At 72.9% G+C, this 115,343-nt stretch carries 97 protein-coding genes, 1 tRNA gene, 4 pseudogenes and 1 riboswitch (1 of these 103 running past the window's edge); of the genes and pseudogenes, 64 read left to right on the top strand and 38 right to left on the bottom strand.

All coding sequences use genetic code 11. The features are described 5' to 3' along the window. Positions 1-290, top strand: partial view of a DUF6304 family protein gene (locus tag IG02_RS0128340; RefSeq protein ID WP_030754140.1) — the 3' portion only. 154 nt of this gene lie to the left of the window's left edge; 290 of the gene's 444 nt are visible here — the last part of the coding sequence; the start codon falls outside the window, past its left edge; its stop codon occupies positions 288-290. A 174-nt stretch (positions 291-464) separates the two neighbouring features. Here the strand turns inward: IG02_RS0128340 and IG02_RS0128335 are convergent, their stop codons facing one another. Next, complete coding sequence (locus IG02_RS0128335; RefSeq protein ID WP_051765836.1) at positions 465-1,166, bottom strand: hypothetical protein; 702 nt, start codon at positions 1,164-1,166, stop codon at positions 465-467. A gap of 85 nt (positions 1,167-1,251) precedes the next feature. After that, positions 1,252-1,923 carry a snapalysin gene (snpA, locus tag IG02_RS0128330; protein ID WP_030754134.1) on the bottom strand — a complete coding sequence of 224 codons (672 nt, stop codon included), beginning with the start codon at positions 1,921-1,923 and terminating at the stop codon, positions 1,252-1,254. A gap of 308 nt (positions 1,924-2,231) precedes the next feature. Here snpA and IG02_RS0128325 point away from each other — a divergent pair, with 308 nt between their 5' ends. From IG02_RS0128325 to IG02_RS0128310, 4 genes are all read left to right on the top strand, one after another. After that, positions 2,232-3,221 (top strand): LysR family transcriptional regulator, encoded by a 990-nt coding sequence (locus IG02_RS0128325; protein ID WP_199814099.1) that lies wholly within the window; start codon positions 2,232-2,234, stop codon positions 3,219-3,221. A gap of 142 nt (positions 3,222-3,363) precedes the next feature. Further along, on the top strand, positions 3,364-3,801 hold the full coding sequence (locus IG02_RS0128320) for a RidA family protein (protein ID WP_030754130.1): 438 nt from the start codon (positions 3,364-3,366) through the stop codon (positions 3,799-3,801). Positions 3,802-4,113: 312 nt separating this feature from the next. Further along, a complete protein-coding gene (locus tag IG02_RS0128315) occupies positions 4,114-4,530 on the top strand; it encodes a peptidase inhibitor family I36 protein (protein WP_158712391.1) in 417 nt (138 codons plus the stop codon). A 384-nt stretch (positions 4,531-4,914) separates the two neighbouring features. Beyond that, positions 4,915-5,583, top strand: coding sequence for a hypothetical protein (locus IG02_RS0128310; protein ID WP_158712390.1), 669 nt, complete (start codon positions 4,915-4,917; stop codon positions 5,581-5,583). A gap of 96 nt (positions 5,584-5,679) precedes the next feature. Here IG02_RS0128310 and IG02_RS0128305 read toward each other — a convergent pair. Together IG02_RS0128305 and sodN are read right to left on the bottom strand one after the other, a co-directional pair. Further along, positions 5,680-6,182, bottom strand: a pseudogene (locus tag IG02_RS0128305) (NUDIX domain-containing protein). A 235-nt stretch (positions 6,183-6,417) separates the two neighbouring features. Beyond that, positions 6,418-6,813: a superoxide dismutase, Ni gene (gene sodN, locus IG02_RS0128295; RefSeq protein WP_030754121.1), complete on the bottom strand. Its 396-nt coding sequence runs from the start codon at positions 6,811-6,813 to the stop codon at positions 6,418-6,420. Between the two features lie 273 nt (positions 6,814-7,086). Between sodN and sodX the strand changes: the two genes are divergently transcribed. Beyond that, a complete protein-coding gene (gene sodX / locus IG02_RS0128290; protein ID WP_051765834.1) occupies positions 7,087-7,548 on the top strand; it encodes a nickel-type superoxide dismutase maturation protease in 462 nt (153 codons plus the stop codon). Here sodX and IG02_RS0128285 read toward each other — a convergent pair. Beyond that, positions 7,452-8,081: a CGNR zinc finger domain-containing protein gene (locus IG02_RS0128285; protein ID WP_030754118.1), complete on the bottom strand. Its 630-nt coding sequence runs from the start codon at positions 8,079-8,081 to the stop codon at positions 7,452-7,454. The two genes, sodX and IG02_RS0128285, sit on opposite strands and share 97 nt — an antisense overlap. Before the next feature lie 101 nt (positions 8,082-8,182). Here IG02_RS0128285 and IG02_RS0128280 point away from each other — a divergent pair, with 101 nt between their 5' ends. Beyond that, entirely contained in the window at positions 8,183-8,986 is an 804-nt protein-coding gene (locus IG02_RS0128280) for a class I SAM-dependent methyltransferase (RefSeq protein WP_030754115.1), read from the top strand. Positions 8,987-9,095: 109 nt separating this feature from the next. On the opposite strand, the gene IG02_RS0128275 is transcribed toward IG02_RS0128280, so the two are convergent. Genes IG02_RS0128275 through IG02_RS0128265 form a run of 3 tightly spaced genes read right to left on the bottom strand, consistent with a single transcriptional unit; the run spans position 9,096 to position 11,887 of the window. Further along, positions 9,096-9,848: an amino acid ABC transporter ATP-binding protein gene (locus IG02_RS0128275; protein WP_037804546.1), complete on the bottom strand. Its 753-nt coding sequence runs from the start codon at positions 9,846-9,848 to the stop codon at positions 9,096-9,098. A gap of 44 nt (positions 9,849-9,892) precedes the next feature. Next, entirely contained in the window at positions 9,893-10,843 is a 951-nt protein-coding gene (locus IG02_RS0128270) for an amino acid ABC transporter permease (RefSeq protein ID WP_030754110.1), read from the bottom strand. Between the two features lie 45 nt (positions 10,844-10,888). Continuing rightward, positions 10,889-11,887: an ABC transporter substrate-binding protein gene (locus IG02_RS0128265; protein WP_030754108.1), complete on the bottom strand. Its 999-nt coding sequence runs from the start codon at positions 11,885-11,887 to the stop codon at positions 10,889-10,891. 588 nt (positions 11,888-12,475) lie between these two features. Here IG02_RS0128265 and IG02_RS0128260 point away from each other — a divergent pair. The 5 genes from IG02_RS0128260 (at position 12,476) to IG02_RS0128240 (ending at position 18,833) form a co-directional block, all read left to right on the top strand. Then, entirely contained in the window at positions 12,476-13,786 is a 1,311-nt protein-coding gene (locus IG02_RS0128260; protein ID WP_030754103.1) for an NAD(P)-dependent malic enzyme, read from the top strand. Positions 13,787-14,012: 226 nt separating this feature from the next. Further along, positions 14,013-14,975, top strand: coding sequence for a zinc-binding dehydrogenase (locus IG02_RS0128255; protein ID WP_030754100.1), 963 nt, complete (start codon positions 14,013-14,015; stop codon positions 14,973-14,975). 223 nt (positions 14,976-15,198) lie between these two features. After that, positions 15,199-16,383, top strand: coding sequence for a Clp protease N-terminal domain-containing protein (locus IG02_RS42295; RefSeq protein WP_051765833.1), 1,185 nt, complete (start codon positions 15,199-15,201; stop codon positions 16,381-16,383). Between the two features lie 223 nt (positions 16,384-16,606). Further along, complete coding sequence (locus IG02_RS0128245) at positions 16,607-18,091, top strand: sensor histidine kinase (protein ID WP_234314938.1); 1,485 nt, start codon at positions 16,607-16,609, stop codon at positions 18,089-18,091. An 88-nt stretch (positions 18,092-18,179) separates the two neighbouring features. Further along, positions 18,180-18,833, top strand: a complete 654-nt coding sequence (locus IG02_RS0128240) for a response regulator (RefSeq protein WP_030754093.1) — start codon at positions 18,180-18,182, stop codon at positions 18,831-18,833. 307 nt (positions 18,834-19,140) lie between these two features. Here the strand turns inward: IG02_RS0128240 and IG02_RS0128235 are convergent, their stop codons facing one another. The 5 genes from IG02_RS0128235 to IG02_RS0128215 all read right to left on the bottom strand — a co-directional run bounded on the left by IG02_RS0128235 (position 19,141) and on the right by IG02_RS0128215 (position 23,449). Continuing rightward, positions 19,141-20,103, bottom strand: coding sequence for a PadR family transcriptional regulator (locus IG02_RS0128235; protein WP_030754091.1), 963 nt, complete (start codon positions 20,101-20,103; stop codon positions 19,141-19,143). Between the two features lies 1 nt (position 20,104). Then, positions 20,105-21,016, bottom strand: coding sequence for a DUF4097 family beta strand repeat-containing protein (locus tag IG02_RS0128230; protein ID WP_037804492.1), 912 nt, complete (start codon positions 21,014-21,016; stop codon positions 20,105-20,107). Between the two features lie 118 nt (positions 21,017-21,134). After that, positions 21,135-21,842, bottom strand: a complete 708-nt coding sequence (locus IG02_RS0128225) for a nitroreductase (RefSeq protein WP_030754086.1) — start codon at positions 21,840-21,842, stop codon at positions 21,135-21,137. 79 nt (positions 21,843-21,921) lie between these two features. Beyond that, positions 21,922-22,656: an NADPH-dependent F420 reductase gene (locus IG02_RS0128220; RefSeq protein ID WP_030754085.1), complete on the bottom strand. Its 735-nt coding sequence runs from the start codon at positions 22,654-22,656 to the stop codon at positions 21,922-21,924. A gap of 196 nt (positions 22,657-22,852) precedes the next feature. Beyond that, positions 22,853-23,449 carry a TetR/AcrR family transcriptional regulator gene (locus tag IG02_RS0128215; RefSeq protein ID WP_030754083.1) on the bottom strand — a complete coding sequence of 199 codons (597 nt, stop codon included), beginning with the start codon at positions 23,447-23,449 and terminating at the stop codon, positions 22,853-22,855. A 232-nt stretch (positions 23,450-23,681) separates the two neighbouring features. On the opposite strand from IG02_RS0128215, the gene IG02_RS0128210 reads away from it, so the two are divergent. Further along, complete coding sequence (locus IG02_RS0128210) at positions 23,682-24,665, top strand: STM4015 family protein (protein WP_030754081.1); 984 nt, start codon at positions 23,682-23,684, stop codon at positions 24,663-24,665. Positions 24,666-24,759: 94 nt separating this feature from the next. On the opposite strand, the gene IG02_RS0128205 is transcribed toward IG02_RS0128210, so the two are convergent. Beyond that, positions 24,760-24,939: a DUF6104 family protein gene (locus IG02_RS0128205; protein ID WP_014048295.1), complete on the bottom strand. Its 180-nt coding sequence runs from the start codon at positions 24,937-24,939 to the stop codon at positions 24,760-24,762. A 165-nt stretch (positions 24,940-25,104) separates the two neighbouring features. Between IG02_RS0128205 and IG02_RS37060 the strand changes: the two genes are divergently transcribed. The 8 genes from IG02_RS37060 (at position 25,105) to fxsT (ending at position 39,598) form a co-directional block, all read left to right on the top strand. Further along, a complete protein-coding gene (locus tag IG02_RS37060) occupies positions 25,105-25,677 on the top strand; it encodes a CU044_2847 family protein (protein ID WP_051765830.1) in 573 nt (190 codons plus the stop codon). Then, positions 25,674-27,947, top strand: a complete 2,274-nt coding sequence (locus IG02_RS43145) for a trypsin-like peptidase domain-containing protein (RefSeq protein ID WP_051765829.1) — start codon at positions 25,674-25,676, stop codon at positions 27,945-27,947. Before IG02_RS37060 ends, IG02_RS43145 begins: the two co-directional genes overlap by 4 nt. 208 nt (positions 27,948-28,155) lie before the next feature. Further along, positions 28,156-29,205, top strand: a complete 1,050-nt coding sequence (locus IG02_RS0128185) for an AAA family ATPase (protein ID WP_030754071.1) — start codon at positions 28,156-28,158, stop codon at positions 29,203-29,205. 438 nt (positions 29,206-29,643) lie between these two features. Then, entirely contained in the window at positions 29,644-33,063 is a 3,420-nt protein-coding gene (locus IG02_RS0128180; protein WP_234314937.1) for an SAV_2336 N-terminal domain-related protein, read from the top strand. A 114-nt stretch (positions 33,064-33,177) separates the two neighbouring features. Beyond that, positions 33,178-33,423, top strand: coding sequence for an FxSxx-COOH cyclophane-containing RiPP peptide (fxsA, locus tag IG02_RS37055; protein ID WP_037804487.1), 246 nt, complete (start codon positions 33,178-33,180; stop codon positions 33,421-33,423). Positions 33,424-33,822: 399 nt separating this feature from the next. Then, positions 33,823-34,962, top strand: a complete 1,140-nt coding sequence (locus tag IG02_RS0128170; protein ID WP_037804535.1) for an FxsB family cyclophane-forming radical SAM/SPASM peptide maturase — start codon at positions 33,823-33,825, stop codon at positions 34,960-34,962. Then, positions 34,959-36,386: an aKG-HExxH-type peptide beta-hydroxylase gene (locus tag IG02_RS0128165; RefSeq protein WP_030754064.1), complete on the top strand. Its 1,428-nt coding sequence runs from the start codon at positions 34,959-34,961 to the stop codon at positions 36,384-36,386. The genes IG02_RS0128170 and IG02_RS0128165 overlap by 4 nt, the downstream gene beginning before the upstream one ends. 191 nt (positions 36,387-36,577) lie before the next feature. Beyond that, positions 36,578-39,598 (top strand): FxSxx-COOH system tetratricopeptide repeat protein, encoded by a 3,021-nt coding sequence (gene fxsT / locus IG02_RS0128160; RefSeq protein WP_030754062.1) that lies wholly within the window; start codon positions 36,578-36,580, stop codon positions 39,596-39,598. A gap of 132 nt (positions 39,599-39,730) precedes the next feature. On the opposite strand, the gene IG02_RS0128155 is transcribed toward fxsT, so the two are convergent. The 4 genes from IG02_RS0128155 to IG02_RS0128140 form a co-directional block, all read right to left on the bottom strand. After that, entirely contained in the window at positions 39,731-43,525 is a 3,795-nt protein-coding gene (locus tag IG02_RS0128155; protein ID WP_030754060.1) for a multifunctional oxoglutarate decarboxylase/oxoglutarate dehydrogenase thiamine pyrophosphate-binding subunit/dihydrolipoyllysine-residue succinyltransferase subunit, read from the bottom strand. 311 nt (positions 43,526-43,836) lie between these two features. Next, the gene (locus IG02_RS0128150; protein WP_030754058.1) at positions 43,837-44,904 is read right to left on the bottom strand and encodes a HAMP domain-containing sensor histidine kinase; all 1,068 of its coding nucleotides are present in this window, start codon (positions 44,902-44,904) and stop codon (positions 43,837-43,839) included. A gap of 368 nt (positions 44,905-45,272) precedes the next feature. Beyond that, positions 45,273-46,010, bottom strand: a complete 738-nt coding sequence (locus IG02_RS0128145) for a response regulator transcription factor (protein ID WP_030754057.1) — start codon at positions 46,008-46,010, stop codon at positions 45,273-45,275. A gap of 104 nt (positions 46,011-46,114) precedes the next feature. Beyond that, positions 46,115-46,939, bottom strand: a complete 825-nt coding sequence (locus tag IG02_RS0128140; protein WP_234314936.1) for a spermidine synthase — start codon at positions 46,937-46,939, stop codon at positions 46,115-46,117. A gap of 251 nt (positions 46,940-47,190) precedes the next feature. Here IG02_RS0128140 and lon point away from each other — a divergent pair, with 251 nt between their 5' ends. Then, a complete protein-coding gene (gene lon / locus IG02_RS0128135) occupies positions 47,191-49,626 on the top strand; it encodes an endopeptidase La (protein ID WP_030754051.1) in 2,436 nt (811 codons plus the stop codon). 175 nt (positions 49,627-49,801) lie between these two features. Here lon and IG02_RS0128130 read toward each other — a convergent pair whose 3' ends face one another. Together IG02_RS0128130 and IG02_RS0128125 are read right to left on the bottom strand one after the other, a co-directional pair. After that, positions 49,802-50,344, bottom strand: a complete 543-nt coding sequence (locus tag IG02_RS0128130) for a UTRA domain-containing protein (RefSeq protein WP_030754048.1) — start codon at positions 50,342-50,344, stop codon at positions 49,802-49,804. 177 nt (positions 50,345-50,521) lie between these two features. Next, positions 50,522-51,511: a lysozyme gene (locus tag IG02_RS0128125; protein WP_030754039.1), complete on the bottom strand. Its 990-nt coding sequence runs from the start codon at positions 51,509-51,511 to the stop codon at positions 50,522-50,524. A 236-nt stretch (positions 51,512-51,747) separates the two neighbouring features. Here IG02_RS0128125 and IG02_RS0128120 point away from each other — a divergent pair, with 236 nt between their 5' ends. Then, a complete protein-coding gene (locus IG02_RS0128120; protein ID WP_030754038.1) occupies positions 51,748-52,215 on the top strand; it encodes a MarR family winged helix-turn-helix transcriptional regulator in 468 nt (155 codons plus the stop codon). Between the two features lie 225 nt (positions 52,216-52,440). Here the strand turns inward: IG02_RS0128120 and IG02_RS0128115 are convergent, their stop codons facing one another. Next, a complete protein-coding gene (locus IG02_RS0128115; protein WP_030754037.1) occupies positions 52,441-53,223 on the bottom strand; it encodes a protein phosphatase 2C domain-containing protein in 783 nt (260 codons plus the stop codon). Positions 53,224-53,664: 441 nt separating this feature from the next. On the opposite strand from IG02_RS0128115, the gene IG02_RS0128110 reads away from it, so the two are divergent. The 4 genes from IG02_RS0128110 to IG02_RS0128095 all read left to right on the top strand — a co-directional run bounded on the left by IG02_RS0128110 (position 53,665) and on the right by IG02_RS0128095 (position 58,772). Continuing rightward, on the top strand, positions 53,665-57,000 hold the full coding sequence (locus IG02_RS0128110) for a nitrate- and nitrite sensing domain-containing protein (RefSeq protein ID WP_234314935.1): 3,336 nt from the start codon (positions 53,665-53,667) through the stop codon (positions 56,998-57,000). Further along, the gene (locus IG02_RS0128105) at positions 56,997-57,488 is read left to right on the top strand and encodes a roadblock/LC7 domain-containing protein (protein ID WP_030754031.1); all 492 of its coding nucleotides are present in this window, start codon (positions 56,997-56,999) and stop codon (positions 57,486-57,488) included. The genes IG02_RS0128110 and IG02_RS0128105 overlap by 4 nt, the downstream gene beginning before the upstream one ends. Beyond that, positions 57,488-57,988, top strand: coding sequence for a DUF742 domain-containing protein (locus IG02_RS0128100; protein ID WP_078854895.1), 501 nt, complete (start codon positions 57,488-57,490; stop codon positions 57,986-57,988). Before IG02_RS0128105 ends, IG02_RS0128100 begins: the two co-directional genes overlap by 1 nt. A 160-nt stretch (positions 57,989-58,148) precedes the next feature. After that, positions 58,149-58,772 (top strand): GTP-binding protein, encoded by a 624-nt coding sequence (locus IG02_RS0128095; protein WP_030754027.1) that lies wholly within the window; start codon positions 58,149-58,151, stop codon positions 58,770-58,772. A gap of 152 nt (positions 58,773-58,924) precedes the next feature. On the opposite strand, the gene IG02_RS0128090 is transcribed toward IG02_RS0128095, so the two are convergent. The 8 genes from IG02_RS0128090 to IG02_RS43975 form a co-directional block, all read right to left on the bottom strand. Further along, positions 58,925-60,376 (bottom strand): C40 family peptidase, encoded by a 1,452-nt coding sequence (locus IG02_RS0128090; RefSeq protein WP_030754024.1) that lies wholly within the window; start codon positions 60,374-60,376, stop codon positions 58,925-58,927. 129 nt (positions 60,377-60,505) lie between these two features. Further along, positions 60,506-60,856 (bottom strand): hypothetical protein, encoded by a 351-nt coding sequence (locus tag IG02_RS0128085; protein WP_051765827.1) that lies wholly within the window; start codon positions 60,854-60,856, stop codon positions 60,506-60,508. A 73-nt stretch (positions 60,857-60,929) separates the two neighbouring features. Then, complete coding sequence (locus tag IG02_RS0128080) at positions 60,930-61,880, bottom strand: AurF N-oxygenase family protein (protein ID WP_030754019.1); 951 nt, start codon at positions 61,878-61,880, stop codon at positions 60,930-60,932. 222 nt (positions 61,881-62,102) lie between these two features. Beyond that, on the bottom strand, positions 62,103-63,338 hold the full coding sequence (locus IG02_RS0128075) for an amidase family protein (protein WP_037804484.1): 1,236 nt from the start codon (positions 63,336-63,338) through the stop codon (positions 62,103-62,105). 50 nt (positions 63,339-63,388) lie between these two features. Then, entirely contained in the window at positions 63,389-63,547 is a 159-nt protein-coding gene (locus IG02_RS41790; RefSeq protein WP_158712389.1) for a hypothetical protein, read from the bottom strand. Next, a complete protein-coding gene (locus IG02_RS0128065) occupies positions 63,544-65,256 on the bottom strand; it encodes an FtsW/RodA/SpoVE family cell cycle protein (protein WP_078854894.1) in 1,713 nt (570 codons plus the stop codon). Before IG02_RS0128065 ends, IG02_RS41790 begins: the two co-directional genes overlap by 4 nt. A 38-nt stretch (positions 65,257-65,294) precedes the next feature. Further along, complete coding sequence (locus IG02_RS43140) at positions 65,295-66,869, bottom strand: sensor histidine kinase (protein ID WP_078854893.1); 1,575 nt, start codon at positions 66,867-66,869, stop codon at positions 65,295-65,297. Continuing rightward, complete coding sequence (locus IG02_RS43975) at positions 66,869-68,722, bottom strand: hypothetical protein (RefSeq protein ID WP_420707798.1); 1,854 nt, start codon at positions 68,720-68,722, stop codon at positions 66,869-66,871. The genes IG02_RS43140 and IG02_RS43975 overlap by 1 nt, the downstream gene beginning before the upstream one ends. Before the next feature lie 209 nt (positions 68,723-68,931). Between IG02_RS43975 and IG02_RS0128045 the strand changes: the two genes are divergently transcribed. After that, positions 68,932-69,915 (top strand): nuclease-related domain-containing protein, encoded by a 984-nt coding sequence (locus IG02_RS0128045; protein WP_030754008.1) that lies wholly within the window; start codon positions 68,932-68,934, stop codon positions 69,913-69,915. A gap of 91 nt (positions 69,916-70,006) precedes the next feature. Here IG02_RS0128045 and ligD read toward each other — a convergent pair whose 3' ends face one another. Further along, positions 70,007-70,900, bottom strand: a complete 894-nt coding sequence (gene ligD, locus IG02_RS0128040) for a non-homologous end-joining DNA ligase (RefSeq protein WP_030754006.1) — start codon at positions 70,898-70,900, stop codon at positions 70,007-70,009. A gap of 41 nt (positions 70,901-70,941) precedes the next feature. Here ligD and IG02_RS0128035 point away from each other — a divergent pair, with 41 nt between their 5' ends. Then, entirely contained in the window at positions 70,942-71,904 is a 963-nt protein-coding gene (locus tag IG02_RS0128035) for a Ku protein (protein WP_030754003.1), read from the top strand. 269 nt (positions 71,905-72,173) lie between these two features. Continuing rightward, positions 72,174-72,245 (top strand) — tRNA-Arg (locus IG02_RS0128030). Between the two features lie 161 nt (positions 72,246-72,406). On the opposite strand, the gene IG02_RS41785 is transcribed toward IG02_RS0128030, so the two are convergent. Beyond that, positions 72,407-72,553: a hypothetical protein gene (locus IG02_RS41785; protein ID WP_158712388.1), complete on the bottom strand. Its 147-nt coding sequence runs from the start codon at positions 72,551-72,553 to the stop codon at positions 72,407-72,409. An 88-nt stretch (positions 72,554-72,641) separates the two neighbouring features. Between IG02_RS41785 and IG02_RS0128020 the strand changes: the two genes are divergently transcribed. The 7 genes from IG02_RS0128020 (at position 72,642) to IG02_RS0127985 (ending at position 80,380) form a co-directional block, all read left to right on the top strand. Then, the gene (locus IG02_RS0128020) at positions 72,642-72,905 is read left to right on the top strand and encodes a hypothetical protein (RefSeq protein WP_030754001.1); all 264 of its coding nucleotides are present in this window, start codon (positions 72,642-72,644) and stop codon (positions 72,903-72,905) included. Further along, positions 72,902-73,315: a type II toxin-antitoxin system VapC family toxin gene (locus IG02_RS0128015; RefSeq protein WP_030753998.1), complete on the top strand. Its 414-nt coding sequence runs from the start codon at positions 72,902-72,904 to the stop codon at positions 73,313-73,315. Before IG02_RS0128020 ends, IG02_RS0128015 begins: the two co-directional genes overlap by 4 nt. Positions 73,316-73,476: 161 nt before the next feature. Next, a complete protein-coding gene (locus IG02_RS0128010) occupies positions 73,477-74,100 on the top strand; it encodes a TetR/AcrR family transcriptional regulator (protein ID WP_030753995.1) in 624 nt (207 codons plus the stop codon). 623 nt (positions 74,101-74,723) lie between these two features. After that, positions 74,724-76,742, top strand: a complete 2,019-nt coding sequence (locus IG02_RS0128005) for a flavin-containing monooxygenase (RefSeq protein ID WP_078854892.1) — start codon at positions 74,724-74,726, stop codon at positions 76,740-76,742. Next, a complete protein-coding gene (locus IG02_RS0128000; RefSeq protein WP_030753989.1) occupies positions 76,739-78,403 on the top strand; it encodes a hypothetical protein in 1,665 nt (554 codons plus the stop codon). Before IG02_RS0128005 ends, IG02_RS0128000 begins: the two co-directional genes overlap by 4 nt. Positions 78,404-78,523: 120 nt before the next feature. Then, positions 78,524-79,291, top strand: a complete 768-nt coding sequence (locus IG02_RS0127995; protein WP_030753987.1) for an SDR family NAD(P)-dependent oxidoreductase — start codon at positions 78,524-78,526, stop codon at positions 79,289-79,291. Positions 79,292-79,726: 435 nt separating this feature from the next. Further along, positions 79,727-80,380 (top strand): TetR/AcrR family transcriptional regulator, encoded by a 654-nt coding sequence (locus IG02_RS0127985; protein WP_030753983.1) that lies wholly within the window; start codon positions 79,727-79,729, stop codon positions 80,378-80,380. 44 nt (positions 80,381-80,424) lie between these two features. Here IG02_RS0127985 and IG02_RS0127980 read toward each other — a convergent pair whose 3' ends face one another. Further along, complete coding sequence (locus IG02_RS0127980; RefSeq protein WP_030753981.1) at positions 80,425-81,660, bottom strand: cytochrome P450; 1,236 nt, start codon at positions 81,658-81,660, stop codon at positions 80,425-80,427. Positions 81,661-81,876: 216 nt separating this feature from the next. On the opposite strand from IG02_RS0127980, the pseudogene IG02_RS43135 reads away from it, so the two are divergent. The 4 genes and pseudogenes from IG02_RS43135 to IG02_RS0127955 all read left to right on the top strand — a co-directional run. Then, positions 81,877-82,026, top strand: a pseudogene (locus IG02_RS43135) (cysteine hydrolase); the annotation flags it as partial. A gap of 183 nt (positions 82,027-82,209) precedes the next feature. Beyond that, entirely contained in the window at positions 82,210-82,830 is a 621-nt protein-coding gene (locus IG02_RS0127965) for a MarR family winged helix-turn-helix transcriptional regulator (protein WP_078854891.1), read from the top strand. Between the two features lie 141 nt (positions 82,831-82,971). Beyond that, positions 82,972-83,688, top strand: a complete 717-nt coding sequence (locus tag IG02_RS0127960) for a response regulator transcription factor (RefSeq protein ID WP_030753976.1) — start codon at positions 82,972-82,974, stop codon at positions 83,686-83,688. A 337-nt stretch (positions 83,689-84,025) separates the two neighbouring features. After that, positions 84,026-85,498 (top strand): S1 family peptidase, encoded by a 1,473-nt coding sequence (locus IG02_RS0127955; RefSeq protein WP_037804478.1) that lies wholly within the window; start codon positions 84,026-84,028, stop codon positions 85,496-85,498. Between the two features lie 126 nt (positions 85,499-85,624). On the opposite strand, the gene IG02_RS0127950 is transcribed toward IG02_RS0127955, so the two are convergent. From IG02_RS0127950 to IG02_RS43710, 3 genes and pseudogenes are all read right to left on the bottom strand, one after another. Then, the gene (locus tag IG02_RS0127950; protein WP_030753970.1) at positions 85,625-85,999 is read right to left on the bottom strand and encodes a type II toxin-antitoxin system VapC family toxin; all 375 of its coding nucleotides are present in this window, start codon (positions 85,997-85,999) and stop codon (positions 85,625-85,627) included. After that, complete coding sequence (locus IG02_RS43715; protein WP_030754231.1) at positions 85,996-86,214, bottom strand: type II toxin-antitoxin system Phd/YefM family antitoxin; 219 nt, start codon at positions 86,212-86,214, stop codon at positions 85,996-85,998. The genes IG02_RS0127950 and IG02_RS43715 overlap by 4 nt, the downstream gene beginning before the upstream one ends. Before the next feature lie 114 nt (positions 86,215-86,328). Continuing rightward, a pseudogene (locus IG02_RS43710) lies at positions 86,329-86,724 on the bottom strand (ATP-binding protein); the annotation flags it as partial. A 189-nt stretch (positions 86,725-86,913) separates the two neighbouring features. Here IG02_RS43710 and IG02_RS0127935 point away from each other — a divergent pair. Both IG02_RS0127935 and IG02_RS0127930 read left to right on the top strand, forming a co-directional pair. After that, a complete protein-coding gene (locus IG02_RS0127935; protein WP_030753964.1) occupies positions 86,914-87,786 on the top strand; it encodes a helix-turn-helix domain-containing protein in 873 nt (290 codons plus the stop codon). Next, on the top strand, positions 87,783-87,986 hold the full coding sequence (locus IG02_RS0127930; protein WP_051765825.1) for a DUF397 domain-containing protein: 204 nt from the start codon (positions 87,783-87,785) through the stop codon (positions 87,984-87,986). Before IG02_RS0127935 ends, IG02_RS0127930 begins: the two co-directional genes overlap by 4 nt. A gap of 115 nt (positions 87,987-88,101) precedes the next feature. On the opposite strand, the gene IG02_RS0127925 is transcribed toward IG02_RS0127930, so the two are convergent. Continuing rightward, entirely contained in the window at positions 88,102-89,289 is a 1,188-nt protein-coding gene (locus IG02_RS0127925) for a right-handed parallel beta-helix repeat-containing protein (protein WP_030753961.1), read from the bottom strand. A gap of 289 nt (positions 89,290-89,578) precedes the next feature. Between IG02_RS0127925 and IG02_RS0127920 the strand changes: the two genes are divergently transcribed. From IG02_RS0127920 to IG02_RS0127880, 9 genes and pseudogenes are all read left to right on the top strand, one after another. Beyond that, on the top strand, positions 89,579-89,848 hold the full coding sequence (locus IG02_RS0127920; protein WP_030753960.1) for a type II toxin-antitoxin system Phd/YefM family antitoxin: 270 nt from the start codon (positions 89,579-89,581) through the stop codon (positions 89,846-89,848). Continuing rightward, positions 89,838-90,008: pseudogene (locus IG02_RS37035) on the top strand (VapC toxin family PIN domain ribonuclease); the annotation flags it as partial. The gene IG02_RS0127920 and the pseudogene IG02_RS37035, both read left to right, overlap by 11 nt. Before the next feature lie 114 nt (positions 90,009-90,122). After that, positions 90,123-90,308, top strand: a riboswitch (cobalamin riboswitch). A 66-nt stretch (positions 90,309-90,374) separates the two neighbouring features. Next, positions 90,375-91,475 (top strand): ABC transporter substrate-binding protein, encoded by a 1,101-nt coding sequence (locus tag IG02_RS0127910; protein ID WP_420707797.1) that lies wholly within the window; start codon positions 90,375-90,377, stop codon positions 91,473-91,475. Positions 91,476-91,639: 164 nt separating this feature from the next. Then, complete coding sequence (locus IG02_RS0127905; RefSeq protein WP_030753953.1) at positions 91,640-92,728, top strand: FecCD family ABC transporter permease; 1,089 nt, start codon at positions 91,640-91,642, stop codon at positions 92,726-92,728. Positions 92,729-92,838: 110 nt separating this feature from the next. Then, the gene (locus IG02_RS0127900) at positions 92,839-93,714 is read left to right on the top strand and encodes an ABC transporter ATP-binding protein (RefSeq protein WP_234314940.1); all 876 of its coding nucleotides are present in this window, start codon (positions 92,839-92,841) and stop codon (positions 93,712-93,714) included. Positions 93,715-93,793: 79 nt separating this feature from the next. Beyond that, positions 93,794-94,345, top strand: a complete 552-nt coding sequence (locus IG02_RS0127895) for a GNAT family N-acetyltransferase (RefSeq protein WP_030753947.1) — start codon at positions 93,794-93,796, stop codon at positions 94,343-94,345. A 231-nt stretch (positions 94,346-94,576) separates the two neighbouring features. Next, positions 94,577-96,193, top strand: coding sequence for an ABC transporter substrate-binding protein (locus IG02_RS0127890; protein WP_030753945.1), 1,617 nt, complete (start codon positions 94,577-94,579; stop codon positions 96,191-96,193). Beyond that, positions 96,190-98,031, top strand: a complete 1,842-nt coding sequence (locus IG02_RS0127885) for an ABC transporter permease subunit (protein ID WP_051765823.1) — start codon at positions 96,190-96,192, stop codon at positions 98,029-98,031. The genes IG02_RS0127890 and IG02_RS0127885 overlap by 4 nt, the downstream gene beginning before the upstream one ends. 6 nt (positions 98,032-98,037) lie before the next feature. Beyond that, a complete protein-coding gene (locus IG02_RS0127880) occupies positions 98,038-99,276 on the top strand; it encodes an MDR family MFS transporter (protein WP_051765821.1) in 1,239 nt (412 codons plus the stop codon). 103 nt (positions 99,277-99,379) lie between these two features. Here IG02_RS0127880 and IG02_RS0127875 read toward each other — a convergent pair whose 3' ends face one another. Further along, on the bottom strand, positions 99,380-99,781 hold the full coding sequence (locus tag IG02_RS0127875; RefSeq protein WP_030753938.1) for a hypothetical protein: 402 nt from the start codon (positions 99,779-99,781) through the stop codon (positions 99,380-99,382). 108 nt (positions 99,782-99,889) lie between these two features. Next, the gene (locus tag IG02_RS0127870; protein WP_037804472.1) at positions 99,890-100,354 is read right to left on the bottom strand and encodes a MarR family winged helix-turn-helix transcriptional regulator; all 465 of its coding nucleotides are present in this window, start codon (positions 100,352-100,354) and stop codon (positions 99,890-99,892) included. Positions 100,355-100,429: 75 nt separating this feature from the next. Here IG02_RS0127870 and IG02_RS0127865 point away from each other — a divergent pair, with 75 nt between their 5' ends. From IG02_RS0127865 to prmC, 12 genes are all read left to right on the top strand, one after another. Continuing rightward, on the top strand, positions 100,430-101,386 hold the full coding sequence (locus IG02_RS0127865; protein ID WP_030753933.1) for an alpha/beta fold hydrolase: 957 nt from the start codon (positions 100,430-100,432) through the stop codon (positions 101,384-101,386). 104 nt (positions 101,387-101,490) lie between these two features. Then, entirely contained in the window at positions 101,491-102,021 is a 531-nt protein-coding gene (locus IG02_RS37030; protein ID WP_107055717.1) for a response regulator, read from the top strand. Between the two features lie 55 nt (positions 102,022-102,076). After that, positions 102,077-103,111, top strand: coding sequence for an ArgS-related anticodon-binding protein NrtL (gene nrtL / locus IG02_RS0127855; protein WP_030753928.1), 1,035 nt, complete (start codon positions 102,077-102,079; stop codon positions 103,109-103,111). A 172-nt stretch (positions 103,112-103,283) separates the two neighbouring features. After that, positions 103,284-104,684: a diaminopimelate decarboxylase gene (gene lysA, locus IG02_RS0127850; protein ID WP_030753925.1), complete on the top strand. Its 1,401-nt coding sequence runs from the start codon at positions 103,284-103,286 to the stop codon at positions 104,682-104,684. A gap of 147 nt (positions 104,685-104,831) precedes the next feature. Then, the gene (locus IG02_RS0127845) at positions 104,832-106,121 is read left to right on the top strand and encodes a homoserine dehydrogenase (RefSeq protein ID WP_030753922.1); all 1,290 of its coding nucleotides are present in this window, start codon (positions 104,832-104,834) and stop codon (positions 106,119-106,121) included. Between the two features lie 7 nt (positions 106,122-106,128). After that, entirely contained in the window at positions 106,129-107,199 is a 1,071-nt protein-coding gene (thrC, locus tag IG02_RS0127840; RefSeq protein WP_030753919.1) for a threonine synthase, read from the top strand. Positions 107,200-107,805: 606 nt separating this feature from the next. Further along, positions 107,806-108,723: a homoserine kinase gene (gene thrB / locus IG02_RS0127835; protein WP_030753916.1), complete on the top strand. Its 918-nt coding sequence runs from the start codon at positions 107,806-107,808 to the stop codon at positions 108,721-108,723. 388 nt (positions 108,724-109,111) lie between these two features. Continuing rightward, positions 109,112-111,151, top strand: a complete 2,040-nt coding sequence (gene rho / locus IG02_RS0127830; protein WP_030753913.1) for a transcription termination factor Rho — start codon at positions 109,112-109,114, stop codon at positions 111,149-111,151. A 393-nt stretch (positions 111,152-111,544) separates the two neighbouring features. After that, the gene (locus tag IG02_RS0127825; RefSeq protein WP_030753910.1) at positions 111,545-112,645 is read left to right on the top strand and encodes an LCP family protein; all 1,101 of its coding nucleotides are present in this window, start codon (positions 111,545-111,547) and stop codon (positions 112,643-112,645) included. Positions 112,646-112,794: 149 nt separating this feature from the next. Continuing rightward, positions 112,795-113,019, top strand: coding sequence for a 50S ribosomal protein L31 (gene rpmE / locus IG02_RS0127820; protein ID WP_030753907.1), 225 nt, complete (start codon positions 112,795-112,797; stop codon positions 113,017-113,019). Positions 113,020-113,137: 118 nt separating this feature from the next. After that, a complete protein-coding gene (prfA, locus tag IG02_RS0127815; RefSeq protein WP_030753904.1) occupies positions 113,138-114,217 on the top strand; it encodes a peptide chain release factor 1 in 1,080 nt (359 codons plus the stop codon). A 231-nt stretch (positions 114,218-114,448) separates the two neighbouring features. Then, positions 114,449-115,288 (top strand): peptide chain release factor N(5)-glutamine methyltransferase, encoded by an 840-nt coding sequence (gene prmC / locus IG02_RS0127810; RefSeq protein ID WP_199814100.1) that lies wholly within the window; start codon positions 114,449-114,451, stop codon positions 115,286-115,288. The last annotated feature ends 55 nt before the right edge of the window (positions 115,289-115,343 follow it).

The following is a 115,343-nucleotide window of genomic DNA, read 5'->3' as shown; positions in this document are numbered from 1 at the left end:
GTGCGGGCGAGACCCTGGCGTCCTGTGTCCTGGAATGGGACATGCCACTGCCGTTCAGCGCGGACGGTACGACCGAGCAGGCCACGCTGAGCTGCCTGCTGGCGCTCGGTGACCGTACGGACGAGGGCCCGGTGGGACGTGCCGAGCTGAGCCTGACGCTGCACTGCGGGGGAGCGGCGTACGCGTCGGGGATCGCCGGGGGCGGCTTCGAGGACGCGCTCGACCGGATCCGGCGTCAGCTTCCGCCCGGCACGGAACTGGGCGGCAAGCAGCTGGTGGGGGCGCCCTGAGCAGCGGTGTCCGTGTGCGGATGAACGGACGCGTGCAGGTTGACGCGTACGGCTGACGCGGCTGACACGCGCGGATGAAGTGGCGGGGCGGGCGCGGGCGCGGGACAGGGGGCGCGGGGGCGTGTGCCGGGGGCCGGGGCCGGGGCCGGGGGCGGGTACTGAGGGGGCGGCCCCTCAGCCCGGCCGTCCGTCCCCCGACGGCTCCGGCGCCGTGGACTGCTCGGCCGGCTCGGCCGGCTCCACCGGTTCTTCCGACCAGCCGCTGTCCACCGCCGGGTTGTCGTCGTGGAGCACGAACTCCTCGCTGACGTCGACGGGCCGGAATCCGTCCGCGATCAGCGCGTCGATCAGCGCGTCCAGCCGGCCCCGTGCCGAAGGCCGCCCGGCCGACCGTACCCGCTGGATGACGCATCGTTCCTGGGTTCCGCCCGGCAACACCTGCCGCGCGGTGCGCGCCACGTGCGCGTGGTGCCGCTCGGCGACCGCGGCCAGCCGTCCGGTGTCGTAGGGGATGGGCAGCCGGACCGTGGCGCGGTGCTCGAAGTGGAGTCGCGCGGGCAGCGCCGCGGCCTCGGCGTCGGTCCGCGGCACGTCCTCGTTCCACGGGGCCGCCTCGATCCGTGTCCGTACGACCGTGAAGCCCGCCCCGGCCAGCAGCCCGGCCCACCGCTCGGCGGCGCTCCGCTGTTCATCGAACGTACCCCTGGAACGCCGGGTGAGCACCGGCCCGGCAGGTGTGCGCCCGCGGTCCAAAACCGTACGGGTGAGCTCGAGGCCTTGGGCGGCGGCCCACTCGTGGAGGGGGACGGCCGTGACGCCGCGCCGTCGAAGGGTCCGTACCGTCAGATGGGTCGCGAAGTCACCACGGAAGTCCACCGAGCGACGCTACCAAGGCGGACACGGCAGGGGCGCCCCGCACACGAATCCGGGGCGCCCGTGAGGCCGGTGTGGAAGCCGGGAGTCAGGAGAGCTTGGCCATGGCGGCGGCGAGGCCGTTCGCCCACAGGGAGTTGACCCGGGAGCGCTCGGCCGCGTTCGGCTGGGCGTTCTGGCAGGAGGTGCCGGGGCCGCCGCCGGACATCAGCTCGCTGCACGGACCGGAGTAGTGGTCCGGCAGGCCGAGCACGTGCCCGGTCTCGTGCGCGGTGACGCGCGTCGAGTTGTACTGCTGGTTCTGCGCGTAGTCGAGGAAGATGTAGCCGCGGCCGTGCCCGTCGGTGCTCGCGTACGAGCCGCGCGAGTCGTTGCCCTCGCGGTAGGTGAAGTCGGCGTTGCTGCCCGACTGGAGCTTCACGTTCGTGACGGCGGCGTTCCAGATCGAGGTGCTGGAGGCTATCTGGTTGCGGAACGTCGGTGCGCTGGAGGCGTTGTAGACCACGGTCACGGCCTGGACGCCCGGGTTGGCGGCGCGCTTCTCGGCGACCGACTTCAGCACGGCGTCGAAGAACGCCTTGGTGTTGGCCGTCTCCGCCGCGGAACCGCTGTACGCGGCGTACGAAGAGGTCGCGGCCGGCGCGGCGGGGGCCGGGTCCTCCGGGGCGGGGGCGGCGGAGGCGGGCGCGGCGCCGAACGCCGTCGCGAAGGCGAGTCCGATGCCGAGGAGGCCGGAGAGCGCGGTCTTGGGGTGTCTCATGTGGGGGGACTCCTACTCGTCCGTGGACACGGATTGGGGATACCGCAGAGTCTCGGGGAGCCCGTCCCCGTACGGATGATGTCAACCGCCGATAACACGGGCGCATCACCGTGTGGCGCGCTTCGACGGTCATGGCGGCCGGTTGTCGCGGTGCCTGCTGCGTGTATGCGTGCCTGTATGCGCAGCTTGTATGGGCCAGAAGGTGACGCAAGTTGCCCGATGTCAGCCACAGCCAGTCACAACTCGTCGTCAATTGGCGTGTTTTGGCTATCTGGTGCGGCTCAGGAGGCCGCTCTACTCTCGGGTGCATGGAGCTGGAGGTGAGGCATCTGCGCGCCCTGTGCGCGATCGCCGACGCCGGAAGCCTGCACAAGGCGGCCAGGCAACTGGGCATGAGCCAGCCGGCCCTGACGACCCAGCTGCGGCGCATCGAGAACTCCCTGGGTGCGGAGCTGTTCACCCGCGAACGCAGTGGCTGCCGCCCCACCTCGCTGGGCCGCTCGGTGGTGAGCCGGGCCCGGCCACTGGTCTCCGGCATGGCCGCGCTGGTCGCGGAGGCCACCTCGGCGGCCGACCTGGTGGGCGGGGAGCGGCTGCGGATCGGCTCCACGGCGAGCCGGGCGCTGGTGGGCTGGCTGCGCAGGCTCCGCCGCCGCATGCCCGGTACGGACATCTCGCTCCACATGGACGTCTCGGCCGGCGCGCTGCTGCGGACGGTCGCCGCGGGACGGCTCGACGTCGCCTTCGTGCACGAGGTGGAGGGCTGCCCGCTGAAGGTCCCCGACGGGCTGGAGAGGCGGGTGGTGGTGGACCGCGAACCGCAGTTCATCTCCATGTCCCGGGACCACCCCGCCGCCGCCCGCCCGGTGGTGGAGCTGGCGGACCTCGCGCAGGACCGCTGGATCCTCGACCCGACGGTGGACGGCGAGTGGGACGGGGTGCGCCGGGTCCTGAACGCGGCGGGCATCGATCCGCCCCTGGTGCACGGGGACTACCAGACGGCGGCCTCGCTGATCGCGGTGGGCGAGGCCGTGGCCCCCTGCCAGCCCACCTCCGATCCGCGGGACGACCTGGCGATCCGGCCGCTGCGGGACGACCCGCTGGCCGTACGGCTGCTGTTGTTCTCACGGCCCGGCGTCGCCCCGGGGTCGCGTGTGGGCGAGGCCGAGGAGTCCGTCGGCGCCCGGGTGTTCGGGGACCTGGCGGACGCGTACCGGGAGGCCGCGCTGCGGGCGGTGGACTACCGCCTGTGGCTCACGCGTAACAAGAGCCCCTTGCTCCATGCGGAGGCGGCCTGACGCTTCTCGCGGTGACGGGTGGGTCGGACCAGTGCCCCTCTCCGATCAGTACGCCGCACGGCTGAGCGTGCGGGGGCCCGCCTCCGTACTTCCTACCGGTAAAGCGACAGGTCGAGGGCGACACAGCCTGAAGGAGCGACAGATGGCCCACCGTATGACCGTGCCCGGCTTGTTCCCGCCGCCGGACTACGCGCACACAGCGGTGGTCGAGACGGGCCGGCGCCTCGCCTTCCTGGCCGGGGCCGTACCGCTCGACCCGGACGGCAAGCTGGTCGGTCCGGAGGACTTCGTCGCCCAGAGCGAGCAGGTGCTGGCCAACCTCGGTACCGCGCTGGACGCCGTGGGGTGCAGGCTCGTCGACGTCGTGGCCACGACGGTGTACGTGGCGTCGTCCGACCCGGCGGACCTCAGCCGGGTCTGGGAGGTGGTCCGCGCGGGCGGTCTCACCCTCGGCCCGCACACCTCCACCCTGGTCGGCGTCGCCTGCCTGGGCTACTCGGGCCAACTCGTCGAGATCACCGCAGTGGCGGAGATCCCCGAGGAACCCGAGGAGCCGACCGCCCCGGAGAACGTCTCCTGACGGGCCGGCCACCCGGGGCCACGGCCCGGCCCCGGCTGCGACCCCGAACCCGGGCGGCCGCCCGCTCAGGGCCGCAGCCGACGGGCCGGTCACCACGCCGATGAGTGGACGGAGCGTCAAGGAGCTGTGCATCAGCCGTCAAACGCGATGTCGAAGGGCGAATTATCGTCGAGACCGTAACGCCGCCACGGCTGCATCCGCAGCTGTGTGCCTCGTTCAACGCACTCCCTCATCAGCCGAAAGGGACACCTCATGCGAGCGAAGGCACGACTGTTGGGTACCGCTCTGGGAGCGCTCCTTCTCCCTCTGTCCGTGGGCACAACCGCCCACGCCGCGCAGTCCGCGCAATCCGTGCAGTCCGCGCAGGACGAGCGCACCGTGCGGATCATGGCGGGCAGTTGCTCCTCCGGCAACTTCTGCATGTTCGACCTCGTCAACTACAACGCGGGGTCGACCACCAGTACCAACCTCTGGCGCGACATCGTCCACGACGACGACAATTTCGCCGGGAATCACTGGAGGGACGGAAACGGGAACCTCACCAGTCACCTCATGGACAACAGAACCAGCTCGATCAAGAACGAATCCGGATGCCGCGTCTACCTCTGGTCGAATCCCGGGTACAGCGGCGAGAACATCGCCTATTCGGACGGCGCGTGGGACCCCGACCTGGGCGCTCGGCCTTTCGTCGGCGACAACGCGGCGAGTTCCGCCGACTTCTCCTGCTGAAGCCGGGCCACCCCCACTCCGTCCGTTTTCCCGGCTCCACTGCACGGACGGGAGACCTCGGTGCCCGTGCCGACCGGCGGCACGGGCACCACCTCGCTGTTCGACAGGGAAGGGCGGGAACCGGTGAACCGGAGAAGGGCCACTGGACTGGCACTTGTCTCCCTACTGCCCATCACGCTGCTCACGGCGTGTGCGACCCACGGCGAAACGGCTCCACGATCCACCAAACCCTTGACGTCGCCCACGGCGGCTCCGGCGTCCGCCCCCTTCCTGGAATTGCCCTTCGACGCATACCGATGGACTTCGCGCGATGACTGGTCGCTGGCAAAAGCGCGGCGGACGTTGCTGGAGAGCTGTGTCACCGGTCGGGGCATCGATTTCACCATGCCGACGAACCTCGCTGACGAAATGCCTCCGGCCCGGTACGACAACAGCAGGCGCTACGGGGTGGTGGACGAGAGCACCGCGGCACAGTTCGGCTACCACGTGCCCGTGACCGACGACGAGCGGGAGCGACGCACGGCGATGACCGAGTGGGCGCGCCGGGCGAGCGCGGCGGAAGAGGCCGCGATCTACGGGGAGACCGACACTCCCGGCTGCTACAGCGAGGTCGACGCCCTCCTCGCCCGGGGCGTCCCCGAGGCGGACACCGACTGGCTGACAGAGCGAGGTGTCGGAACGTTACGGAAGACCGAGCGGAGCGCGGAGGTGGTCGGCGCGAAGGAGAGATGGCGGAGCTGTATGTCCGCCGCCGGCTACTCCTACCGCACTCCCGACGAGGCCATCGGCGATCCCCGCTGGAACCTGGACAGTCCGAAGATCAGCGCCTTGGAGGTCGGGACCGCGCGGGCGGACGCGCGCTGCAAGCGCGTCTCCGGACTGCTCGACGCCTGGCACGAGGCCGAGGCCACTGCCCAGGCCCGGGTCATCGAGGAGAACCCCGAGAAGTTCCGTGCTCTCGCCGCGAACAAGAGGGCCCACCTGGCCAATGCGCGGAACGCCTTGGCGCGCCGCTCCTCCTTGGCCGATCAACGAGCCGTTTCGCGTCGTTAGCCGCATGGCGGTTGTCGTACCCGCATAGCGGTCCATGCGCGCGGCGGAGGGCGGGGCGAAGAGCGCGCGATGGCCGCTGCGGCCGGGTGAAGTGCGCTATGCCCAGCCGTCGAGCGATACCTGCCGGCCTCCCACGAGGTACCGATGGAGGGCGCTGGCTGTGGTGTCCACGAATTCGTCGGGGATGGAGTCGGCGTCGACCCAACGGACCTGGGCGTGCTTGCGGGGTTCGCGGTTCTCGGGTTCGCCGGTCCACTCGTGGGCGACGAAGACGACGGTGAGGAAGCCGTTGGGGGCCTCCACGCCCCAAGCCCCGTGGATGATGTGGGCGACTTTGAGGGACTCGGGTTTCACCGTCAGGCCGGTCTCCTCGTACAGCTCGCGGACGGCCGTCTCGGTGATCGGTTCCCCCGGCTCGCTCTTGCCGACGGGGAGGTCCCACATGCCCTGGGCGAACTTGGCGTTCTGGCTGCGCTGGAGGAGGACGACGCGGTTGGTGGCCTTGTCGTGGACGATGAGGGCGGCGACCAGCAGGGTCATGGAATCAAGGGCGGGCTTTTGAGGGCTTTGGGCTGGTCGTCGGTTGTCCGCTGAGCCACGGCTTGTTTCCCTTCGTCGGCCGGTTGGTGGCAGCTTGGGCCGGCGCTTCGCGTGCGCGCCGAGCAACGGGCTGGTCACGGTGGCGTCTGGGCGGATTCGGAATTCATCTGCGGCCGGGCGAAGAAGACCGCACCCGGGCCGTCAGGGGCGCCGTGTTCGGCGGCCTGCGGGCCGGGTGCGGGCGGGGAGACCAGGCGACCGATGAAGTCGCAGGTCAAGCGGCATGATCTGAGATCAGGCCTTCTTCGTCTCCCAGAAGATCTTGTCGACCTGGGCGATGTAGTCCAGGGCCTTCTGGCCCGTGGCCGGGTCCGTCGAGCCCTTCGCCGTCGACAGCGCCTTCAGGGTGTCGTTGACCAGCTGGTGCAGCTCCGGGTACTTCTCGAAGTGCGGGGGCTTGAAGTAGTCGCTCCACAGCACCGAGACGTGGTGCTTGGCGAGCTCGGCACGCTGCTCCTTGATGACGGTGGCGCGCGCCTGGTAGTGGGCGTCGTCGTTGCCCTGCATCTTCTCCTGGATGGCCTTGACCGACTCGGCCTCGATGCGGGCCTGGGCCGGGTCGTACACGCCGCAGGGGAGGTCGCAGTGGGCGCTGACCTTCACCTTGGGGGCAAACAGGCGGGAGAGCATAGAGCCGTCCTTCCTCGTGATCGTCTTCTCGGGTGCGACATTACTCCGTGAGAAGCCCGTTTTCGCGAGTGCCCCCTGGGGCTTACGTCAAAAGTCCGGGTGGATACGGGACCGGTGGCGGAACGTACGGTGGGCGCGGGACCGTGGGAGTGGAGCCCCGGGCGCGAGGTGTCGGACAGCGGGCCCTGGGACGGGGCCCGGGAACGGACCCGGGGCGAGAACCGGCCCGGGAGCGGGGGCCGTGGGAGCGGGCCGCGCGGTGGGAGGTGGCGTATGACGACGCAGGACGGGCGTCCGCGGGAGGAGCGGGTCGCGCGGGGCGGACGGGACGGCAGGGAGCCGCGAGTGCCATTGGGGCTCGCCGAGGTGACGGGGCCCTCCATGTATCCGACACTGAGGCACGGGGACCAGCTCCTGGTGCACTACGGGGCGCCTGTGAAGGCCGGTGACGTGGCCGTGCTCAGGCATCCGCTCCAGCAGGACCTGCTCATCGTCAAGCGGCTGGTGGAGCGGAAGGACGGGGCCTGGTGGGTGCTCGGGGACAATCCGGGGGCCGAGGGGGACAGCCGGGTCTTCGGGCTGGTGCCCGAGGACCTGCTGCTCGCCCGGGTCAGGGCGCGCTACCGGCCGCTGGGCGATCAGCGGTCCGCACGGGCCGTGCTCTCGTGGCTGCTCTCGGCGCTGCGGCCGGTGTCGCTGGACCGCTCGGTCTCCCGGCGTTTGCGGGCGCGGTAGGCGGCGACGTTGGCCCGGGTCGCGCAGCGGTCCGAGCAGTAGCGGCGGGAGCGGTTGGTCGAGGTGTCCAGGTAGGCGTTGCGGCAGGGCGCCGCCTCGCACAGGCCGAGCCGGTCGACCCCGTACTCCGTCAGGTGGAAGGCGAGGCCCATGGCCGCGGTCGCCGCGTAGCCGGCCGTCGCGTTCGAGGGGTGGTCCGCCAGGTGCATGTGCCAGCGCGGCCGGCCCGCGTCGTCCAGGAAGTCGTGCCCCGAGATCTGCGGGCTGACCGGGAACTCCAGCAGCAACGAGTTGAGCAGGTCCACCGCGCGGGTCTCCTCGCCCCCGTCGGCCGCGGTGAAGACCGCGCGCAGCCGCGCCCGTACCGAGCGGAACCGGGTGACGTCCGCCTCCGTGGCGCGGCGCGCGGCCTGCGAGTTCGGGCCGAAGAGCGCGCGCACGGCCTCGACCGAGGTCAGGGTGTCGGTGCCGCGGGCCGGTTCCTCGGTGTTGACCAGGCGTACGGCGGAGTCCGAGTAAGAGGCCAGTTCCACTTGTAGTCCTTACGGCGGCGGTCTAGGGTCGGTCGTCGAGGGTGTTGGTAATGACTGACTTGGCATTCAGGGTATTACGGCAACGACGGAGGTGGCTTTCCGTGACGGAGACGGAGACGGGTACGCAGGCGGAAACGGGTACGCAGGCGGCGACGGAGACCGGGGTCGACTGGGCGGCCTGGCAGGAGAGCTGGGACCGCCAGCAAGAGTGGTACATGCCCGACCGCGAGGAGCGCTTCCGGGTCATGCTGGACATGGTGGAGGCGTTCGCGGGCCCCGAGCCGAGGGTGCTCGACCTCGCGTGCGGTACGGGGAGCATCACGAGGCGGCTGCTGCGCCGGTTCCCGCGCGCGACGAGTACCGGCGTCGATCTCGATCCCGCCCTCCTCACCATCGCGCGCGGTACGTTCGCGGGCGACGCGCGAGTGACCTTCGTGACCGCCGACCTGGCCGCCCCGGACTGGCCCGGGCTGCTCCCGTACGAGACGTACGACGCCGTCCTCACCGCCACCGCCCTGCACTGGCTGCACGAGGATCCGCTGGCCGCGCTGTACGGGCAGCTCGCCGGGGTGCTCGGGGACGGCGGCGTCCTCATGAACGCCGACCACATGACGGACCCGTCAACCCCTCGGATCAACGCCGCGGAACGGACCTTCCGGCACGCCGGCATGGACCGGGCCAAGGCGGCGGGCGCGCTGGACTGGGCGCAGTGGTGGGAGCTGGCCGCCCGGGAGCCGGCGCTCGCCGAGCCCGCCGCCGAGCGCTTCCGTATCTTCGGTGAGCACGCGGACGGCGACACACCCTCCCTCGACTGGCACGTACGGACCCTGCGGGCCGCCGGGTTCGCCGAGGCGCGGGCGGTGTGGGCGTCGCCCTCGGACTCCCTCGTGCTCGCCCTGACGTAGCCGCGCGCCGGTACGGGACCGGTACGGGGCTCCGCGCCGCTCCCGTACCGCCGTCGCCGCCGCGCCGCGGCCCCCGGTGACGGCGGCCGGGTCCCGCTCGCGCCGCCTTCTACAGCACCTTCGACAGGAACGACTTCGTCCGCTCGTGTTGGGGGTTGGTCAGGACGTCCCTCGGGTGGCCCGACTCGACCACCACGCCGTCGTCCATGAACACCAGCGCGTCACCGACCTCGCGCGCGAAGCCCATCTCATGGGTGACGACGATCATCGTCATGCCGTCCTCGGCCAGGCCGCGCATCACGTCGAGGACATCGCCCACCAGCTCCGGGTCCAGCGCCGACGTCGGCTCGTCGAAGAGCATCAGCTTCGGCTCCATCGCCAGCGCGCGGGCGATCGCGACCCGCTGCTGCTGGCCGCCGGAGAGCTGCGAGGGGTAGTTGCCCGCGCGGTCCGCGAGCCCCACCCGGTCCAGCAGCCGCTCGGCGCGGGCCCGGGCGGAAGCCTTCGCCTCGCCGCGCACCTGGACCGGCGCCTCCATGACGTTCTCGAGCGCCGTCATGTGCGGGAAGAGGTTGAAGCGCTGGAAGACCATGCCGATGTCACGGCGCTTCCTGGCCACCTCGCTGTCCTTGAGCTCGTACAGCTTGTCGCCCCGCTGTCGGTAACCGACCAGCTCGCCGTCGACCGACAGCCGCCCCGCGTTGATCTTCTCCAGGTGGTTGATGCACCGCAGGAAGGTCGATTTCCCGGAGCCGGACGGGCCGATCAGACAGAACACCTCGCGCGGCGCGACCTCCAGGTCTATGCCCTTGAGGATGTGGGCCGTGCCGAAGGACTTGTGGACGCCCTCCGCCTTCACCATCGGCCGGCTCCCGGTGGCCGCCGGGGTCGTCATGCTCGTGGTGGTCATGCCATGCCTCCCTTGGGGCGGCCGAGGGACAGCAGATTGGCCCGGACACGCTGGAGCGGCGTCTGCGGCAGGCTGCGGCTGGAGCCGCGCGCGTAGTACCGCTCCAGGTAGTACTGCCCGACGCTCAGGACCGAGGTCAGCAGCAGGTACCAGGCCGCCGCGAGGAAGAGCATCTCCACCGGGGAACCCGAGGTCTGCCCGATGTCCTGGGCGTACCGCAGCAGCTCGTAGAACTGCACCGTCGCCACCAGGGAGGTCGTCTTGAGCATGTTGATGACCTCGTTGCCGGTCGGCGGCACGATCACCCGCATCGCCTGCGGGATCACCACCCGGCGCAGCGTCTTGGCGTGGCTCATGCCCAGCGCGTGCGACGCCTCGGTCTGGCCCTCGTCGACCGAGAGCAGACCGGCCCGGCAGATCTCGGCCATGTACGCGGCCTCGTTCAGCCCGAGGCCCAGCAGCGCCGTCAGGAACGGCGTCATGAAGCTGGACCAGTAGTCCTTGTAGATCGGGCCGAGGTTGATGTACTCGAAGACCAGCCCGAGGTTGAACCAGACCATCAGCTGGACCAGGACCGGGGTGCCCCGGAAGAACCAGATGTAGAACCAGGCGACCGAGGAGGTCACCGGGTTCTTCGACAGCCGCATCACCGCGAGCAGGACGCCGCCGACCACACCGATCAGCATCGAGATCACCGTGAGCAGCATGGTCTGGCCCACGCCGCGCAGGATGCGGTCGTCGAAGAAGTACGCGGGCACGGCGGCCCAGTTGATCTTGCCTTGTGCGAAGGCGTAGACGATCGCCGCGAGCAGGCCGATGGCCACGGCCGCGGAGACGTACCGCCCGTAGTGCCGGACGGGAACGGCCTTGATGGCCTGCGGCGCGGCGGGCGCGGCGTCGCGTGGCGCGTCCGCCGGCCCGTCCGACTTGTTGATGTCAACAGACACGGAGGTTGCCTATGCCTTTCAGATGCCTTTCAGGAGCGGGCGCCGTCAGGAACCGCCGTTGATCTCGGCCTTCCTGACCGCGCCGTCCTCGACCCCCCACTTGGCCATGATCTTGTCGTACTCACCGCTCTTGATGATCGCGTCCATCGCGGCCCGGAGCGGCTTCGCCAGCGGGTCGCCCTTCGCGACGGCGATGCCGTACGGCGCGGCCTCGACCTGGGCGCCGACCAGCTGGAAGTCCTTGCCGCCGCCCGAGGTCTTCACGGCGTACGCGGCGACCGGGAAGTCGCTGGCGCCGGCGGCGGCGTCGCTGCTGCGCAGCCGGGTCTGGGCCTGCTGGTCGTTGTCGAAGGCCTCGATCGAGATCGCGCCCTTGCCGCTCTTCTGGCAGGTCTCGCTCTCGTCCTTGGCCAGGTCGTGCGAGACGGTGCCGCGCTGGACGACGATCTTCTTGCCGCACAGGTCGGACCAGCTGTTGATGCCGTCGGCCGCGCTCTTCCTGGTGTAGAGCGAGACACCCGCGGTGAAGTAGTCGACGAAGTCGACGCCCTCGCCGACCTTCTTGCCGGTGTCGGGGTCCACGCCGTTCTGGCGCTCCTTCGTGTCCGTCATGGCCGACATGGCGATGTCGTACCGCTTGGAACGCAGACCTGTGAGGAGAGTGTCGAAGGTGCCGTTCTCGAATTCGAAGCGCACGCCCAGTTCCTTGCCGAGCGCGTCCGCGAGGTCCGGGTCGATCCCGACCGTTTTTCCTGAGCTGTCCTTGAATTCCACCGGCGGGTACGCGATGTCGGAACCGACCTTGATGACGCCCTTGTCCTGGATCGGCTTCGGCAGCTGGTCGAAGAGCGGTGCCGCCGAGGCTCCGTCGGGCGCGCCCTCCTTCTTGCCGCCGCCCGTCGTGCCGCCGCCCGTCTGGTCCCCGCAGCCCGCCAGCAGCAGGGCGCCCGTGACCGCGAGCGCGCCGACCGCGGCGATCCTGGACTTCGCGCCTGCCGTACGACGGGTGGTGCTTGCCGTACGACAAGTGGTGCTTGCGGTCATGATCGGGGCCTCCGGCGAAGAGATAAGGCTTATTGAAGCGGCTACCTGGCCGGCGAGCACGCGTCTTCGAGTGTCGCGACCGTGTGTGACGAGTTGCATCCTCCCATTTGGACGGACCCCTCCAGGGGTCCGGGCATGTCAAAATCGGGTAACGGGACACCCCCGCGGTGGCATGGCGGCACGTCAAAGCCGGACCGTCTGCTGGAATACCTCCTTCCGGCCGGAAAATCTCCGGCCTCGCCCCACGTTCAGATGGGTTCATATACATAGCCGGATCTTTCCGAACTGTTCAGATATGACCCATCTCACCGACGGACGATGGACGCGTGAGCGTGGACCGATGAGAAACGCGTGACCGCGGACCGGCGAGCACGGTCTCGTGGTCGACGGGGTCCGTCGGGTAGGAAGAGACGATCACACCCCTCATCCGGGGGCCAGGACGCGTGTGCGGCGCGTCCGCGCGTACGTATCACTCCGCGGGGGGCGGCACACCCGCCCGGGCGGCGACCGTACGCGGTGCCCACCCACACCTGCTCGACCAGGAGCGGACACCCTCAACCGATGACTTCCTTAGGGGTTCAGAGACACATGGCAGCGGAGATCGTCAATCAGATCGGCGGCGCGGACGGCAGCGCGGCGGCCGGTGAGGCCGGAACCGGGGCCGGAAACGGAACCGGGACCGGGCCCGGGGGCACGGGAAGCGCCGGCGCCGCCGCGGAGCAAGGGGCCGAGGAGCCCTCGGACACGGGCTTCGACGCGGCCTTCGCGCTGCACCGCGGCGGCAAGATGGCCGTCCGGGCGACCGTGCCCGTCCGGGACAAGGACGACCTGTCCCTCGCGTACACGCCCGGCGTCGCCCGGGTGTGCAGCGCCATCGCGGAGCGCCCCGAGCTGGTGCACGACTACACGTGGAAGTCGCAGGTCGTGGCCGTCGTCACAGACGGTACGGCGGTCCTCGGGCTCGGCGACATCGGCCCGGAGGCGTCGCTTCCGGTGATGGAGGGCAAGGCGATCCTCTTCAAGCAGTTCGGTGGGGTCGACGCGGTGCCGCTCGCGCTCGGTACGACCGACACGGACGAGATCGTCGACACCGTCGTGCGGCTCGCGCCCTCCTTCGGCGGGGTCAACCTGGAGGACATCGCGGCGCCGCGCTGCTTCGAGATCGAGCGCAGGCTCCAGGAGCGGTTGGACATCCCCGTCTTCCACGACGACCAGCACGGCACGGCCGTCGTCACCCTCGCCGCCCTGCGGAACGCGGCGAAACTGACCGGCCGCTCGCTCGGCGACCTGCGCGCCGTCATCTCGGGCGCGGGCGCGGCGGGTGTCGCCATCGCGAAGTTCCTGCTGGCGGCCGGTGTCGGGGACGTGGCCGTGGCGGACCGCAAGGGCATCGTCAGCGCGGACCGCGACGACCTGACCGACGTCAAACGCGAACTGGCCGGCCTCACCAACCGCGCCGGGCTCACCGGCTCGCTGGAGTCCGCGCTGGCGGGCGCCGACGTCTTCATCGGCGTCTCCGGCGGTACGGTCCCGGAGGCGGCGGTCGCCTCGATGGCGCCGGAGGCGTTCGTCTTCGCGATGGCCAACCCGGACCCGGAGGTGCACCCGGACGTGGCGCACCGGCACGCGGCGGTGGTGGCGACGGGGCGCAGCGACTACCCGAACCAGATCAACAACGTGCTGGCCTTCCCCGGGATCTTCGCGGGGGCGCTCCAGGTGCGGGCCTCCCGGATCACCGAGGGTATGAAGATCGCGGCGGCCGACGCGCTGGCGGACGTGGTCGGTGACGAGCTGTCGGCCGACTACGTGATCCCGTCGCCGTTCGACGAGCGGGTGGCCCCGGCGGTCACGGCGGCGGTGGCCGCGGCGGCGCGCGCGGAGGGCGTGGCGCGGCGCTGACGGAACGGCGGGCCGCGCCTTCGCGCCCTCCGGGCTTCCCGGACAGGGGCGGGGCGCGGCCCTTTCGTATGTCTCGCGAAGGTGGGTCTCCCGTACGGACGTTTCGCGTACGGACATCTCCCGTACGGACGTCTCCCCGTGCTCGCGGGCGCGTGCGGAGAACGGCGGGCGGCGCGGGCCGGGCGTGCGGTTCCGCCGTGACCGGCTCCGCCGTATTGTCACCGTCATGTTTGCCGCATACGCCGAAAGCCTCGACTTCGCCGAGCCCCTCAAGGGCCTCGCACTGGGCGAGCGCCCGGCCCCCCGGGCCCGCCCCGGCTGGACCACGGTCACGGTGAAGGCCGCCTCCCTCAACCACCACGACCTGTGGACCCTGCGCGGGATCGGGATCACCGAGGACCGGCTGCCGATGATCCTCGGCTGCGACGCGGCCGGAATCGACGAGGACGGCAACGAGGTCGTCGTGCATTCCGTCATCGGCGCCACGGGCCACGGGGTGGGCCCGCGCGAGCCCCAGACCATCCTCACCGAGCGCTACCAGGGCACTTTCGCCGAGCAGGTCACTGTGCCCGCCTGGAACGTCCTGCCCAAGCCCGCCGAGCTGAGCTTCGAGGAGGCCGCCTGCCTGCCCACCGCCTGGCTCACCGCGTACCGGATGCTCTTCACCAACGCGGGCGTCCGGCCCGGTGATTCGGTCCTCGTCCAGGGCGCGGGCGGCGGCGTCGCCACCGCGGCGATCGTCCTCGGCAGCGCGGCCGGGCTACGGGTGTACGCCACGAGCCGCAGCGAGGAGAAGCGAGCGCGGGCGGTGGAACTCGGCGCGACGGACGCCTTCGAGCCGGGCGCGCGGCTGCCGCACCGGGTGGACGCCGTGATCGAGACGGTCGGCGCGGCGACCTGGTCCCACTCCCTCAAGTGCCTGCGGCGCGGCGGCACCCTGGTCATCTCCGGCGCCACGAGCGGCGATCGCCCGGAGCATGCCGAACTGACGCGGATCTTCTTCCTGGAGCTGCGGGTCGTCGGCTCGACCATGGGCTCGAAGGACGAGCTGGCGGACCTGCTGTCGTTCTGCGCGGTGAAGGGGGTGCGGCCGGTGATCGACGAGGTGCTGCCGCTGGACCGGGCGCGACAGGGGTTCGAGAAGATGGCGGCGGGAGACCTCTTCGGGAAGGTCGTACTGAAGCCCTGAAGCCCTGAAGCCCTGAAGGCACCGGTACCGGCAGCGGCAGTTGGCGGTGAGCGCCCAGAGGCGGGCGGCGAGCCCGGCCGGTCGGGCGAGGGGGTGTGGCCGGTCGGGCATCGGGTGTGGCCGGTCGGCCGACGCGGCGGGGCGGGGCCCGCGTCTAACGTCGTGCACACAACAGGTCACCGCACCCCGAGGGCGACCTCCGACGGAAGAGCGACCCACGCCCATGATGGACACCGACGCCCCTGAGACCCCCGTGTTGGCCACCGAGTTCGAGGACGACGTCATCGCGCTGCTCGCGGAGACCCTGCGCCGCGCCGTCAAGCGCGAGCGGCGGACCGTGGGCACCGAGGACCTGCTGTCGGAGCTGGTCATGGGGGACTCGGAGGCCGGCGAGGCGCTGACCCCCGGCATGCGCGCGGCAGGCGCGCTCAGCGGGTTGATCGCCGGCCGGTCGGACGCTCCCTGGGCCCACGACGACGAAGGAAACCCCGACGGACCCGCGGCCGAACCGAGCGACGAGGCGGAGGCCGTCGCCGTATGGCGGGAGGCGCGGTGGCGCGTCGCCCACGGTGGCCGTGGGCTGAGCCCGGCCGAGGACGGGGCATGGCCCGAGCCGACGGGGGCGCTGCGCCAGAGCCTGCCGCACGCCCTCGCGCTGGCCCGCCGGGAGGGCACGCCCAGCGTGCGGTGCCGGCACGTGGCCCGGGTCCTGGTGGAGACACCCGGTACCCGCGCGGCCGAGGCGCTGGCCCTGCGGAAGATCTCCACGGCCACGGCGTCCGCCGCGCTGGACGCGCTGGACGCGCGGGTGGCCGACGAGCCCGCGCCCCCCTCACGCGCCCTCGCGCTGCTGGTCCACGCGGGAGCGCTGGGCAAGGAAGGCCGGAGCGGCTGGCTGATGCGCGCCGTACTGTCCTGGACGTCCAGCATGGACGGCACGGTCCTGACCGCCGTATCCCTGGAGGCCAGGCGCAGGGCGGTGCGGTGCGGACGCGCCGCGGCGGAGCCGGTGGACCTGCTGCTGGCCCTGCCGGCCCTGGACCGCGCCCTGTCGGTCGCCGGACGGTCGCTGCCCGCGGATGTCGCCTCCGCCAACGACGCCGCCCGGCTGCTCGGCGCGTACGGGGCGCGGCCCGACTCGCTGGCCCGCCGGACCGTCATGGCCACCGCGGCGTTCGGTCCGGTACCGGCCGACAGCGAGCGGCCCCTCTCGCCGCACACCGAACAGATCGTCGCCAGGGGACGGCTGCTGGCGGCGGAACAGGGTGACGACTCCTTGTTCGGAACGGTGCACGTCCTGGCCGCCCTCCTCGACGACGAGGGGGGAGAGGCCGCCACGCTGCTTCGCGAGGAGGGCGTGGACGTGGCCGCGCTGAGGGAGCGCCTGCCCCGCCGACCGGGCGCGTGATGCGGGGACCCGCCCCGGTCCGGCCGGTGCGGCGGAGGTTACGGTCCTCCGGGGCGGCGCACGGCGCCACGCCCCGCGACGCCGCCGGGTCACGGAGGGCCGCCGGGCCACGGAAGGCCGCCTGGACCGGGGACGCCGCCGGGACCGGGCGAGGGCCGGCGTTCAGGCGGTGCGGAACGAGGGGCGAGAGCGGAGACGGCTGGTGACACGGATACTTCGGCGTGTGCGGCGGGCTGTGCAGCGTGAGGCGGTGGAGTGTCTGGCCGCGGTGCGCGCGGCTCCACCGCGCACGGTGGTGGCCGAGTCGCTGACCTGCCTGGTCGCGGCCGTCGTCGGGCTGCTACCGCTGCTGATCGTGGAGCAGGAACAGCCGGTCCTCGTGGCCCTGGCGGCGCTGTGGGTGGTGCTGCTGGTACCCGCCAGGCGTCGCCGGCCGGTGGCGACGGTGCTCGGCACCGTCCCCCTGATCGCCGGGCCGAGCCTGGGGGCGATGCTGATGGTGCCGCTGATCGTGGGCTCCGCCACCCGCCGTATCCACCCGGCACGCCGCGCGTGGTACGCGGTGGGGGCGGCCTGCGCGCTGGGCGGTGCCCTGACCGTGGTCGTCGCACTGTTCGAGCCCGACGTGTCGGCGCTGGAGCTGGCGGTCGGCGCCACCGCCGCGGTACCGCTGCTGGCACTCCCGGCGCTCGCCGGGACGCTGCTGGGCCGGCGCCGGCCGCTGGTCAGCCTGTTGCGGGAGCGCAACGCCTATCTGGAACAGGCGCGTTCGCTGAGCGCCGCGGCGGCGCGGACGGAGGAACGGAACCGGATCGCGGGGGAGATGCACGATCTGCTCGGCCACCGGCTGAGCCTGATCTCCGTACACGCCGGAGCGCTGGAACTGGCGGTCCAGCGGCAGGCCGCGCCCCTCGCCGAACAGGCCGAGCTGCTCCGCACCACGGCGGGCTCGGCGATGGACGAACTGCGCGAGATCCTCGGGGTGCTGCGGCACGGGGACGTCGGGGACGGCGCGGGGGAGCACGACGGCGGCGAGGGCGGCCGGGGGACACGGGAGGACATCACCGCCCTGGTGGCGGAGACCCGGCGGGCGGGCGTCGAGGCCGGACTGGACTGGTCGGGGCCCGATACGGCCGATGCCGCACCGCGCACCCGCCAGGCGGTGCACCGCGTGGTGCGCGAGGCGCTGACCAACGCGCTGAAGCACGCGCCGGGGGCGCCGGTCCGGGTGGAGGTCGGCGTCGCCGACGGCCGGATCGGGCTCGTCGTGACCAACGGCGCCCCGGGCGTCAAACACCGGCCGGGGGCGGGCAACCGCAGCGGGCTGGCCGGCCTGGAGGAGCGGATCTCGCTCCTGGACGGCTCGTTCGCCGCGGGTCCGCTCGCGGGCGGCGGCTTCCGGGTGACGGCCCTGCTGCCCGCCCGGCCCCCGGGCGCGACGCCGTCGGTTCCGCCGGTCGCGCCGGCTTTCCCCGGTGCCCCGGCCGCCCCCGTCGCCCCGGCGGTCTCCGGCCGCCCGGCGCTCCCCGCCACGCGGGCCGGGAAGCGGGCCGGCCCCCCTTCCGGGGCGCACGACCCGCTTTCGGCCGAGGCCCTGACCTGGCCACGGGTGCTCGGCGCGGGGTGCGCGGCGGCGCTCGCCATCCTGCCCACCGTGGTTTTCCTCATCGTGCTCGTGGTGCTGGCCCTGAGCGGACAACAGCTGTGATCGGGACGGTACGGCCGACGGCGCACCGCGCCCGACGCCGCGCGCACCGGCCCGCGGGCGGTGCGGGGACGGCGTCTACGATGAGGCGATGATCCGAGTTCTCATCGCCGACGACGAGCGGCTGATGCGCGTCGGCATCCGACTGGTCCTGGAGAACGCGGACGACATCGAGGTGGTGGCCGAGGCGGCTGACGGCCGCGGGGCGGTCGAGGCATGCCGGGGCCAGGACATCGACGTGGCGCTGCTCGACATCCAGATGCCGGGCAAGGACGGGATAGCCGCCGCCGAGGAGATCGGACAGGCCTCGCCCCGCACCCATGTGGTGATGCTGACGGCCTTCGGCGAGGAGCGGAGCGTGAACCGGGCGCTGCGGGCCGGCGCGACGGGGTTCCTGCTCAAGGACACCGGCCCCACGGAGCTGATCCGCTCGGTGCGCCTGGCCGCCGAGGGCGAGCCGGTCCTGGCGCCCCGGATCACCCGGCAGCTGCTGGACCGTCATGTACGGTCCGGCCAGGGCACCGAGGCGGCCCTGCGCAGGACGGCGGACCTCACCGACGCCGAGCGGAACGTCCTGCGGCTGCTCGGCACGGGCCTGTCGAACGCGGAGATCGCCGATCAGCTGTACATGAGCGCGAGTACGGTCAAGGCGCACATCAGCCGCATCCTCACGCGCACGGGCTGCGCCAACCGCGTACAGGCCGCGGTCCTGGCCCACGACGCGGGAATGCTCACCGACCGCTGACGGCCGGCCGTCGGACGGCCGGCTGCCCGTCGGGGGCCACCGGCCGGTGGCCACGCGGCCGTCGGTCGCCACCGGTCGGCCCGTACGGCCCCGGGGTCGGCGTACGCGACGACCGCGCGGCCCGGCCACCCGTAGTCCGTCCCTGGCCGCTCGTCGCCGGTCACCCGTGACCCACCACCCGCGACCCACCACCCGCGACCCGTCATCCGGCGGCTGTCGCCGGTCATCTGTGCCTCGTCGTCCGGCACCCGGCACCCGGCACCCGGCAGCCGTCGCCGGTCACCCGTGACCCGTCACCCGGCACTTGTCACCGGTCGCCCGTGCGCAGCACCGCGCCGATGTGGGCCGCGGCCGTGGACAAGTGGCGCCGTACCTCGGTCAGTTGCTCCGGCGTCACCCCGTTGTCCCGGGCCGCGTCCCTGATGTCGTCGCGGAAGCGGTCCAGCAGCCGGTCCAGGTCCCGGGCCGGATCGCCGGTCTCCGGGGTGTCCTCTGCCCAGTCGGCCGTCCCCGCCGGTTCCGGCTTGACGTACGGCGGCCAGGCCGAGCCCGTCAGGCCCCCCAGCCGGCCGGCCAGTTCGGACAGGCCCTCCCGTACGCCCGACGGCCAGTCGCCGCGCGCGAAGTGGTCCTGGACCTGGTCCTGGACCTGCTTCGCTATCCGCTGCATCTCGCGGCGCGCCGTCTCCTGCGCCTCCTGTGCCTGGCGGCGGGCCTGCTGTGCGTCCTCGCGGGCCCGGCGGGACTCGTCCTTCGCCCGGCGGGCCTGTTCCTTCCACTCCTGCTTCGCGCGCCGCAGCTCCTCCTTCGCCACGCGCCAGGACTCGTTGTCGGTGAGGTTCCCCTCCCAGTCCGGCCGGCTGCCGGTCCGCGTGCCGGACGTCTTACGGGTCTCGGTGGCCGCCGCGCGCATCTCGCTGCGCAGCGCGCCCGCCGCGCCCCGGACGTCATCGCGTATCTCGGCCGCCAGTTCGGACACGGATTCGCGGATCTCCAGCTCCAGGTCGGCCAGCTCGCCGCTGCGCCCGGCCAGTTCCGCGCGGCCGGCGTCGGTGATCGAGTAGACCTTGCGGCCGCCTTCGGTGGCGTGGGTGACCAGTCCCTCCGCCTCCAGCTTGGCCAGCCGGGGGTAGACGGTGCCGGCGGACGGCGCGTACAGGCCCTGGAAGCGCTCCTCCAGCAGCCGGATCACCTCGTAGCCGTGGCGCGGTGCCTCGTCCAGGAGCTTGAGCAGGTAGAGCCGGAGTCGGCCGTGGGCGAAGACCGCCATGTCAGAGCTCCTTCGAATGGGTCGGTACGGCGTCGTCGGCCCCCGGTACGGCGTCCGTCCGCGCGGCGTCGGCGGGCACCCGCTCGCGCGGGTCCTCCTCCGACGGGGGCCGCCGCAGCAGGGCGATCGCCCCGGACACCGTCGTCGCCTTGAGCGTGCCCGTGCCCGCCCCGAGCGTGCCGGTGATCCGCTTCGCGCCCCACCGTCCGCTCACCCGCAGGTCCTCGAACGCGTTGGAGACCGTACCGCTCGCCGTGTTCGCCTCGACTCGCGCGTCGGCGGGGTGCGGCAGGCGGATCGCGACCTCCCCGGAGACCGTGTTGAGCTGGATGTCCGTGGGCCGGTCCGTCGAATGGAGATCGACGACCATGTCGCCGCTGACGGAATCGGCGTGTACGGAGGAGCCCGCGCCCTCGACGACCGTCAGATCCCCCGATACGGAGTGGAAGCGCAGGTCGCCGGTTACCGCCTGGGCCTCCAGATTGCCGGACACCGTCTCGGCGTTGACCCTGCCCGACATGCCGACGAGCGTCGTGTCACCGCTGACCCCCCGGACGTCCGTGGGCCCGCGCACCCCGGACACCACGGCCCCGGCGCCGACCACCCCGACCTCGACGGCCGTGCCGGCCGGGACGGTGAGGGTGACGACGGCGTCGCGCCGCCAGCCCTTGGGGTCGAGCCACTTGAGGAAGCCCTTCCAGGGCAGGTCCTCGTACGCGACGGTCAGCGTCGAACCGGCGAGGCTCACGATCAGCGGAGGCCCCTCGATCCGGGACACCTCCAGCCGGGCGCCGTCGCTCTCCGCGCCGACGACGTTCACCGTCCCGTTGACGACGCGCACGTTGAGGGCGGTCACCGGGGCGTCGAAGGCGAGCTTCCGGGGTTCGGCGACTTCCCACGTCGACTCGGTCATGGGTGACCCTCCTTGGGCGGTCATGACGCAACATATCGCGTCCCTGTGAACACGATATATCGCGCCTGCGGGAAGTCAAGGTCAGTGGGGCCGGAGCGAGGGGAGCGGGAGGCTCCCCTCATCGCGCGTCGAGGACTCCGGGAGTTTCGTGCAGGACGACGCTCTGCTCCAGCGGCACGCGCCCCATACGGAAGCCGTTGGCCGGCGCGGCCTGATCGGCGGTGCCGAAGGAAATGCCGAAGAGCAGCTTGAGTTCCTCCGGAACGCCCAGGAACTCGCGGACGGTGTCGGCGTAGAACCCGAGCATGGTCTGCGGGATGCCGTCGAGGCCACGGGCTGTCAGCGACAGCAGGAAGTTCTGCGCGTACATGCCGATGTCCCCGGCGGCCCGCACCGCGTCGCCGAACGCCGGCATGAAAAGAAAGGCGACGTGCGGAGCGCCGTAGAAGTTCAGGTTCTCCCGGGCTGCCGCCTTCCTGGCCGCCCGGTCCGAGCGCGGTATGCCCAGGGCTTCGTAGAGGGTCGCGGCGTGATGGTGCGCCCGGTCGAGGTAGGTGCCCTCGCCGAAGTCGGCGTAGTCGAAGGTGAAGTCGTAGGAGAACCGCCCCTCCTCGTCGGCCCGGAGCAGTTCTTTGCTCAGGGCGTCTCGTTTCGCTCCCGAGACGATGTGCACCGTCCACGGCTGGGTGTTGCAGTTCGACGGGGCTGTCTGGGCATCTTCCAGCACGTCACGGATGTCCGAAGGGGGCAGTGGGGCGGGCAGGAACTTCCGCACGGAGCGCCGGGACCGCGCGAGGTCGGTGAAGGGTATGGCGGTGGTGGGCAAAGCGTGTCCTTTGGAGTGTGGTCGATTCCGTGAGCCCCTGTTTCGGGGCGGGCGGGACGGGTCAGCGGCACCGGGAGCGTCAGCGGTGAAGGGAGCGGTTCAGTTCGACGGCATCCTCCAGCGTGGGGGTGGAGGTGAGGGCGGCGAAGCGCTCCATCTGGCGGTCACGGTTTCGCGGAGCCGCGGCCTTGTCGGCTGCTTCCAGGGCCGGCCCCAGGTCCTCGAGGCTCAGCTCGGTGCAGTAGGCGGGCGTCATCGGCTGCTGGCGCCAGGAGTCGGCCAGGGCGCCGGCGTCGAAGGGGTCGAAGCCGCTCTCGTCCACCAGGCGCATGGCCACGTGCCGTGCCTCGTCGGCGTCCGCGGCGACCGGGAGCGCGATACGGCCCGGAGTTCCCGCCGGTACCCCCTTGGTCCGCAAGGTGCCTGCCAGGGCGGCGTTCCATGCCTTGACCACGGAGCGCCCCAGCTGCTCGGCGACCCACAGGCTCTCCACCTGGCCGCTCTCCACCGCCTCGATGGGGCCGCTCAGGTGAGGGAAGTAGTTGGAGGTGTCGATGACCACGGTCTCACTGGGCACGGAGGCGATGAGTCCCGCCACGGACGGGATCCGCCCGAAGGGAACGGACAGGATCACCACGTCCTTGTCCTGCACGGCGTCCGCCGCCCTCGCCGCGTGCGCCCCGAACTCCAGCACGTCGGAGCCGACGGTCTCGGGACCCCGGGAGTTCGCCACCTGCACGTCGTGTCCGCCCGCACTGAACGTGCGCGCCAGCGTCTTCCCGATCTCCCCTGCGCCTATGACGGCAATTCTCATGATGTGTCCCTATCGAGGTCGCGCCACTCTCAAGGAGGAGGTGGCGAGGTGTGATGACTGTGTGATTCCGGGCCGACCAGTCGGCCATTCCGGGAAGGGGCCGGGCGCCGGGCCTCCCCGAAGACGTATCCGGCCGCTCCCTGTATCCGGCCGCTCCCTGTATCCGGCCGCTCCCTGTGCAGGGGCGGCCGGTGGTCTATGCCGGGTTCTCCCGCTCGCGGTATCCGCTTTCGACGAGTGCGCGCAGGCGGTCGAGCGACTCCTCGTCGGTCGCGCCGGTTCCCTTGATCCAGGCAACGGAAACGGCCGCGAGGAAGAGGTCGTACCCCGTTACCGACGCTCTCGCGTGCCCCGCGAGCTGCGCGGCCCGCACGTACTCCTCGGTGGTGGTGATGAGGAGGTCGCAGGGAAGGGTGAGCGGATTGCCCGGCTCCTGCGCCCTGGCCGCGGCCATGAGCGGTTCCGGCAGTCCGCTGAAGGCGCTGAAGTACTCCTCCATGGCCCGCAGCCAGTGCCGCAGTGCCCGGGAGGCGTCACCGAGCTGTGCGATCTCCGCCCGGCGCGCCATCAGCTCCTCCGAGCGCGTCTGCAACACGGCCGCCAGCAGCGCCTCCCGGGTGGGAAAGTGCCGGTACAGCGTGCCGGGCCCGACACCCGCCTCCTTGGCCACCGCCTCCAGCGAGGTACCGACCCCGAATCTCAGGAAATGACGCTGCGCCGCTTCCAGGAGGGCCGCACGGTTGCGCTGGACATCCGCTCGGAGCCTGGGTCCCCGCTGCCCCTTGACGCTCATACGCTCTCCCGCCTGACGCGATCTCGCGGATCCAGTGAAACGGAGGCTGCCTCCGCGACAGGTCGAGGCTAAAACGGAGGCGGCATCCGGTCAACCGGGCCCGGCGCCACGTGGTCCGCCGGGCCGGGACCCGGATTCGTCCCACGGGTGTCCGCGGCGGTTGGTAGAAAAGCGGTGCACGGGCCGGCGCCGGCTTCCGCGCCGGCCACCGTACGAGCCCGGGGCGCCCACCTTGACCATCGAGCACATCACGGAACTGCACGGCCTGCCCGTCTTCGACTTCCCCCTCCCGGACGAGGGCGAGGAGCCGTTGCCGGCGGCGGAGACGGTCGCGTGGAAACTCGCCCGGGCCGACGACGAGGAGGACTTCGACGACGCCTGGGAACGTTTCCTCGACACCGTCGATCCGGCGCGCGTACGCGCCCTCGTCCTCGGCCAGGGCGCGTACGGCTCCGAGTACGACGGCGGCGGCCCCGACGAGACGGCCGAACGACTCGACGCCGCGAAGGACCGCCTCACGGGTCTCGACGCCCTCTACCTCGCCGACCTGGAGTTCATGGAGTGCGAGCTGTCCTGGATCGTCCAGGGCGACGTCTCCCCGATCCTGGCCGCGTACCCGCGCCTGAAGGAACTGGCGGTCCGCGGCTCACGCGGCGGCTACGGCGGCGTGCCGGGCCTGGAATTCCCGCCGCTGCGCCACACGGGCCTGCGCACGCTCCGCCTGGAGAACGGCGGCCTGCCCGGCGCGGTCGTCCACGGCATCGTCTCCTCCGACCTGCCCAACCTGGAACACCTGGACCTGTGGCTCGGAGTCGAGGCCTATGGCCGCACCGCCATGGTGGAGGACCTCGCCCCCATCCTGGACGGAAGTTGCCTGCCGGCCCTGCGCCACCTGGGCCTGCGGAACGCCGATCTTCAGGACGAGATAGCCGCCGCCGTGGCCACCGCCCCCGTCGTCGCTCAGCTCACCTCCCTGGCTCTGGGGCTGGGCACCCTGTCCGACGCCGGGGCCGAGGCGCTGCTGCACGGCCGGCCCCTCACCCACCTGCGACGGCTCGACCTGCGCCACCACTTCCTGTCCGACGCGATGATGCGGCGCGTCCGGGACGCTCTTGAGCCGTCCGGTGTCGTGGTCGACCTCTCCGAGCAGGAATGGCCCGACGAGGAGGACGAGGACGACGAGGGCAGAGGCCGGTACGTGGCCGCCGGTGAATGACGCGGGCGCGGGTCTCGAGGGAACAACGCGCGGGTCGGGCGGCCCGTGGCGGGTGAGCCGCCCGGCGGGCTGCTCGGCGTACTACCCGGGCGCGCTACTCGTCCTCGTCGTCGTCCAGCCGGGCCAGCCAGGTCGCCAGCCGTTCGACCGGGACCTCGAAGTCGGGGTTGAGGTCCACGAACGTACGCAGCTGTTCGGCCAGCCACTCGAAAGTGACCTCCTCCTCGCCGCGCCGCTTCTCCAGCTCCTCGATCCCGCGGTCGGTGAAATACATGGTGCTCAGCTTAATGCCAGGTGAGCGGTGTCCCGCGGCTGCTCGGCGCGGTCCGTGGCCGTTGCCGAGAACCGGGAGGGCGGCATCCGTCGTCCTTCCTCAGACACCTCGCATCCGCACCGTACTGGCGCTAATCTGCGGGGAATTGGGGGAACAGGGGTTGCCATGGGTGAGGACGAGGTCCGCGTCACACGCATCGAGATGCCGGACGGCACGCCCGTATGGGCCCGGATCTCCGGGGCCGAGGAGTTGCGGCGGCCCAGCGGTGGCCTGGTCTATTCGGACACCGGGTTCGGCGACCAGGTCCAGGCCCGGGTCGAGAGCCTGTACGGCGTGGTGACCAGCGTCGCGCGGTCCCTCGCCGGACCGTTGCGCGCGGTCCGGCCCGACGAGGTGAGCGTGGAGTTCGGGGTCGAGCTGACCGCCAAGTCCGGCAAGGTCGTCGGGCTGCTCGCGGACGGCGAGGCCAAGGGCGCGATCAAGGTCACGCTCACCTGGAACGACGGCGGACCGCCCGCCGACCTCACCGCCTCGCCCCCGGTCCCGCCGCAGGCCGCCGCGTCCCCGTCGGCGCCCAGTGCCCCGGCCGCCCCGCCCGCTTCCGCCGCACCGGCGGTGCCCCCGGTCCCGGCCATGCCGCCCGCGCCGCCGTCCGCCTCTCCCGCGCCCGGGGGCGCACCACCCGGCGCAGCGGCGCATTCATACCGGCCCGAGCCCCCGGCCGGGAGTGCCCCATGATCGATGGCCTCGGCCGGGGAGCGCCCGGAGTCCCGGCCGAGACCCGGCGTGCGCTCATGGATCTCGTCATGGCGGCGACGGTGCGCATCCATGCCCCGACGCCCGGGTATGCCCCTGATGAACAGGGCGGGAAGTTTCTGGGGAGCGGCTTCTTCATCGCCCCGAGCTGGGTTCTCACATGTGCGCATGTGGCGATGCAGGGGGAGGGGCGGGACGTGACCGTGGTCTTCGAAACCGGTCCCGGCAGCGGCGAGTCCGCGGTGCCGGGCACGGTCGTCGCCGCGCTCCCCGAGCATCCCTCGGGCGTCACGGACACCGGGCGTGCCTCGTACGCCCCGGAAGCCCCGTACGGCACGACCGGCCCATATGGCACGACGAGCCCGTACGGCACGACCGGCGCGTACGGCACGACCGATCCGTACAGCACAGCCGGCGCGTACGGCACAGGCGACCCGTACGGCTCGTACGCCACGGGCGATCCGTACGGTGCCGCCCCGCCGCCTCCCGCCGGCGGCTGGGCCGCGCCCGATCTCGCCCTCGTCCGGCTCCGCCGGCCCACCGACCACGCCTGCGTCTACGTGACCGAGCGCCCCGCGGCCTTCTTCGGCGGCGGCGAGGTGCTCTACGCCGGCTGGACCGAGATCGGCGGGCGGCTGAAGCGGCTCAACGGGCAGTGCACGGTGCAGGGCACGGTCGGCGGCTGGGCGGACCCCGACGAGCAGATGCGGCTCGGCGGGGACGTGCTGCCGCCGGGCGTGTCCGGCGGCCCGACCGTGGACATCGCGCGCGGCGAGGTCGTCGGGGTGCTCAAGTCCCAGCTCGTCGGCGCCATGGGCGGCACGTCCATCGGCATCGAGCGGCTGCGCTCGCTGCCGGTGCCCGCCACGATGGCCGGGGCCGAGTCCGACGACGACTACCAGGCGGTCTTCCACGCCCACGACCGCTACCACGCCTACCAGCACACGAGCCCCGTCGGCACCGGCCGCACCTGGACCGACGTACAGAGTTCCCTGGGCGCCTCCATCGACCGCGCCCTCAGCCCCCCGCAGCGCGTCACGCTGCTCGGCAAGCTCGCCCAGCTGCCGCCGCCGGTCTCCACCCGCGGGCTGCTCGACCTGCTCGTCCGGCTGCCGGGCGTCCACTCGGTCGAGCGCTACCCGGCGCCGCGCAGCTGGCGCGACGGGCTCGGCGCGCTCTACGAGACGAGGGGCGGCGAGGCCGCGCTCGAACTGCTGCTGCGCTACTGCATGAGCGTCATCGCCGCCGAGCGCCCCTATGTCACCCCCTCCACCCCGGAGGCGGAGGAGGAGCTGTGGGAGTGGGTGAAGCGGGTCGCCGACGACGGTCTCTCCCGGGAGTTCCGCAACGAGATCACCCGGCTGTGGGCCGCCGCCCGGCTGCGGACCGACCGGGAGCAGCGGCGCGCGGCGCCCGCGTACGGGGAGCGGCCCGCGGACGGCGAGGCGCCCTTCGTCCTGCTGGAACTGGAGCCGCGCGGCTGGGAGCGGGACAGCTACGACTGGCGGGTCGGCGTCGCCCGGCACACCGGTGAGGTGCAGCCCGTCGGCGAGGACAGCCGGGGCACCCCGGGCCACGCCCTGCCGGCCCGGCTCACGGCGTCGCTGACCGAGGCGTTCCGGCGCTGCGACGAGCCGGACAGCCCGGCCGTCCTCCAGGTCGCCGTGGTCCAGTCCCAGCTCGGGATGGCCGTCGACCGCTGGCAGCTGACGCCCGACGAGCCGCCGCTCGGCGTCACCCGCCCGGTCGTCGTGCGCCGTTCCGACCACGAGCCACCGCTGACCGAGGACGACACCCGCGAGCGCATGGCGCGCTGGACGCGCGCCACCACCGCCGCCGTCCGCGCCGCCGTCGTCGACTGTGAGGACGGATTGCGGGTACCCGTCCCGACGGAGGAGGAGCTGCGGGCCCTCGCGTACGAGACGGTGCCCGTGCTCTGCCGGTACGGCGACCGGACCGACGGTGAGACGTCGGCCGGACTCGCCCGCGTGGTGCGCGGCGGCTTCCACATCGCCCTGCTGCGCCGGGGCAAGGACCGCCCCGAGGCGGTGTGCGCCGATTTCCACCGGCGGGCGGCCGACACCGTCGCCGAGGCGCGGACCGCGGACCAGTTGCCGCGCAAGATCCACGAGCTGAGGCAGGGCGTGCGCTCGGGCCGTGCGGAGATGTACTGGTCCGAGGGGTTGGCGCTGTTCTACGACGATCCGCACCACCCGCTGCCCGGTTCCGGCCAGTTGCTGGAGGCACCATGACCGGCCTGCCGGGTGCCGTGAGCGGCCTGCCGGGTGCCACGACCGGGCCGGCGGGTACGCGCGCCCGGTGCCGCGTCGTACGGCACGGTCCCTCGTACCCGCGGCAGTACCTGCGGCAGTACCTGCGGCACCTTCCGCATCCTTCGTATCCCCCGCATCTCCCGCCCCTCCGGTACCTGATCACCGCGGACGAGACGAGGAACGCGCTATGAGCGAACCGGGCGAGTGGCTCATCTACCGAGGCGCCGGTGAACCGCACGACGGCATCACCCAGCTGCCCCCGCCGCCGCCCTGGCGGGACTTCGCGAACCGGAGCGAGGTCTGTCCGGACGGCTCGGTGCGCGGCGGTGACGGCGACGGGGACGGCTCCGCCGACCGGCGGCTGGGCGGTTACCGGCACGAGGCCGAGCTGCACCGCCCCGGCGCCGAAGAGCTGGAAATGGTCAACGCCGCGCTCTACCTGCGGCGTCCGCTGCTGGTCACCGGCAGCCCGGGCGCGGGCAAGAGCACCCTCGCCCACTCGGTCGCGCACGAACTGGGGCTGGGCCGGGTGCTGCGCTGGCCCATCGTCAGCCGGTCGACCCTCCAGGACGGGCTGTACCACTACGACGCGATAGCCCGCCTCCAGGACGTGCAGATCGCCGCGCACGGTGCAGCGGCCGGCGCCGAGCCGCAGGACCCGTCGACGGGCATCGGCAGCTACATCCGGCTCGGCCCGCTCGGTACCGCGCTGCTGCCCTCTCAAGCGCCCCGGGTACTGCTGATCGACGAGATGGACAAGAGCGACATCGATCTGCCGAACGACCTGCTGAACGTGCTGGAGGAGGGCGAGTTCGCCATTCCGGAGCTGGAACGGATCGCGGACCGGCTGCCGGACGGCGTGGCGGAGGTGCTCACGCACGACGGTACGAAGGCGCGGATCCGGGGCGGCCGGGTGCAGTGCACGGCCTTCCCCTTCGTCGTTCTGACCAGCAACGGAGAGCGCGACTTCCCCGCGCCCCTGATGCGCCGCTGCATCCACCTGGAGCTGGGCCGCCCCGACCGGCAGCGGCTGGCCGCGTTCGTACGGGCCCATCTCGGCGACGAGGCGGCCCGCGCGGGCGACGACCTCATCGTCCACTTCCTGGAGCGCTCCCGCAGCGAACTGATCTCCACCGACCAGCTGTTGAACGCCATCTACCTCACCGGCGCGGCCGCCCCGGCGGGCCGCGACCGCCTCGCCGACCTGCTCATCCAGCGACTCGACCGGCCGAGGTGACGCGCGATGCCCGAGGTCACGGCACGACACGGGCCGGACGACGAAGCGCCGGAGCCTGGACGCGAAGCGCCGGAGCCGGGACGCGGGCCCTCCCCCAAGGGGTCCGCTCCCGAACCGGCCGCCCGGCCGGGCGCCGGGGCACGCGGGCGGGAGCCGGGAGCGGACCCCGCACGCCCGCGCGCCCCACAGGAGGACCCCGCACGCCCGCGCGACCTCCAGGAGGACCCGGCCCGCCCGCGCGACCCACAGGCGGGCCGGACACGCCCGCGTGACCCGCGTGCGGACCTGGCACGCCCGCGCGATCCACGGAGGGACGGCCCGGCCCCCGCGCGCGCTCGCCAGGAGGACGAGCCCCCGGCATACGGTCCGTCTCGGCCATCCGGTGGCGCGGACCCGGGCGCCGCGGCGGGCGAGCCGATACCGTACGACAGTGCCCTGTTGAGCGCGCTCGTCGCACGGCTGCGCGAAGCCGGCCTCGACCCCGACGCCGAGCAGCTCTGCGACGCCCTCTGGCTGGCCCGGTGGACCGGCGGCGGGCGACGGCCGGAGCAGCGGGGCGACGAGACCGGCGCACCGCCGCGCGCCGGGACGGAGCGAGGGGGCCCCGGCCGGCCGGCCGTCACACCGGCCGCCGGTCCCGACCGTACGGAGGAGGCCGAGCCGGTGGACAAGCCAGCGCAGCGACCGGACCCGGGCGCGGACCGCCGGGTCGCTCTCCACCCCGTACCGCGCCACCAGGCGGTTCGTACCCGCGCCGGCGGCCCCGCGCCGGTCACCGTCGGCGTGCCCGCGGCTCCCGCGCTGCCCGCCCCGCTCGAACTCCAGCGCGCCCTGCGCCCGGTCCAGCGCTACCGGCCGGCCGCCCCGCCCCTGCGCCGCAGCCTCGACGAGGTGGCGACGGTCGACCGGAGCGCCCGGGCCGGCGGGCTGATCATCCCGGTCTTCCGGGGCGCGGCGCGGGGCGAGGCGGTGCTCCAGATCGTGCTGGACGCCTCGTCCTCCATGCGGGTCTGGGAGCGGCTGTTCGACGAACTGCAGCAAGTTTTCGGCCAATTGGGCGCCTTCCGGGACATGCAGGTGCGCTATCTGCACGAGGGGCCGGACGGGGAGCCCGCCGTGAGCCGGAGCGCCGACCCGGCCGCCGCGCCGCTGATCTCCGCCGACCGGCTCAGCGACCCCACCGGACGCCGGGTCACCGTCGTCGTCAGCGACTGCGCCGGCCCGCTCTGGCACACCGGGCAGGCGCACCGGCTGCTGCACCTGCTCGGCCGCCAGGGACCGACCGCCGTGCTCCAGCCGCTGCCCCAGCGGATGTGGAACCGCACCCGGCTGCCCGTCACCTACGGGGTGCTCTCGCGCGGCGAGGGGCTCACCGGCGCGACGGTGCTCAAGGTGACCGGCGAGGGCACCGGCGCGCCCGCCCACCACCCGGGCGCGCTCGCCGTCCCCGTCCTGCCGCCCGTCGAGGGCGCGCTCGGCGCCTGGGCCCGGCTGCTCTCCGGCACGGGCGCGGGCCGGATCTCCGGCGCGGTCGGCTGGGTGCGCGCCGACCAGCCGCCGGCGCCTGCGCCGCGCGTGGGCGAGCGGATGTCCTCGCTCCAGCTCGTGAGCAGGTTCCGCTCGGCGGCCTCGCCGGTGGCCGGCCGACTGGCCGTCTACCTCGCGGCGGCGCCGCTGTACCTGCCGGTGATGCAGCTCGTACAGCGCACGATGCTGCCCGACTCCGGCCCCTCCGAGCTGGCCGAGGTGCTGCTCAGCGGGTTGCTGACACGGAGCAAGGGCGACGGGGACGGGACGGACGACGGGCCGTGGTACGAGTTCGCGCCGGGCGTGCAGGAGGCGCTGCTCGGACCGCTCGGCCGCGACGAGGCGATGCTGGTCCTCAAGCACTGCTCGGAGTACATAGAGCAGCACTTCGGCCGGGGCGGGCCCAACTTCCCCGCCCTGGCGCTGGCGCAGCTGGGCGACGCGAGCCACGGCCCGCTCTCCCCGAACGGCTCGGCGCGCGGCGGGACGTTCGGCGGCGCGGGCGGCGTCGCGGTCGGCGACGACGGTGACGGAGGGGACGACGGCGACGAGGGTGACGAGGGCGCGCACGGCGAGGCCGACGGCATCGGCGAGCGCGGGCTGCTCGGTGAGTACGGCCCGCTCGGCCGCTACGGCGCCCGGGGCCCGCGGGTCCCGCACCCCTTCGCCGAGGTCGCCGCCCGCGTGCTGGAACGCTTCATGCCGCTGCCGGAGCAGTTCGCGCCGTACGGCGACCGGGGCGCGCGCGGGCTTCCCGGACCGGCCACGCACGAGGCGGTGGGCAGCGCCCGCGCCCTCGTGCGCCGGTTCGAGTCGGACGGCATGGTGCAGTACCTGATCGACGCGGTCCAGCTGCTGCGGGGTGCCACCGAGCGCGAGCGGCCGGGCGGCGGCAGCGACCCGGAGCTGTGGTCGGAGTTCGCCCGCTGCCTGCTGCGGCTGTGGGAGGTCCAGGGCGGCGGCGAGCTGCTGCTGGACGCCCGGCGCGCGGCCGAGCGCGCCACGGCCCACCCCCGGGCCGTACGGGAACGGGCGGTGCTGGCGAAGGTCCTGCACGCGGCGGCCGACGACCGGCGCGGGCACGGCGACCGGCGCGGTGCCCTGGAGCTGCTGCGCCGCGCGGACCGTGAGTACACGGTCGCCTGCGCGGCGCCCGGCCTCGACCCCGGCGAGGCGCTGCGGCTGACGCTGGAGCGGGTGCGCGCGCTGGAGTCGCAGTGGCGCCTCGGCGGGGACAGCGCGCTGCTCCAGGGGGCGATCGGCATGCTGGAGGCGTTCGCCGACGTCTGGCCCGACCAGGAGAACCGGCCCGCCGGGCTGCCGCTCGCCCACGGCCGCACGCTGCTGCGGCTGTCGGGCGCCACCAGCGATCCGGAACAGGCCCAGGTGTACGCGGGCCAGGCGGCGCGTTCGCTGCGCACGGCGATGGCGCCGGGCGCCGGCGGACACACCGTCGGCACGCAGGCCCGCATCCTGCTGGACCTCGTGGACGCGCTGCTGCGCTCGGGCGAGGGCGGCCTGGAGGAGGCGGCGACCCTGGTCGCGCAGGCGCTGGCGACCGTACGGGACGACCGGCAGCTCGCCGCGCTGCGGATCAGGGCCGGCCGGGTCAGGCTCGCCCGGTACGAACGCTCGGGCGACACGGCGGAGTTGGAGGAGGCCGCCGAGTTCTTCGCCCAGGCGACGCGCGGCACGGCCCGCGACACCCGCGCGCACGCGGACCTGCTGGAGGAGTGGGGCCGTACGCTGCTGCGCCGGGTGGCGGCGCCGGACGGCGAGCCGTTCCTCGGTTCGGCGGTCCGGGTGCTGCGCGACTGCCGTACGGAGACGCCACCCGGCCAGGTCCGGCTGGCGGGACGGCTGCTGATGCTCGGTCAGGCGCTGATGGCGCGGCACCGGCTGGCGGGGGACCGGGTCGACCTGCGCGAGGCCGAGCACCTGTTCGGGCTGGCGGCCCAGGAGGCGCGGGAGCCGCTGACCGCGGCGCGCTGCTGGCTGGAGCTGGGCCGCGCCCACCTGGAGGCGTCCCGCGCCCTGCACCGGCCGGCCCGGCTGGACGACGCGGGTGAGGCGTTCCGCGACGCGGCGGACGCGGCGCGGCAGGTGGAGGCGGACGAGGGCGGTCAGGCGAGTCCGGCGCGGCGGCTGGAAGCGGTGGCGCTGCGCGCCGCCGCGCACCACTGGCGGGGCATGACGTACGAGGACGCGGGCCGCCCCCGGGCCGCTCGCGAGGCGTACCGGGCGGCGCGTACGGAATGGGGCAAACTGCCGGACGGCGGCGGCGAGGCGGCGAGCGAGACCAGGAAGCGCCTGGCCGAGCTGGACCGCTGAACGGCCGGACGGTGCCCGGCGGAACGGCACCGGGACGTACGGGGCCGGGCGCCGTCCGACGGCACCGGCCGGGCACGGAGCTGACAGGAACACGACGGGGAGGCGTGGGACGCGATGAGTGGCGACGTAGGCGAGGGGGCCGGGACCCCGGACACACCGGACGCGGCCGAGGGCACCGGCGTCCCGGCCGGCGCGCCGGTGCCGGCCGGTGACACCGGACCGTTGCCCGACCTGCTGGAGCTGGACCTGGCGACACTGCGCACACTGGACCACCCCGTACTCGCCGAGGTGGTGGCGGAGTTGCGGGACCGGGCCGAGCAGCCCAGGGAAATGCTCTGGGGCTTCAACAACGCGTTCTGAGCCCACCGAACGCGGTCCCGAACGCGCCCCCGAACGCGATCTCGAACGCGACCTTCAACGCGACACCGGACACAAAACCCAGGTGACAACGCGCGTACGGACCCGGCCCGTACCACCCCGCGTACCGCCCACTGCCCGCCCCCGCACGCCCCCGGGCCGCTCGTAAGGATCAAGCCCAGTTCGGCCCCGAACGCCCGTCGAACCGGACAACATCCCTCCGCACGCGTTTGCCTCCCCGGCCCGACCGGGAAACACGCCGTCGGCCGGACCGTGCGCGCATGGGGGTGCCGAGTGTCTCGACAGGCGATTCCGCCCGCGCAAGGCCCGGGTGCGGGGACGCCGGGAACAGCGGTCGTACCGCGGGTACCGGGGGCCGCCCCCGTCCCCTTCGGGCAGTTCATCGTCAAGGCGCACGGCCGCTGCAACCTCGCCTGCCGTTACTGCTACCTCTACGCGGGCCCCGACCGCACCTGGCGCACCCGGCCCGCCACCGCCTCGCCGGCCGTCCTGGACCGCACGGCGGACCGGATCGCCGAACACGCCGCCGCACACGGGCTCGACGCGCTCTCCCTCGTCCTGCACGGCGGGGAGCCCCTGCTCGTGGGCGCCGAACGGCTCGGCCGGTTCGCCGCGCTCGTACGGGACCGGGTCGGCCCCGGCCGCGCCGTCCACGCGACCGTCCAGACCAACGCCACCCTGCTCACCGAGCACCGGGCCGCCGTCCTCGCCCGGTACGGCGTCCGCGTCGGCATCAGCCTCGACGGCGGCCTGCCCGCCCACAACGCCCTGCGCACCGACCACGCCGGCCGCCCCTCCTGGCCCGCCGCCGCGCGCGGCGCCCGGCTGCTCGCCGCGCGCCACCCGGAGGCGTACGCGGGGATCCTCACCGTCGTCGACCCGCGCACCGACCCCGTCGAGCTGTACGAGTCGCTGCTCGCGCTCCGCCCGCCCGCCCTCGACCTGCTGCTCCCGCACGGCAACTGGACCGCCCCGCCGCCCGGCCTGCCCGGCGGCGACCCCGGCCGCCACGCCCCGGGCGCCGGGCGGGCCACACCGTACGGGGACTGGCTGTGCGCCGTGTTCGACCGGTGGTGGCGGGCGGGCCGCAGGGAGGTACGGGTCCGGCTCTTCGAGGAGTGCGTCGCCCTGCTGCTGGGGCTGCCGGGCGCCACCGAATCCCTCGGACTCGACCCGGTCAACGCCGTCGTGGTGGAGACCGACGGCTCCATCGAGCAGGTGGACTCGCTGAAGTCCGCCTACGACACGGCCGCCGCGACCGGGCTCGACGTCTTCCACCACACCTTCGACGACGCCCTGCGCCACCCCGGGATAGCCGCCCGGCAGGCCGGGGCCGGGGCGCTCGCCGCCACCTGCCGGGCCTGCCCGCTGCTGACCGTCTGCGGCGGCGGACACTACGCCCACCGCTACCGCGCCGGACACGGGTTCGGCCACCCGTCCGTCTACTGCGCCGACCTCGACCGCCTGGTGCGCCATGTGGCCGCCGCGCTCGACACCGCGCTCGGCGGAGGTGCCCGGTGAGCGCCGCGCCCGTTCCTCCGGCCGACGCCGTCCCCGAGCGGATCCTGCGCGAACTCGGCCGCACCCAAGGCGGCGACGAGGCCCTCGCCCTCCTCGTACGCGACCAGCACACCCGCCGTCTCCTCCTGCTGCGCGCCCTGCTCGACGCGGCGGAGGCCGGCCCCCCGGACCCGCGCCGGCTGCCGCCCGGCGCGCTCGCGCGGCTGCGGGAGAACTGGGCGCTGCTGGAGGCCGCCGAACGCGCCGACCGGGCCGCCGTGCGCACCGTCCTGCTCTACCCGCTGGCGGGCCCCTGGGCCGAACGCTGTCTGCGCGGCCTCACCACACCGGCCGCCGGACCGCACCTGCGCCACGACCTCGACCACCTCGGCGCGCTCGCGGCGGTCGCGGCCCTCCGCGCCCGCCTGCCCTTCCACACCCGCCTCGCCGCCCACGACGGGCTCCTGGCCCTGCCCGGCCTGGGCGCGCTGCGCACCGATCCCGGCTCGCGTGCCCCGGTCCCCGTCGACCTGTCCTTCGACGGTACGGACCTGACGTTGTGCCAGGGCGGCGCCCGCCCCGTCTCCGTACTCGTCCACGAAAGGCTCCCGCACGGGACGTGTTCCGGCGACCGGCGCTGGCAGCCCGTCCGCACCCTGCCCGCCCTGCTGCCCGGTGCCACCCCCGTGGTGCTGGACGACATCGACCCGCACCGCACCGCGGGCACCGGCCTGGAACGGCACGGACTGTCCGCCGCCACCCGGCTGGACGACGAGGCCCTGGCCGCCTGGGAGCGGTCCTGGGCCGGCGTGGAGCCCCTCCTGCGGATCGGCGGGGCACACCGCGCCCAGGAGGCCGCCGCCCTCCTGCGCTGTCTCGTCCCGCTGTCCCCGCCGCCCGGGTCGTCCCCCACCGGCGACGGACCGGCACACTGCAGCGGCACCCGCCGGGAGGCGTTCGGCGCGGTGCTCAGCAGCCGGCCCGCGACCCCCGCCTTCCTCGCCTCCACCCTCGTGCACGAACTCCAGCACGCCAAGCTCGCCGCGCTCGCCGCCCTCACGCCCCTGCACCACGAGGACGCCACACCCCGGCACTTCGCACCCTGGCGTCCCGACCCGAGGCCGTTCGACGGGCTGCTCCAAGGCGCCTACTCCCACCTCGCGCTGGCAGACTACTGGCAGCGCTTCGCGCTCGGCGCAGACCGTCCGGCCCACCGTGACCCGGCCTGGGCCGAGCACGCCCGCTGCCGCGAACAGGTCGGCGCCGTCCTCCCGGTACTGGCCGGGTCCGGCGCGCTCACCACCGAGGGCCGGACGCTGGTGAACGAGATGATCGCGGTCTACCACCGGCTCGCCGACAGCCCCCCGCCGCCCGGCCAGCTGGCCCGCGCGGCGGCCTACGTACGCACCGCCCGGACCATCTGGTGCCAACGCAACGGCTCCTGACGCCCCATGGGCGAAAATGGCGACCGGCACCCACCGGGCTTCGCCACGGAGCGTGACACCACACACGCGGGAAGCGGAGCGCCGCGCGGCACGGATGCGTAACAGAACGTGACGCGGGCGCGTGTGAGGGTCGATCCGTGGGGCTCACGGGTATGTTAAAAGGCGTATGACGACGCAGGGAGAACGGTCGAATGCCCGCAGAGCGCAAGCCAGTTGCCAAGACCGTGCCACAGACCGTCACCATCAGCTTCGCCGGTTTCAACCGCGCCTGGGCGGCCTGGATCGGTGACCGGCTGGAGCGGCGCGGACACACGGTCTCCTACCAGCGCTGGGACCCGCCGGTGGAGATCCCGCTGGAGGAGTCCTTCCAGGACCTGCTGCTCGCGCCGGGCCCGATCCTCGTCGTCCTGAGCGACTGGTACTTCCAACTCGGGCCGCGCGGCTACGAGGAGTGGAACAGGGCCCTGCGCGGCGTGGTCGCCTCCCACGCCGGCCGGTTCGCCGCCGTCACCGTCACCACCTCCGCGCTGCCCGCGGCCACCGCCGTCTTCGCCGCCGCCGACCTCACCACGGTCGGCGAGGCCGAGGCCGAGCGGCGGGTGCTCACCCGGCTCGGCCTGCCCGTCGAGCCGCTCCCCGACACCGAGGACACGCGCCGCGGGCCCCGCTACCCGGCCGACACGCCCGACGTGTGGGGCGGTGTGCCCCGGCGCAACACCCGCTTCACCGGCCGCGAGCGGCTGCTCGACGAGGCGTACCACGCCCTCCTCCAGGCCGGCCGCGGCGCCGGGGTGGTGACCCTGCACGGCATGTCGGGCGTGGGCAAGACCCAGCTGGCCGCCGAGTACGTGTACCGCTTCGGCGCGGAGTACGACGTCGTGTGGTGGGTCTCCGCCGACAAGCGCGTCACCTGCCGGCAGCGGCTCGCCGAACTCGCCCCGGCGCTCGGCCTGTCCACCGGCGCCGAGTACGGCGAACGGCTGCGCGCCGCGCGGGACGCGCTGCGCAGGGGCGACCCGTACGCCCGCTGGCTGCTGGTCCTCGACGGTGCCGACGACCCCGAGGACATCTGGGACCTGGTGCCCACCGGACCCGGCCACGTACTGATCACCTCGCGCAACCCGGAGTGGAGCGAGCACAACAGCACCTTGGTCGAGGTGCGGGTGTACGACCGTGACGAGTCCGTCGCGTTCGTACGCCGCCGCGCCCCGCGCCTGACCCACGACGAGGCGAACCGGCTCGCGATCGCCCTGGAGGACCTGCCACTGCTGCTGGACCAGACCGCCGGCTGGCTCAACGACTCGGACATGTCGGTCGAGGAGTACATCGACCTGCTCGCGGACGGCATCGACCAGGACGTCGTCCGGGTCTCCGCGGACTTCCCGCTCGCCTTCCAGACCGGCTGGTCGATACTCCTGAACAAACTCCGCGAGACCGTCCCCGAATCCGTCGACCTGCTCCGGCTGTGCACGTTCTTCGCGCCCGGCGCCATCCCCGTACGGCTGGTGCGGGACCTGCCGCCCGAGCGGCTCCCGGAGAAGCTGCGCGGACTGGTGGACGACCCGGTGCGCTGGGCGCGCGCCATCAACAAGCTGCGCCAGTACGCCGTCGTCCGCGCCGCCGGGGTCGGCGAGCGCGAGGTCCACGACACACTCGGGGACACGGGCGCCGCCGGGGCCGCCGGCGACACCCTCTACATGCACCGCATGGTCCACCAGATCGTGCACCAGGACATGCCGGAGCGGGACCACCGCGAGTTCATCGAGGTGGTGCGCGGGGCGCTCGTCGCGGCGGACCCGGGGCGCCCCACCGACACCCGGCTCTGGCCCCGCTACGCGGAGATCACCCCGCACCTGAAGTGGGCCGAGGTGCTGGAGTCCACCGACCCCGCGATGCACACGCTGGTCCTGAACTGCCTGCGGTACATGTACCTGTCGGGCGAGTACCAGGCGGGCATCAAGCTCGGCCGGCGCGCCCTGACGGCGTGGCGCCGGATCCTCGGCGAGACCCACTCCCGGATCTGGGACCTGAGCTACCACTACGCCAACGTGATGCGCGCCGTCGGCGACTACGCCGGCACGGAAGCCATCGAACGCGCCGCGGTGGAGCACCTGCGCGCCGAGCGCGGGCCCAAGGACCTGGAGCACCTGCGGGCCGCCGGCGGGCTCGCCGCCGACCTGCGCGGGCTCGGCCGGTACCGGGAGGCGTTCGACATCTCCGAGTGGACCCTGGCCAGTTACCGGGAACTGCTGGGCGACCAGGACTCCCGCACCCTCAACGCGCAGAACAACCTGGCCATCTCGCTGCGGCTGCTCGGCCGCTACGAGGACTCCCTGGAGCTCAACCGGCGCACCCTGGAGGCCCGGCGGCAGCTGCTGCGCCCGCGGCACAGCTGGACCCTCTTCTCGGAGCTCAACTACGCCACGGACCTGCGGCTGCTCGGCCGCTACAGCGAGGCCGAGTCCCTCCAGTCGCAGAGCGTGCGGGTGCACCGGATCGTGCTGGGCCGGGACAACCCCCAGACCCTGCGCGCCGAGCACAACCTGGCGCTGTGCCACCACCGCTCGGGCGAGCGCGGCCGGGCCGCCGCGCTGTTCACCCAGATCCTGGAGAGCTGCGAGCGGGTCCTCGGCGAGCACGACCCGCTGACCATGATGTTCGCGGCGAGCCTGAGCTGTTTCGCCCGGGAGCACGGCGATGTCGACCGGGCCGTGGAGATGAGCGACCGGGTGGTCCACGGCTATCTGGGCATGCTGGGCGAGGACCACCCGTACGTGGCGGGCACCCGCGCCAACCACGCGCTGGTCCTGCGCAACGTGGGGGAGCGGGAGCAGGCCCACGCCCTGATCGAACAGGCCCTGGGCGACATGACCGGGGCCGTGGGCCGGGACCACCCCTGGACGCTGGGCTGCGCCGTCAACGCCTCGGCCCTGCGGAACCTCGTGGGCGACCCGGAGGGCGCCGCCGAGCTCACCGGCGACACCATCACCCGCGCCACCGAGTCCCTGGGCCGGACCCACCCCCTGACGCTCTCCGCGCGGATCGCCCACGCGGCGGACCTGCGGGGGCTGCGGGAGAGCCGGCGGGCGGAGAAGGTCGAGCGGGAGGCGCTGGACGACCTGGCGGCCACGCTGGGCCCGCAGCACACGCACACGGTCACGGCCCGCTCCCGCAACCGCCCGTACTGGGACTTCGAGCCCCAGATCATCTGACCGTCGCCCACCGGGGCACCCGTGACGTCCCGGCCGGGCACGTCCGCAGGCGAACCGAGCCCCCAAAGAAAGAGGAGGGCCCGGTGTCGCGCACAACGTGCGCGGCACCGGGCCCTCGAAGCCGTACCGGCGTCAGGCCTCGAAGACCTCGTTCACCAGCTGCTGCTGCTCCGCCTGGTGGCGCTTGGCCGAGCCGACCGCAGGCGAGGACGAGTGCGGACGCGAGATGCGCCGCAGCCGCTCGCCGTGCGGGATGTCCGCGCCGACCGCGAGGTCCAGGTGGTCGATCAGGTTGAGCGCGATGAACGGCCAGGCACCCTGGTTCGCCGGCTCCTCCTGGGCCCACAGGTACTTCTCGGCGTTCGGGAACTTGGCGATCTCCGCCTGGAGCTCCGCGCCCGGCAGCGGGTAGAGCCGCTCCAGCCGCAGGATCGCGGTGTCCGTGGCGCCGCGCTTGGCCCGCTCGGCCGCCAGGTCGTAGTAGACCTTGCCCGAGCAGAAGACGACCTTGCGGACCGCGGCCGGGTCCACGTCGGCGTCCCCGATCACCGGGCGGAAGCCGCCGCTGGTGAACTCCTCCGCCTTGGACGCCGCGGCCTTCAGACGCAGCATCGACTTCGGGGTGAAGACGACGAGCGGCTTGTGGTGCGGGTTGTGCACCTGCCAGCGCAGCAGGTGGAAGTAGTTCGACGGCAGCGTCGGCATGGCGACCGTCATGTTGTTCTGCGCGCACATCTGGAGGAAGCGCTCCGGGCGGGCGGACGAGTGGTCCGGGCCCTGGCCCTCGTAGCCGTGCGGCAGGAGCAGTGTGACGCCGGAGGTCTGGCCCCACTTCTGCTCGGCCGAGGAGATGAACTCGTCGACGACGGTCTGCGCGCCGTTGACGAAGTCACCGAACTGGGCCTCCCACATCACCAGCGCGTTCGGCCTGGCGAGCGAGTAGCCGTACTCGAAGCCCATCGCCGCGTACTCGCTGAGCAGCGAGTCGTAGACGTTGTAGCGGGCCTGGTCCTCGCTCAGGTACTGGAGCGGGGTGTAGTCCTCGCCCTTCTCCTGGTCGACCAGGACCGCGTGGCGCTGGCCGAACGTACCGCGGCGGGTGTCCTGGCCCGAGAGCCGGACCGGGGTGCCCTCCATCAGCAGCGAGCCGATGGCGAGGGTCTCGCCCATGCCCCAGTCGATCGAGCCGTCGTCCACCGACGACGCGCGGCGCTGGAGCTGCGGCAGCAGCCGCGGGTGGACGGTGACCGAGTCCGGCAGGTTGACCTGGGACTCGGCGATCCGCTTGACGACCTCCTGGGAGACGGCGGTCGTGACGGCGACCGGGAACTCGGCCTGCGCGTCCGGGACGTGCGCCGGGGCGGGCTGCGAGGTGGCCTCGCGGACCTCGGCGAACACCTTCTCCAGCTGGCCCTGGAAGTCCTGGAGCGCCTGCTCCGCCTCTTCCAGCGTGATGTCGCCACGGCCGATCAGCGACTCGGTGTACAGCTTGCGCACCGAGCGCTTCTTGTCGATCAGGTTGTACATCTGCGGGTTGGTGAACTGCGGGTTGTCGCCCTCGTTGTGACCGCGGCGGCGGTAGCAGATGAGGTCGATCACGACGTCCTTGTTGAACGCCTGGCGGAACTCGAAGGCGAGGCGGCCGACCCGGACCACGGCCTCCGGGTCGTCACCGTTCACGTGGAAGACCGGCGCCTCGATCATGCGGGCCACGTCGGTCGCGTACATGGACGACCGTGAGGACTCCGGGGCGGCGGTGAAGCCGACCTGGTTGTTGATCACGACGTGGACCGTGCCGCCGGTGCGGTAGCCGCGCAGCTGCGACATGTTCAGCGTCTCGGCGACGACGCCCTGGCCGGCGAAGGCCGCGTCGCCGTGCAGCGCGAGCGGCAGGACCGTGAAGTCCGTGCCGCCCTTGTTGATGATGTCCTGCTTGGCGCGGACCACGCCCTCCAGGACCGGGTCCACCGCCTCCAGGTGCGAGGGGTTGGCGGTCAGCGAGACCTTGATCTGCTCGCCGTCCAGGCCGGTGAAGACGCCCTCGGCGCCCAGGTGGTACTTCACGTCGCCGGAGCCGTGCATCGACTTCGGGTCGAGGTTGCCCTCGAACTCACGGAAGATCTGGGCGTACGACTTGCCCACGATGTTGGCGAGGACGTTCAGGCGGCCGCGGTGGGCCATGCCGATGACGACCTCGTCGAGACGCGACTCGGCGGCGGCGTCGATGACCGCGTCGAGCAGCGGGATGACGGACTCGCCGCCCTCCAGCGAGAACCGCTTCTGACCGACGTACTTGGTCTGGAGGAACGTTTCGAACGCCTCGGCCGCGTTCAGCCTGCGCAGGATCCGCAGCTGCTCCTCGCGCTCCGGCTTGGCGTGCGCGCCGCGCTCGATGCGGTCCTGGATCCACTTGCGCTGCTTCGGGTCCTGGATGTGCATGAACTCGATGCCGGTGGTGCGGCAGTACGAGTCGCGCAGCACGCCGAGGATGTCGCGCAGCTTCATCATGGACTTGCCGGCGAAGCCGCCGACCGCGAACTCCCGCTCCAGGTCCCACAGCGTGAGCCCGTGCTCGGTGATGTCCAGGTCGGGGTGCTTGCGCTGGCGGTACTCCAACGGGTCGGTGTCGGCCATGACATGGCCGCGCACCCGGTAGGAGTGGATCAGCTCGAAGACCCGGGCGGGCTTGGTGACGTCCTCGTCGTGCGAGGCGTCGATGTCCTTGAGCCAGCGGACCGGCTCGTAGGGGATCCGCAGCGACTTGAAGATCTCGTCGTAGAACTCGTTCTCGCCGAGCAGCAGTTGGCTGACGACCCGCAGGAACTCGCCGGACGCGGCGCCCTGGATGACACGGTGGTCGTAGGTCGACGTCAGCGTCATGACCTTGGAGATGCCCAGCTTGTTCAGGGTGTCCTGGGAGGTGCCCTGGAACTCGGCGGGGTAGTCCATCGAACCGACGCCCATGATGACCGACTGACCGGGCATCAGCCGCGGCACGGAGTGCACGGTGCCCAGGCCGCCGGGGTTGGTCAGGGAGACCGTGACGCCGGTGAAGTCGTCCATCGTCAGCTTGTTGTTCCGGGCGCGGCGGACGATGTCCTCGTACGCCTGCCAGAACTCGAAGAAGTTGAGCGTCTCGGCCTTCTTGATGCCCGCGACGACCAGCTGGCGGTCACCGTTCGGCTTCACCAGGTCGATGGCCAGACCGAAGTTGACGTGCTCCGGCTTGACCAGGGTCGGCTTGCCGTCCTTCTCCGTGTAGGAGTAGTTCATCGACGGCATGACCTTGAGCGCCTGCACCATCGCGTACCCGATGAGGTGCGTGAAGGAGATCTTGCCGCCGCGGGCCCGCTTGAGGTGGTTGTTGATGACGATGCGGTTGTCGAAGAGCAGCTTCACCGGGACGGCGCGCACGGACGTGGCCGTGGGCAGCTCCAGCGAGGCGTTCATGTTCTTCGCGACGGCGGCGGAGGGGCCGCGCAGCGTCACGTACTCGGGGCCGGCGGGGGCCTCGGCCGCCGTGCCCTCGGCGGCGGGCGCCTTGGCCTTCGCCGCGGCCGGAGCCGGCGCGGCGGCCTTCGCGGGTGCCGGGGCGGCGGCCGCCTGCTCGGCGGGCGCGGCGGGAGCCTGCCGGGCCGGCGCCGCGGGCTTCGCCGGCGCGGCGGCCGGAGCGGTCCGGGCGGCGGTGGGCGGCGTGGGCGCCGCGGCCCCCGCGACCGCGGGCTTGTCCGCCGCGCCGGGGGTGCCCGGCTTGTAGTCGGCGAAGAAGTCCCACCAGGCGCGGTCGACGGAGTTCGGGTCCTGGAGGTACTGCTGGTAGATCTCGTCCACGAGCCATTCATTGGCCCCGAAGGCCGCGGCAGGGTTCTTCCCTTGCCCGTCTTCGTCGGTGGAGATGCTCGCGTTACTGGGGGACTGAGACGACACGGCGTGAACCGCCCTCTTCCGCTTCACAAGGTGATGGACAGCGGGAATCAAGGCTACGCCTACCTGGCCGGAAGGTGCAGGCCGGGCGGGCCATCGTCGCGCACGTCACATCCGATGAGGGGTTTCACCGTACGAAATGGCGGGAAACAAGCCTGGTTCCGCTGCGGCGGGCCGCATGGCCCGCTCCTCGGGGCACACGACCCGTCCTCGTCGCGATCCCTACCCGGAGATCGCGACGCCATGGCTCCGACTTCACTTCTCCCTGCTTCGAACCCTACGTCAACCGCGGGCCGGCCGCGTCGAACCCGGCGTCAATCCCGCGCCCGCGCGATCCCCGGCAGGCTGACCCGGATCAGACAGCCCCGAGCCGATTCGGCCACTCCTATGCGCCCGCCGTGCAGATCGACCGCCCAGCGGGCGATCGCCAGGCCGAGCCCCGTACCGCCGTCGCTGCCCGGCCCGTGGGGCGCGGCGACCGTGCCCCGGTTGAACCGCTCGAAAACCTTGTGCCGCTCCTGCTCCGGGATGCCCGGGCCCTCGTCCTGGACCTCCAGCAGCAGCGACTCGGGCAGGGTGCCGCGCCGGGCCCGGACCGTGACCCGGCCGTGCGGGGGGCTGTGCTTGACGGCGTTGTCGATGAGGTTGGCGACGACCTGGTGCAGCCGCTCCTGGTCCGCGTGGGCGGTCAGCTCGGGCGGGAAGACGTCCAGGTGCAGGTGGACGTCCGTACGGGTGTGATGGCCGGACCCGGAGCTCAGCCGCCGCTGCGTGGCCGCCAGATTGGCCTCCTTCAGCACGCCCGAGAGGTACGGCCACACCTCGAAGCGGCTCGCCTTGAGCGGCACGACGCCGTTGTCCAGCCGGGACAGGTCCAGCAGCGTCTCCGTGAGCCGGCCGAGCCGCTCGGTCTGGCGCAGGGCCGTCAGCATCATCTCGGGGTCGGCCGCGACCACCCCGTCCACCACGTTCTCCAGCACCGCGCGCAGCGCGGCGATGGGCGTGCGCAGCTCGTGCGAGACGTTGGCGACCAGCTCCTTGCGGTGCCGGTCCACCGCCTCCAGGTCGTCCGCCATCCGGTTGATGGTGGCGGCGAGGTCGCCCAGCTCGTCGCGGCGGTCGGCGCCGCTGACGCGCCGCGTGTAGTCGCCGTGCGAGATGCCCTTGGCCACCGTGCTCATCTCGTCCAGCGGAGCCGTCAGGCCGTGCGCCACGAACTGGGTGATGAGCAGGGTGGCGATCACCGAGAAGACCGTGATGAAGCGCAGCTCGGTCTCGGTGCGCACGGCGACCAGCAGGAGGCCGGTGGTGATGAAGACGGAGACGACGACGAGGGTGCCGAGCTTGGCCTTGATGGAGATCTTGATGGCGAAGGGCCGGATGCCGGTGCCCGGGAGGACGGCGTAGCGGCGGCGCGGTTTCGGGCGGGGCCGGGGCAGGCGCGCGAGGCGGTCCTCCGCGCTCGCGTCGGCCGCGTCTCGGGCGTGGCCCCCCGCGCTTCCGCCGGCCGCGCCTCCGGTGCGGTCCTCCGCGGGTCCGTCCGGTCGTCGCGGGGCCGGGGCGTTCTCGTGCCCGTCGGCCCCGTCACCGTCACCGTCCCCGGAGCCGGGCCGCGGCCGGTCGCCGCTCCGGAGGGTCTCCTCGCGACGGCCGACGCCGCCCCGCTCGTCCACGCGATGCCCTTCCCGGCGGCCCGCGCCGCCGCCTCCCGTACCGTCGATCCCGCCGCCGGCGCCGTACAGCGGCGGGGTCACGGGGCGGGCGTCTCCAGCGCGTACCCGACGCCGTGCACCGTACGGATCCGCTCCGCGCCGATCTTCCGGCGGAGCGCCTTGATGTGGCTGTCGACCGTACGGGTGCCCGAGGCGTCCGCCCAGTCCCACACCTCGGCCAGCAACTGCTCCCGCGAGAGCACCGCGCGCGGGGTGTTCGCCAGGCAGACCAGCAGGTCGAACTCGGTGGGCGTCAGGTGCACGTCCTCGCCGCGCACCCGTACCCGGCGCTGCGCGTGGTCGACCTCCAGTTCGCCCAGGCGCAGGATGCCGCTGCGCGGGGTCACGGCGGCGAGCGCCGCCCGCTCCACCCGGCGCAGCAGCACATGCACCCGCGCCGTCAGTTCCCGCATGGAGAACGGCTTGGTCATGTAGTCGTCGGCCCCGACCCCGAGCCCGACCAGCATGTCGGTCTCGTCGTCCCGGGCCGTCAGCATCAGCACCGGCACCGGGCGCTGCGCCTGCACCCGGCGGCACACCTCCAGCCCGTCGAAACCGGGCAGCATGATGTCGAGGACCATCAGGTCCGGCTGCCACGCCTCGGCGGCGTCCACGGCCGCCGGGCCGTCCACCGCCGTCTGCACGAGGAATCCCTCGGCCCGAAGCCGGGCGGCGATCGCTTCCACGATCGTCGTGTCGTCCTCCACGACCAGGACCCGGCGCTGGGCGCCGGGCGTGGCCGCGACGCCGTTGTGGCTGGTATGTGTCTGCTCCATGGCCCCGCCCCTGGTACGCGTTCCGCGATCCTTGCTCCGTGATCCGCATGGAGTATGCAGATCCGTGTGTCGGGAGCAGCGTAGAGGCACCGGCAGGGTATCGGCTACGCAGTGCGAACAGCGAGATGGACGACGTCGGGTACGCCTCGGGCAACCGGCACCTCTTCCTGCTTTACCCCGGTGAATCCGGCATTCCGCAATGCTTCACCAAATACGGGGGAGGGCCGCGCGGACCAAACTGCCAGTACACCGCCGGGATTGAGGCGCGCTCGACAGGCCGCCAACCCCTCGGGGGAATACAGGGATTCATTGCCTTCCGTCACGGTCCAGTCCGGCCCGTTGTCGATGTCCAGACAGAGGGCGTCGTAACTGTCCGTCGCGGTCCGTACGTACTCCACCAGGTCCGTGTGCAGGATCACGGTGCGCGGATCGGCGAGCGCGGTGGCGGAGATCCGGGCGAGGGGGCCGTTCCGGTGCCAGTCGATGACGGCCTCCTCGCGCTCGACGACGGCGATCCGCCCCCAGCGGGGGTCGGCGGCGGCGTGCGCCAGCGAGAAACCCACCCCCAGGCCGCCGATCAGTACGGACGGCCGTCGGCCGGCGGCGGGCGCGGGCGGCCCGTCGGCGGTGGGCGTGGTGAGCGCGGCCAGGGCGGCGTCGACGAGGAGCCGTTCGGAACGGCCGTCGGAGGTGTCCATCAGGAAGCAACCGTTGGCGATGATTTCCAGCCGTTCCCCGCGCTCGCGCAGCACGACCTCGCCGTACGGCCCGTCCCGCCGGTCGAGCGTGACGGGCCGCTCGTCCCCTGCTCCGGGCAGGCCGACGAGGGAGGTGAGGGCGCCGGGTGTGCCGGGTGTGCCGGAAGCGGCGTGACCGGGGCCGTCGGCGCGGTCGCGGGCGCGGGCGGTGGGGTCGGGCAGCGGGGACATCGGGGCCTCTCGTCCGGTGGCGGCTGACCGGGCCATCCTGACCGGCCGGGACGAGCCGGTGCCACTCCGTTCCGCGCGGTTCCGCGCTGTTCCGTGCGTGGCGGGCCGTGCGCGCGGGGTGCGGGGCCCGGTCGTTCGGGCGCACCGTACGGGCGCTGGGCATCGCTCAGAGCGAACACCGTCCGGGGAACATCCTCGGGCTCAGGAGCATTGAGTCGGCATAGCTCAATTTGACTGCCGAAGGGGAGATCATGGCTGCCACCTCCACACCGCTCACGCTTCCCGTGCTGCCGCTCGACGACGAGGTCGTGCTGCCCGGCATGGTCGTGCCGCTGGACCTGTCCGACGCCGAGGTGCGCGCCGCCGTCGAGGCCGCGCAGGCCGCCGCGCGGGACGGGTCCGGGGGCGGCGCCGGGGACGCGGGCGCGGGCAAGCCGACCGTGCTGCTCGTGCCCCGCGTCGACGGGACGTACGCCGGGACCGGCGTGCTCGGGACCGTCGAACAGGTCGGCCGGCTCTCCGACGGCGATCCCGGCGCGCTGATCCGGGGCCGCGGCCGGGTGCGGGTCGGGGCCGGTACGAGCGGGCCCGGCGCGGCCCTGTGGATCGAGGGCCTGAGCGTGGCCGAGGTCGTGCCGGACCCGCTGCCCGGCGCGGTGACCGCGCTGGTCAAGGAGTACAAGGCGCTCGCCACCGACTGGCTGAAGAGGCGCGGTGCGTGGCAGGTCGTCGACCGCGTCCAGCAGATCGACGACGTGGCCGCGCTCGCCGACAACGCCGGCTACTCGCCTTTCCTGTCCACCGCCCAGAAGCTGGAGCTGCTGGAGACCGCCGACCCGGTGGCCCGGCTGAAGCTCGCCACCCAGCAGCTGCGTGAGCACCTCGCCGAGCAGGACGTCGCCGAGTCCATCGCCAAGGACGTCCAGGAGGGCGTCGACAAGCAGCAGCGCGAGTTCCTGCTGCGGCGCCAGCTCGACGCCGTGCGCAAGGAGCTGCGCGAGCTGAGCGGCGAGGGGGACGAGGACGAGGCCACGGACTACCGGAGCCGGGTCGAGGCCGCCGACCTGCCGGAGAAGGTGCGGGAGGCCGCGCTCAAGGAGGTCGACAAGCTGGAGCGCGCCTCCGACCAGAGCCCGGAGGGCTCCTGGATCAGGACCTGGCTGGACACCGTGCTCGAGCTGCCCTGGAACGAGCGGACCGATGACACCGGCGCGTACGACATCCGGGGCGCCCAGGCGGTCCTCGACGCCGAGCACGCGGGCCTCCAGGACGTGAAGGAGCGCATCACCGAGTACCTGGCCGTGCGCAAGCGGCGCGCGGACCGCGGTCTCGGCGTGGTCGGCGGCCGGCGCGGCGGCGCCGTGCTGGCGCTGGTGGGCCCGCCCGGCGTCGGGAAGACCTCGCTGGGCGAGAGCGTCGCGCACGCGATGGGCCGGAAGTTCGTCCGGGTCGCCCTCGGCGGCGTACGGGACGAGGCGGAGATCCGCGGCCACCGGCGTACGTACGTCGGCGCGCTGCCGGGCCGTATCGTCCGGGCGATCAAGGAGGCCGGTTCGATGAACCCGGTCGTCCTGCTGGACGAGATCGACAAGGTGGGCTCCGACTTCCGCGGCGACCCGGCCGCGGCGCTGCTCGAGGTCCTGGACCCGGCGCAGAACCACACGTTCCGCGACCACTACCTGGAGGTCGAGCTGGACCTCTCCGACGTGGTCTTCCTCGCCACGGCGAACGTCCTGGAGGCGATCCCCGAGGCGCTGCTCGACCGGATGGAACTGGTCACGCTCGACGGCTACACCGAGGACGAGAAGGTCGTCATCGCCCGGGACCACCTGCTGCCCCGGCAGCTGGAGCGGGCGGGCCTGGAGACCGGCGAGGTCACCCTGGACGACGCGGCGCTGCGCAAGCTCGCGGGCGAGTACACCCGCGAGGCGGGCGTGCGGAACCTGGAGCGCTCGATAGCGCGGCTGCTGCGCAAGGTCGCGGCCGAGCACGAACTGGGCGACCGCGAGCTGCCGGCCGCGCTCGGCCCGGAGCACCTGCGGGCGCTGATCGGCCGGCCGCACCACGTGCCGGAGTCCGCCCAGGACCCGGCCGAGCGCCGCACGGCCGTGCCGGGCGTCGCGACGGGCCTCGCGGTCACGGGCGCGGGCGGCGACGTCCTGTTCGTCGAGGCGTCCCTGGCCGACCCGGAGACGGGCGGCTCGGGCCTGACCCTGACCGGCCAGCTCGGCGACGTGATGAAGGAGTCCGCGCAGATCGCGCTGTCCTTCCTCCGCTCGCACGGCGCGGAACTGGAGCTGCCCGTGGCCGACCTCAAGGACCGCGGGGTGCACATCCACTTCCCGGCGGGCGCGGTGCCCAAGGACGGCCCGAGCGCGGGCATCACGATGACGACGGCCCTGGCCTCGCTGCTGAGCGGCCGGCTGGTCCGTACGGACGTGGCCATGACCGGCGAGGTCTCGCTGACGGGCCGGGTGCTGCCCATCGGCGGCCTGAAGCAGAAGCTCCTGGCCGCCCACCGGGCGGGCACCACGACGGTCGTGATCCCGAAGCGCAACGAGCCCGACCTGGACGACGTCCCCGCCGAGATCCTGGACACGCTGGAGATCCACCCGGTCACGGACGTCCGCCAGGTCCTGGAGATCGCGCTCTCCCCGGCGGAGTCCCTGGTCCCGGCGGCGGCCTGACGGCCCGGGGCGGGGGGCGGTCCGGCCGCCCCCGCCCCCGGTGGGGACCCGTCGGCCCGAGCCGGCCCGTCGCTTCGGCGGCCCGTCGCCCCGGGGCCACGGTGGCGAGTGGGCCACCCAGCCCGTCGAGCGGCTCCGCCCGGAACCACCGGTCCGGGGGAGCCGTTCCGCGCGCTCACTCGATCCTGAGTTCGTAACGCAGCCGCTGGGCGTGGGCGGGCATGGTCATCAGGTCGGCCTGGATCGGCCGGTCCGCGCCGTCGAAGGTGACCCGGGCCAGCCGCAGTACGGGTTCGTCCGGCGCGGTGAGCAGGGTCTCGCGCTCGGCCGCGTCGGGCATCCGCGCGGTGACGTCCTCCCGTACGCGTACGCCGACGTGACCCAGCCCGGCGAGCAGGGCGACGGCCCCACCCGGGATCTTCGCGGTCCCGGCGAGGCGGGTGCCACGGGCGATCGCCGCCGGATAGTACGTGTCGGTCAGCTCGCTCGGCCGGTCCTCCACGTACATCACCCGGCGGCGGACTACCACGACCTCGCCCTCGGCCACGCCGAGCAGACCCGCCACCTCCAGCGGTGCCGCGACCTCCCCGGCGTGGACGATCCGCTGGCTTCCCCGCCGCCTCTGTGCGGCCAGCTCCGCGCTCCAGGCGTCGGGCTCGCCCGCGCCGCGCGGCGCCAGATAGGGCATCGATGTGCTGACCCACTCACCGGAGCTCATGACGTCCTCCTGCCGCTGCTCCGCCGGCCGCGTCGGCCGACGCCGTCTCACACCGTACGGCCGGAGTGGCCGGCCGGGCAGACGGTAACGGCCCCGACCGGGGCGGCGGCGTGCCGGTCGGGGCCGTGCGTGGGGTGGCGGCCCGGCGCCAGGCGGGGCCGGCCGGGGGGAGGGGGATCAGCCGTTGGCCAGGGCCTGGACGCGGTCGTAGGCTCCGTTGAACCTGTTGTGGTCGCCGACGATCGGGCCGGTGGACGTGTACTGCCAGATCGTGTGGAAGCCCCAGCCCGCGGGCAGTTCGCCGACCGTCGTGTTGTAGCGCGCGATCCACAGCGGGTTCGTGCTCGCGAAGCCCGCGTAGTTGCCCGTGCAGTCCTTCCACCAGCTCGTCGCCGTGTAGATGACGGCGTCCCGGCCGGTCCGGGACTTGTACGTGTTCAGGAAGTCGCGGATCCACGCGACCATCTCGCTCTGCGACTTGCCGTAGCACTGCGCGCCGTACGGGTTCCACTCGATGTCCAGCACGCCCGGCAGCGTCTTGCCGTCGCGCGACCAGCCGCCGCCGTTGTCCACGAAGTAGTTGGCCTGGTTCGCGCCACTGGAGTCGTTGGGGGTGCCGAAGTGGTACGCGCCCCGGATCATGCCGATGTTGTACGAGCCGTTGTACTGCTGCGCGAAGTACGGGTTCTTGTAGTAGTTCCCCTCGCTGGCCTTCACATAGGCCCACTTCACCCCGCTGTTCCACAGGGCGGCCCAGTCGACGTTCCCCTGGTGGCTGGAGACGTCCACGCCTTCCGTCTGGGCCACGCGGTCGTCGCGCGGTGCGTCGCCCTGGCCGTCGTGCTCGATCACGCCCATGCCCATGTAGGCCGAGCCCCGGGTGGGAACGGAGCCGGAAGGGGAAGAGGCGGCGGAAGGGGCGGCGGGAGTGGGGGTGGCGGTGGGTGTGGGGCCGGACGTGGCGGCCGGAGTGCCGGGGGGAGTGGGGTCGGCGGTGGGGGAGGGGGTCGGGGAGTGGGTGGCGGTGGGCGGGTCCGCCGGCGGGTCGGTGGGGGCGGCGTGCGCCGCGCCCGGCAGTGTGAGGAGGAGCGCGAGAGTCGCGAGGAGAGCGCCGGCCGCGGCGGTCAGGGAGCGGCGGCCTGTCGTTCCGGATCTGTGCACGGGCATTGCGTGCCTCCGAAGACCTCGGTGGGGGGCATTCTCTGACGGTGCGGCATGCGGTGGAATGAACATGCCAGCGCTGACGCTACGCACGTAGACCGGTGTGACGGAAGCCTGCCACGCTGCCGCCGTTGGTATAAACCTGCGAAATACTGGCAGAGCTGCGGCAACGGCCGTGGCGCAAAAGAAACTTTCAAGGGGTGGAAAAGCGCGCGATGGGTGCTGACGTGCACGGAAGTGGTATGGGGAAGGGACCGAATTCCGGCTCGGGGAATGGTGTGCACCGCGAATTCCTCGCGTTGGAGCGGGAACTGGCGGTGTTTCTGCGACGCGCCCGCGCCAACTCGGGAGAGATGGCGCGGGAGGTCCACCCGGACCTCGAGCCCGCCGCGTACGGACTGCTCGTCCGGCTGGAGGAGACGGGCCATCAGCGGGCCACCGAGCTCGCCGGGTACTTCGGTGTCGGCAAGGCCACGATGAGCCGCCAGCTCCGGGCGCTGGAGGAGCTGGGCCTGGTCACCCGGGAACCCGACCCGGCGGACGGCCGCGCCTCCCTGCTCCGGATCACCGACGAGGGCCGCGTCCGCTTCCGGCGCGTCCGGGACGCACGGCGCGCGCGGTACGTACAGAAGCTGGCCGACTGGGACCGCGCGGAGATCGCGGAACTGGCCCGGCTCCTCCACCAGCTGAACGCCAGCGCGGAGAGCTGACGGACAGGCGTCGGGCCGGCGGCCGGGTGCCGGCCGGTGCCGGATGCCGGGCGGTGTGCCGGCCCCCGGCGGGGCGTCGGTGTCGGCCTCGGACTCGGCGGTGCGTCGTCCCCCGGCGCGAGACGCGCGCCTCCCGAGCGTCCCCGCGCCGCTCCAGGGCCGCGCGGGCCATCGAGCCCGGCGCGCTTCCCGCGCTCCCGCGCGCCCCGCGCCGCGGCCGGGCCCTCACAGCTCCACGTACGCCACCGTCGCGTCGTCGCTCGTCTTCCCCCGCCGGAACACCCGGCCCTCCGGGTCCGCCGACTCCGCCGCCCGCACCCGGTCGATCAGCTCCTGCGCGCCGTTCTTGCGGACCAGCGCCAGGCAGTCCGCCCAGCCGCCCTCCCGGAAGACCTCCACCCAGCGCGCCGCGCCGTCCGTCAGGGCCAGCAGAGCGCGTACCTCGGAGGCCGGGGTGCGGCCCGTGACAGCGCGCTCCGCGACCGCCGGGTCCGCCGCGGCCGTGAAGAAGCCGTTCTCCGCGTTCCGCAACGCGTCCGCCGAGGTCACCGAGCGCAACAGGGCACGCGGGACACGGGCCAGCCGGTCGTCCAGGACCGCCCGCACCGCGCCGTCCGGGGACTCCATCAGAAGGGTCGAGTCGGACAGCACCAGGTGTTCGACCACGTCGGCGTCCCAGCGCGCCAGAACCACCGTGGCCTGCGGTGTCCGCACGTGAGAAAGTTCACAGGTGCCCTGGTGAGCGGCCGCGGCGCGGCGGATCGACAGGGAAAGGATCTCCGTCAGGGACAGGTCGCGTCGTGAACCGGACAGTTCCACGAGTGCCCCGCCCAGCCGCGCGGTGAACCACGGCACACCGTGCACACAACCGTCGTCCCCGGCCGGTGGTGTCACACCGTCCAGGACGACGAGCGTCCCACCGTCGCCACCGGCGGGCAGGGCCACGCTCGTCCAGTCCTCGTTGGGCCGCGAGGCGACGCCGGGGGCAGTGTTGAGCTCGATGCGCATGGGGTTCAGTGTGCACGACGACGCAGGTCACCCCCCACGACTTCCTCACGACGCCCACACAACGCGCGGTGGGGGACGCGGTGCGGGGCGACCGGCGGCATTCGGTCAGAGTGCGGACCCCATGACGTCTCCGCGACGTCCCGGTGAGGTTCGGAGGAGGCCGGAATGAACATCTCCGGCGAGGTGCGGGCGGGCATCTTGCCAAAGCGGGCTCGGAAGGTCCACCCGGAACACCAGGTTCGAGGACCGCTTCGAGTGGGAAGAGTTGTTCGTCAACTCGTTGGTGATGTTCACTCGTTCAAGTGGCGGGGCGGCCGATGTGTGTTTCCCTCCTGGAAGCGCTGGAATGGTCGGGTGCCGTGCCAGGGGTGGGGGTTGTCGCATGTGTGACCGGTCGTCACCTCTGCTTCATGGGCGGACGAGTCAAGAATGCGAGCACCGGTGCAGAAGAAGCGGCCTCGGGGTAACGGTGTCACGCGCGGTGAGGTCTCCACGACCGGCACCTCCGACACCACTGGGACCTCTGACACCACTGGGACCAATGCGGCGGCCGCCCCGAGCGGGCACGCCGGTACGGGTACGGGCGCCACGGGTACGGGCGTCGCGGGTACGGCCGGTGTTGCCGGTGCGGCCGCCGACAGCCGTACGACCGTAGGCCCCGGCGCCACCGCCGACACCGAGGCCGAGGCCGACGCCGGCACGAGTACGAGCACGGGCCCGAACACCGGCCCGGCCACGGGCTCCGGCCCCGCCGGCCCGGGGTCCGGTACGGGCGCCTCCGCCGCGGGAACCGGCGCCGGTGGCCCGTCCACCGTCCCCGACCAGCCCCGAGGCCGTCGCGTCCGCGTCCGCAGCCGCCTCGTCGCGGGCGTCGCCGTCCTCGGTGTCACCGTCGTCGCCGCCGGAACCCCCGCCGTCCTGGCCGCCTCGGCCGAGTTGAAGGACGCCCAGAACCTGGTCACCCTGGCCGAGCTCAACCGGCAGGCCGTGACCCTCGCCCACTCCCTCGCGGACGAGCGTGACGAGATCGTCGTCCACATCGCCGCGGGCCGCGAGGACCGGCCGTCGGGCGACGAGGGCGGCAGCGGCGCGAACGACAACGACAACGGTGGCGACGAGGGCGGGCCCGCCGGCAGCCGCAGCGCCCGCGTCGACCGGCAGATCGACGAGATGCGGGAGACCGCGTCGGCCTCCCCCGGCCTGCGGCGCGACCTCTCCACCATCCCCTCCATCCGCCGGACCGCCCTCACCGGCAAGGGCTCGGCCATGGACGCGTACCGGGCGTACTCCGAGGTCATCGCCAAGCTCGAGGCCCTCTCCGACGAACTGGCCGAGCGGACCCCCGCCGAGGCCGCCGACGGCAGCCGCGCCCCCGCCGCGCTGGCCCGGGCCGTCGAGCAGGCGTCCGCGACGCGCGGCCTGCTGCTGGCCGCGCTCTCCGTACCCGACGCCGGCTCCGGCGGTACGCCCACGATCGACCCGATCACCGGGCTCCCCGTATCGACCACCGATCCGGCCGCCGAGAAGAACGACACGCTCCGCGACGCGCTCAGCGCCGACGCCCAGAAGTCCCGCGTACGCGAACTCGCCGCGCTCGCCGACTTCGACCAGAACGCCTCCGCCAAGGCGCGCGACTCCCTGGCGGGCACCGTCACCGGGCCCGAGGTCAAGAGCGCCGAGGACTACCTGGCCAAGCTCACGGACCGCCCGGAACTCACCTCGTCCGACCGGCAGACCGACCCGGAGAAGCTCGACGCGGCACTGTCCGCCCGGATCGACCAGATGCGCGGCGTCGAGTCCGGCCTCGGCACGGGCCAGGTGGCACGGCTGGAGAAGCTGCGCGACGACGCCGTCACGGCCCTGGAACTGCGCGTCGCGCTGCTCGGCGGCTGTCTGCTCGTCGCGGTCGGGGTCTCCGCCGCGGTCGCCCGTACGCTGACCAGGCCGCTCGCGGTCGTACGGATCGGGGCGGCTCGGCTCGCCGAGGCACCGCTGACGCAGGAACCGGTGCGGTTCACCGGCCGCAACGACGAGTTCGCCCAGGTCGTACGGTCCGTCAACGCCCTGCACCGGCAACTGGTCGACCTCGGCGCGCGCGCCGAGCGGCTGGACGGCGACCGCACCGGCCTGATCGCGGCCAGGGAACAGGTCGCGGCCCAGCGCGCCGAGCTCCAGGAACGTACGGCCGATCTCACCGCCCAGCTCCAGCGGCTGCGCGACACCGTGCACCACGCGTTCGTGAACCTCTCGCTGCGCACCCTCGGCCTGGTGGAGCGTCAGCTGGACGTCATCGAGGACCTGGAGGAGCGCGAGCAGGACCCGGAGCGGCTCGCCACCCTCTTCAAGCTCGACCACATGGCCACGGTCATGCGCCGGCACAGCGAGAACCTGCTGGTGCTCGCGGGCCACGAACACTCCCACGGCCCCCTGGGCCCGATCCCGCTCGTGGACGTGGTGCGCGCGGGCGTGAGCGAGATCGAGCGGTACGACCGGGTCACGATCCTGTCCCTGCCGTCCCACGCGCAGGTCGCGGGCTTCGCCGCGGACGACCTCAGCCACCTCGTCGCCGAACTGCTGGAGAACGCCACCGCCTTCTCGCCGCCGGAGGCCGACGTGCGGCTCTCGGGCCGGGAGCTGGAGAACGGCGACGTACTGCTCTCGGTCGAGGACCAGGGCATCGGCATGTCCACCGCCCGGCTCGCCCACCTCAACGCGCGGCTGGCCGACGAGCTGACGGGCCGCGACGGCGGGAGCCACCGGACCCGCGCCGAACGCGCCACCCGCGAGATGTTCGGCGGGGGCGGTGAGGGCGACGGGCTCGGGCTGCGCGTCGCCGGGCTGCTCGCCGCCCGCCACGGCATCCGGATCGAACTGCGCGAGCACGAGCAGGGCGGGGTGGCGGCCGTCGTCGTCCTGCCGAAGTCCCTGCTCCCCGAGTTGTCGCCGGCGGCCCCCGCGGACGCACAGCCCGCGGGCGCGGGCGGGGACGCCGTGGGGAGCGGGCCGGCCGGACCGGCGGGTACGGCGGGGGAGGCCGGCTCCCACGCCCTGCCCGTACGGGAACACCCCGTGGCCGGCGGCCCCGGCACCGCCGACGCGCCCGACCCGCTCGTGGCCGCCGCGGAAGCGGCCATCCGCCGGGCGGAGCAGGCCCAGGCGGCCGCCAGGGCCCGGGCGGCGGAGGCGGAGCGGTCGGCGGCCGCGGGATCCACGCCGGAGTCCGGGGCCGGGGCCGGCTCGCCGATCGCGAGCCCGGACGGCGGCGCGTACGCCATCGGCCCCGAGCGCCATGAGCGCGTGCCCGACGGTGAACCGGAGACCAACGGTCCCGATCAGGACACCTTCGCGATGCGGCTGCCCCCGCAGCCCGAGCCCGAGCCGCAGCCGCGGCCGGAGACCATGGCGGAGCCGACGCGCCCCGAAGCACCGCAGGCCACGGGGACGCCGGGGGAAGCCGGGGCGGAAGCGGCACCGGGCCGCGTCACCGGCAAGGGGCTGCCCAAGCGCACCCCCAGGAACGTCGCGCCCGCCGCGCCCGCCGAACGCACCGGCAGTGTCGACGCCGAAGCGCTGCGCCGCCGGCTCGGCGGCTTCCACCAGGGGGCCATGGCGGGCCGGCGTGACGCCGAGGCCGAACTCTCCGCGGACGCGGCAGCGGAGAGAGCCGCGGACGCGACAGCGGAGGGGACCGCGGAGCAGAGCACGGACAGGACCGCGGGACGGACCGACGTATCCACGGAAGATACGGGGGACACAGGCGAGGAGGCACGCACGTGACCACGACCGGAACATTCGGGCTGAGCAGCGAGGCCCGCAATCTGCACTGGCTGCTGGGCAACCTCGTCGAGGAGGTGCCAGGGGTGCTCTCCGTCGCCGTGGTGTCCTCCGACGGGCTCCTGCTGCTGTCCTCCGACCCGGGACAGAACGGCGCCGCGGCCGGTCCGGAGACGGACGGCGCGCACCGCGCCGGCCCCCGGGGTTCCAGCGCGGATCTCGCCACCATCGTCTCGGGCATCGGCAGCCTCACCATCGGCGCGGCCGGGCTCATGGACACCGGCGAGGTCAAGCAGACCATGGTCGCCATGGACCGGGGCAGCCTCTTCGTCATGGCCATCAGCGACGGCTCGCTGCTGGGTGTGCACGCCACGGCGGACTGCGACATGAGCGTGGTGGCCTACCACATGGCACTGTTCGTCGGCCGCGCCGGCCATGTCCTGACCCCGGAACTCCGGGACGAACTCCGTAAAACCAGGGAGGGCGCCTGATGGCCGCCGCGGCGGGAGCCGCAGGCAGGCTGCCCGTGCGGTCCGTACGTTCCGTGCGGTCCGCGGGGCCGGCGCGGTCCGTGGGGCACCCGGACCCCGCCGGGATCGCCGAACTCGCGGGAGGCGACGACGGCCGGTCGGCACGGGTCCGGCCGTACTCGCTGACCGGTGGGCGCACCCGCTCGGGACACGTCCTCCTCGTCGAGACGTTCGTCGCCGCGCTCGACGCGGCGGACGAGCGCCGGGAGCCGGCCGACGGCGGGGGCGCGCCCCGGCTCATGCCGGAGATGCGGGCCATCGTGGAGCTGTGCCGGCGCATGCGGACCGTCGCCGAGATATCGGCGCTGCTCAAAATGCCGTTGGGCGTGGTCAGGGTGCTGCTGAGCGACCTGGCCGATCAGGGAAGGATCCGTGTGTACGGGACAGGGACCGGGCACAGCACCGGCCATCCCGACCACGCTCTGCTGGAAAGGGTGCTGAGTGGACTCCGTCGTCTCTGACGTCGCTGGCGTCACAGATGTCTCTCGTGTGTCCGGTGCGTCGGGCTTCTCGGCCGCGACCGCAGCCGCCGGGCCGGGGATCGCGCGCGAGAGAGCACGCGACGGGAGCAAACGCGGGGCAGGTGGCCGGGCTGCGCCTTACCTCCCCCCTGCCACCGGTCTGGCCGTCGCGCCCGTACCGGGGGACGAGCCGGACGAGTCGCTCAGGCCCTGGCAGAAGGACCGCAGCCGCGCGCCGATCGCTACCAAGATCGTGATCGCGGGTGGCTTCGGCGTCGGCAAGACCACCTTCGTCGGCGCGGTCTCGGAGATACCCCCGCTCAAGACCGAGGCGCTGATGACCCAGGCGAGCGCCGCGACCGACGATCTCAGCGCCACGCCCGACAAGACCACCACGACCGTGGCCATGGACTACGGCCGGATCACGCTGGACGACGACCTCGTCCTGTACCTGTTCGGTACGCCGGGCCAGCAGCGCTTCTGGTTCATGTGGGACGACCTCGTGCGCGGCGCGATCGGCGCGATCGTGCTGGCGGACACGCGGAGGCTGTCGGACTGCTTCCCGGCGCTCGACTACTTCGAGAGCTGTGGGCTGCCGTACGTCGTCGCCGTCAACCGGTTCGACGGGACCGAGGAGTTCGACCCCGCCGACGTCCGCGACGCGCTCTCGGTCCCGGAGAGCGTCCCCGTACTGATCATGGACGCGCGGCGCCGGATCGCCGCCGTCGAGACGCTGCTGGCGGTGGTGAGGCACGCCCTGGAGGTCTCCAAGCGGACGGGATAGCCACCGGATGGTCACCGAGTGATCCCGGCGAGGTTTCGCGGGCCCCCGGGCGGTCCCCGCCGACCTGGGTCCGGCGACCTGGGCCCGGTCACCTGGGTCCGGTCACATGGGCCCGGTCACATGGGCCCGGTCACCTCGTGAGGGGAGGCGCGCTACGGCGCGGTCGCGTCTCCGTAGCCCGTGTCCGCCCCGTCCGTGGCGCCCGCGGGCAGCGCCGGCGGCCGGTACCCGGCGGGATCCAGCGACTCCGCCCGCGGGTCCGGGCGTACGGCACCGAGCAGCGGGTTCGCCGCGATGGGCGAGACCTTGACCCGGGTGCCGGGTCGGGGGGCCTGGATCACCATGCCCTCGCCCAGGTAGATCGCGATGTGCGTGGCCTTCTCGAAGTAGACGACGAGATCGCCCGGCCGCAGCTCGCGCAGCGGGATCCGGCGCAGTTGGCGCCACTGCTCCTGGCTGGTACGGGGGATGGTGAGCCCGGCGTACGCCCACGACTGCATGGTCAGGCCCGAGCAGTCGAAGGTGTCAGGGCCCTCGGCCCCCCATTCGTACGGCTTGCCGATCTGCCGGACGGCGTAGCGCAGCGCGAGGTCACCGTAGCGGGAGGGGGTACGGACCCCCTCGCCGGAACCACCGGACTGGCCGTCGCTCCGTACGCCGGCCCCCGGGGATCCACCGGCACCTCGGACTCCGGAGGAGGGGACGGGGAGGTCGCCGAGGGCGCCGGACTCGAGCAGGTCACGTTGGGCCTGGTCCGTGCCGGCCCGCTCCAGTTCGGCGAGGGCCGCGATCTCCTCGCGGCTGAGCGAGGCGAGCAGCTTCTCGACCGCGCGCAGCCGCGCCCGGACGGTGTCGCGCTGCTTGCGCTGTTTCGTGGCGAGCGAGCGCTGGGTGGCGAGCGCCGCACGGGAGGCGGCGGCAAGGGCGTCCGCGCGTTTCTCGCCGCCCGCGAGCCGGGCCAGGGTGCCCGCCCTGCCCCGGGCCGCGTGCTCCAGCAGGTAGTTCTCGTCCAGGGCGCGCTGCGGGTCGCGGGCGAACAGCAGCCGCAGGTAACCGGAGAGCTCGGTCCGCCCCTGGTACTGCTCCCGGGCCAGCCGGCCGGCGTCCACCCGGCTGAGCGCGAGCGCGCTCCTGGCCTTGGTGAGGTCGGCCGTGAGCCGCGCGACCTCGGCGCGCTGCCGCTTCAGCCGGGCCTCGGTGGCGTTGTACGCCTCGGTGGCCTCCTCGGCCTCGCGGTAGAGCCGCTGGAGCCGCATCAGCATGCCCGCGACGGTGGTGGGCGCGAACGGAGTGCCGGGGGGACCGGCGGCCGATGGACCGGCGGTCCCCGACGGCGGACCGGGCGTCGGGGGACTGGACGACGGCGGACCGGCCGCCGAGGGAACGGATGCCGAGGCCGAAGGCGTCCCCGGCGCGGACGTCGTGAGCGTGGGCGCGGGCGCCGGGCGGGCGCCGGGCAGGAGCACCGCGTACGGAGTCGTGTGGGCCGTCGCGTGGGCCGTCGCGTGCGCGGTGGCACGCGAGGCGGACGGCACCGCGGTGAGGACCGTCGCGGTGGCCAGGGCCGCCCCCGTACAGGCGGTCCACAGCACCCTTCCTGACATGCCATCGCCTCCGCTGGTGGGCCGGACCGGAGGGTCCAGTCCTAGGCGATGGCGCGGTGATCGATGGTAGGACGAGCTGATGAGCGGTGAATCGGTCCGGCGTCGTCACCCGGTCGGACCGCTGTCGGGTCAGTTGTCGGGCCGGCCGTCCGGTCGGCTGTCCGGTCGGCTGTCCAGGCCGCTGTCCGGCTTGCTCTCCGTTTCGCCGGTCCGGCCGTCCGGCTTCGACCAGGGCCACTTCAGCGCGCGGCGCTCACGGCCCTCGGCGACGTACTCGTACTTCCAGCCGCGCTGGATACCGAGGCGCTTGCTGTATCCGGCCGGCTCGCGCCGGTAGGCGTGGACGGTGGGCGGCCCGCCGTGGGGATCGGGCACCGGGATCTCGTACCACTTGGGCGGGTTCCCGGTCGGCCCGGTCAGGACGGGCAGGACGCGCCCGTCCATCGGTCCCCCGACGAAGGGGGTGTTCTCGCTTCTCACACTCCCCAGTCTCGGTCATGACCGCCGGGGACCGAGGGGCGCGGGGCGCGGGCGGAACGGGCCCGGTCGTGACTCAGGCCAGCAGCCCCGAGGACTTCCACAGTGCCCGCCCGGCTCCGCGCAACACCCCGATGTCGTCCAGGAAGTCCGTGAGCCGCCGCGCGCCCGACCGCATCACCTCCCGGCGGTGGCCGCTCGCCCGTACCTGGGCGACGGCCTCCTCGCGCCGCAGGCCGACGTTCTCGTACACCGCCGGGTTGATGAAACAGAGCGAGAACACCCGCGCCGTCTGACCGCAGGTGACGCGGGTCAACTCCCTTTCCCAGCGCGGGGCCGTGACCATCTGCCGCCGCAACTCCTCCCGCGCGTACCGGACATGGCGGGCCTCCTCGACGACATGGATTCGCGTGACGCCACGGATCAGGGGCTGTACGCGCTCGTCGGGGAAGGTGAGCCGTTGCATCCAGTCGAGGATCTCCTCGCCGAGCAGGGTGGCGGCGAACGAACCGGGTGTGGTGGAGACGGTCTTCATGACGCGCGCCATGTCGTGGTAACGCCGGGGTACGGGGTACGCCGGCGTACCGTTCCTCCCGATCAGCCGCGCGAACATCATCGAGTGGCGGCACTCGTCCGCTATCTCGGTCAGCGCGTAGCGGACGTGGTTGCTGGTCACGGATTTGTCGTAGATGTGTCGGACCAGCAGCTGCATCAGGATGATCTCGAACCAGATGCCGAGCGAAGCCAGTGACGCGGCCTCGTGCCGTGCCAGGTCCATCCGTTGCTCCTCCGGCATCCTTCCCCACAGGGGCGTGTCGTAGAGGGAGACCAGCTCCGGGGGCCAGAACCATTTGCCGTCCTCGGCCGGTGCGTCCCAGTCGAGTTCCCGGTCGGGGTCGAAGGAGTGCTTGGCGGACGCTTCGAGCAACCGCGCGGCGACTTGTTCACGCTCGCGGAGCGGCCCGAGCGCGTCGTGGAGAACCTGGGCGTCGCCTCCGGTCGCGGACGCGGTGGTGGTGGTCGACATGGCTGAGCACCCCTCACGGCTGTACGGTTACCGGTGGTTACATGGCGGCTTCCTGTTATGAGACAGCTTGTCAGCAAGGCCGTCAATCCCCTGAGCGAAGCCGCGAAGCCCGGGAGCCGAAGAGGTGGGGAGCCGGGGAGCCCCGGAGCCGAAGAGGTGGGAGCCGGGGAGCCGGGGTGTTCAAGAGCCGGGACTTCCGGCTCCGCCGGGTCGCCTATTCCGTCAGGTCCGCCCGGTGGGTCGTGCCGCCGCCAGGCCGGCTTCGACCGCGAGAGCCATGTCCAGCAGCGCGACGTCCGTGCCCCGCTGCGTCACGAGCTGGAGCCCGACCGGACAGCCGTCCGCCGTGAAGCCGGCCGGGATGCTCGCCGCGGGCTGGCCGCTCACATTGAACGCCCAGGTCAGGGCGGTGGAGTAGCGCTCGCCCGGGCCCTCGTGGCCATGCGGGCGGTTCGGGGTGACCGGAGTGAGCAGCAGTGGCGTACGGGTGAACAGTACGTCGAGGCGCCGGTCGTTCTCCGTCCGTACGTCCTCCGCCGCGGCCCTGGCCGCCGCGTCGCCCCCGCCCCGCAGGGTCAGCCACGCCTCGCGGGGATCGAGCAGTGTGAACGGGCGCGGTGTCGCCCCCGGCCGTTCCAGCCGTACCACCCCGGCCTCCTCGAGCCGGGCCACGGCCGCCCGGACCACCGCCACGACGTCCTCGTCCGGCGCCGCGAAGCCCAGATCGGGGGAGAAGACGGCGGGTATGGGGAGCCGCCCCTGCGGCGGCGTCAGCACGTCAGCCGCCGATGCCCGTGCCGCCGATGCCGCCGCCGACCCCGTGGTCATGGGCGCGATGCTCGTCCCCGACGCGTCAGAGGCGCCGTCCGGGCCGAGCACACACCGCAGATACGCGCGCGCGTCCGTCACCGTCCGGGCCAGGACCCCGGCCGCGGCCAGGCCGGTACGGTCCGGGGACGGCAGCAGCCCGTTGGTCGTCTTCAGGCCGAACACCCCGCACCAGGCCGCCGGTATCCGTACCGACCCCGCCCCGTCGCTCCCCGTCGCCAGCGGCACCATGTCCGCCGCCACCGCGACGGCCGACCCCGCCGAGGACCCGCCGGGCGTCCGGTCGGCGCGGTACGGGTTGACCGTACGGCCGTGGCGGCCCTGCCCCCAGGTCTGCCAGTACGTGCCCGGCCCGGGTACCGCCGTCGAGCCCACCGGTACCGCACCGGCCGCCATCAGCCGCCCCGCCGCGTACGAGCGGATGCCGGACGGTCCCTTCACAGCGAACGGCAACCCGGCGAGAGGCAGTTCGCCGTCCACCGTCCGCGCGTGTTCGGGTGTGCGCGCGCGTGCCACTGCCCGGGTCCGCGCACGCGCCCGGTCCCCCCACACCTCGATGAAGGCGCACAGCCGCGGATCGAGCCGCTCGATCCGTGCGAGTGCCCGCTCCACGTCGTCCGTCGCTGCCACGGGCCGCCCCCTTCGTGTCGTCACGCCATGACGTGGCCCCTCAGTGCCCCTCAGTCTCGCCGCTCCGCCGCCGGGAGGGTGGACCGTCGGTTGGCGGGGTTCTCGTCGAGGGAGTCGGCCTGGAGGACCTGGACGCGGAGGGCGTTGAGGAGGAGGGCGACGAGGAGGACGAAGCAGAAGAGGGACACGTGCCGGATGTGACGGGTCATCGGCGGTCCTCGGATCGGTCCACGGGCTGGTCGTCGGTCCTGTCGTTCGTGGCTCCGGGCGGATCCGGCGTGGCTCCGGGCGGATCCGGCGTGGCTCCGGGCGGATCCGGCGTGGGTCCGGGCGGATTCGGCATGGGGTCGAGCGGGTCCGGAGTGGGGTCAGGGGGATCCGGCGGGGGACCGGGCGGGCCCGGCACGGGATCGGTGGGCCCGGGCGTGGGCCCGTGCGCAGGGCCGGGAGTGCGGCCGGGAGCGGGGTCGGGAGCGGGGTCCGGCGGTCTTCGGTCCGGACCGGCGGGAGCGATGACGCCGGGGGCCACGGCCCCCGGGTGCGGGCCACGGGCCGACGCGCTGAGCCGGACGAGCAGCGCCACCATGATCCAGTTCGTGACGACGGACGAACCGCCCTGCGCCAGAAAGGGCATCGCCATTCCCGTGAGCGGGATCAGCCCCGTCACCCCGCCCGCGATGACGAAGACCTGCACGGCCAGGATCGACGCCAGCCCCACCGCGAGCAGCCGCCCGAAGGGGTCGCGCAGGGCGAGGCCCGTCCGCAGGCCCCGCGCGACCAGCAGCGCGTACAGCAGCAGGATGGCCGTCAGGCCCACCAGCCCCAGCTCCTCACCGGCCGTGGCCAGGATGAAGTCCGACTTGGCGGCGAAGCCGATCAGGATGGACCGCCCCCGGCCCAGACCCGTGCCGGACAGGCCGCCGGCGGCGAACGCGAACAGGGACTGGGCGAGCTGCCCCGGGCCGTGCCCCGCCTCGATGGACGCGAAGGGGTGCAGCCAGTCCTCCACGCGCCGGTGGACGTGCGGCTCCAGCGAACCGGCGACGAACGCGCCCACCGCGGCGAGCAGCAGCCCGACGGCGAGCCATCCCCTGCGCCCGGTCGCCACGTACAGGAGGATCACGAACAGGCCGAAGAAGAGCAGCGAGGTCCCCAGATCCCGTTCCAGGACCAGGACGACGACGCTGATCACCCAGATCGCCACCAGTGGTCCGAGAACGCGGCCGGTCGGCAGCCCGCCGGGCCGGACCGCCCGGCCGAGCCTCCGGACCGGGTGTCCCCGACCTCGCCCCTGCCTCCGGACCGTACGGCCGCCGAACGTGAGGGCGTCGCGGTTGGCGGCGAGGTACGCGGCGAAGAAGACCGCCAGCAGGATCTTGGCGAACTCCCCGGGCTGGAAGGAGAAACCGCCGAACCTGATCCAGATCTTGGCCCCGTTCACGGCGGGGAAGAAGATCGGCACGATCAGCAGCACCAGGGCGGTGACGACCGAGAGGTACGCGTACCGCCGCAGCACGCGGTGGTCCCGCAGCAGCACGACGACGGCGATGAACAGCCCGACGCCGAGCGTCGACCACACGAGCTGCGCCGGTGCCGCCCGGTCGTCCGGGGTCTCCAGGTCGAGCCGGTAGATCAGGACGAGGCCCAGGCCGTTGAGGAGGACCGCGATGGGCAGCAGCAGCGGATCGGCGTACGGGGCGCGCAGCCGGACGGCGAGGTGGGCGAGGAGCGCGAGCAGGCCGAGCCCGGCTCCGTGGCGGGCGGTGTCCGGCGGCACGGTGCCGGAGTGGCCGAGGCCGACACCGACGTAACCGAAGACGGAGAGAAGGACGGCGCAGATGAGGAGCGACAGCTCGACGCCCCGGCGCTGGGGGAGGCGTAGCACGGGCCGGGAAGGGTCCGCCGTCGGTGCGGTCATGCGGGGAAGGTAACAAGGCGGGGCGCCATCGGGGCGCTTTATGTGTGCAAATGTGTGTTGATATGTGCGGCCACGGTCTTTTCATCGGCGTGGTGCTCGTCATCGGCGCCGTGAGTGCTGTGAGTGCTGTGAGCGCTGTGGGTGTCGTGGGTGCTGTGGGTGTCGTGAGTGCCGTGCGGCGAGGGTGACGTGGGTGGCTCATGGAGCGCACGGAGCCCGGAACCCCCGTCCGTGTCCATGTCTTCTCCACCGCCCGGGAGTGTGACCCGGGCGAGCGCGCCGCCGTCCGGGGCGTTGCTGAACACCAGCTCGGCGCCGATCACCGCCGACTGCCCGACGGCGATGGTCAGTCCCAGCCCGTGCCCCTTGCCGCCGCCCTCGGTGCGGAACCGCTGGGGGCCGTGTTCCAGCAGGTACGCCGGGTATCCCGGGCCGTGGTCGCGCACGGTCACGGTCGGCCCGTCCACGGTCAGTACGACGGGCGGGCGGCCGTGCCGGTGGGCGTTGGCGACCAGATTGCCGAGCACCCGCTCCAGCCGCCGCCGGTCGGTCTCGACGCAGGCGTCCCGGACGACGCGCAGTTCGAAGTGCGAGCCTGACGCCACGCCCGGCCCCTGCGCACCCGGCGTCGGCATACCCGGCCTTGGCACGTCCGGGACCGGGCGTGCGGCTGCCGGAGCTGCCGGCCGCGGGTCGGTTCCGGACCGGGGCGGCGCGTACGAGGCGCGGGCGGCGCGCACGACTCCCTCGGCCAGGGGCGCGAGCGCGTGGACGGCCAGATCGACCTGTTCCGTACGCGCGTCCAGCCGGGAGATCTCCAGCAGATCCTCCGTCAGCGTCCGCATGGCCCGCACCCGGTCCCGTACCAGCTCGGCCGGCCGGCCCTCCGGCAGCAGCTCGGCGGCCGCGGACAGTCCGGTCAGCGGGGTACGGAGCTCATGCGCCACATCGGCGGTGAAGCGCTGCTCGCTCAGCAGCTTGCCCTGGAGCGTGGAAGCCATCGTGTCGAGCGCCCCGGAGACGGTGGCGACCTCGTCCTGGGGGCGCGACGGCACTCTCGTACGAGGGTCGTTGACGCGTGCGTCCAGATCTCCCGCGCTGATCCGCCGGGCCACCTGGGCGGTGAGGTGCAGCCGTCGCGTCACCCGGGTGACCGCGCACGCCCCGACGAGGAGTGTGGCGACGGTGGCGAGCACCGACGAGCCGATGATCGAGCGGTCCAGGTTGGTGATGGTGGCCTGGCTGAGGGTGTAGTCGACCCGCGCGACCAGCGCCCGCCCGTCGGCGGGCCCGGCGGCCCACATCGTCGGCCTGCCGTGGAAGTCGGCGACCATCGTGCCGCGCCGCCCGCGGACGGCGAGCGCGCGCAGCCGCTCGGGCAGACCGGGCGCGTCCACGGCGGCGAACCGGGGGAGCGGCCGGCCCGCCTCGTACGCCCGGGCGACGGCGTCCAGCCGGGACAGCGCCTTCTCGCGCGCCGAACTGACGGTCTGACGGGTCACGGACACATGGACGAGCACGCCGAGCAGGGCGGCGAGGGCACAGCACATGACGGTGATGAAGACGGCCGCCTTCCACGTGAGGGTCGCGGTCCAGGCGGGCAGACGGGGCATCACGACGGACTCGCCACGGCTGGGGCCACGGCCACGGCGGTGGAGGCGGCTGTGGTGGTGGAGGCGGCTACGGCGGTGGAGGCGGTGCCGATCGAGGGGGCCGGTGCGGCGCCGGGCGCGTGGCAGCCGACGGATCCGTGAGATCCGGGAGATTTCGAGGCCCCCGGAGCCCCTGGAGCCCCTGGAGCCCCTGGAGACCTCGGAGACCCTGGAGGTCCTGACGAGCGAGGACAGCCGGGGGCGCGTGGGTTCGGCGTACGGACGTGCGTACGGGGGCCAGTCGGGGACGCGACGCCGTGCGGCACGGCGGACGGCCTGTTCGCGGTGCCCGGTGGCCCCGTCTTCGGCTCGGCGGGGCGGACGACGGTGGTATGCGCGGCGGATGTCACCGCGGCGGTGGCGAGTGCCGGCACCGCACCCGACGCTGAGGCACCCGAGGCTGCACCCGAAGACGAGGCACCCGACGCTGAGACGCTCGTCGACGAGGCGAGCGCGGGCACGGCACCGGCCGATGACCTGCCCGCCGACAACGTGCCCGTCGACAACGTGCCCGCCGACGACATGCCTGGCGTTGACGTGCCCGCCGATGACGTGCCCGCTGATGACGTTCCTGCCGACGACGTGCCGGCCGATACGCCGTCGGTCGGCGACGTATCGGCGGGCACGTCCGTGTCCGACGCGACGGCCGGCGGCGTCCCCGCCGAGGAAGTGAACGTGGCACGGGCGGCTCCGCGCGCCCACGGCCACGGTGGGACATCGCTCGCGCCAGGAGTGCCGCTCGTGGCCGTGGGGCCCGCGGGACGGGCGGTGTGCGCGGGGGACGTGGGATACGCCGTACCCGCCGGCGCGCCGGTGGCCGACGCGGGGCGGGGCACGGACCCGGGCGGGGCGGCGGTCCTGGCGGGGACGATCTCGTCCCGGGCGGGCAGCATCACCCCTTGCCGGGAGTCCCAGCTCCAGGCCGTCCGGTACTCGTACCCGGGGATCCCCGCCGAGACGACCCGCACGATCAGGTCCCGGTCGGCCAGTTCGACCCCGACGACCTGGTCGGAGGTGGACATGATCCGGGTCAGTCCGTCGTTCTCGGCGCGGTAGCAGCGGACGGTCAACTGCTGGGCGGGCATGGCGATGCCGACGATCAGTTCGTCCCGGCCGTCACCGGTCAGGTCGTGGTGGTACGCGCGCAGGACCGGACAGCCCGCCTCGCCGCGGCCGGAGACCTCCGGCATGGCGGGCGCGGCCGGCGCGGCCGGCGTCGCGGTGCCCCGGCCGGCCCCGGAGCCCTCGCCCCTCGGCGGACGCTTGATGTCCGCCGGATCCTTGACGTCTCGCGCGCCCCGCGCGTCTGCCGGGGCCTTCGCGTGCGCCGACGCCGTCGGGCCTTCGGGGCGTGTGGGGCCCTTGGAGTCGGCCGGGCCTTTCGCGTCCGCCGGGTCCTTGGCGTCGGCCGGGCCTCGCCCGCCTCCCGGGCCCTTCGCGCCTTCCGCGCCTTCCGGGCCCCGGCACTCGGTGAGCCGTGCGACGACGCCCTGCGGCAGCCCTCCGGGCCCCGCGGCCTCGTTCGGACGGGCGGCCGCCTCGGCCCGCAGGACGGCGACCGGGTTCAGCTCGTGGATGTCCCCGGGGGCCACCTTGATGCCGGGGACCCGGACCGTATCGCCCTCCCCGAAGTCGAGGGGAGGCGCGGAGATGACCGGCAGCCCCGGCCACAGCCGCACCGGGCCGATGGCGGTCGGCGTGGGACCGGCGCTCTTGAGCCCGCTCTCGTCGCCACAGGCGGACAGGACCAGGGACAACGCGGCGGTGGTGGCCGCCGCCAGGACGGGGCCGACGGCGGCACGGCGAGAGGTCACGGCGCTCCTGGGACGGTCGGTCGTTCCCTCACCTTATGGGCCCGAACGCCGCTTTCCCGGCGTTGGCCGCCTCCGGCCAGGGAAGCCGTGACCCGGTCGTATGAGTGTTCGTTGCTACCCGCGCGTATTCCTGGTCGTTCCTGGGCTTTCGTGTATTGCCCGCGGAATGGGCGCCTGTTCCCATGGTCATGAGGATGGTGAGGTGTGCGATGACCCGATTACGCGTCACGCCGGTGCGCAGCCGTGGCCGGGACCGCCTGTACGTGAGTCTGCCGAACGGCACGACCGTCGCCTGGTACGACGCGGAACCGGCCGCCGACGGCCTCGGGCCCGGCGCGGGCGGGCGGAGCGGCCGGGTGAGCGTGCTCCCGGGAACGGACACCGAGGCCGTGCTGGCCGCGCTGGCGCCGTACCTCACCGGTGACGTGGCCGTCGGACCACCTCCCGTGCCGACACCGGCCGAACTCGACCGGCTGTCCCTCCACCCCGACGACGACCTGGCACCCAACCGCCCGGGCGAGGCACTGCACGGGGAGCCGGAGGCGGAGGAGGTGAGGGAGTCGGGTGAGGCGACCGGCCGGTGGCCGCACGGGGGCGGGCCGCGCCTCGGCTTCCCGTTCGGCTTCCCGTTCGGCTTCCGGTTCGGCCGGGGTGTCGACCGGCGCGTGGAGGACCTGCGCGCCCAGCAGATCGTGGGCGGACACCTGGACCGGCTCGAAGACGCGGGCTGGCGGATCCTGCACTCCGTGCCGTTGCCGGGCGCGGCCCGTATCGACCACGTGGCGATCGGGCCGGCGGGGGTCCTGGCCGTAAGGACCCTGGCCGCGCGCGACCGGCGGGTACGGATCTCCGACCCCATGGTCCGTACGGGCCGGGCCGCCGCCGAGCCCCACCTGCGCTGGGCCCGCCGCGAGGCGGAGCGCGCCTCACACGCCCTGGCGGCGGCGGTGGCACCGGCGCTGGCCGTGGTCGGGGCGGCGGGACCCGTCGTACGGGAGCGGCCGGGAGAGCCGGAGGCGGACGGGGGCGCGGGGACGGCCGAGGACGCGCGGACGACCGCGCGCCAGGACGTACGGATCATGACAGACGACGAGATCCCGGCGTTGGCGGCCCTCGGCGGCGTGCTGAAACCGGCGGACATCGAGGCCCTGTACGCGAGGGCGAGGGACCGCCGTACGTGGCTGCGCGTGTAAGGGGACGGGCAGGAGCGTCCGACCGTCGAATCGGCACCGGGCGGCGGATCAGGGGGCGTCGAGGGGCAGCGGGCCGGGGGGCCGGCGGGTGTCAGGGCAGTCGGCCGGTGTGCTCGGGGTCGAGCAGCGGGGCGAGGAGGTCGCCGTACCGTTCCAGCCGCTCGCCCATGGATTCCATGCGGAACGCCAGCCGCGCCGCGTCCGCGGACCCCGCGCAGTCCCCGACCTCGGCCCAGGAGACGGGCGCGGAGACCGTGGGCTCGGGGCGGGCCCGCAGGGTGTAGGGGGCGGCGGTCGTCTTCGCCGCGGCGTTCTGACTGTGGTCGACGAACACCTTGCCCGGCCGCAGGGAGCGCCGCATGCGGTGGACCACCAGGTCCGGCAGCGCGTTCTCGGCCTCGACGGCGAGGCTCTTCGCGTACGCGGAGACCTCGGACGAGGGGGCGGGTTCCAGCGCGGCCAGCAGGTGCAGCCCCTTGGCGCCGGAGGTCTTGGCGTGGGCCTCGATGCCGTCCTCGGCGAGCCGTTCCCGTAGCCAGAGCGCGACGGCGCACGCCTGCACGACGGTCGCGGGTGCCCCGGGGTCCAGATCGAGGACCAGCCGGTCGGCGCGGTTCGGGGCGGCGGCACGCCACTGGTGCGTATGGAACTCCACGACCAGGTTCGCCGCCCACATCAGCGTCGCCAGATCCCCGACCACGACCTGTTTGCCGCTGTCGGCGGTCTTGCGGGGGACATCGGCGATCCGCACCCAGGAAGGGGTGCCGGGCGGCGGGTTCTTGGTGAAGAACAGTTGGCCGTCGGGACCGTCCGGATAACGGAGGAAGGAGACGGGGCGGTCGGCGAGATGGGCCAGCAGGGGGTCCGCCGTACGGGCGTAGTAGTGCAGGACCTCGCCCTTGGTGGTGCCGGTGGCGGCGTAGAGGACCTTGTCCAGGTTCTTGAGCGCCAGTCGCCGCCCCTCCACCTCTGTGATCGGCGTCATACGATGAGAATCCCACGGAAAGCGGATGAAAGGGATGGGACGTGCGATCCATATGGAACGGCGCGATCTCCTTCGGGCTGGTCAGTATCCCGATCAAGCTGGTGAACGCCACGCAGAACCGTTCGATCTCCTTCCGTCAGATCCATATGGCCGACGGCGGCCGCATCCGCTACCGCAAGGTCTGCGAACTGGACGAGCAGGAAGTGCCGGCGTCGGACATCGGCAAGGGGTACGAGTACCCGGACGGGTCGATCATCCCGATCACCGAGGACGATCTGGCGGAGCTGCCGCTGCCGACGGCGAGGACGATCGAGATCGTGGCGTTCGTGCCGGCGGACACGATCGATCCGCTCCAGTTGGATGCGGCCTACTACCTCGCCGCGGGCGGCGCCCCCGCCGCCAAGCCGTACGTCCTGCTGCGCGAGGCGCTCAAGCGCAGCAAGCAGGTGGCCATCGCCAAGTTCGCGCTCCGGGGTCGGGAGCGGCTGGGGATGCTGCGGGTGGTGGACGACGTGATCGCCATGCACGGCCTGCTGTGGCCGGACGAGATCCGCGCCCCGGAAGGCGTGGCGCCGGAGGGCGACGTCACCGTGCGGGAGGCGGAACTGGACCTGGCGGACGCCTTGATGGACACTCTCGGCTCGGTCGACCTGAACTCGCTGCACGACGACTACCGGGAGGCCGTCGAGGAGATGATCGCGGCGAAGACGGAGGGCGAACCGGCCCCGAAGCGGGAACCGGCCGCGGGCGGGAAGGTGATCGACCTGATGGCGGCGCTGGAGAACAGCGTGCGCGAGGCGAAGGGCGCGCGCGGCGAACCGACGGAGCCGGCGGAGCCCGCGGAGGTGAAGCGGCTGTCGTCCCGTACCCAGCAGGCGAAGAAGACGACGCCCCGGAAGAAGGCGGCCCCGGCGAAGACGCCTGCGAAGAAGGCGACCGGGGCGAAGAAGACCGCGCCGGAGAAGAAGGCGGCATCCCCGGGCCGGAAGCGCAGACCGGCGTAGCGCGCACACGGCGGAGCGGGGGGCCGTATGCCGCGACGGCCGTTACGTCGCCCCCGGGCCGGCGAGGACCGGAGCGCCGCCCCCTTCGGCCGGCGAGAACCCTGGCGAGAACCGGGGCGCCGACCGGCGCCGAGCCGCCCCCGGCCGGCCCTTCTCCAGCCCCGTCCCGGCGCCCCCGCAGCCCACCCGGCCCCTCTGAAATACCTGTTCACGGGTACCCCGTGGAAGCTGGTAAGGTTTTCCCCGTCGCCGAGGAAAACAGACGACACGCCCCCGTAGCTCAGGGGATAGAGCAACGGCCTCCGGAGCCGTGTGCGCAGGTTCGAATCCTGCCGGGGGCACTCGCTCGGGCACCTACGGAAGTTCGTATGGGGCTGGAGTGGATGCCGATACAAGAGAGCGGGAGTCAGTATCACTGACTCCCGCTCTCTTTTGCTGTCCCTCGCTGTTCGCGGCACACGTCCGACGCGCTTTCAGGCGCGGCCTCGACAGGCGAGCCGGCTCACCGGACGACGGACACGGCCGTGAGGGCGAAGGCGGCGGCAAACACCGTCCGTATGCCGTGCGGGGTGTTCCATCGGGCCTCGAACGCCTTCCGCGCGGCCTGCTCGTCGCGGCCGTTGCGGGAACCCTCCAGCGCGTCGTTCAAGGGGGCGTTGCCGCCGTCATCCGACCTGACCCGGTCGCATAGGACCTATCGCGACCGAGCTGGGGGGATCGCGGGTAGGATGAGGGGTATGAGTGAGCCTACCGGCAAGTACTCGATCACCATGCCGCGTGACATCGCGGAAGCCGCCAAAGCCCGCGGTGGCCCTTCCGGCCTGTCCGCTTACGTTGCCGCCGCCGTAGCCCGCCAGATCGAACGGGACAACCTCAACGAGCTCATCCAGGTTGCCGAGGCGGAACACGGCCCCGTCACGGACGAGGAAGTCCAGGCCCTGCGTGACCAGCTCCACCAGGCGCGGCGCGAGGGGGCGGCGGGCGGGGCGAACGCCGCGTGACCCGCTCCACCGCCATGCCCGGCGGCACCCTCGTCCTCGACAGTGAAGGGCTGGCCAAGGCCGTGCTGCGCGACCGTACGGTCACCGGCTGGCTTGCCCTGGCCCGCGCCGACGACCTGCGCGTCATCACCTCCGCGGCGACTCTGGTGGAAGTGGTCCACCCGCGCATCAACCGCCCGGCCCTGGAGTGGACGCTCTCCCGCCTCGTCGTCGAACCGGTCACCGAGGCCGTGGCCCGTCACGCCGCCGCGCTCCTTGCCGACACAGGGACGCACGGTCACAAGTGCGCCATCGACGCCATGCTCGGAGCCACCGCCCTCGCCGCCCCCGGGCCGGTCACGATCCTCACCTCGGATCCCGAGGGTCTCACCGCTCTGTGCGGCGGACGCGTCACCGTCGTCAAGATCTGACGGTGAGTCACTACGAGGGTGGTGCGGTGCCCCGCGGGCCGTCGGACGCTCGTCACCGCTCGGGTACTTGGGACGTGCGTCCGGCGGACGGGGCGGGGGAGGCGGTCGGGGGCGGTACGCGCGCGGGGACGCGTTCGGCCAGGTGAAGTACGGTCTTACGGGTGAGCAGTCAGCGAAAGCCCCGGGGCCCGTACCGCAAGAGCGCGGAGCGGCGCGAGCAGATCCTCCAGGCTGCCTATGAGGCCGTGGACGAGCACGGGGAGCGCGCGTCCTTGCAGGACATCGCGGCCCGGGTCGGGGTGACGCAGCCGGCTCTGACGTACTACTTCCCCACGCGTGACGAACTGCTGCTCGCGGTCCTGGAGCGGCGGGACGTCGTGGGCAAGGCCCTGGCCAGTGCGGCCGGGGAGGGCGAGAGCCTGGTCAGGGCCATGGCGGCCAGTGCGAGCCTCACCACCGACCATCCCGGGGTCGCCAAGCTGTATGTCACGCTCTCGGCGGCGGCCACCGACCCGGAGAGCCCCGCGCACGCCTACTTCGCCGAGCGCTACCGCCGCCTGGCGGCCGAGGCAGAGGAGGGCGCGGCGGTGCAGCAGCGGGTCGGCGGGATCCGGGCCGACGCGCGCACCGACCATCTGTCCAGGGTGCTCATCGCGGTGCTGGACGGACTCCAGCTGCAGTGGATGCACGACCCCACGGTGGACATCGCCGCGATCGCCGAGACCTTCGCGCTGCTGCTGGTGCCTCCGGCCGACGCCGAGCCGGAGGCGAAGCCGGCCGAGTGACCGTGCGTGGAGGACGGCTCGCGCGGGAGGCGTGGGTCGTCCGGCAGGTCTCTTTTGCGTCGAAGCGTGCGTTGTGGGCAACGGGCGGCACGGGATTCTCACCCGCGGCAGCCGCCCCGTGCGGGACCCGGACGCCGCGGGCGGGCCGGCCGGCCGTCGAGTGCACCCAGGAGGCGGGGCGGTAGGTCCCTCCGGGCCTCCTCCGGGCTTCCTCCTGCCTTTCTTCGGGCCTCCTCCGGGTGCGTGTGCGCGTCCGGCGAGAAGTCCTCGTCAGCCCTCGTCTTCGCCCTCGTCCTCGTTGACAGCGCGGCTCGCCGGACGGGCTGGCCCGTAAATTTTTTAAGTGATAGATTTTAAATCCGGAAGGGTCGCCTCGGGGCGGGCTCGCCGCGAGGCCGCCGCCGCGCCGTCGGAGAGTGGGCCCGGCGCCCGGGGAACGCCCCCTTCCTACGAAGACCTGACGCAGACCTCACGAAGACCCCGAGGAGGCCCCCGGAACGGCCCCGGGCGCGAGCCCGGCACGAGCCCGGGGCGACCCCGGCCCCTCGGGCAGCCCCCCAAGAAAGCCAGGCGACCGTCCGGCGGGATCCGGACGGGAACCGGTCAGGAAGAGGACCCACGTGATGCCCGCCCCCCAGTCCGCCCCCCAGCCCTCCAGCGCCACCCCCGGCGCCACCCCCAGCACCACCGATCCGCAGGACCTCGCGCAGGACCTCGCCCAGGACCTCGGCTTCGACCCCGAAGCCCTGCGGGCCCGCTACCGCGCCGAGCGCGACCGCCGGATCCGCCCCGACGGCAACGCTCAGTACCGGGGCGAGGGAGGCGAGTTCGGCTACTATGCCGACGACCCGTACGCCGACCCCGAGTTCACCCGCGAGCCCCTGCACGACCGGGTCGAGGCGCTGGTCGTCGGCGGCGGATTCGGCGGCCTGCTCGCGGGCGCCCGGCTGCGCCAGGCGGGCGTGACGTCGATCCGCGTGATCGACAAGGGCGCGGACTTCGGCGGCACCTGGTACTGGAACCGCTACCCGGGCATCCACTGCGACATCGAGTCGTACATCTACATGCCGCTGCTGGAGGAAGTGGGCTACGTCCCGAAGTGGCGGTACGCGCCGGGCGAGGAGATCCGCCAGCACGCGCGGGCGATCGGCCGGCACTTCGGCCTCTACGACGACGCCTGCTTCCAGACCGCGGCGACCGAACTGCGCTGGGACGAGGACGCGTCGGAGTGGATCGTCTCCACCGACCGGGGCGACCGGATACGGGCGCGCTACGTGGTCGTCTCCACCGGAACGCTCAGCCAGGTCAAGCTCCCCGGCATCCCGGGGATCGAGACCTTCAAGGGGCACACGTTCCACACCAGCCGCTGGGACTACGCCTACACCGGCGGTGACGCGGACGGCGGCCTGACGGGGCTCGCCGACAAGCGGGTGGCCCTCGTCGGCACCGGCGCCACCGCCATCCAGGTCGTGCCCCACCTCGGCCGGGACGCCCAGCACCTGTACGTGTTCCAGCGCACGCCCTCCTCCGTCGACGTACGGGACAACCGGCCCACCGACCCGGAGTGGGCCGCGTCGCTCCGGCCGGGCTGGCAGCGGCACCGCATGGAGAACTTCCTCAAGGTCGTCACCGGCGTGCGGACGGACGAGGACCTGGTGAACGACGGCTGGACCAGCAGTGCCCGGCTCCAGGAGAAGATGATCCCGACGAAGGCGTACGAGCACATCCCGGCCGAGGAACGCGAACGCGCCTACGAGATCGTCGACTTCCAGAAGATGAACGAGATCCGCGCGCGCGTGGAGAGCGTCGTCGAGGACCCGGAGACGGCCGAGAAGCTCAAGCCCTGGTACCGCTACATGTGCAAGCGGCCCACGTTCAGCGACCACTACCTCCAGACCTTCAACCGTCCCAACGTCACCCTGGTCGACACGGCCGACACCCACGGTGTCGAGCGCATGACCGAGAACGGCGTCGTGGTCGGCGGCACCGAGTACGAGGTCGACTGCGTCATCTTCGCGACCGGCTTCGAGACGGGCGTCTCGGGCGTGCTGTCCGGCGGGCTCCCGGTGTACGGCCGGGGCGGCGAGAGCCTGCTGGGCTCCTGGCGGAACGGTCCGAAGACGCTCCACGGCTTCTACAGCCACGGCTTCCCCAACCTCTTCCTGCTGGGCCCGCTCCAGAACGCGGCCTCCGTGAACTTCGTGCACGTCCTGGACGAACAGGCCACCCACGTCGCCGAGGTCGTCGCCGAGGCGCGGGAGCACCGGGCCCGGTACGTCGAACCGACCCCCGAGTCCCAGGAGGACTGGGTGGCCGCGCTCCGGGAGAACGCGCCCGATCTGTACGCGTTCCACGCCGAGTGCACCCCCGGCTACTACAACAACGAGGGCAAGCCGCGGGAGAGCAACGAGAGGTACGCCGACGGGCCGGTCGTCTTCCATGAACTGCTCAGGGACTGGCGCGCGAACGGCGGCATGAACGACGTGCTGGTGACGGCCGGGACGTCCGCGGCAGCAGAGGTGTCCGAGACGACCGGGACGTCCGCGGCAGCGGAGGCGTCCGCGGCGGCCGGGTCGTCCGGGACGGCTGGGGCGCCCGGGACCGCCGTCGCGGCGAAGGCGAAGGAGGGGGAGGACGCGTGAACGCCACGTACCCCAGCCGGTTCGACGCGGCCGGGGGCCGGCCCGTGACCACCACCCCCGGGAAGGCCAGGCGGCTCAACCCGCCCAACCGGCTGTGGGGTTCGAACGGAGTCGCGTTCGGCCCCGACCGCCGGCTCTACGTCGCGGAGTTCCTCGCCGGGCGGATCAGCGCGGTCGACCCCGCCACGGGGGACGTCGAGGTGATCGTGCCCATGGACGGCCCGGTCGCGTCGCCGGACGACCTCGCCTTCGGCGCGGACGGCTCGATGTACATCGCGGACCTGGCCCCCGGCCGGGTGTGGCGCCGTACGCCGCGGGGCGACTACAGCCTCGTCTCGGACCAGGTGATCATGCCCAACGGGATCACCTGCGTCGGCGACCGGCTGTTCATCAACGAGATGCGGCCGGGCGGCCGGCTCATGGAACTCTTCCCCGACGGCGGCGACCCGAAGGTGCTCACCGAAGGGCTCGCGCTCGGCAACGCGATGCAACTCGGCCCGGACGGCCACCTGTACTACCCGCACATGATGACCGGCCAGGTCTGGCGGATCCCCCCGGACGGCGGAGTGCCCGAGGTGGTCGCCGAGGACGTGCACGAACCGGTCGCGGTCCGCTTCGACCAGGGCGGTGTCCTGCACGTCCTGTCACGGGGCGTCGAAGGCATCGTGACCCGTATCGACCTGCACGGCACCGGCTCCCGGACGCTGGTCACCAGCGGTCTGGTGGGGCTGGACAACGCGGCGTTCGACGCGGAGAACCGCATGTTCGTCTCCAGCTACGCCAGCGGCGGCATCACCGAGCTGCACGCCGACGGCCGCACCCGCGAGATCGTGCCCCGCGGCCTCGACGGGCCCTTCGGCCTGACGGTCGACCTCGGCGGCACGGTGTACGCGGCCGACCACTACCGGCTGGCGAGCCCGGCGCCGACCGACGAGGGCGAGCCGGTCACCGTCTCCGCGGCGAGCGACGAGGGCGGCATCACCTCGCGCGACCTGCGGCCCTTCGCACACGGCGTCGCCCACGCGGACGGACTCGTGCACGTCACGTCGCAGTACGGCGACGTCCACACCTACGACCCCGACCGGGGGACCACGCGGGAACGGTCGTCGGGGCTGGAACAGCCCATGGGCATCACGGTGGGGCCGGACGGCTCGCTCGTCGTCGCCGAGGCGGGCGCGGGCCGGGTCGTGGCCATCGACGGGAGCGACACCGTCACCGTGCTCGCCGACGGGCTCGGCCATCCAGTGGACGTGGCCTTCGACACCGAGGGGCGCTGCTACGTGAGCGACGACCGGCTCGGCGTGGTGCTGCGGCTCGACGGCGGCGAGGCGGTCGTCGTGGCCGAGGGGCTGGACGCCCCGCAGGGCCTGGTCGTCCGTGGCGGCGAACTGTGCACGGTGGAGGTCGGGCACCGGCGGCTGCGGGCGATCTCGCTGACCACGGGGGAGAGCCGGATCGTCGTCGAGGGCCTGCCGGTCGGTCCGCCACCAGGGCTCCGGAGTGCTGGGGACGGGCGTGCCGGGACCGGGCGTGCCGGGACCGGTTCGGTCCTCGTCGTCCCCGACCCGCCCCTCCCGTTCGCCGGACTCGCGCTCGCCCCGGACGGTTCCCTGCTCGTCTCCGGCAACGGCGAGGGCAGCGTCTGGCAGGTGGAGGCGTGAGCGGGGTCGGCCCCACCGCCCTCCGACAGCTCGAGCGACAGCCCGGACATCCCGGGCATCCCGGTCATCCGCGCTCCGGCACGGATGACCGACGTACACCCCAGGCAGAAGGAGCGTCACATGAACAGCACGGGTCTTGAGGGCCGGGGCGTCGTCGTCACCGGCGCGGCATCGGGCATAGGCAGGGCCACCGCCCTGAAGTTCGCGCAGGAAGGTGCGAAGGTCCTGGTGGCGGACCTCGACCGGACGGGCGCCGAGGAGGCGGTCAAGGAGATCGAGGCCGCCGGGGGCGTCGCTCTGTCCGTCGTCGGGGACCTGAGCGACCAGCAGGTCGTGGCCGAGGTCGTCGAGCGGGCTGTCGACGCCTTCGGCGGCGTGGACGTCCTGGTCAACAACGCCGGGATCATGGACCGGATGTCCGCGCTCGGCGAGACCGACGACGCCGAGTGGGAGCGGGTGATCCGGATCAATCTGACGGCGCCGTTCCTGCTCACCCGCGCGGTCCTGCCGCACATGCAGGCCGCGGGGCGGGGCTCGATCGTCTTCACCGCGTCCGAGGCCGCCCTGCGCGGCAGCGCGGCGGGCGCCGCCTACACCGCTTCCAAGCACGCCGTCGTGGGCCTGGTGAAGAACCTGGCCGTGATGTACCGGGGGCAGGGCATCCGCGCCAACGCCATCGCTCCCGGTCCCACCGCGACCAACATCCAGGTGGACGCGGGCCAGGACGCCCATGGCCCCGCCGTCGTGGGCCGGTTCATCGGCGCCAACATCGGCCGGATGGGTACGGCGGAGGAGCAGGCCGCCGCCATCGTCTTCCTGGCCTCCGACGCCGCCTCCTTCGTCAACGGCGCTGTCCTCCCGGTCGACGACGCCTGGGCCGCCGTCTGACGGACGGGCCGCCGGCCGGCGGACGCCCGGGGCGTGCGGCGAGCGCCGGGCGGTCCGGCCCCTTGACCGGGGCCGGGCCCGCGGCCTGAACTGGGACCTGGACCCAACGGAGGTTTGGCCCTAGGACCTGAACCGGGACCTGGACGTGGCCCCGGACCTCGACGTGGCCCCGGACCTGGACGTGGCCCCGGACCTGGTCCGAGCCCGGAGTCGGGTCCGGGGCCGAACCGGTTCGCGGGCGGACGGGGCGCGGTCCGGAAGCCCGAGTGGCGCGCGCGGGACGGACGGCCGCGGCCTCGACGGGGCGTCGCGCAGGTGCGGCGGGTCGTTGCGTACGCTTCCGTCGTTCGACCTCGCCGACTGGGCCGGGGGCTGCGGTGGCCTGTGGGACCCGGCCGTCGCGGAGGAGCGCGATGTCCCGAAGTGGTGGCGATGATGGCAGGCAGGACGAGACGGGACGAGCAGGTCAACGCGACGCGGGAGGCGCTGCTGACCGCGGCCGAGCGGCTGTTCGCCGAGCGCGGTGTGTACGCGGTGGCCAACCGCCAGATCAGCGAGGCGGCGGGGCAGGGCAACAACGCCGCCGTCACCTACCACTTCGGGACCAAGGTCGACCTGGTGCGCGCGATCGTCCGCAAGCACGCCGAGCAGATGGAGGACATCAGGGCGCGGTTGCTGGCCGAGATCGGCGACTCCACCGAGCTGCGGGACTGGGTGGCCTGCGCGGTCCGCCCCCTCACCGAGCACCTGGAAGCCCTGGGCAACCCGAGTTGGTACGCCCGGTTCGTCACCCAGGTCACCGCCGACCCCGCGCTCCGCGCGATCACGACCGAGGAGTCCGCCGACGCCGGCCCGTCAATGCGCATGATGCAGGAGGGGTTGGAGCGGTGCCTTTCCGACCTGCCCGCCGAGGTGCGCGAGGAGCGCGGCGCCATGACGCGTCACCTGATCTCGCAGATGGCCGTCGAACGGGAACGCGCCCTCGCCGACGGCACCCCGACGTCCCGCGCGACCTGGCGGGAGACCGCCACCGGACTCATCGATGTGATCGTCGCGCTGTGGCAGGCGCCGGTCACGCGTGAGGAGTGATCGCCGCCTGCCCGGCCGTCGCGTGGGTTACCGGCGACGGGCGGTCACCAGGCCACGGGGAGGGACGTGACTCCGTAGGTGGTCCCGGTGTGGTCGAACTCCAGGTCCGCGATGTCGACGGCCGGCCGTAGCGTGGGGATCCGGCGGTAGAGGGTGCCGTAGACGACCTGGAGCTCCAGGCGGGCGAGGTTCTGGCCCAGGCACTGGTGGGGGCCGTAGCCGAACGCCTGGTGGTTGCGGGCGGGCCGGCCGAGGTCCAGGCGCTCGGCGTCCGGGAAGGCCTCCGGGTCCCAGTTGGCGGCGTGCAGGTCGAAGATGACACCTTCCCCGGCGCGGATGTGGACGCCGCTGATCTCGATGTCCTCCTTCGCGACCCGGCGCACGCCGGTCTGCACGATGCTCAGGTAGCGCAGCAGTTCGTCCACCGCGCCCCCGATCACCTTCGGGTCGTTCGTCCCGCGCAGGACCGCCAGCTGGTCCGGGTGCTGGAACAGGGCCAGCGTGCCCAGGCTGATCATCGTCGCCGTCGTCTCGTGGCCCGCGATCAGCATGGCCGTGCTCATGTGCACGGCCTCGGTGTGGGTCATGTCGCCGGTCTTGACCCTGCCGCCCATCTCGGACATCACGTCGTCGGCGGGGCCGGCCATCTTCTGGTCGAGGAGGTCGCTCAGATACGCCGCCATCCGCCCGCCCACCTCCCTGACCTCCTCCTGCGGGGCGGCGCTGTCGAGGACCGTGGCGGAGAACTTCTGGAAGAAGGCGTGGTCCTCGTACGGGACACCCAGCATCTCGGCGATGACCAGGGACGGCACCGGCAGGGCGAGCGCGGTCAGCAGGTCCGTCGGGTTCGGGCCCGCGAGCATGTCGTCGATCAGCCCGTCCACCAGCTTCTGGATGGGCGCCCGCATCGCCTCGACCCGTTTGACGAGGAAGGGGCCGTTGACCGAGCGGCGCAGCCGGGTGTGTTCCGGCGCGTCCGTGTTCGTGATCATGCGGGGGGTGAGCGGCGCGATCTCCGCCCGGTGCCGGTTCACGTACGGGAAGCCGGGGTCGAGGTCGTCGTCGCTCAGTCGCGGGTCGGTGAGCAGGGCGCGCTGGTCGGCGTGGCGCGTGATCAGCCAGGGTGTGGCGCCGTTCCAGATCCGGACCCGGCTGACCGGCTGCCGGTCGCGCAGCGCCCGCGCGGCGGGGAACGGCGCCAGCGGGCGTTCCGCCGCCCGCGCCATCGGATACTCGGGCACGGTGTGGGCCGCGCCGGTCACGGGGCAGGTGCCGGTCATGGTGCACTCCTCGGTGATGGGGGCTCCGACGGAACGGAGACCGGGGAAGCGTCGGCCGATCGGCAGGCGCTGTCGGTGACGCGAAGCGCCGGCCGGCCGGGAAGCGCTGGTCGACGGTGTGACCACCCCGCATGAAAGCGGAGCGGACTGACGCCCCCCGGACAGCTCACTGACGATTTCCTGACGTGACGCGGCTCACGTGCCGGGGGAGCGCGTCGTGCCGTCGGGGACCTGGACTTCGGCCTCACCGTCCTGTCCGACGGGTGCCCCGACGCCGATCCGGAGGTGCACCGGGTCCTTGTGGAGAAGGTGTTTCCCGGCCAGGCGGAGGTCACGACCGTGGCCGACTGGGCGGCGGTGCGCTGACGGTTCCCGAGTCGGCACCGTACCCGGGACGGCGGGGCCGGGTGCCGGGGTGCCGGGTGCTGGCGGCCGGCGGCCGGCGGCCGGCGGCCGGTGGTGCCAGGAATGGCGGCGCCGGGCCTGCCGCACGCACACAACCGCATTCCGACTTGCTTGACTTAGGCAAGTTATGAGTATGGTGGTCGCATGCCCACACCGTCACCCGCAGCAGAACCCGTTCCCGCGGCCGTGAGCGACATCGAGCGAGCCCTCTCCCGCATCTCGTACCTCGCGGGCCGGGCCCGGCAGCACGAGCGTCTGATGGCCACGGCCGGGCTGGCGTTCGACAGGGCCGCCGTGGCGATCCTGCGGAACGTCGCCGAGGCCGAGCCGCTGCGCCCCGGGGAGCTGGCGGCCCGGCTGTCCGTGGAGGCGTCCCATGTCACCCGGCAACTGCGGCAGCTGGAGAACGGCGGCTACGTGACCCGCGTCCCGGACCCGGACGACCGCCGCGCACAGCGCGTCCGGCTCACCGAAGCGGGGCTGACCGCGGTCGACCGTGTACGGGAGGCGAGCCGCCGGGGGATGGAGATGGCCCTGGCGGACTGGTCGGCCCAGGATCTGCGGCAGCTCGCCGGGCTCTTCCACCGGCTGGTCGACGACTTCGTCACGCATTCCGAGGGACATGTCGACGCCCGGCCCTCCGCCCTGACCGAACCAGGACCGGGATCGGGATTGGGATTGGGGCCGGGGGCGGCACCGGGGTCGGTGCCCGGACCGGCGCGGGGACCCGGGCCGTCAGGCAGCGGGCCGAAGACGAGGCCGTAATCAGTCAGCGGCAGGGTCGCCCAGGCGTGGGCCCGATCCGGGCACGATTCCGATCCGTGGCACAACCCTGATCGCGAGGCCGGGGCTCCGCGTACGCACCGCGCACCGCGCACCACGAGCACTACACCGAATGGTCTTGTCATGTGGAGCACCCTCAGCGAGAAGCCGTCGCCGCCTCGTGGTGACGGGCGGCACGTGCTGCTCGTCGCCGACGACCCCGGTCCCACCGAACTGGTCGCGACCGCTTTGGAGTTGGCGGGCTACCGCGTGGGGACCGCGACCACGGGCGCCGAGGGGATGGCACGGCTCGCGCGGGACCGCTTCGACCTGGTCGTCCTGGACACCGTGCTGCCGGACCTGGCCGGTCTGGCTCGGGGCCGCCGCGTCGCGCCCATGGACCGTCCGCCCCTGCTCTTCCTGGTGGCGTGCGACTCGATCCACAGCCTCGCCCCCGAACTGGACCCGGGGGAGCGGGACTACGTCACCAAGCCCGTCCGTATCGCCGAGGTTCTGGCCCGGGCGCAGGGCCTGCTGCGCGGCCGGCGCCCCGAACGGTGCGACGGGAAGCCCTGCTACGGCGACCTGGTCCTGGACGACGCCGCCTGCCTGGCCCGGCGCGGTCCAAGACCGCTCGACCTCACACCCGCCGAGTACCGGCTCCTGCGCCACCTGCTGGCCAACGCGGAGCGTGTGCTGTCCAAAGAGCAGATCAGCAGGCACGTCTGGGGCGAGTTCCGCGCGGGCCAGGCCATCGAGAAGCTCGTCTCCCGTCTGCGGTCCAAGGTGGACCGGGAAGGGCCCGCGCTGATCCACACCCGCCGGGGCTTCGGCTACTGGCTCGGCGTCTCCGGCGCTTGAGGCCGGAGACCTCCCGCGGGTCGTCCGGCCCCAGCGCGGTCAGTTGCTGTGGGGTCTCTTCGGCGGTCGTCACAACTCCCCCTCGGGTGATGTCGGTCGGGGTGATGCCACCGACGGGAGGTGCGGGTGAGGTGGGGGCCGGGTGCGCGGGCCCCACGCTCCCCCCACGGGCCCGCCCACCGGCCGTTACGCCGCTCCGGGGCGCCGGGGACCGGGCGGGGGCCGATTTTTTGGAACTCCGTTTGAACACACCGTGGTTCGGCTCCGTATGAATACCCGAAGCATTCTTCGTCTGCTGCCGGCGAGCGGACTTTCGTCCCCCACAGGAGGTCTTGAGTTGAGCCACAAACGCATACCCAAGCGGAAGCTCGTTTTCGCCGGCGGTGGCGCCGCGGCCATCGCGGCGGCTGCGATTCTGCTGCCCAACGCCAATGCCTCCCAGGACGCGCCGGACACGTCGCCCAAGGCGTTGAGCGCCGCATCCGCGAGCGACCTCGCCTCGCAGCTCGCCTCGCAATTGGGCGAGGCATTCGCGGGCTCGTATTACGACAAGGACAAGCAGCAGCTCGTCATCAATGTCGTCGGTGACAACAACAAGATCGAACTCCGGGCCCAGGAGGCCGGCGCCGTCGTCAGAAATGTCAAGAACAGTACGGCGCAGCTGAAGTCCGCATCGCAGACGCTGAAGCAGCAGGCGACCATTCCGGGCACCGCCTGGTCCGTCGACCCGAAGACCAATCAGATCCAGGTCACGGCGGACCGTACGGTCACCGACGAGAACTGGACGAAGCTGGAGTCCACCGTCCAGTCGCTGGGCCAGGACGTGGCCCGGGTCAAGCGGTCGCAGGGCGAGTTCACGACGTTCGCCGAGGGCGGCGACGCGATCTTCGGCGGCGGCGCGCGCTGCTCCCTCGGCTTCAACGTCACCACGCAGGACGGCGCCCCCGGCTTCATCACGGCGGGCCACTGCGGTGTCGCCACCGAGGCGTGGTCGGACGCCCAGGACGGGGAGCCGGTGGCCACGATCCAGGCCGCGACCTTCCCGGGCGAGGGTGACTTCGCGCTCGCCACGTACGACGACGCCGCGACCGAGGCCACGTCCACGGTGAACACCGGCGACCAGGTCGTGGACATCAACGCGGCGGTCGAGGCGCAGGTCGGCCAGGACGTCATCCGCATGGGCAGCACGACCGGCCTGAACGACGGTACGGTCACGGGCCTCGACGCCACCGTCAACTACGCGGAGGGCACGGTCACCGGCCTCATCCAGACCGACGTCTGCGCCGAGCCGGGCGACAGCGGCGGCCCCCTCTTCACGGCGGACGGCGGCGCCGTCGGCCTGACGTCGGGCGGCAGCGGCGACTGCACGGTCGGCGGGGAGACCTTCTTCCAGCCGGTGACGACGGCCCTGGCGGCGGTCGGCGCCCAGATCGGCGCGGGCGACGCGGGCGGCGGCGCCGGTGAGGGTGGCGCCGGTGACGAGGGCGCGAACGCGGGCGCGGGCGACGAGGGCGCCAACGCCGGTGCCGGCGACGAGGGCCTGAACGGCGGCGCCGGTGAGGAAGGCGGCGCGGGTGCCAACGCGGGCGTTGGTGACGAGGGCCTGAACGGCGGCGCGGGCGCGGGTGACCAGGGCCAGGGACAGGGCGACGCGGGAGCCAACGCGGGCATCGGCGACCAGGGCCAGGGTGACAACGGCGAGGGAGCCGTCGGCAACAACGGCGGCGCCGCGGGCAACGGCAGCGGCAACGGAGTCGGCGACGCCGGCGACGGAAGCGGCAACGGCAGCGCCTCCAACAACGGTTTCTGACCCGGCGGGCACCACCCACGCCCACCGAGTGGCATCAGCACACCGATGACGGGCGAAGACCTCCGTGTACGGGAGTCCCACGACTCCGGCACACGGAGGTCTTCGTCGTTCGGCGCCGTTCGTGACTCAGGCGGTCATGACCTGCACGTCGTACTCAGGGATCCACTTGTCCCGTGTCACGAGTGTCATCCCTTCGACCTGAGCCTGCGCGACCAGTATCCGGTCGAAGGGATCGCGGTGGTGTGCCGGAAGCCGGCCCGCGCGCACCCCGTGCCCGGCAGTGACGGGCAGGCCGCCGAACTGGCAGTCCCGTACGCGCTCAGCGAGGTCCTCCGGCCCCTTCAGCTCCCCGAGAGACTGCTTGACGGTGATCTCCCACGGGGTGACCGCGCTGACGTGTACAGCGGGCTCCGTGTCCAGCAGATCCTTCACCTCGTCGGACAACTCGGGCGAGTCGTCCAGCCACCACAGGACCACATGAGTGTCGAGAAGCAGTTTCATCGGAGCATTCCGAAAGCGTCGGCGAGGTCATCGGGCAGATCGTCGAAATCGTCGGGGATGTGGACGCGTCCACGCAGGGAGCCCCGACCGGTCCGCTTCACTTTGGGGCGCAGCGGCACCACTTTGGCCACGGGCTCTCCCGCTTTGCTGATCACTACCTCTTCGCCGGTCGCGACCTGTTCCAGGATTCGCGAAAGGTGGGTCTTGGCATGCAGGCCGCGAACGGTGTGCCACTCGCCCCAGACTCGCACGCGCTGCCCCGCCCGGACCGTGATCGCGGCAACCTCGGTCTCCTCGGGCTCCGGCGCGATGTCCGGCGCCTTGAGCTCTGCCCAGACCGTCTTTCCGATGCCGCTCGGGCGCGGCTCGTATCCCCAGCGGTGGGTCAGTGCGTCCACCAGCAGCAGCCCGCGTCCGCCCGTCTCGTCCTCGGAGGGTGTGCGGACCTCGGGCTTGCCGCCGCCCGCGTCGCCGACCTCCAGCCGCAGGACCCCGTCCTCGGGGAGTCGGGCGATCCGTACCTCCACCAGCCGGTCGCCCGGCACCGGTACGCGTAAGGCGTTCGTCACCAGCTCCGAGAGCACCAACTCGGCCTCGGCTAGTGTCTCCTGTCCGATGTGCCAGCCACCGGCGATGGCGTGCAGGAGGTTTCGGGCTCTGCGGACGCTGCTACGGCGTCGTGCGACGCGAAAGGTGACGTCGCTCGGATCGGACTGCGTTGCCATGGCGCCCCCTGGGGCTCGGTAGCTGCCGGTCAAGTTCCAGCGAGGCGGCGGCGGTTCGCCGTTCGCCGGGCAGCAGCGTGCCCGTGGCGCGCGTACTCGTGCAACGTTGACTGTGGTTTTCGGTGCCTAATTCACTCGTTCGTGAAAGGTGGCGGCGATGGGTGGCGCGGTCCTGATAGGGAGTGACGTATGCCATCCATCAAGCCGTCCACCGTTCTGGGCCGCCAACTCGGCGACGAACTACGTCGTTTCCGCGAGAACGCGGGCTTCTCCACCGCTGCGGCCGCTGAAGTCCTCGACTGCACCAAGGGCAAGATCAGTCGCATGGAGAATGGCCACGTGCCGGTGCGCACCCCTGACCTGACCGCCCTCATCCAGGCGTACGGGGTTGAGGAGCCAGAGGCACGTGAACGTCTGAGTGCTCTCGCGCGCAGGGCCAACCGGCGTCGGCGGGAGGGCTGGTGGCACCAGTACGGGGCTGTGCTCGGCGAGGCGTACCGCGATCAGATCGCGATGGAGGCGATCTGCGACAGCGTTCGCACGTATCAGGTGCAACTGGTGCCAGGGCTGTTGCAGACCGAGGAATACGGTCGCGCGGTGACCGTCGCCTCACGTGCCTGGCAGACGCCTGAAGAGATCGATCAGTTTGTCGAGGTGCGATTGACAAGGCAGAAGCGCCTTGCCGGTGAATCGCCCATGGAGTTCTGGGCTGTTCTCGCAGAGGGAGTTCTTCGCCAGGAGGTGGGTGGGGCCGACGTGATGCGAGCCCAGTTGGAACACATGGTCGCCGTGGCGGAACAGCCCAACGTCACCCTCCAGGTTCTCCCGTTCTCGCGCGGTGCGCACTCGGGTATGTTCGGTCCATACCTGCTGCTCAGTTTTCCGCAGGTGGCATCGCTGGACCTCGTGCTGTCGGAGACTCCTACCGGCAACGTGTGGTTGGAGCGTGAGGAGGAAGTGGCCCGCTACCGGGCGCTCTTCGACGACGCGCGTACGACAGCGCTGCCGCCGACGGAATCGCTGGCACTGATCCGTCGCGCTGCCAAGGAGTACCAGCCATGAGCCACGGAGCCCACATACCGACCGGCGTGCACGGCGTGAAATGGCGCCCGAGTAGCTACAGCGGTGGACAGGGCGACTGCGTCGAGGTCGCCGACGGCGTTCCCGGTCTCGTTCCCGTCCGCGACAGCAAGCGTCCCGCCGGGCCCGTCATCGGTTTCGGCCGCCCCGCCTGGCGCGCGTTCGTCGCTCGGCTGCGCTGAGCCGGGCCCGTACACGACACGACGCGGCCGGTTCACCAGGTTCGCCCGGATGAACCGGCCGGCGTCGCTCGTGTTCGGTGCGCTCGCGCACCGTCCGTCCGGGCGGTCGGACGGGTTACGGCGTCACGCGCTTGCCGCCGAAGGTCACGACCAGGCGGCCGTCCGAGGCGAAGGACCAGGCCGGGGCGCCGGGGTACGACGAGCACCGGGAGCCGTTGGAGCCGGTCCAGAACTGGTTCGAGCTGTTGGCGTCACCGACGGTCTTGTCGTTCGTCCCCTTGCCGCTGCGGCACGAGACGTTGTTGCGGAACACCGAGGTGCCCCCGTCGAACGAGAAGTTGCGCTCCTTGTTGTTGATGCTGATGTTGTCCGAGACGGACATCGTGCCGAGGTTCCTGTTGTAGGTGAACCCGTGCTTGCCGTTGTTGTAGGCGATGTTGCGCCGGATGACGTGGTTGACCTTGATGTCCTCGCCGCCGAGCTTGTAGCCGTTGCGGTCGCCGCTCGAGTTCTGGGTCCCGTCGCTGAGGGTGCCGTTGTTGTAGGCGAAGGAGTCCTCGATGGTCACCGGGCCGATGGCGCCCGTGTCGCTCTTCGTGTAGAGGTCCCAGCCGTCGTCGATGTTGTTGTGGGAGACGGCGTAGCGGAAGACGTTCCCGGAGCCGACGGTGAGCTTCGCGGCGAAGCCGTCGGCGTCCTCGCCGTCGGAGTCGGCGTTGTCGTGCGACTCGGCGCTCAGGACGAGGTTGTTGGACGGCCACTGGTCGCGCGGTGTGTCGGAGGCGATCCGCGAGAGCTGGAGCCCCGTGTCGCGGTTGAAGCGGGTCACCGTGCGCTCGATGACGTTGTCGCTGCCGCCGACGAAGATGCCGTTGTCGCCGGCGCGTTCGACGACGAGGCCGGAGACGCGCCAGAACGATCCGTTCACCGCGAGCCCGCGATTCGCCGTGTTCTCGCTCATCGCCGAGAAGTTCAGTACGGGGGTCTCGCCCGGATAGGCGGACAGCTCCGTGCGGTCGGCCGAGGTGCCGTTGTTGCCGGGCGGGATGGTGACCGTCTTCGACAGGGCGTAGGTCCCGCCCCGCACGTAGATCGTTCCGCCGGGGGAGATGCGGCTGATCGCCGAGGGCAGCGTCGTCGGGGCGGACTTCGTTCCGGCCGCGCTGTCACTGCCGTTCGGTGCCACGTACAGCTCGGTGACGGCCTGGGGCGCGGCCGTCGCCGTAGCGGCCGGGAGCGCCACGGCCGCGCCGGCCATCAGGGCGGCGCAGGCCAGTAAGGACACCGGGGTTTTCGGCTTCATGGGGGGTTTCGTCCTTCCTCGTTCTTCTTCTCGTGGTCGCCTGCGGGGCGAGCAGGCATGGAAGTGCGGCTCTCCATGGATAGAAAGCGCTTACCAAGCTAGAAGTGCGCCATGAGCGCGTCAATAAATGAAGTGCAAAGGAAAAGTCTGGGTGACCGCGTCGCGGCTCGGTTCCTCGGCTCGTGGTGCCCTTTGGCTCGCCCGGGCCCGACGGTCTCTCCTTGTGTGCGGAGAGTCAGGCTGTGGCACTTGGAGGCGCGGTGTGGCACGCCCCGCGTACGGTGGCCATGTGACCGGACAGCCTGAGATTACTCAGCGTGACCTTCGTAACAGGTCCAAGGAGATCATGGATGCCGTTCAGCGTGGACAGGCCTTCACCGTCACACGCGACGGGCACGGTATCGGTGAGTTGATTCCTCTGCGCCGACGCAGGCGGTTCGTCCCTCGCGAGGAGTTCGCCGCGATGTCGCGCACCGCTCCCGATATTTCCCTCGACGCCTTCCGGGCCGATCAGGACAGCATTGCCGAGCAGGAGGCGGACGACCCCTATGCCCGCTGATCACCCGCAGGGGCTGCTCGACACCAACATCATGATCCTTCGGAAGTGGCTGGATCCGCAGGAGCTGCCCGCCGAGATGGCGATCAGCGCCGTAACTTTGGCGGAGTTGTCCGCGGGACCGCACGGGGTGCGCAGGGATGAGGAGCAATCCGATTACGACCTCCTCGCGGTGGTACCCGTAACGCGTCCGAACGTGCTGCACGACAGATGACACCTGGCGCGATTTCCGGAAGCGGCCGGTCGTTGTGACGGAAGCGGCGGCGGGCGTCCCTTGTGATAGCTTGCCGGGGCCAGTCGAACCCATGTACGTGGGTCAGGGAATCCGGTGCGAATCCGGAACTGACGCGCAGCGGTGAGGGTGACGGGCGGGGCATCGGCCACTGGAGCGAATCGGCTCCGGGAAGGCGCCTCGTCCGGGGGATCCCGAGTCCGAAGACCTGCTGGCGGCCTCCGCCTCGTACGTCGTGGCGGGGGAACACCGTACGACTGGGCTCCGCGCATGAGCCCGCGACACAGAGGATCTTCCGTGCCGATCGCGCGTGCCGTCCCTTCCGCCGGCTCCCTCCGCCGCACCAGCTCCTTCCGCCCCGTCCGTTCCGTCGCCCTGTTGCTCGCCGGGGCCGCCGTGTTGCTGACCGGTTGTGGCGGGGGCCCCGCAGGGGGCGAGGGCAAGGGCGGGGGTGGCGGAGCGGTGGCCGGTTATCCCCGTACCGTCGACAACTGCGGCGAGAGGGTGCGCCTCACCGCGCCGCCCGAGCGAGCCGTCTCCCTCAATCAGGGCACCACCGAGATCATGCTCTCGCTCGGTCTCGCAGACCGGATGACCGGGACCGCGACCTGGACCGATCCGCTGCCGGCGGGGCTGCGCGGGGCCGGCTCCACGGTGCCCCGGCTCGCGGACAACGCCCCCTCCTTCGAGAAGGTCCTCGACACCGAGCCCGACTTCGTCGCCGCCTCCTTCGAGTCCACCCTGGGCAAGGGCGGCGTCGCCACACGCGCCCAGTTCCGCGAGCTCGGCGTGCCCACGTACGTCTCACCCTCCGACTGCTCGAAGAACAACGAAGGGGACGGCGACGGAGCCCGTACGAAGCCGCTGACCATGGAGGACGTGTACGGCGAAGTACGGGACCTGGCAGGGGCCTTCGGTGTGGAGAAGCGCGGTGAGAGGCTCGTCGCGGACCTCGAGGCCCGCGTGGCCGGGGCCACCGAGGGGATCGACGCGGCGAAGGCGAGGACCGTCACCGTCCTGTACTGGTTCGCCAACTCCGAGTCGCCCTTCATGGGCGGCTGCTGCGGTGCTCCCGGCATCATCACCCGGGCGGTCGGCGCGAAGAACGTCTTCGACGACACCCACCAGGAGTGGCCCCAGATCAACTGGGAGACCGTCGCCGACCGCGACCCCGACGTGCTGGTGATCGGCGACCTGACCCGGAAGTCACAGACCGCCGAGAGTGCCGCGAAGAAGATCGAGTTCCTGGAGTCCGACCCGGTCACCAGGAACATGGACGCCGTGAAGCACAAGCGGTACGTCCTGCTGAGCGGGCAGGCGATGAACCCCACCATCCGTACCGTCGAGGGTGTCGAGAAGGTGGCCGCGCTGATCCGCCGGATCGCGCCCGCGACATGAGCGCCGTTACGGGCACGGGCACAAGCGCGGGCTCGGGTTCGGGTTCCGGCTCGGGTTCCGGTTCGGGTTCGGGTTCCGGCCCGGGCTCTGGCGGGGGAGCGCGGCGTGGCGTCGACCCGGCCGATGCCCGAGGGGGTCCGGAGCCGGCGTCGGGACCGGGGTCCGTGCCGGAACCGGAGCCAGCGTCGGAGCCGGCGTCGGAACCGGGGCCCGTCCCGGCCTCGCGCCCGCACGCCTCGCGTCGCCTCCGGTACGGCCTCCTCTGGGCCGGTGGCCTCGCCGCCCTCCTCCTCTCCGTCGCCGTGGCCATCACCATCGGCCCCGCCGACATCCGCGTCGGCGACGTCTGGTCCGCCGTCGCCGCGCACCTGGGGTGGGGCGGCTCAGGGCTGACACCCATCCGCGACGGGATCGTGTGGAACCTGCGGCTGCCCCGCACCCTTCTCGCCGCCGTCTGCGGCGCCGGGCTCGCCCTGTGCGGCGCGGTCATGCAGTCCCTCCTCCGCAACCCGCTCGCCGACCCCTTCGTACTCGGCGTCTCCTCGGGTGCCTCGACCGGAGCCGTCCTGGTCGTCGTCCTCGGCGTGGGCGGCGGGGCGCTGTCGGTGTCCGGCGGGGCGTTCCTCGGCGCGCTGGCGTCGTTCGCGCTGGTCCTGCTGCTCAGTCACACGCTCGGCGGCACGATGGACCGGGTGGTGCTCTCGGGCGTCGCCGCCATGCAGCTCTTCTCCGCCCTCACCTCCTTCGTCGTCATGACGTCCGCCGACGCGGAGAGCACGCGCGGCGTGCTCTTCTGGCTGCTCGGTTCGCTCAGCGGCGCCGGCTGGACGGACGTGTGGATCTGCCTGGCCGTGCTCGCGGTGGCGCTGCTGGTGTGCGCGGGATACGGGCGCACCCTCGACGCGTTCGCCTTCGGCCAAGACGCGGCGGCCGCGCTGGGCGTGTCCGTGACCCGCACCCGGATCGTGCTGCTGTGCGTCACGGCGCTGCTGACGGCCGCGCTGGTCAGCAGCGCCGGTGCGATCGGCTTCGTCGGGCTCGTACTGCCGCACGCGGCCCGCGCCCTGGCCGGCCCCGGCCACGCCCGGCTGCTGCCGCTCACGGCGCTGGCCGGGGCGGTCTTCCTGGTCTGGGTGGACACCCTGGCCCGTACGGTGCTCGACCCGCAGGAAGTACCGGCGGGGGTCGTGACCTCGTTGATCGGCGTCCCCGCGTTCGTCCTCGTTCTCCACCGCACCCGGAGGCCCCGGTGAACGCGTCACGCGACACAAGAGAGCGGCGTCCCGCCAGGCCGGCGGAACACACGGAACACACGGAACAGGGGCTCAGGGCCGACCGGGTCAGCCGCGCCGCCGGCGGGCGCATCGTCGTGGACGGCGTCAGCATCGCGCCCCCGCCCGGTGCCACGGTGGGCCTGCTCGGCCCGAACGGCTCCGGGAAGTCCACCCTGCTGCGCCTGCTCTCCGGCGTCCTCGCCCCCGCCTCCGGCGTCGTCACGCTCGACGGCCGCCCGCTGCCCGCGTACGGCCGCCGGCCGCTCGCGCGCCGGATCGCCGTCGTGGAGCAGCAGGCCGACACCCAGGTCGAGCTGACCGTCCGTGACGTCGTACGCCTCGGCCGCGTCCCGCACCGCCGCGCCTGGCCACTCGGCGCCGGCGGCGGGCTCGGAGCGTCCGGTACGTCGTCGGAGGACGAGGCCGTCCGTACGGCACTGGCGCGCACCGGCCTCGCCGACCGGGCCGACCAGTCGTGGCACACCCTCTCCGGCGGCGAGCGCCAGCGGGTGCAGATCGCCCGCGCGCTCGCCCAGGAGCCCCGCGAACTCCTCCTGGACGAGCCCACCAACCACCTCGACATCCAGCACCAGCTCGACCTGTTGACCCTGGTCGCCGAGTTGCCCGTCACCTGCGTCATCGCACTGCACGACCTCAACCTGGCGGCGATGTACTGCGATCAGCTCGTCGTCCTGAATCAGGGGCGCGTGGTGGCGGCCGGGCCCCCGGAGGACGTGATCACCGAGCGCCTGATCGCGGAGGTGTACGGGGTACGGGCCGCCGTCACGCGCCACGCACCGGACGGGCCCGACACACCACGCGGACCGGGTGACGACGCGCCGCGAACCGCGAACCGCCCGTACGTGCGCTTCCTGGGCACCTTGCCCTCGACGCCCTCGACGCCCTCGACGCCCTCGACGTCGCCGACACCGACGAGGCCGCCGACGTCGTCCACGACCCCCTGAGCCCGGGGCCGCCCGTTACGCGCCCGTCCCCACCTGCCAGCCCGCGATCCTTAATGCATATGATGCGCAAGTGCCTCATGTGTCTGATTACCGCATCCGAACCGCGACCCCCGACGACGTCGACGCCGCCCGCGCGGTGATGCTCGACACCGTCTACCGCGACTTCGGTACGGGGTACGTGCCCCGGTGGCACGCGGACATCATCGACCTCTCCGCCGCTTACCTCGAACCCGACCGGCACGCCCTGCTGGTCGCGGTCGACGAGGCCACGGGCGAGGTCGCCGGGACGGCGGCGCTGGACTCCCGGGGGCCGCTCCACCCGCCCAACCCGCGCTGGCTCGCCGAGCGCTATCCGTCCGGCGAGACCGCCCAGCTGCGCCGGGTGTACGTGCGTGAGGCCCACCGCCGCCGGGGGCTGGCCCGCCGGATGGTGCGCGCGCTCCTCGACTTCGCCGTGGCGGACGGCGGTTATCGCTCGGTCTACCTGCACACCGACCCCGCCGTGCCGGGCGCGGAAGGGTTCTGGCGGTCGCTGGGCAAGGTGGTGTGCGACGAGCGGGAGGAGCCCGGTGGCCCGGAACAGGGCGTCCCGCAAGGGCGCACCGTCCATTTCGAGGTCCCCATGGCGTGATTCGGCGCGACGGGCCCGAGCCTGCGCGACGGGCGTGAGCCTGTGCCACGGGGCGAGCCTGCGTCACGGCGTGAGCCTGTCCCACGGCGTGAGCCCACGCGATGGCGCGAGCCCGCGTCCCGCGTCCAGCACCCCGCCACCCTTGATGGAAATGATTTTCAGGTAATCTCTCGTCCGTCTGCCCGCTCACCCGAACGCCTTGTCCATCGCGTAGAGACGAGAACGAGGATCATGCGCTCTGTCCGTCGCCGCCGGCCGGCCGCCGGCCTCCTGTCCGCTTCCCTGACCGTCCTGTCGGCGGCCCTCCTCACCGGTTGTTTCGCGTCCGGCGGCGCCGATGGTGGTTCCGGCGGCTCCGACGGTCTGCCGTCCGGCTCCTCCTCCGGGGGGCGACTGCGCGTGGCGCTCGCCTTCCCGCCGACCGAGAACTTCTCGCCGTACGGTGCCGACGCCACGCTCCTCAGTCGTCTCGGCGTCACCGAGGGCCTCACCCGGCTCGACGGCAACGGCGCGGCGACACCCGCGCTCGCCGAGAGCTGGACCCGGGAGAACGACCGGACCTGGCTGTTCACCCTGCGCGAGGCCCGCTTCCAGGACGGGACCGAGGTCACCCCGGCGGCCGTCGCCGCCTCCCTCACCCATGCCACGCGGGCGAAGCCCCTGCCCACCGCGCTCTCCGGCGTCTCGCTCACCGCCACACCGTCGGGCGACCACCGGGTCCGCGTCACGACCGAGGCCGCCGACCCCGCCCTGCCGCAGCGGCTGGCCGGCCCGAGCCTCGCCGTCCTCGCCCCGAAGGCGTTCAAGGCGGACGGGGCGAACGGAAAGCAGGGCGCGGCCGGCGGCGGTGCGAAGGCCGGGGAGGGCGCCCGTCCCGACCTCGTGGCCACGGCCACCGGCCCCTTCGCCCTCGCCAAGGTCAACGGCTCCGCCTCCGCCACCCTGAACCGCTTCGACGACTACTGGGGCGGCCGGGCCCACGCCTCCGGCATCGACGCGAAGTTCATCGCCGACGGCACCGCCCGTGCCAACGCGCTGCGCAGCGGCGACGTGGACATCGCCGAGGCGATACCCGTCTCGCAGGCCGCCTCCCTCACCGAGGGAACCGCCCGCGAGGTCCCCACCGCCCGTAACACCAGCCTCGTCCTCAACACCCGGAGCGGGGTGTTCGCCGACCCGGCGATCCGCGCCGCCGCCCGCGCCGCGATCGACACCCCCGCCCTCGCCACGGGGGTGTACGAGGGTCACGCCGACCCCGGCCAGGGCCTCTACGGTCCCGCCCTGACCTGGGCCGAGGGCAAGCGCGTCCGGCCTGCCGACCGCGCGCGGCCGGCCTCCGCCCAGGACGTCAGGGCCGCGCTCAAGGGCAGGGCCATCACCCTCGCGACGTACGACAACAGGCCCGAACTGCCCGAGACCGCCCAGGTGCTCCAGCAGCGGCTGGAGAAGGCCGGCTTCACCGTGAAGCTGACCGTCCGCGAGTACGGGCGGCTGGAGAGCGACGCGCTGGCCGGGAAGTTCGACGCCGTCGTCGCCGCGCGCAACAGCATGCTCGACACCGGCGACCCCGTCTCGATCCTCTCCTCGGACTTCACCTGCGACGGGAGCTACAACCTGGCGCTGCTCTGCGACAAGGCGGTGGACCGCGCCGTCACCACGGCCGACGCCGTCGCGGACCAGGGCGAGCGGCAGGACGCGGCGATGGCGGCGGAGGCGCGGATCCTCGGCACCGACGCGGTGGTCCCGCTGGTGCACCAGCGGATCATCGTCGGTGTCGCGCCGTCCGTACGGGGTGTGGACCTCGACCCCTACGAGCGCTCGCTGGTGACCGCCGGCACCCGGCGATGACCGGCGTACCCACCGCCCGTCCCGCCTCCGCCGCGCTCACCGCCCTCTGGCGCCTCACCCTCGCCGGGCTGCTGGTCTGCCTCGTCGGCCTGCTGCCCTGGCTCTCCCGTACCGACCCCGCGCTGACCGTCCTCAAGGCGCGGTCGGCCGAGCGCGACCCCACCCCGGAGGCGCTGGCGGCCGTACGGGACCAACTCGGCCTGGACGCGGGCCCCTTCCGCCTCCTCGGGGACTGGCTCGGAGCCCTGGCGCAGGGCGACGCCGGGCATTCGTGGATCTCCGGATCGGCCGTCCTGCCCGCCGTGGGACAGGCCCTCGGCGTCTCCCTGCTGCTGATGGCCGGGGCCATGGTGGTCGCGCTCTCCACGGCCGCGGCGGTGTGTGCCCGGCCCCTGTGGCTCGGCGCGCGCCGCCGGCTCGGCAGCCCGCGCGCCGGTGGTACGGCCGCGATGCTCGCCGCGCTCCCCGAATTCCTGACCGCGTCGGTCCTGGCCACCGTGGTGGGCGTCCAGCTCGGCTGGCTGCCCGCGCTCGGCTGGTACGGGCCGCGGTGGATGGTCCTGCCCTCGCTGGCGCTCGGACTGCCCGCCGGGGCGCTGCTCGGCCGGCTGCTCGCCGACGCGCTGCCCGGCGTCCTCGCGCAGCCCTGGGCTTCGGCCGCCGCCGCGCGCGGGCTGTCGGGCAGGCGCGTCGCGCGACAGGCGCTGCGGCACTGCGTGCCCGGCCTGCTGCCGAACCTCGGGCTGTTCGTGGTCGGCCTCACCGGCGGCGCGGTCGCGGTGGAGCAGATCTTCGACATTCCGGGGCTGGGCCGGCTCACGCTGGAGGCCGCGACCGCCCAGGACCTGCCCGTACTCCAGGCCGGCACGCTCGCGCTGGTCCTGCTCGCCGCCGTCGCGGGCGGCCTCGCCCGGGCGGCGGCGCGCCTGCTGCTGGGCCCGGCGCTGCGCGACGGCGCCGTACAGTCGCCGCCCCGGCCCGCCCCGCCGGGACGCCGGACGGCGCCGCTGGTGTACGGGGCGCTGCTGGTCGCGGTGGTGGCGTTCGGGCTGGCCCGGGATCCGCTGGGGCTGGACACGGCCGCCCGGCTGGCCGCGCCGTCCTGGGAGCATCCGTTCGGCACCGACGCGCTGGGGCGCGACGTCCTGGCGCGCGTCGCGCACGGGGCCCTCGGCACGCTCGCCGTCGCGCTGGCGGTGAGCGCTGCCGCGCTGGTGGCCGGCGTGCTGCTCGGACTCGTACCGAGGGTGTCGGGCGCCGTCGTGGACACGGTCAACGCCGTACCGCCGGTACTCGCCGGGCTCCTCGTCGCCGGGATCGCGGGCAGCGGACCGGCCACCCCCGCGCTGGCCGTGGCCGCCGTCGCCTGGGCGCCCCTGGCCGCGCACGCCGGCGCGCTGCTGGAGCGGGAACGGGCCGCCACGCACATCACCGCCACCCGCGCGCTGGGCGCGAGCGAGGCGTACGTGCTGCGGCGCGAACTGCTGCCCGCCGTCGTCCCGCCCGTCCTCCGCCACGCGCTGCTGCGCCTGCCCGGGGTGGCCCTGGCGCTGGCGGCCCTGGGCTTCCTGGGGCTGGGCGCGCAGCCGCCCTCGCCCGAGTGGGGCCTGCTGCTCGCCGAGAACCTGCCGTACGCGGAACGCGCGCCGTGGTCCGTGCTGGCACCGGCCGCCGTGCTGGCCCTGCTGGGCGCGCTCGCGGTGACGGCGGCGGGCGGGGTGCGCCTTCCGCGGTACGCACGGGGACGGGGACAGGGCCCGGGGTGGCGTGCGCGTACGGACGTGCCGACGCCGCGACGGCGGCGGCCCGAGCCGAGGCGACACGCGACGGAGGAGTGAGGAGGAGTGCGTACCGCGCCCACCTGGCGCACGTGGCGGAGCCTGTCCCCGCTGCCGCGCCTGCTGATCCTCACTCAGCTCGCCTTCAATCTCGCCTTCTTCGCCGTCCTGCCCTTCCTCGCCGAACACCTGGGCACGGCGATAGGCATGGCCGGCTGGCTGGTCGGGCTGGTGCTCGGCCTGCGTACGTTCAGCCAGCAGGGCCTGTTCGTGGTCGGCGGCGCGCTGACCGACCGGTACGGCGTACGGCCGGTGGTCCTCACCGGCTGCGCCCTGCGCGTCGCCGGTTTCGTCTGGCTCGGCCACGCGGAGCGGACCTGGGCGGTCATCGGCGCGGTACTGCTGATCGGCTTCGCGGCGGCGCTCTTCTCGCCGGCCGTGGAGTCGGAGGTCGCCCGGCAGGCGGTGGCCAGGGAGGAGGCGGGCGAAGGCCCAAGGACCGAGGTCCTGGCCCTGCTCACGGTGGCGGGACAGGCCGGCGCGTTCGCCGGGCCGCTGCTGGGCGGGCTGCTGCTCGCCCTGGACTTCCGTACGGTCTGCCTGGCCGGGGCCGCGGTCTTCGTGCTCGTCCTGGCCGGACACTGGCGGCTGCTGCCCCAGCACATCCCGGGCCGTGTCCGGGTCCGGCCCGGCGGCCTGCGGCTCATGCTCGGCAACCGCCGGTTCCTCGCGCTCTGCCTGGCGTACGGCACGTACCTCCTCGCGTACAACCAGCTCTACCTCGCCCTCCCCGCCGAGGTGGGGCGCGCGGCGGGCTCCCAGGCGCCGCTGTCCTGGCTGTTCGCGCTCTCGTCGCTGCTGGTGGTCACCGCGCAGTTGCCGGTCACCCGCCGGGCCGGCCGGCTCGGCCCGCGCCGCTCGATGGCCGCGGGGCTGCTGCTCATCGCCGTGGGCTTCGCCGTCGTGGCGGCGGCCCGGCCGGCCGGCTGGACGGGAGGGGCGGGCCTGCTGCCCGGGGCGGGCTTCGTCGTCCTGCTCACGCTCGGCCAGATGCTGGTCGCCCCGGCCGCCCGGGCCTGGGTCCCCGACCTCGCCGAACCCGGCCGACTCGGCCTCTACACGGGCGCGATGTCGTCCGTCTCGGGCCTGATGGTCCTGCTCGGCAGCTCGGCGACCGGCACCCTCCTCGACGCCGGCCTCCCGGTGGCGGTGCCCTGGCTGGTCCTCGCGGCGATCCCGGTGGCGGCGGTGGCGGTGCTGCCACGCCGTCCGGACCGGGCGGCAGACGAGGACCGGGCCGCGTGACGCCCTGCCACGCCGGCACGGGCGGGGCCGGCCGTGGAGCGGCCGCGGACGTCCCGGCACCCGTCGGCGCACGGGTCTGTGCGCCGGGGGCCCCGCGCACCGGTCACACCGCGTCGCCCGCGCGCGACATCCGCAGCGCCAGCTCCCGGAGCAACTGCTCCGACGTGATGTCCGTACGGCCGCTGTCGTGGGCCTCCGCGAGTTCCGCGAAGACGTAGGTGAACGCCCCGATCAGCCGCATCACCGCGGGCAGCGCCGCCTCGGTCACCGCGTGGGCGGCCTCCAGCGCGGTGGCCTCCTCCCGCACCGGGACGGACGGGAAGACCTCGGCGAGCAGCGCGGCGATCTGGCCCGTGCCCGGGTCGTCGCCGAGCGGGTCGCCGCCGCTCCGGCCGTCGCCGAGCGGCCCGTCGCCACCCGCGTCACCGGCCTCCGCCTGCCGACGCCATTGCGCGGACCGGGTCAGGATGCCGATGGCCCTGAGGACGACCTCGTTCTGTTCCATGGGACCGAGACTAGGGCGAGCGGGGGTGTGCGTCGCCGCCGAGGAGCCGGAGAGGAGCCGGTGCGGGCCGTGCCCGCGTCCTCCGGGGCCGCCGCCCGCGTCGCGTCGTCACTCCGCTGGACGGTCCGTGGCACCGGCGGCCTCGAACACATCCCGTGCTCCCGTCAGGAAGCGGCGGATCACGGCACGTTCCGCCGCGTCGAAATCGCTCAGCTGCTCCGTCAACCGGTCGAGCAGCGGGCCGAAGAAGCCGCGTCCCAGCCGCATCGCCTCCGGAGTGACCCGCAGCAGGACGCGCCGGCGGTCGTCGGCGTCGCGCACGCGGGCCACGTACCCCAGGCGCTCCAGCCGGTCGATGACGGCGGTGGTACCGGCCGAGTTGAGGGCGATCCGGGCGCCCAGCAGGCCGGCGGTGGCGGGTTCGCCGGCGCGGGCGGCGTCCAGGAGACAGATCAGGGCCCGGACGTCGGTGGGGTGCATGCCATGGGCGGCCGCGAACTCGCTCTGGCGCAGGCCGAAAGCGACGGTCACCGCGCGCAGCAGATGGACGAGTTCTTCCCGGTTGTCGTTCACTGGCCTCCGCCTCCGTCACACACCTAAACTCTCTCGTTGTGCGAGATTATCGCTCAACGAGAGAACGGGGCGAGCATGACCACGGTGCGCGACTCTTTCCGGGACGCCTACGACGCCGTGCTCCAGGAGTGGCCCGGGCCTGTCGCAGCCACCGAGCTGAGCACCCCCTACGGCCTCACCCGGGTCAACAGCACCGGGCCCGCCGACGCGCCGCCGTTCGTCCTGCTGCCCGGTGGCAGGGCGACGTCCACGGTGTGGGGTGCCTGTGCCGCCGGGCTCGGGCGGAACCACCGGGTGCACGCGGTGGACCTGATGGGCGACCCCGGGCTGAGCGTGCCGGCCGGGGGACGGCGGATGCGGTCGGTGGCCGACCTCGTCGCCTGGCTGGACGCCGTGCTCGACGGGCTCGACAGGTCCACCGGGCCCGCCGGACCGGTCGAGCTCGCCGGGCATTCGTACGGCGCCTGGATCGCCGCCCACTACGCCGTCCACGCGCCGCGGCGGCTGCGCCGGCTGGTGCTGCTGGATCCGACCCAGGTCTTCGCGGGGTTCCGCCCCGGTTACGTGCTCCGGGCCCTGCCCATGCTGGCGCGCCCCACGCCACGGCGCATCCGTACCTTCCTGACCTGGGAGTCGGGCGGTGCCTTCGAAGGGGCAGCGCCCGAAGGGGCCGTCCACGAAGGAGCCGTCCACCGAGGAGGCGTCCGCGAAGACGGCGGGCTCGACGTGGCCTGGCTGCGGCTCCAGGAGGCGTCCGCCGGCTTCCCCGCCGTACGGCCCGTCACCGGACCCCGGCCCGACACCGCGCGACTCGACGGCACCGGAGTGCCCGTGCTCGCGCTGTTCGCCGGGCGTGCCCGGTGCCACGACGCGGTCCGGGTGGCGCGCGCCGCCGCGGCGGCCCTGCCCGGCGCGCTGGTCGACGTGGTGCCCGGGGCCTCGCACCACACACTGCCGCTGACGGCCGCGGACGAGATCGCGCGGCTCATGACATCGCGTCCTGGCTCACGGCCGGCGGACGGGCCGTCATGAACGGCCGGCACCAATGAGGCCACACCGGGCCCGACCATGGGGCCGTGTCGGTGGAAGTGGGGAAAACCCGGACGCGGCACGGGAGTCGGACCTACTCTCGAGTTGTGTCCGGCGCGTCGGGGCGGGTGCTCGTTGTCGACGACAACAGAGTCATCCGACAGCTGATCAGGGTCAATCTCGAACTTGAGGGCTTCGAGGTCGTGACCGCGGCCGACGGTGCCGAATGCCTGGACGTGGTGCACCGGGTGCGGCCCGACGCCGTGACGCTCGATGTCGTGATGCCCCGCATGGACGGGCTGGCCACCGCGGCCCGGCTGCGCGCCGACCCGCGGACCAGCGCGGTGCCGCTGGCGATCGTCAGCGCGTGTACGCAGCACGAGACGGAGGCCGGTCTCGCCGCCGGGGTGGACGCCTTCCTCGCCAAGCCCTTCGAGCCGTCCGAGCTGGTCAGGCTCGTACGGCGGCTGATCCGCCGGGAGTGGCCCGAGCGGGCGGAGACGCCGGGGAGGCCGGGCGGTGGGGAGCGGCAGGGGAGCCCGGGCAGGCCGGAGAATCCGGCGCGGCCGACGCCCCTGGAGGGCCGGCCGGGCGCCGGCCGGACAGCGGGCAGCGCGGGCGGCCGGCCTCTCATGTGACCGCATGGCGAAACCGGTTCGCCGGACCACCCCCCTCCTCCCATACGCTGGTCCCGTGACCCCCGCCGAGCTGTCCCGCACCGTGCTGCACGCCGTCTCCCGCGCGGTCGAGGACGATGCCCTCCCGGGGCCTGTGCCCGAACGTGTCGTGGTCGAACGGCCGCGGCCCGGCGGCACCGGGGACTACGCCAGCAATGTCGCCCTGCGCATGGCCGGATCCGCCGGACGCACGGCCCGTGAGGTCGCCGAGATACTGCGCGCCGAGATCGTGCGCGCCGGGACCCTGCACCCCCGCGTCGCGCGGGTCGAGGTGACCGGTCCTGGGTTCCTGAACTTCACCCTGGCCCACGACGGCCATGCCGATCTGGTGCGTACCGTCCTCGCGGCCGGTACGCGCTACGGGCACGGCGACGCGCTGGCGGGGACGACGGCCGTCTTCGCCCCGGCCGGCGAGTTGCGCGCCGACGTGTGGACCGAGACCGTCGTCCTGTTGCTGCGCTCGCAGGGCGCCACCGCGGTCGTCCACCCGGGCGGCGACGAGGTCACCCGGGTCGTGCCCGCGCGCCCCGGTGACGACCTGGCCGTCGGCGGACTCTTCGACCGGCTCGGGCCCGACGCCGCCCGGTGGGCACTGCTGCGGCCCGCCGCACACGACCGTCCGTACGGCGGCGACGGGAACGACGGCCTGCTCGTCCAGCGCGAGAGCAACCCCCTCTTCCGCGTGCGCTACGCCTACGCCCGCACCCGCGCCCTCGCACGTAACGCCGACCGGCTCGGCATCGCTCCCCGCTACGCGGCCCACACCACCTCCCACGACCCCGCCGCGGCCCCCCTCCTCACCGCCCTGGGCGACCACCCCGCCGTCCTGGAGGCCGCGGCCCGGCTGCGCGCACCCGACCGGCTCGCCCGCCACCTCGAACACACGGCGGACGCGTTCCTGCGCTTCCAGGAGAGCAGCCGGCCGCTGCCCCTCGGGGACGAGAAACCCTCGGCCGCCCACGGCTCCCGGCTGGCGCTCGCCGACGCCGCAGGGACCGTGCTGGCCGGCGGCCTGTCCCTGCTCGGCATCGACGCCCCCGAACACCTCTGAGCCGCACCCGGCACCTCCGATCCGCTCCCGGACGCCGGGGCCCCGGACCCCCGCACCCCACCGGGGCCCGGGCCCCCCGGAACACCGCGGAGACACCGACGGGACACCGCCGGGACCGGAACACCGCCGAGCGGCGCGGACAAAGCACGAGAGAGCACGAGAGAGCAACGAGATGAGCCGTTCCGCACACCCCGCAGGACCCCGGCACGCCGATATCCACCCCGAGGGCCACTACACCGCCCCGGCCGAGGACCTGAACGCGCTGGACGAGAAGGTCTGGTCGCGCACGGTCCGCCGGGCCGACGACAGCGCCGGTGTCGTGTCCGTCGCCGGCATCGAGGTGACCCGGCTGGCCGAGGAGTTCGGCACCCCCGCCTACTTCCTGGACGAGGCCGACTTCCGCGCCCGCTGCCGCGCCTGGGCCGAGGCCTTCGGCCCGGACGCGGACGTGTACTACGCGGGCAAGGCGTTCCTGTCCCGCGCGATCGTGCGCTGGCTGACGGAGGAGGGGCTCAACCTCGACGTGTGTTCCGGTGGCGAGCTGACCACCGCGCTGGCCGCCGGGATGCCCGCCGAGCGCATCGCCTTCCACGGCAACAACAAGTCCGCCGCCGAGATCGAGCGGGCCGTCTCCGCCGGCGTCGGCCGGATCGTGCTGGACTCGTTCGAGGAGATCGTGCGGGTCGCGCACACCGCGCGGCGCCTCGGCCGCCGCCAGCCCGTGCAGATCCGGGTCACCGTGGGCGTCGAGGCGCACACGCACGAGTTCATCGCCACCGCCCACGAGGACCAGAAGTTCGGCATCGCGCTGGCCGGCGGCCAGGCCGCCGAGGCCGTCCGGCGGGCCCTCGGCCTGGACGGGATCGAGCTGACCGGCATCCACTCGCACATCGGCTCGCAGATCTTCGACATGGCGGGCTTCGAGGTCTCCGCCCGCCGGGTCGTCCAGCTCCTCGCCGAGGTGCGCGACGAGCACGGCGTCGAGCTGCCGGAGATCGACCTGGGCGGCGGCCTCGGCATCGCGTACACCTCCGAGGACGACCCGCGCGAACCGCACGAGATCGCGAAGGCCCTCCGCGACATCGTCACCCGTGAGTGTGAGTCCGCCGGACTCGCCACCCCCCGTATCTCGGTCGAGCCCGGCCGCGCGATCGTCGGCCCCACGGCCTTCACGCTGTACGAGGTCGGCACGGTCAAGCCGCTCGAGGGGCTGCGGACGTATGTCAGTGTGGACGGCGGCATGTCCGACAACATCCGCACGGCCCTGTACGACGCCGAGTACAGCGTGGCGCTCGTCTCCCGCCGGTCCGACGCCGAGCCGATGCTCACCCGCGTCGTCGGCAAGCACTGCGAGAGCGGTGACATCGTCGTACGGGACGCGTTCCTGCCCGCCGACCTCGCGCCCGGTGACCTGGTCGCCGTGCCCGCCACCGGCGCGTACTGCCGTTCGATGGCGAGCAACTACAACCACGCGCTGCGGCCGCCCGTCGTCGCCGTGCGGGACGGTGTGGCCCGGGTGATCGTCCGGCGGGAGACGGAGGAAGATCTTCTGCGACTGGATGTCGGAGACTGAAATACACGTCTCGCAATCTGGACGGAGGGCAGAAACTCCCGTTCGGTGCGTGAGACTGGATCGCGACACGACGATCGCGACATGACGACGGCCGCCAACGACGGCCGCGAACGACGGCTGTGTGGGATGAAAGGCGTGGATCGGATGATGCGTACGCGTCCGCTGAAGGTGGCCCTGCTGGGCTGTGGCGTGGTCGGCTCCGAGGTGGCGCGCATCATGACGACGCAGGCGGACGATCTCGCCGCGCGGATAGGCGCCCCGGTCGAACTGGCCGGAGTCGCCGTCCGCCGTCCCGACAAGGTGCGCGAGGGAATCGACCCGGCGCTCGTCACCACCGACGCCACCGCCCTCGTCAAACGCGGCGACATAGACGTGGTCGTCGAGGTCATCGGCGGCATCGAGCCCGCCCGTACGCTCATCACCACCGCGTTCGAACACGGCGCGTCGGTCGTCTCCGCCAACAAGGCGCTGCTCGCCGAGGACGGCACGACCCTCTACGCGGCGGCCGAGCGGCACGGCCAGGACCTCTACTTCGAGGCGGCCGTCGCGGGCGCCATCCCGCTGGTCCGGCCGCTGCGCGAATCCCTCGCCGGCGACTCGGTCAACCGGGTCCTCGGGATCGTCAACGGCACGACCAACTTCATCCTCGACCGGATGGACACGCTCGGCTCCGGCTACTCCGAGGCGCTGGACGAGGCCACCGCGCTCGGCTACGCGGAGGCCGACCCGACCGCCGACGTCGAGGGCTTCGACGCCGCCGCCAAGGCCGCCATCCTGGCCGGGATCGCCTTCCACACCCGGGTGGGCCTGGACGACGTGCACCGCGAGGGCATCACGGAGATCACCACCGCCGACCTGGCCTCCGCGCAGCGCATGGGCTGCACCGTCAAGCTGCTGGCGATCTGCGAGCGGGCCGCCGACGGCCGGTCCGTCACCGCGCGCGTCCACCCGGCGATGATCCCCCTCAGCCACCCGCTGGCGTCCGTGCGCGAGGCGTACAACGCGGTGTTCGTGGAGGCCGCGGCGGCCGGGCAGCTGATGTTCTACGGACCCGGCGCGGGCGGCGCGCCGACGGCCTCCGCCGTGCTCGGCGATCTCGTCGCCGTCTGCCGCAACAAGGTCGCCGGAGCCGTCGGGCCCGGCGAGTCCGCGTACACCCAGCTGCCCGTGAGCCCCATGGGCGAGGTGGTGACGCGGTACCACATCTCGCTCGACGTGGCCGACAAGCCGGGCGTGCTCGCCCAGGTGGCGACGGTCTTCGCCGAGCACGGCGTGTCGATCGACACGGTCCGTCAGACGGGTAAGGACGGCGAGGCGTCCCTCGTCGTCGTCACCCACCGCGCGCTGGACTCGGCCCTCTCCGGGACCGTCGAAGCGCTGCGCGGGCTCGACACCGTGCGCGGTGTCGCGAGCATCATGCGTGTTGAAGGGGAGTAAGGGACCCATGACCAGCATTGGCACCCACCAGTGGCGGGGCATCATCGAGGAGTACCGGGACCGCCTCCCGGTGACGGACACGACGCCGGTCGTCACGCTCCGCGAGGGCGGCACGCCGTTGGTGCCCGCGCAGGTGCTGTCCGAGCGCACGGGCTGTGAGGTGCATCTCAAGGTCGAGGGCGCCAACCCGACCGGCTCGTTCAAGGACCGTGGCATGACCATGGCCATCACCCGGGCCAAGGAGGAGGGCGCGCAGGCCGTCATCTGCGCCTCCACCGGCAACACCTCGGCCTCGGCGGCGGCGTACGCCGTACGGGCCGGGATGGTCTGCGCCGTCCTCGTCCCCCAGGGCAAGATCGCGCTGGGCAAGATGGGCCAGGCGCTGGTCCACGGCGCGCGGATCCTCCAGGTCGACGGCAACTTCGACGACTGCCTCACGCTGGCGCGGTCGCTGGCCGACAACTACCCGGTGGCGCTGGTCAATTCGGTCAATCCGGTCCGTATCGAGGGGCAGAAGACGGCCGCCTTCGAGATCGTGGACGCGCTGGGCGACGCGCCGGACATCCATGTCCTGCCCGTCGGGAACGCCGGCAACATCACCGCGTACTGGAAGGGTTACACCGAATACGCGGCGGACGGCGTGGCCGGCCGCACCCCGCGCATGTGGGGCTACCAGGCGTCCGGCTCGGCGCCGATCGTGCGCGGCGAGGTCGTCAAGGACCCGCGCACCGTCGCGACCGCGATCCGGATCGGCAACCCGGCGTCCTGGAGCCACGCGCTGGCGGCACGGGACGAATCGGGCGGTTTCATCGACGAGGTGACGGACCGGCAGATCCTGTCCGCCTACCGGCTGTTGGCCGCGCGGGAAGGCGTCTTCGTGGAGCCGGCCTCGGCGGCGTCCGTCGCGGGCCTGCTGAAGGCGGCCGAGGAGGGCAAGGTCGACCCCGGCCAGCGCATCGTCTGCACGGTCACCGGAAACGGCCTCAAGGACCCGGACTGGGCGGTCGCGGGCGCCCCGCAGCCGATCACGGTCCCGGTCGACGCGGTGGCGGCGGCGGAACGCCTCGGCCTGGGGTGACATAACTCACGTCACGCGGGTCACATGCGCCTCGACGGCCGCGGGGCGTCGTGCGACCGGCCGGCAGCGGCACGGCGTGCGCCGCGCGGCCCCCGAGCCCGTTCCGCGTCGACGGACCGGCCCGGCGAGGCTCGTCCGGATCTACCCGATGCTGTCCGGATCCGCCCGCCAGCAGGGCGTACGGCCGGGTCCTCGTCCTCTCCGTCCGCCGGGGCGCTCCGGCGGAGCGCCCCGGCGGCGGACAGGGCGTCAACAGCCGGGTCCCTGGCCCGTTCAGGGCCGGGGCGGCGCCGGTCCGGCGGCTGCCCCGCCTGATTCCCCCCGGCCCGAGCGAGCGGGGTACGGGAGCGGACGGGCCGGAAAGGTCGGACGACGGGACTCGGCGCACGCCAGGAGTGCGACACGCATCGTGCGCCTCCTGTGCGCCCTATGTCGCCATGCATCCATCCTTAGATAGGCTGTACCTAACCCGCCCGCCGCATATGCCGCGGTGTTGTTGCCTCCCGTGGCCCTCGGGTGTCCCGTACATCGTCGGACAACCCGCGGTCACCACGTCTCGCGGTACGCAGTCCCCACCACGCAGCCACAAGGAGAGTCGTCGAAGCGATGGCCGGTCCCGCCTTCCGTGCCGCCGCCGTACGGGTGCGCACCCCCGCCACCAGCGCAAATCTCGGTCCGGGCTTCGATGCCTTCGGACTGTCGCTGGGGCTCTACGACGACGTGGTCGTCCGCGTCGCCGATTCCGGCCTGCACGTCGACATCGCGGGTGAGGGCGCCGACACGCTCCCCCGTGACGAGTCCCACCTGCTCGTACGTTCCCTGCGCACGGCCTTCGAGCTCCTCGGCGGCCAGCCCCGTGGCCTCGAGGTCGTCTGCGCCAACCGCATCCCGCACGGCCGCGGCCTGGGCTCCTCCTCCGCCGCGATCTGCGCCGGGATCGTCGCCGCCCGCGCCGTGACCATAGGCGGCGACGCCCGGCTGGACGACGCGGCGCTGCTGGAGCTGGCCACGGAGATCGAGGGCCATCCCGACAACGTCGCGGCCTGTCTGCTCGGCGGTTTCACGCTGGCCTGGACGGACGGCGGAGCGGCGCGCGCGATCAGGATGGATCCGGCCGAGTGCATCGTTCCGGTGGTTTTCGTGCCGGGGAGCCCGGTCCTCACGGAGACCGCCCGCGGCCTGCTGCCGCGTACGGTCCCGCACGTGGACGCGGCGGCCAACGCCGGCCGTGCCGCCCTGCTCGTCGAGGCGCTGACCAGGCGCCCCGAACTGCTGCTGCCGGCCACCGAGGACCGTATCCACCAGGACTACCGCTCCCCGGCGATGCCCGAGAGCGTCGCGCTGGTGAGCAGGCTGCGCGCGGACGGCGTACCCGCGGTGGTCTCCGGCGCCGGCCCCACGGTCCTGGCGCTGGTCGAGGACGGTGCGGCCGACAAGGTCGCACGGCTGGCGGGCGAGGGATGGGCGGCCAACCGGCTCACCCTCGACGACGCCGGCGCGAGCGTTCTGCCGCTCGGCTCGTAGCCCCAGGAGATTGCCGGTCAGGGAGAGGGGGAATGTTTGTTGGAGCCGGTAGTGTTAACCTCAAGTCTGCAACCGCCGTCATCGCGACGCGGTGCTTCGTGTCCCGATTCGGGACCACCCTTCTTCCGGGAGCCTCCTCAACTGCCTGCGCAGCCTGCCTGAGCAGTTTTGAGCACGCACCGGAACCGGCACGACACCCCCCGTTCTGTCCCAGCGGAGGGCCGAGCAGGGGGATCTCGGGCCGGAACCCATGGCACGTACGCATATTTCTCCGCCGTACCCGGCGGGACCACCGCCCCGGCACGGTCCACAAGATGGGATCGCCGTCGGACAGCACAACCGGTCGCCGAGCCAGAAGGCCGACGTCCGCTCCAGGGAAGGACCCTTCGTGAGCGACACCACCGATCTGATGGGCGTGACTGCCGACAGCAACGTCGACAATTCCGCGCCCGCCGCAGGTGCTGCCACTGGCACCACCGCACGGCGCCGCCGCTCCGGCACCGGCCTCGAGGGCATGGTCCTGGCCGAGCTTCAGCAGGTCGCGTCCGGCCTCGGGATCAGGGGCACCGCGCGGATGCGCAAGAGCCAGCTGATCGAGGTCATCAAGGAGGCCCAGGCCGGAGCCTCCGCCGCGCCGAAGAGCGAGGCGACCGGCGGCTCCGAGGACGGCGCCGCCAAGCCGAAGCGGCGCGCAACCTCCAAGGCCCGTACGGGTGAAGCCGCCGAGAAGAAGGCCGGCGAGCAACAGGTCACGGAGCAGGAGCAGCAGGCCACCGCACAGCAGCAGATCGACATCCCCGGTCAGCCGGCCAGCGACGACCAGCCCACGGGCGAGCGCCGCCGCCGTCGGGCCACCGCCCAGGCGGGCAGCCCCGAGTCCAAGGCCGAGGGTCGCGCCGAGGCCGCCGGTGACGTCAAGGTCGAGGCGCAGCCCGACACCAAGGCCGAGTCCGCCGTGGCCGCCCCCGAGCGGGGCGACGGCGAGGGCCGGCGCGGCGACCGCCAGGACCGCGGCCAGCGGGGCGAGCGCGACGGCCAGGGCGGCCGGGACCGCGGCGAGCGCAGGGACCGGCAGCGCGGCCGGGGCAAGGGCGACGACCAGCAGGGCGGCCAGCAGCAGGGCGGCGGCCGGCAGGGCGGTCGCGGGCAGCAGAACGCGCAGGACGACTTCGACGAGGACGGCGGCGGCCGGCGCGGCCGGCGCGGCCGTTACCGCGACCGCCGCGGGCGCCGCGGCCGTGACGAGTTCGGCCCCGAGCCGCAGGTCGCCGAGGACGATGTGCTGATCCCCGTCGCGGGCATCCTCGACATCCTCGACAACTACGCGTTCATCCGCACCTCCGGTTACCTGCCGGGCCCGAACGACGTCTACGTCTCCCTCGCCCAGGTCCGCAAGAACGGCCTGCGCAAGGGTGACCACGTCACCGGCGCCGTGCGCCAGCCCAAGGAGGGCGAGCGCCGCGAGAAGTTCAACGCGCTGGTGCGGCTGGACTCCGTCAACGGGATGGCGCCCGAAAGCGGCCGCGGCCGCCCGGAGTTCCAGAAGCTGACCCCGCTCTACCCGCAGGAACGGCTCCGGCTGGAGACCGACCCGGGCGTGCTGACCACGCGGATCATCGACCTGGTCGCCCCGATCGGCAAGGGCCAGCGCGGTCTGATCGTGGCCCCGCCCAAGACCGGCAAGACCATGATCCTTCAGTCCATCGCCAACGCGATCACGGTCAACAGCCCCGAGTGCCACCTGATGGTCGTCCTCGTCGACGAGCGGCCGGAAGAGGTCACCGACATGCAGCGGTCGGTCAAGGGCGAGGTCATCTCCTCGACCTTCGACCGCCCGGCCGAGGACCACACGACGGTCGCCGAACTGGCCATCGAGCGCGCCAAGCGCCTGGTGGAGCTGGGCCACGACGTGGTCGTCCTGCTGGACTCCATCACCCGCCTGGGCCGTGCGTACAACCTGGCGGCCCCGGCCTCCGGGCGCATCCTGTCCGGTGGTGTCGACTCGACCGCGCTGTACCCGCCCAAGCGTTTCTTCGGCGCCGCGCGCAACATCGAGGACGGCGGCTCGCTGACCATCCTGGCCACCGCGCTCGTCGAGACCGGCTCGCGCATGGACGAGGTGATCTTCGAGGAGTTTAAGGGCACCGGCAACATGGAGCTCAGGCTCGACCGGAAGCTCTCGGACAAGCGCATCTTCCCGGCGGTGGACGTGGACGCGTCCAGCACCCGCAAGGAGGAGATCCTGCTCGCCGGCGATGAGCTGGCCATCGTCTGGAAGCTGCGCAGGGTACTGCACGCGCTCGACCAGCAGCAGGCGATCGAGCTGCTGCTGGACAAGATGAAGCAGACGAAGTCGAACGCGGAGTTCCTGCTCCAGATCCAGAAGACGACGCCCGGCGTCGGCAACGGGAACAACGGCAACGACTGAGGCGGGGCTGTCGCCGTACGGTGCGTACGGCGACAGCGGAACCCGCACCCGAACCGCCCCGGCGCAGCGCGCGCCGGGGCGGTTCGTCGTACCCGCGGCCCTTAAGGGTCCCTTATGCGCCCCTACGTTGTCGTTTGCCCCCCGCCGAGACCTTTGCCACAGGCCGAGGACGGCCGCGGGGGCGCCACTGAGCGGTCCGTGCGGACAAAAGCGCAGGTGAGGACGGAAACGGCCGCCAGCGGCCGGACAGCGCCGCGCACGCGGACGCTCAGGAGCCGTTCAGGGTGCTGTGCCACGCTGCCTGATGCTTCACTGTCTGTACACGAGGTGACGGAGCCCGCCTCACCACCACGACAGGAGGCAGCCGGACCGGACCACGGACTGAGGGAGACCATGAGCCAGCGGATCAGCGGCCGAATAAACGGCGGCGGCAAGCGCCGCAGGACGCCCAGCAGGCGCCGACGTGTGACAACCGTCGCGGCCTGGTCGGTGGCGGGCCTGATACTCGTCGGCGGATCCGGGCTCGGTTACGTCTACGCCAAGCTCGACGGCAACCTGAAGGGCATCGACATCAACGCCCAGCTCGGCGGGGACCGCCCGGCGGACGCCGACAACGGCTCCCAGGACATCCTGGTCCTCGGCTCGGACTCACGCGCCGGCGCGAACGCCCGGTACGGCCAGGACGGCGGCGGCGCCCGCTCCGACACGGCGATGGTCGTGCACGTCTACAAGGGCCACAAGAAGGCCAGCGTCGTCTCCGTACCGCGCGACACCCTGATCGACCGGCCCGCCTGCACGGACGCGGACGGCAGGACCGTGCCGGGACAGCGGGAGGCCATGTTCAACACGGCGTACGAGGTCGGCGGCCCGGCCTGCGCGGTGAAGACCGTCGAGTCCATGTCCGGCATCCGGATGGACCACTACATCGAGGTCGACTTCACCGGCTTCAAGAAGCTCGTCACGCAGCTCGGCGGTGTGAAGATCACCACCACGCGGGCCATCGACGACCCCAACAGCCACCTGAAGCTCGCCCCCGGCACCCACACGCTCGACGGCGAGCAGGCCCTCGGGCTGGTACGGACCCGCCACGGCGTCGGCGACGGCAGCGACCTCGGCCGGATCCAGCTCCAGCAGGCGTTCGTCAAGGCGCTGATGGACCAGGTCAGGAACGTCGGCGTATTCAGCAACCCCAAGAAGCTCTACGACCTCGCGAACACCGCCACCACCGCCGTCACCCCCGATTCCCAGCTCGACTCGGTCGACAAGCTGGTGGGCTTCGCGGGCGGCCTCAAGGACCTCGGGCCCCATGACGTCCAGATGGTCACGATGCCGGTGCGCTACGACCCGAACGACCCCAACCGAGTGCTGCCGCTCGACGCGGCGTCCCAGCGGGTCTGGTCGGCCCTGCGCGCCGACCGGCCGGTTCCGGCCTCGGCCGTCAAGAACTCGGCCGGTGACAAGGGCAGCGCGAGCCAGGTGGTGAAGGAGCGCTGAGGACGGCGCGCGCCGGGTGGAATATCTCCGGGCGTCCCCCCGTTTTGGGAGATACGGCCGGTCCTGGCAGACTGGTACGTCGGTCCCGGTTCACGTACGCGCAACACGGCGCGTGCGACCCGGAGCCCTCCCGGAACTAGGAGAATCCCTTGAAGCGCGACATCCACCCCGCGTACGTCGAGACCCAGGTCAGCTGCACCTGCGGCGCGTCGTTCACCACCCGGAGCACCATCGAGAGCGGCACCATCCGCGCCGACCTGTGCTCCGAGTGCCACCCGTTCTACACGGGCAAGCAGAAGATCCTCGACACCGGTGGCCGCGTGGCCCGCTTCGAGGCCCGCTTCGGCAAGGCCGCCGGCTCCGGCAAGAAGTAGCGAGCCGCCCGCGCCGGTCCTCGGTGCCCCGTTCTCCGGGGCGCCGAGACCGGCGCTTTGGCGTGGTCGTGGGAAATACTCCCTCCGCAGCACCTTCGTACGAACCCAGGAGCCCCCGATGTTCGAGGCGGTCGAGGAACTGGTCGGTGAACACGCCGACCTGGAGCGCAGGCTCGCCGATCCGTCGGTCCACGCCGACCAGGCGCACGCGCGCAAGCTCAACAAGCGGTACGCGGAGCTGACGCCGATCGTCGCCACGTACCGCTCCTGGCGGCAGGTGGGCGACGACATCGGGACGGCCCGCGAGTTCGCCGCCGCCGACCCCGACTTCGCGGCCGAGGTCAAGACGCTGGAGAAGGAGCGCGAGGAGCTGACCGAGAAGCTCCGCCTGCTGCTCGTCCCGCGCGACCCGAGCGACGACAAGGACGTGATCCTGGAGGTCAAGGCGGGCGCGGGCGGCGACGAGTCCGCCCTGTTCGCCGGTGACCTGCTGCGCATGTACCTGCGCTACGCCGAGCGCGTCGGCTGGAAGACCGAGATCATCGACGCGACGGAGTCCGAGCTGGGCGGCTACAAGGACGTCCAGGTCGCGGTGAAGACCAAGGGCGGCAACGGCGCCACGGAGCCGGGGCAGGGCGTCTGGGCGCGGCTGAAGTACGAGGGCGGGGTGCACCGCGTGCAGCGCGTGCCCGCCACCGAGTCGCAGGGCCGCATCCACACCTCCGCCGCCGGGGTCCTGGTGACCCCCGAGGCCGAGGAGATCGACGTCGAGATCAACCCGAACGACCTGCGGATCGACGTCTACCGCTCGTCGGGGCCCGGCGGCCAGTCCGTCAACACCACCGACTCCGCCGTCCGCATCACGCACCTGCCGACCGGCGTCGTCGCCTCCTGCCAGAACGAGAAGAGCCAGCTCCAGAACAAGGAGCAGGCCCTGCGCATCCTGCGCTCGCGGCTCCTCGCGGCGGCGCAGGAAGAGGCGGAGCGGTCGGCCGCCGACGCCCGGCGCAGCCAGGTCCGCACCGTCGACCGGTCCGAGAAGATCCGCACGTACAACTTCCCGGAGAACCGCATCTCGGACCACCGCGTCGGCTTCAAGTCCTACAACCTGGACCAGGTGCTCGACGGGGACCTGGACGCGGTGATCCAGGCGTGCGTCGACGCCGACTCCGCCGCGAAGCTCGCCGCGGCGCAGTGAGCGGCGGCGGTACGGTACGGAGCCGCCCGGACCACCGGCCTCACCGGGGCCACGTGGACCGCTCCGCACCCTCCCCGGTCCACCGGCACCACCCGTAGCATCCGCAGCGCAAGCAGCACCCGCACATCCCACACTCGCCGTCACTCGCAGTCCGGAGGAACCAGCGTGCAGCCACATTCCGGTGGGCACAGCGACCTTCAGCGGCTCCGCCGAGGCACCGTCCCCCGCAGCCTGCTGCTCGCCGAGGTGGCCCAGGCCACCCAGCGGCTGGCCGACGCGGGCGTGCCCTCACCGCGCTTCGACGCGGAGGAGCTCGCCGCGTACGTGCACGGCGTCAAGCGGGGCGAGCTGCACACCGTCGAGGACGGCGACTTCGACGCCCGGTACTGGGAGGCGGTCGCCCGCCGCGAGGCCCGCGAGCCGCTCCAGCACATCACCGGGCGGGCCTTCTTCCGCTATCTGGAGCTCCAGGTGGGGCCCGGCGTGTTCGTACCGCGCCCGGAGACCGAGTCGGTCGTCGGCTGGGCCATAGACGCCGTACGGGCCATGGACGTCGTCGAGCCGCTGATCGTGGACCTGTGCGCCGGCTCGGGCGCGATCGCGCTCGCCATGGCCCAGGAGGTGCCGCGCTCGCGCGTGCACGCGGTGGAACTGTCCGAGGACGCGCTCCGGTGGACGCGGAAGAACGCCGAGGGATCCCGGGTCACCGTGCACCAGGGCGACGCACTGAGCGCGCTGCCGGAGTTCGACGGCCAGGTCGACCTGGTGATCTCCAACCCGCCGTACATCCCGCTCACCGAGTGGGAGTACGTGGCGCCCGAGGCCCGTGACCACGACCCGGAGATGGCGCTCTTCTCCGGGGAGGACGGCCTCGACACGATCCGCGGCATCGAGCGCACCGCGCACCGGCTGCTCCGGCCGGGCGGACTGGTGGTGATCGAGCACGCGGACACGCAGGGCGGACAGGTGCCGTGGATCTTCAACGAGGAGTCCGGCTGGGCGGACGCGGCCGACCACCCGGACCTGAACAAGCGCCCCCGTTTCGCGACCGCGCGCAAGGCCACGCCGTGAGCGCCGCCCCCGCGGCCCCGGGCCCGCCCTTCCCCCGCCGCCCCCTGTCCACCCC

This window comes from Streptomyces sp. NRRL F-5135, from assembly GCF_000719775.1.
GTDB lineage: Bacteria > Actinomycetota > Actinomycetes > Streptomycetales > Streptomycetaceae > Streptomyces > Streptomyces hebeiensis.
Note: the sequence above shows the minus strand (reverse complement) of the source record. Positions and strands in the feature narration are given on the sequence as shown.

Coding starts and splice junctions, on each gene's coding strand:
- snpA (WP_030754134.1), bottom strand. CDS start 1,923: ATGAGACACCCCAAGACCGCGCTCTCCGGCCTCCTCGGCATCGGACTC.
- IG02_RS0128325 (WP_199814099.1), top strand. CDS start 2,232: ATGGAGCTGGAGGTGAGGCATCTGCGCGCCCTGTGCGCGATCGCCGAC.
- IG02_RS0128320 (WP_030754130.1), top strand. CDS start 3,364: ATGGCCCACCGTATGACCGTGCCCGGCTTGTTCCCGCCGCCGGACTAC.
- IG02_RS0128310 (WP_158712390.1), top strand. CDS start 4,915: ATGCCGACGAACCTCGCTGACGAAATGCCTCCGGCCCGGTACGACAAC.
- sodN (WP_030754121.1), bottom strand. CDS start 6,813: ATGCTCTCCCGCCTGTTTGCCCCCAAGGTGAAGGTCAGCGCCCACTGC.
- sodX (WP_051765834.1), top strand. CDS start 7,087: ATGACGACGCAGGACGGGCGTCCGCGGGAGGAGCGGGTCGCGCGGGGC.
- IG02_RS0128275 (WP_037804546.1), bottom strand. CDS start 9,848: ATGGTGAAGGCGGAGGGCGTCCACAAGTCCTTCGGCACGGCCCACATC.
- IG02_RS0128265 (WP_030754108.1), bottom strand. CDS start 11,887: ATGACCGCAAGCACCACTTGTCGTACGGCAAGCACCACCCGTCGTACG.
- IG02_RS0128260 (WP_030754103.1), top strand. CDS start 12,476: ATGGCAGCGGAGATCGTCAATCAGATCGGCGGCGCGGACGGCAGCGCG.
- IG02_RS0128255 (WP_030754100.1), top strand. CDS start 14,013: ATGTTTGCCGCATACGCCGAAAGCCTCGACTTCGCCGAGCCCCTCAAG.
- IG02_RS42295 (WP_051765833.1), top strand. CDS start 15,199: ATGATGGACACCGACGCCCCTGAGACCCCCGTGTTGGCCACCGAGTTC.
- IG02_RS0128240 (WP_030754093.1), top strand. CDS start 18,180: ATGATCCGAGTTCTCATCGCCGACGACGAGCGGCTGATGCGCGTCGGC.
- IG02_RS0128235 (WP_030754091.1), bottom strand. CDS start 20,103: ATGGCGGTCTTCGCCCACGGCCGACTCCGGCTCTACCTGCTCAAGCTC.
- IG02_RS0128230 (WP_037804492.1), bottom strand. CDS start 21,016: ATGACCGAGTCGACGTGGGAAGTCGCCGAACCCCGGAAGCTCGCCTTC.
- IG02_RS0128220 (WP_030754085.1), bottom strand. CDS start 22,656: ATGAGAATTGCCGTCATAGGCGCAGGGGAGATCGGGAAGACGCTGGCG.
- IG02_RS0128215 (WP_030754083.1), bottom strand. CDS start 23,449: ATGAGCGTCAAGGGGCAGCGGGGACCCAGGCTCCGAGCGGATGTCCAG.
- IG02_RS0128205 (WP_014048295.1), bottom strand. CDS start 24,939: ATGTATTTCACCGACCGCGGGATCGAGGAGCTGGAGAAGCGGCGCGGC.
- IG02_RS37060 (WP_051765830.1), top strand. CDS start 25,105: ATGGGTGAGGACGAGGTCCGCGTCACACGCATCGAGATGCCGGACGGC.
- IG02_RS43145 (WP_051765829.1), top strand. CDS start 25,674: ATGATCGATGGCCTCGGCCGGGGAGCGCCCGGAGTCCCGGCCGAGACC.
- IG02_RS0128185 (WP_030754071.1), top strand. CDS start 28,156: ATGAGCGAACCGGGCGAGTGGCTCATCTACCGAGGCGCCGGTGAACCG.
- fxsA (WP_037804487.1), top strand. CDS start 33,178: ATGAGTGGCGACGTAGGCGAGGGGGCCGGGACCCCGGACACACCGGAC.
- fxsT (WP_030754062.1), top strand. CDS start 36,578: ATGCCCGCAGAGCGCAAGCCAGTTGCCAAGACCGTGCCACAGACCGTC.
- IG02_RS0128145 (WP_030754057.1), bottom strand. CDS start 46,010: ATGGAGCAGACACATACCAGCCACAACGGCGTCGCGGCCACGCCCGGC.
- IG02_RS0128140 (WP_234314936.1), bottom strand. CDS start 46,939: ATGTCCCCGCTGCCCGACCCCACCGCCCGCGCCCGCGACCGCGCCGAC.
- lon (WP_030754051.1), top strand. CDS start 47,191: ATGGCTGCCACCTCCACACCGCTCACGCTTCCCGTGCTGCCGCTCGAC.
- IG02_RS0128130 (WP_030754048.1), bottom strand. CDS start 50,344: ATGAGCTCCGGTGAGTGGGTCAGCACATCGATGCCCTATCTGGCGCCG.
- IG02_RS0128125 (WP_030754039.1), bottom strand. CDS start 51,511: ATGCCCGTGCACAGATCCGGAACGACAGGCCGCCGCTCCCTGACCGCC.
- IG02_RS0128120 (WP_030754038.1), top strand. CDS start 51,748: ATGGGGAAGGGACCGAATTCCGGCTCGGGGAATGGTGTGCACCGCGAA.
- IG02_RS0128115 (WP_030754037.1), bottom strand. CDS start 53,223: ATGCGCATCGAGCTCAACACTGCCCCCGGCGTCGCCTCGCGGCCCAAC.
- IG02_RS0128100 (WP_078854895.1), top strand. CDS start 57,488: ATGGCCGCCGCGGCGGGAGCCGCAGGCAGGCTGCCCGTGCGGTCCGTA.
- IG02_RS0128090 (WP_030754024.1), bottom strand. CDS start 60,376: ATGTCAGGAAGGGTGCTGTGGACCGCCTGTACGGGGGCGGCCCTGGCC.
- IG02_RS0128080 (WP_030754019.1), bottom strand. CDS start 61,880: ATGTCGACCACCACCACCGCGTCCGCGACCGGAGGCGACGCCCAGGTT.
- IG02_RS41790 (WP_158712389.1), bottom strand. CDS start 63,547: ATGACCCGTCACATCCGGCACGTGTCCCTCTTCTGCTTCGTCCTCCTC.
- IG02_RS0128065 (WP_078854894.1), bottom strand. CDS start 65,256: ATGACCGCACCGACGGCGGACCCTTCCCGGCCCGTGCTACGCCTCCCC.
- IG02_RS43140 (WP_078854893.1), bottom strand. CDS start 66,869: ATGCCCCGTCTGCCCGCCTGGACCGCGACCCTCACGTGGAAGGCGGCC.
- IG02_RS0128045 (WP_030754008.1), top strand. CDS start 68,932: ATGACCCGATTACGCGTCACGCCGGTGCGCAGCCGTGGCCGGGACCGC.
- ligD (WP_030754006.1), bottom strand. CDS start 70,900: ATGACGCCGATCACAGAGGTGGAGGGGCGGCGACTGGCGCTCAAGAAC.
- IG02_RS0128020 (WP_030754001.1), top strand. CDS start 72,642: ATGAGTGAGCCTACCGGCAAGTACTCGATCACCATGCCGCGTGACATC.
- IG02_RS0128005 (WP_078854892.1), top strand. CDS start 74,724: ATGCCCGCCCCCCAGTCCGCCCCCCAGCCCTCCAGCGCCACCCCCGGC.
- IG02_RS0127995 (WP_030753987.1), top strand. CDS start 78,524: ATGAACAGCACGGGTCTTGAGGGCCGGGGCGTCGTCGTCACCGGCGCG.
- IG02_RS0127985 (WP_030753983.1), top strand. CDS start 79,727: ATGGCAGGCAGGACGAGACGGGACGAGCAGGTCAACGCGACGCGGGAG.
- IG02_RS0127980 (WP_030753981.1), bottom strand. CDS start 81,660: ATGACCGGCACCTGCCCCGTGACCGGCGCGGCCCACACCGTGCCCGAG.
- IG02_RS0127965 (WP_078854891.1), top strand. CDS start 82,210: ATGCCCACACCGTCACCCGCAGCAGAACCCGTTCCCGCGGCCGTGAGC.
- IG02_RS0127960 (WP_030753976.1), top strand. CDS start 82,972: ATGTGGAGCACCCTCAGCGAGAAGCCGTCGCCGCCTCGTGGTGACGGG.
- IG02_RS0127950 (WP_030753970.1), bottom strand. CDS start 85,999: ATGAAACTGCTTCTCGACACTCATGTGGTCCTGTGGTGGCTGGACGAC.
- IG02_RS0127935 (WP_030753964.1), top strand. CDS start 86,914: ATGCCATCCATCAAGCCGTCCACCGTTCTGGGCCGCCAACTCGGCGAC.
- IG02_RS0127930 (WP_051765825.1), top strand. CDS start 87,783: ATGAGCCACGGAGCCCACATACCGACCGGCGTGCACGGCGTGAAATGG.
- IG02_RS0127925 (WP_030753961.1), bottom strand. CDS start 89,289: ATGAAGCCGAAAACCCCGGTGTCCTTACTGGCCTGCGCCGCCCTGATG.
- IG02_RS0127890 (WP_030753945.1), top strand. CDS start 94,577: ATGCGCTCTGTCCGTCGCCGCCGGCCGGCCGCCGGCCTCCTGTCCGCT.
- IG02_RS0127885 (WP_051765823.1), top strand. CDS start 96,190: ATGACCGGCGTACCCACCGCCCGTCCCGCCTCCGCCGCGCTCACCGCC.
- IG02_RS0127875 (WP_030753938.1), bottom strand. CDS start 99,781: ATGGAACAGAACGAGGTCGTCCTCAGGGCCATCGGCATCCTGACCCGG.
- IG02_RS0127865 (WP_030753933.1), top strand. CDS start 100,430: ATGACCACGGTGCGCGACTCTTTCCGGGACGCCTACGACGCCGTGCTC.
- lysA (WP_030753925.1), top strand. CDS start 103,284: ATGAGCCGTTCCGCACACCCCGCAGGACCCCGGCACGCCGATATCCAC.
- IG02_RS0127845 (WP_030753922.1), top strand. CDS start 104,832: ATGCGTACGCGTCCGCTGAAGGTGGCCCTGCTGGGCTGTGGCGTGGTC.
- thrC (WP_030753919.1), top strand. CDS start 106,129: ATGACCAGCATTGGCACCCACCAGTGGCGGGGCATCATCGAGGAGTAC.
- thrB (WP_030753916.1), top strand. CDS start 107,806: ATGGCCGGTCCCGCCTTCCGTGCCGCCGCCGTACGGGTGCGCACCCCC.
- IG02_RS0127825 (WP_030753910.1), top strand. CDS start 111,545: ATGAGCCAGCGGATCAGCGGCCGAATAAACGGCGGCGGCAAGCGCCGC.
- prfA (WP_030753904.1), top strand. CDS start 113,138: ATGTTCGAGGCGGTCGAGGAACTGGTCGGTGAACACGCCGACCTGGAG.